At 72.7% G+C, this 98,620-nt stretch carries 78 protein-coding genes and 6 pseudogenes; 44 read left to right on the forward strand and 40 right to left on the reverse strand.

The genetic code is table 11. The features are described from left to right. Positions 1 to 121 precede the first annotated feature (121 nt). Complete coding sequence (locus tag ACZ518_RS11770) at positions 122 to 1,756, forward strand: FAD-dependent oxidoreductase (protein WP_469112859.1); 1,635 nt, start codon at positions 122 to 124, stop codon at positions 1,754 to 1,756. A gap of 16 nt (positions 1,757 to 1,772) precedes the next feature. On the opposite strand, the gene ACZ518_RS11775 is transcribed toward ACZ518_RS11770, so the two are convergent. Then, positions 1,773 to 1,982 (reverse strand): acyl-CoA carboxylase subunit epsilon, encoded by a 210-nt coding sequence (locus tag ACZ518_RS11775; RefSeq protein ID WP_469112860.1) that lies wholly within the window; start codon positions 1,980 to 1,982, stop codon positions 1,773 to 1,775. 168 nt (positions 1,983 to 2,150) lie between these two features. Next, complete coding sequence (locus ACZ518_RS11780; RefSeq protein ID WP_469112861.1) at positions 2,151 to 3,986, reverse strand: glyoxal oxidase; 1,836 nt, start codon at positions 3,984 to 3,986, stop codon at positions 2,151 to 2,153. A gap of 427 nt (positions 3,987 to 4,413) precedes the next feature. On the opposite strand from ACZ518_RS11780, the gene ACZ518_RS11785 reads away from it, so the two are divergent. From ACZ518_RS11785 to ACZ518_RS11810, 6 genes are all read left to right on the forward strand, one after another. Beyond that, the gene (locus ACZ518_RS11785; protein ID WP_469112862.1) at positions 4,414 to 4,890 is read left to right on the forward strand and encodes a hypothetical protein; all 477 of its coding nucleotides are present in this window, start codon (positions 4,414 to 4,416) and stop codon (positions 4,888 to 4,890) included. Between the two features lie 138 nt (positions 4,891 to 5,028). Continuing rightward, on the forward strand, positions 5,029 to 7,290 hold the full coding sequence (locus tag ACZ518_RS11790) for a HelD family protein (RefSeq protein WP_469112863.1): 2,262 nt from the start codon (positions 5,029 to 5,031) through the stop codon (positions 7,288 to 7,290). Positions 7,291 to 7,552: 262 nt separating this feature from the next. Further along, a complete protein-coding gene (locus ACZ518_RS11795) occupies positions 7,553 to 8,818 on the forward strand; it encodes a VWA domain-containing protein (protein ID WP_469112864.1) in 1,266 nt (421 codons plus the stop codon). Next, the gene (locus ACZ518_RS11800; protein ID WP_469112865.1) at positions 8,818 to 9,630 is read left to right on the forward strand and encodes a hypothetical protein; all 813 of its coding nucleotides are present in this window, start codon (positions 8,818 to 8,820) and stop codon (positions 9,628 to 9,630) included. The genes ACZ518_RS11795 and ACZ518_RS11800 overlap by 1 nt, the downstream gene beginning before the upstream one ends. 111 nt (positions 9,631 to 9,741) lie before the next feature. Then, a complete protein-coding gene (locus tag ACZ518_RS11805) occupies positions 9,742 to 10,659 on the forward strand; it encodes a MurR/RpiR family transcriptional regulator (RefSeq protein WP_469112866.1) in 918 nt (305 codons plus the stop codon). Positions 10,660 to 10,996: 337 nt separating this feature from the next. Continuing rightward, the gene (locus ACZ518_RS11810; RefSeq protein ID WP_362462246.1) at positions 10,997 to 11,386 is read left to right on the forward strand and encodes a hypothetical protein; all 390 of its coding nucleotides are present in this window, start codon (positions 10,997 to 10,999) and stop codon (positions 11,384 to 11,386) included. A 19-nt stretch (positions 11,387 to 11,405) separates the two neighbouring features. Here the strand turns inward: ACZ518_RS11810 and ACZ518_RS11815 are convergent, their stop codons facing one another. Next, positions 11,406 to 12,989 (reverse strand): phospholipase D-like domain-containing protein, encoded by a 1,584-nt coding sequence (locus tag ACZ518_RS11815; protein ID WP_469112867.1) that lies wholly within the window; start codon positions 12,987 to 12,989, stop codon positions 11,406 to 11,408. Between the two features lie 265 nt (positions 12,990 to 13,254). On the opposite strand from ACZ518_RS11815, the gene ACZ518_RS11820 reads away from it, so the two are divergent. Together ACZ518_RS11820 and ACZ518_RS11825 are read left to right on the forward strand one after the other, a co-directional pair. Continuing rightward, positions 13,255 to 13,980 (forward strand): hypothetical protein, encoded by a 726-nt coding sequence (locus ACZ518_RS11820; protein ID WP_469112868.1) that lies wholly within the window; start codon positions 13,255 to 13,257, stop codon positions 13,978 to 13,980. Positions 13,981 to 14,086: 106 nt separating this feature from the next. Beyond that, on the forward strand, positions 14,087 to 14,572 hold the full coding sequence (locus ACZ518_RS11825) for a nitroreductase family deazaflavin-dependent oxidoreductase (RefSeq protein ID WP_469112869.1): 486 nt from the start codon (positions 14,087 to 14,089) through the stop codon (positions 14,570 to 14,572). Here ACZ518_RS11825 and ACZ518_RS11830 read toward each other — a convergent pair. Further along, the gene (locus ACZ518_RS11830) at positions 14,524 to 15,057 is read right to left on the reverse strand and encodes a GNAT family N-acetyltransferase (protein ID WP_469112870.1); all 534 of its coding nucleotides are present in this window, start codon (positions 15,055 to 15,057) and stop codon (positions 14,524 to 14,526) included. The two genes, ACZ518_RS11825 and ACZ518_RS11830, sit on opposite strands and share 49 nt — an antisense overlap. Before the next feature lie 29 nt (positions 15,058 to 15,086). Then, the gene (locus ACZ518_RS11835; RefSeq protein WP_469112871.1) at positions 15,087 to 18,107 is read right to left on the reverse strand and encodes a D-alanyl-D-alanine carboxypeptidase; all 3,021 of its coding nucleotides are present in this window, start codon (positions 18,105 to 18,107) and stop codon (positions 15,087 to 15,089) included. 216 nt (positions 18,108 to 18,323) lie between these two features. On the opposite strand from ACZ518_RS11835, the gene ACZ518_RS11840 reads away from it, so the two are divergent. The 5 genes from ACZ518_RS11840 to ACZ518_RS11860 all read left to right on the forward strand — a co-directional run bounded on the left by ACZ518_RS11840 (position 18,324) and on the right by ACZ518_RS11860 (position 24,866). Then, complete coding sequence (locus tag ACZ518_RS11840; RefSeq protein ID WP_469112872.1) at positions 18,324 to 18,746, forward strand: GntR family transcriptional regulator; 423 nt, start codon at positions 18,324 to 18,326, stop codon at positions 18,744 to 18,746. Continuing rightward, a complete protein-coding gene (locus ACZ518_RS11845) occupies positions 18,743 to 19,654 on the forward strand; it encodes an ABC transporter ATP-binding protein (RefSeq protein ID WP_469112873.1) in 912 nt (303 codons plus the stop codon). Before ACZ518_RS11840 ends, ACZ518_RS11845 begins: the two co-directional genes overlap by 4 nt. Further along, positions 19,651 to 20,604: a transporter gene (locus ACZ518_RS11850; protein ID WP_469112874.1), complete on the forward strand. Its 954-nt coding sequence runs from the start codon at positions 19,651 to 19,653 to the stop codon at positions 20,602 to 20,604. The genes ACZ518_RS11845 and ACZ518_RS11850 overlap by 4 nt, the downstream gene beginning before the upstream one ends. A 41-nt stretch (positions 20,605 to 20,645) precedes the next feature. Continuing rightward, positions 20,646 to 21,422 (forward strand): class I SAM-dependent DNA methyltransferase, encoded by a 777-nt coding sequence (locus tag ACZ518_RS11855; protein WP_469112875.1) that lies wholly within the window; start codon positions 20,646 to 20,648, stop codon positions 21,420 to 21,422. 186 nt (positions 21,423 to 21,608) lie between these two features. Next, positions 21,609 to 24,866 (forward strand): TIM-barrel domain-containing protein, encoded by a 3,258-nt coding sequence (locus tag ACZ518_RS11860; protein ID WP_469112876.1) that lies wholly within the window; start codon positions 21,609 to 21,611, stop codon positions 24,864 to 24,866. Positions 24,867 to 24,914: 48 nt separating this feature from the next. Here the strand turns inward: ACZ518_RS11860 and ACZ518_RS11865 are convergent, their stop codons facing one another. Both ACZ518_RS11865 and ACZ518_RS11870 read right to left on the reverse strand, forming a co-directional pair. Continuing rightward, positions 24,915 to 26,258, reverse strand: coding sequence for an MFS transporter (locus ACZ518_RS11865; RefSeq protein WP_469112959.1), 1,344 nt, complete (start codon positions 26,256 to 26,258; stop codon positions 24,915 to 24,917). 38 nt (positions 26,259 to 26,296) lie between these two features. Continuing rightward, positions 26,297 to 26,905, reverse strand: coding sequence for a TetR/AcrR family transcriptional regulator (locus ACZ518_RS11870; protein ID WP_469112960.1), 609 nt, complete (start codon positions 26,903 to 26,905; stop codon positions 26,297 to 26,299). A 112-nt stretch (positions 26,906 to 27,017) separates the two neighbouring features. On the opposite strand from ACZ518_RS11870, the gene ACZ518_RS11875 reads away from it, so the two are divergent. The 4 genes from ACZ518_RS11875 to ACZ518_RS11890 all read left to right on the forward strand — a co-directional run bounded on the left by ACZ518_RS11875 (position 27,018) and on the right by ACZ518_RS11890 (position 31,745). Beyond that, entirely contained in the window at positions 27,018 to 27,371 is a 354-nt protein-coding gene (locus ACZ518_RS11875) for a PRC-barrel domain-containing protein (RefSeq protein ID WP_469112877.1), read from the forward strand. A 60-nt stretch (positions 27,372 to 27,431) separates the two neighbouring features. Then, positions 27,432 to 28,349, forward strand: coding sequence for an aldo/keto reductase (locus tag ACZ518_RS11880; RefSeq protein WP_469112878.1), 918 nt, complete (start codon positions 27,432 to 27,434; stop codon positions 28,347 to 28,349). 74 nt (positions 28,350 to 28,423) lie between these two features. Further along, the gene (locus tag ACZ518_RS11885) at positions 28,424 to 30,481 is read left to right on the forward strand and encodes a prolyl oligopeptidase family serine peptidase (protein ID WP_469112879.1); all 2,058 of its coding nucleotides are present in this window, start codon (positions 28,424 to 28,426) and stop codon (positions 30,479 to 30,481) included. A 94-nt stretch (positions 30,482 to 30,575) separates the two neighbouring features. Next, a complete protein-coding gene (locus tag ACZ518_RS11890) occupies positions 30,576 to 31,745 on the forward strand; it encodes a PP2C family protein-serine/threonine phosphatase (protein ID WP_469112880.1) in 1,170 nt (389 codons plus the stop codon). Between the two features lie 4 nt (positions 31,746 to 31,749). On the opposite strand, the gene ACZ518_RS11895 is transcribed toward ACZ518_RS11890, so the two are convergent. From ACZ518_RS11895 to ACZ518_RS11905, 3 genes are all read right to left on the reverse strand, one after another. Next, complete coding sequence (locus tag ACZ518_RS11895) at positions 31,750 to 33,819, reverse strand: SpoIIE family protein phosphatase (RefSeq protein ID WP_469112881.1); 2,070 nt, start codon at positions 33,817 to 33,819, stop codon at positions 31,750 to 31,752. Between the two features lie 161 nt (positions 33,820 to 33,980). After that, a complete protein-coding gene (locus ACZ518_RS11900; protein WP_469112882.1) occupies positions 33,981 to 34,481 on the reverse strand; it encodes a hypothetical protein in 501 nt (166 codons plus the stop codon). Between the two features lie 185 nt (positions 34,482 to 34,666). After that, positions 34,667 to 34,918: a hypothetical protein gene (locus ACZ518_RS11905; protein ID WP_469112883.1), complete on the reverse strand. Its 252-nt coding sequence runs from the start codon at positions 34,916 to 34,918 to the stop codon at positions 34,667 to 34,669. A gap of 162 nt (positions 34,919 to 35,080) precedes the next feature. Between ACZ518_RS11905 and ACZ518_RS11910 the strand changes: the two genes are divergently transcribed. From ACZ518_RS11910 to ACZ518_RS11930, 5 genes are all read left to right on the forward strand, one after another. Further along, positions 35,081 to 36,328, forward strand: coding sequence for a sensor histidine kinase (locus ACZ518_RS11910; RefSeq protein ID WP_469112884.1), 1,248 nt, complete (start codon positions 35,081 to 35,083; stop codon positions 36,326 to 36,328). Then, positions 36,325 to 36,990 (forward strand): response regulator, encoded by a 666-nt coding sequence (locus tag ACZ518_RS11915; RefSeq protein WP_469112885.1) that lies wholly within the window; start codon positions 36,325 to 36,327, stop codon positions 36,988 to 36,990. The genes ACZ518_RS11910 and ACZ518_RS11915 overlap by 4 nt, the downstream gene beginning before the upstream one ends. A 133-nt stretch (positions 36,991 to 37,123) precedes the next feature. Next, on the forward strand, positions 37,124 to 37,423 hold the full coding sequence (locus ACZ518_RS11920) for an SHOCT domain-containing protein (protein WP_469112886.1): 300 nt from the start codon (positions 37,124 to 37,126) through the stop codon (positions 37,421 to 37,423). A 103-nt stretch (positions 37,424 to 37,526) separates the two neighbouring features. Beyond that, positions 37,527 to 38,159: a pyridoxamine 5'-phosphate oxidase family protein gene (locus ACZ518_RS11925; RefSeq protein WP_469112887.1), complete on the forward strand. Its 633-nt coding sequence runs from the start codon at positions 37,527 to 37,529 to the stop codon at positions 38,157 to 38,159. A gap of 58 nt (positions 38,160 to 38,217) precedes the next feature. Then, the gene (locus ACZ518_RS11930) at positions 38,218 to 38,955 is read left to right on the forward strand and encodes an SOS response-associated peptidase (RefSeq protein ID WP_469112888.1); all 738 of its coding nucleotides are present in this window, start codon (positions 38,218 to 38,220) and stop codon (positions 38,953 to 38,955) included. Between the two features lie 57 nt (positions 38,956 to 39,012). On the opposite strand, the gene ACZ518_RS11935 is transcribed toward ACZ518_RS11930, so the two are convergent. The 3 genes from ACZ518_RS11935 to ACZ518_RS11945 all read right to left on the reverse strand — a co-directional run bounded on the left by ACZ518_RS11935 (position 39,013) and on the right by ACZ518_RS11945 (position 41,592). After that, positions 39,013 to 40,143: a sulfite oxidase gene (locus ACZ518_RS11935; RefSeq protein ID WP_469112889.1), complete on the reverse strand. Its 1,131-nt coding sequence runs from the start codon at positions 40,141 to 40,143 to the stop codon at positions 39,013 to 39,015. A 75-nt stretch (positions 40,144 to 40,218) separates the two neighbouring features. Continuing rightward, positions 40,219 to 40,833 carry an HAD family hydrolase gene (locus ACZ518_RS11940; RefSeq protein WP_469112890.1) on the reverse strand — a complete coding sequence of 205 codons (615 nt, stop codon included), beginning with the start codon at positions 40,831 to 40,833 and terminating at the stop codon, positions 40,219 to 40,221. Between the two features lie 3 nt (positions 40,834 to 40,836). After that, positions 40,837 to 41,592, reverse strand: coding sequence for a DeoR/GlpR family DNA-binding transcription regulator (locus ACZ518_RS11945; protein ID WP_469112891.1), 756 nt, complete (start codon positions 41,590 to 41,592; stop codon positions 40,837 to 40,839). Between the two features lie 72 nt (positions 41,593 to 41,664). Between ACZ518_RS11945 and ACZ518_RS11950 the strand changes: the two genes are divergently transcribed. The 3 genes from ACZ518_RS11950 to ACZ518_RS11960 all read left to right on the forward strand — a co-directional run bounded on the left by ACZ518_RS11950 (position 41,665) and on the right by ACZ518_RS11960 (position 44,329). Beyond that, complete coding sequence (locus tag ACZ518_RS11950; protein WP_469112892.1) at positions 41,665 to 42,909, forward strand: MFS transporter; 1,245 nt, start codon at positions 41,665 to 41,667, stop codon at positions 42,907 to 42,909. 89 nt (positions 42,910 to 42,998) lie between these two features. Then, positions 42,999 to 43,793: a class I SAM-dependent methyltransferase gene (locus ACZ518_RS11955; protein WP_469112893.1), complete on the forward strand. Its 795-nt coding sequence runs from the start codon at positions 42,999 to 43,001 to the stop codon at positions 43,791 to 43,793. A gap of 191 nt (positions 43,794 to 43,984) precedes the next feature. Further along, positions 43,985 to 44,329, forward strand: a complete 345-nt coding sequence (locus ACZ518_RS11960) for a hypothetical protein (RefSeq protein ID WP_469112894.1) — start codon at positions 43,985 to 43,987, stop codon at positions 44,327 to 44,329. A 54-nt stretch (positions 44,330 to 44,383) separates the two neighbouring features. Here the strand turns inward: ACZ518_RS11960 and ACZ518_RS11965 are convergent, their stop codons facing one another. The 8 genes from ACZ518_RS11965 to ACZ518_RS12000 form a co-directional block, all read right to left on the reverse strand. Then, positions 44,384 to 45,046 carry a methionine ABC transporter permease gene (locus ACZ518_RS11965; RefSeq protein ID WP_125595503.1) on the reverse strand — a complete coding sequence of 221 codons (663 nt, stop codon included), beginning with the start codon at positions 45,044 to 45,046 and terminating at the stop codon, positions 44,384 to 44,386. Continuing rightward, complete coding sequence (locus tag ACZ518_RS11970) at positions 45,043 to 46,095, reverse strand: methionine ABC transporter ATP-binding protein (protein WP_469112895.1); 1,053 nt, start codon at positions 46,093 to 46,095, stop codon at positions 45,043 to 45,045. The genes ACZ518_RS11965 and ACZ518_RS11970 overlap by 4 nt, the downstream gene beginning before the upstream one ends. Further along, positions 46,092 to 46,976 (reverse strand): MetQ/NlpA family ABC transporter substrate-binding protein, encoded by an 885-nt coding sequence (locus ACZ518_RS11975; RefSeq protein WP_469112896.1) that lies wholly within the window; start codon positions 46,974 to 46,976, stop codon positions 46,092 to 46,094. Before ACZ518_RS11975 ends, ACZ518_RS11970 begins: the two co-directional genes overlap by 4 nt. A 118-nt stretch (positions 46,977 to 47,094) precedes the next feature. After that, positions 47,095 to 47,484 carry a GntR family transcriptional regulator gene (locus ACZ518_RS11980; protein ID WP_469112897.1) on the reverse strand — a complete coding sequence of 130 codons (390 nt, stop codon included), beginning with the start codon at positions 47,482 to 47,484 and terminating at the stop codon, positions 47,095 to 47,097. Between the two features lie 84 nt (positions 47,485 to 47,568). Then, the gene (locus tag ACZ518_RS11985; RefSeq protein WP_469112898.1) at positions 47,569 to 48,564 is read right to left on the reverse strand and encodes an ABC transporter permease; all 996 of its coding nucleotides are present in this window, start codon (positions 48,562 to 48,564) and stop codon (positions 47,569 to 47,571) included. Further along, positions 48,561 to 49,460: an ABC transporter ATP-binding protein gene (locus tag ACZ518_RS11990; protein ID WP_469112961.1), complete on the reverse strand. Its 900-nt coding sequence runs from the start codon at positions 49,458 to 49,460 to the stop codon at positions 48,561 to 48,563. The genes ACZ518_RS11985 and ACZ518_RS11990 overlap by 4 nt, the downstream gene beginning before the upstream one ends. Before the next feature lie 170 nt (positions 49,461 to 49,630). Then, positions 49,631 to 51,541: a helix-turn-helix domain-containing protein gene (locus ACZ518_RS11995; RefSeq protein ID WP_469112899.1), complete on the reverse strand. Its 1,911-nt coding sequence runs from the start codon at positions 51,539 to 51,541 to the stop codon at positions 49,631 to 49,633. Positions 51,542 to 51,557: 16 nt separating this feature from the next. Then, complete coding sequence (locus tag ACZ518_RS12000; RefSeq protein ID WP_469112900.1) at positions 51,558 to 52,913, reverse strand: MFS transporter; 1,356 nt, start codon at positions 52,911 to 52,913, stop codon at positions 51,558 to 51,560. 264 nt (positions 52,914 to 53,177) lie between these two features. Here ACZ518_RS12000 and ACZ518_RS12005 point away from each other — a divergent pair, with 264 nt between their 5' ends. Next, entirely contained in the window at positions 53,178 to 53,714 is a 537-nt protein-coding gene (locus ACZ518_RS12005) for a hypothetical protein (RefSeq protein ID WP_469112901.1), read from the forward strand. 89 nt (positions 53,715 to 53,803) lie between these two features. On the opposite strand, the gene ACZ518_RS12010 is transcribed toward ACZ518_RS12005, so the two are convergent. Beyond that, a complete protein-coding gene (locus ACZ518_RS12010) occupies positions 53,804 to 54,943 on the reverse strand; it encodes a PucR family transcriptional regulator (RefSeq protein WP_469112902.1) in 1,140 nt (379 codons plus the stop codon). Positions 54,944 to 55,030: 87 nt separating this feature from the next. On the opposite strand from ACZ518_RS12010, the gene ACZ518_RS12015 reads away from it, so the two are divergent. Together ACZ518_RS12015 and ACZ518_RS12020 are read left to right on the forward strand one after the other, a co-directional pair. Next, a complete protein-coding gene (locus ACZ518_RS12015; protein ID WP_469112903.1) occupies positions 55,031 to 56,086 on the forward strand; it encodes a ferredoxin reductase in 1,056 nt (351 codons plus the stop codon). 7 nt (positions 56,087 to 56,093) lie between these two features. Beyond that, a complete protein-coding gene (locus ACZ518_RS12020) occupies positions 56,094 to 57,212 on the forward strand; it encodes a fatty acid desaturase family protein (protein WP_469112904.1) in 1,119 nt (372 codons plus the stop codon). 257 nt (positions 57,213 to 57,469) lie between these two features. Here ACZ518_RS12020 and ACZ518_RS12025 read toward each other — a convergent pair whose 3' ends face one another. Further along, the gene (locus tag ACZ518_RS12025) at positions 57,470 to 57,685 is read right to left on the reverse strand and encodes a hypothetical protein (protein ID WP_469112905.1); all 216 of its coding nucleotides are present in this window, start codon (positions 57,683 to 57,685) and stop codon (positions 57,470 to 57,472) included. Between the two features lie 569 nt (positions 57,686 to 58,254). Between ACZ518_RS12025 and ACZ518_RS12030 the strand changes: the two genes are divergently transcribed. From ACZ518_RS12030 to ACZ518_RS12045, 4 genes are all read left to right on the forward strand, one after another. Then, the gene (locus ACZ518_RS12030; protein WP_469112906.1) at positions 58,255 to 58,494 is read left to right on the forward strand and encodes a hypothetical protein; all 240 of its coding nucleotides are present in this window, start codon (positions 58,255 to 58,257) and stop codon (positions 58,492 to 58,494) included. A gap of 110 nt (positions 58,495 to 58,604) precedes the next feature. Next, positions 58,605 to 59,411, forward strand: coding sequence for a hypothetical protein (locus ACZ518_RS12035; protein ID WP_469112907.1), 807 nt, complete (start codon positions 58,605 to 58,607; stop codon positions 59,409 to 59,411). Continuing rightward, positions 59,408 to 61,672 carry an NHLP family bacteriocin export ABC transporter peptidase/permease/ATPase subunit gene (locus ACZ518_RS12040; RefSeq protein ID WP_469112908.1) on the forward strand — a complete coding sequence of 755 codons (2,265 nt, stop codon included), beginning with the start codon at positions 59,408 to 59,410 and terminating at the stop codon, positions 61,670 to 61,672. The genes ACZ518_RS12035 and ACZ518_RS12040 overlap by 4 nt, the downstream gene beginning before the upstream one ends. A gap of 1 nt (position 61,673) precedes the next feature. Beyond that, a complete protein-coding gene (locus tag ACZ518_RS12045; protein WP_469112909.1) occupies positions 61,674 to 64,580 on the forward strand; it encodes an NHLP bacteriocin export ABC transporter permease/ATPase subunit in 2,907 nt (968 codons plus the stop codon). Positions 64,581 to 64,596: 16 nt separating this feature from the next. On the opposite strand, the gene ACZ518_RS12050 is transcribed toward ACZ518_RS12045, so the two are convergent. The 6 genes and pseudogenes from ACZ518_RS12050 to ACZ518_RS12075 form a co-directional block, all read right to left on the reverse strand. After that, on the reverse strand, positions 64,597 to 65,910 hold the full coding sequence (locus tag ACZ518_RS12050; protein WP_469112910.1) for a phosphoribosyltransferase family protein: 1,314 nt from the start codon (positions 65,908 to 65,910) through the stop codon (positions 64,597 to 64,599). A 257-nt stretch (positions 65,911 to 66,167) separates the two neighbouring features. Then, a pseudogene (gene pspAB / locus ACZ518_RS12055) lies at positions 66,168 to 66,410 on the reverse strand (PspA-associated protein PspAB); the annotation flags it as partial. A 12-nt stretch (positions 66,411 to 66,422) separates the two neighbouring features. Next, a pseudogene (locus ACZ518_RS12060) lies at positions 66,423 to 67,098 on the reverse strand (M48 family metalloprotease). Continuing rightward, a complete protein-coding gene (locus ACZ518_RS12065) occupies positions 67,088 to 68,224 on the reverse strand; it encodes a CapA family protein (RefSeq protein ID WP_469112911.1) in 1,137 nt (378 codons plus the stop codon). The pseudogene ACZ518_RS12060 and the gene ACZ518_RS12065 overlap by 11 nt, the downstream one beginning before the upstream one ends. Before the next feature lie 665 nt (positions 68,225 to 68,889). Continuing rightward, complete coding sequence (locus ACZ518_RS12070) at positions 68,890 to 70,560, reverse strand: PLL family lectin (protein WP_469112912.1); 1,671 nt, start codon at positions 70,558 to 70,560, stop codon at positions 68,890 to 68,892. Between the two features lie 37 nt (positions 70,561 to 70,597). Next, positions 70,598 to 72,115, reverse strand: coding sequence for a PLL family lectin (locus ACZ518_RS12075; RefSeq protein WP_469112913.1), 1,518 nt, complete (start codon positions 72,113 to 72,115; stop codon positions 70,598 to 70,600). 304 nt (positions 72,116 to 72,419) lie between these two features. Here ACZ518_RS12075 and ACZ518_RS12080 point away from each other — a divergent pair, with 304 nt between their 5' ends. Then, entirely contained in the window at positions 72,420 to 73,493 is a 1,074-nt protein-coding gene (locus ACZ518_RS12080) for an AfsR/SARP family transcriptional regulator (RefSeq protein ID WP_469112914.1), read from the forward strand. Between the two features lie 74 nt (positions 73,494 to 73,567). Here the strand turns inward: ACZ518_RS12080 and ACZ518_RS12085 are convergent, their stop codons facing one another. After that, positions 73,568 to 74,587, reverse strand: a complete 1,020-nt coding sequence (locus ACZ518_RS12085; protein ID WP_469112915.1) for an alpha/beta hydrolase — start codon at positions 74,585 to 74,587, stop codon at positions 73,568 to 73,570. 60 nt (positions 74,588 to 74,647) lie between these two features. Further along, the gene (locus ACZ518_RS12090; RefSeq protein ID WP_469112916.1) at positions 74,648 to 77,104 is read right to left on the reverse strand and encodes a penicillin acylase family protein; all 2,457 of its coding nucleotides are present in this window, start codon (positions 77,102 to 77,104) and stop codon (positions 74,648 to 74,650) included. Between the two features lie 232 nt (positions 77,105 to 77,336). Between ACZ518_RS12090 and ACZ518_RS12095 the strand changes: the two genes are divergently transcribed. The 4 genes from ACZ518_RS12095 (at position 77,337) to ACZ518_RS12110 (ending at position 82,801) form a co-directional block, all read left to right on the forward strand. After that, positions 77,337 to 78,323: an alpha/beta hydrolase-fold protein gene (locus ACZ518_RS12095; protein ID WP_469112917.1), complete on the forward strand. Its 987-nt coding sequence runs from the start codon at positions 77,337 to 77,339 to the stop codon at positions 78,321 to 78,323. 128 nt (positions 78,324 to 78,451) lie between these two features. Next, on the forward strand, positions 78,452 to 79,828 hold the full coding sequence (locus ACZ518_RS12100) for a DUF8189 domain-containing protein (RefSeq protein WP_469112962.1): 1,377 nt from the start codon (positions 78,452 to 78,454) through the stop codon (positions 79,826 to 79,828). Between the two features lie 715 nt (positions 79,829 to 80,543). Beyond that, positions 80,544 to 81,353, forward strand: coding sequence for a serine/threonine protein kinase (locus tag ACZ518_RS12105; RefSeq protein WP_469112918.1), 810 nt, complete (start codon positions 80,544 to 80,546; stop codon positions 81,351 to 81,353). Continuing rightward, positions 81,350 to 82,801 carry a serine/threonine-protein kinase gene (locus tag ACZ518_RS12110; RefSeq protein WP_469112919.1) on the forward strand — a complete coding sequence of 484 codons (1,452 nt, stop codon included), beginning with the start codon at positions 81,350 to 81,352 and terminating at the stop codon, positions 82,799 to 82,801. Before ACZ518_RS12105 ends, ACZ518_RS12110 begins: the two co-directional genes overlap by 4 nt. Positions 82,802 to 82,900: 99 nt before the next feature. On the opposite strand, the gene ACZ518_RS12115 is transcribed toward ACZ518_RS12110, so the two are convergent. The 6 genes and pseudogenes from ACZ518_RS12115 to ACZ518_RS12140 all read right to left on the reverse strand — a co-directional run bounded on the left by ACZ518_RS12115 (position 82,901) and on the right by ACZ518_RS12140 (position 91,127). Then, entirely contained in the window at positions 82,901 to 86,536 is a 3,636-nt protein-coding gene (locus ACZ518_RS12115; RefSeq protein ID WP_469112920.1) for a DEAD/DEAH box helicase, read from the reverse strand. A gap of 656 nt (positions 86,537 to 87,192) precedes the next feature. After that, positions 87,193 to 87,431 (reverse strand): annotated as a pseudogene (locus tag ACZ518_RS12120) (transposase); the annotation flags it as partial. Between the two features lie 65 nt (positions 87,432 to 87,496). Beyond that, positions 87,497 to 88,426 carry a GNAT family N-acetyltransferase gene (locus ACZ518_RS12125; protein ID WP_469112921.1) on the reverse strand — a complete coding sequence of 310 codons (930 nt, stop codon included), beginning with the start codon at positions 88,424 to 88,426 and terminating at the stop codon, positions 87,497 to 87,499. Positions 88,427 to 88,843: 417 nt separating this feature from the next. Then, positions 88,844 to 88,966, reverse strand: coding sequence for a PIG-L family deacetylase (locus tag ACZ518_RS12130; protein ID WP_469112922.1), 123 nt, complete (start codon positions 88,964 to 88,966; stop codon positions 88,844 to 88,846). A 79-nt stretch (positions 88,967 to 89,045) separates the two neighbouring features. Next, complete coding sequence (locus tag ACZ518_RS12135; protein WP_469112923.1) at positions 89,046 to 89,666, reverse strand: hypothetical protein; 621 nt, start codon at positions 89,664 to 89,666, stop codon at positions 89,046 to 89,048. Between the two features lie 1,077 nt (positions 89,667 to 90,743). Further along, on the reverse strand, positions 90,744 to 91,127 hold the full coding sequence (locus tag ACZ518_RS12140; RefSeq protein ID WP_469112924.1) for a hypothetical protein: 384 nt from the start codon (positions 91,125 to 91,127) through the stop codon (positions 90,744 to 90,746). A 73-nt stretch (positions 91,128 to 91,200) separates the two neighbouring features. On the opposite strand from ACZ518_RS12140, the pseudogene ACZ518_RS12145 reads away from it, so the two are divergent. After that, positions 91,201 to 91,356, forward strand: a pseudogene (locus tag ACZ518_RS12145) (IS5/IS1182 family transposase); the annotation flags it as partial. Positions 91,357 to 91,474: 118 nt separating this feature from the next. Here ACZ518_RS12145 and ACZ518_RS12150 read toward each other — a convergent pair. Further along, positions 91,475 to 91,858, reverse strand: a pseudogene (locus ACZ518_RS12150) (class I SAM-dependent methyltransferase); the annotation flags it as partial. 246 nt (positions 91,859 to 92,104) lie between these two features. Further along, a complete protein-coding gene (locus tag ACZ518_RS12155) occupies positions 92,105 to 92,629 on the reverse strand; it encodes a PadR family transcriptional regulator (RefSeq protein ID WP_469112925.1) in 525 nt (174 codons plus the stop codon). A 111-nt stretch (positions 92,630 to 92,740) separates the two neighbouring features. Here ACZ518_RS12155 and ACZ518_RS12160 point away from each other — a divergent pair, with 111 nt between their 5' ends. Then, positions 92,741 to 94,129, forward strand: a complete 1,389-nt coding sequence (locus tag ACZ518_RS12160; protein ID WP_469112926.1) for an MATE family efflux transporter — start codon at positions 92,741 to 92,743, stop codon at positions 94,127 to 94,129. On the opposite strand, the pseudogene ACZ518_RS12165 reads toward ACZ518_RS12160, so the two are convergent. Beyond that, a pseudogene (locus ACZ518_RS12165) lies at positions 94,093 to 94,380 on the reverse strand (HSP18 transcriptional regulator); the annotation flags it as partial. The gene ACZ518_RS12160 and the pseudogene ACZ518_RS12165 overlap by 37 nt on opposite strands. Before the next feature lie 116 nt (positions 94,381 to 94,496). Here ACZ518_RS12165 and ACZ518_RS12170 point away from each other — a divergent pair. The 4 genes from ACZ518_RS12170 (at position 94,497) to ACZ518_RS12185 (ending at position 98,315) form a co-directional block, all read left to right on the forward strand. Continuing rightward, on the forward strand, positions 94,497 to 94,931 hold the full coding sequence (locus ACZ518_RS12170; protein ID WP_469112927.1) for an Hsp20/alpha crystallin family protein: 435 nt from the start codon (positions 94,497 to 94,499) through the stop codon (positions 94,929 to 94,931). Positions 94,932 to 95,040: 109 nt separating this feature from the next. Next, positions 95,041 to 95,436 carry a DUF2267 domain-containing protein gene (locus ACZ518_RS12175; RefSeq protein WP_469112928.1) on the forward strand — a complete coding sequence of 132 codons (396 nt, stop codon included), beginning with the start codon at positions 95,041 to 95,043 and terminating at the stop codon, positions 95,434 to 95,436. A gap of 57 nt (positions 95,437 to 95,493) precedes the next feature. Then, positions 95,494 to 95,937, forward strand: a complete 444-nt coding sequence (locus ACZ518_RS12180) for a DUF2267 domain-containing protein (RefSeq protein ID WP_469112929.1) — start codon at positions 95,494 to 95,496, stop codon at positions 95,935 to 95,937. Between the two features lie 290 nt (positions 95,938 to 96,227). Further along, a complete protein-coding gene (locus ACZ518_RS12185) occupies positions 96,228 to 98,315 on the forward strand; it encodes a SpoIIE family protein phosphatase (RefSeq protein ID WP_469112930.1) in 2,088 nt (695 codons plus the stop codon). Positions 98,316 to 98,620: the final 305 nt, after the last annotated feature.

The following is a 98,620-nucleotide window of genomic DNA, read 5'->3' on the forward strand; positions in this document are numbered from 1 at the left end:
GGTACGGATCGCGACATCTCCGGATCAAGCGGGTGACAAGACGCGACTCGCCAGGGCGAGAACCCTGATCGGGGGCATAAGGCGTCCACTGCCCCCCACACGAAACAGGAGTCCGCAGCCGATGGAAGAGCATGCCGATGTCCGCGTACCGGTCCTCGTCGTGGGCGGTTCCCTCGTAGGCCTCTCCACCTCGCTGTTCCTGAGCCGCCACGGCATCAGGCACATGGTGGTCGAGAAGCACGCCGGGACCTCCGTCCACCCGCGGGGACGGGGTATCAACGCCCGGACGATGGAACTGTTCCGGACGGCGGGCGTCGAACCCGCCATCCGAGAGGAGGCCTCCGCGCTGGAGGCCAATCAGGGCATCCTGCAGACCCAGGCCCTCGTCGGCGGCGAGCACAAGTGGCTCATCAAGGCCGTCGACCCGTCCGGGGCGCTGGCCCGCTTCAGCCCGACCGGCTGGTGCCTGTGCAGCCAGAACAACATCGAGCCGGTCCTGGCCGCGCACAGCCGCGCCCAGGGGGCCGACGTGCGCTTCGCCACCGAACTGATGAGCTTCGACCAGGACGCCACGGGAGTGACCGCCCTGGTGAAGGACCGGGAGACGGGCGAGCACATCACCGTCCGCGCCGACTTCCTGATCGCCGCGGACGGCCCGCGCAGCCCCGTCCGCGAGGCGCTCGGCATCCGCCAGACGGGCAACGGCGAGCTCTTCCACAACGTGAGCATCGTCTTCCGCTCGGAGCACCTCGCCGAGGCCCTCGGCGACCTGCGCTTCATCGTCTGCTACCTGATGCGGCCGGGCGCCGACGGAGCACTGCTGCCCGTCGACAACGAGACCCAGTGGGTCTTCCACGCCCCCTGGCACCCGGAGACGGGCGAGACCCTGGAGGACTTCACCGAGGAGCGCTGCGCCACGCAGATCCGCGAGGCCATCGGGCTCCCCGACCTCGACGTGGAGATCGGCGGCAAGGCCCCCTGGCACGCGGCCGAACGGGTCGCCGAGCAGTACTCCGTCGGCCGGGTCTTCGTGGTGGGCGACGCCGCCCACGAGATGTGCCCGACCGGGGCCTTCGGCTCCAACACCGGCATCCAGGACGCGCACAACCTCGCCTGGAAGATCGCGGCGGTACTGAACGGCTCCGCCGGCCCCCGCCTGCTCGACAGCTACGAGGAGGAGCGCCTCCCCGTGGCCCGTGCCACCAGCGAGCGCGCCTCCGCCCGCTCGGCCGAGCACAGCCACCCCGGGTACGTGCCCCCGCCCACCATGGGCGGCGGCCCCGGCAGCGGGGTCCTCACCACGGCCATGGGCTACTGCTACCCGAAGGGCGCCGTCCTCGGCGGCGACCCCGCACGGCCGGTCATCCCGGAGGAGATGCGCCTCAAGGGCGACATCGGCACCAGGGCACCGCACATGTGGCTCACCCAGGCCGGCCGGCGGATCTCGTCGCTGGACCTGTACGAGACCTCGTTCGTGCTGCTCAGCAGCCCGGGCACGCCCTGGCAGGAGGCGGCCGGGCAGGTCGCGCGGGAGCTCGGCGCGCACCTGGACGCCTACACCGTCGGCGCGGCGCCGGACGCCGACCTGGTCCAGCCGGACGGCGCGCCGGGCTGGGACCGGCTCCACGAACTGCCCGCCGACGGCGCCGTCCTCGTACGCCCCGACGGGTTCGTCGCCTGGCGCTCCGAAGGCCCGGCCGCCGACCCGCGCGGGGAACTCATGGACGCCATGACGCGGCTGCTGCGCCGCTCCTGAAGGACACCGGGCCCGCTCAGCGGCAGGCCCAGCACCCCGCCCAGCAGCCGTGGCCCGCGGGCCGCGGCTGCGGGCGGTGGTGCGCGCCCCGGCCCGGCCGGGGCGGGGCCTGCGCGGCCCGGCCCGCGAGGCAGGCGACCACCACCGTGATCGCGGCCAGTTCCTCGGGCTCGGCATTGCCCCGGTGGATCCGGAGCGGCCCGGCTATGGAGACGTCGCTTCCCATCGGTACGGCCTCTCGTCGGGAGACCCCCCTGACCCGGACCTCCGGGTCCGTCCGGGCCGGTGGCCCGGGTGCTGACGACGCTACGAGCCCCCCGGCGGCGTGTCGTGCCGGGGGGCCCGCCGCACACCCATCCGGGCGACACGCCCGGCGGGTGCCCTGGTCAGGGCGTCAGCGCAGGCCGAGCTTCACCCATTTGGCCGTACTGGGCACCCCGCGCGCGTCGAGCAGGAACAGCATGTAGTACCCGGGCGGGGCGTCCGCCGCCGTCGGCGGGGTGCGCAGCCCGACGGCGTCGCCGCGCACCCCGGTGACCGGCAGCTCCAGGTGCCGCTGGCTGGTGTTCACCGCGTGGGTGACGGTGGTCGGCGCCAGCAGCACGGCCCGCCGGACGGCGGCGGCGGTGGAGCTGCGCACCTCGAAGGCTGCGCCGTGGGCGAGTTCGCCCCGGGGCGCGCGGTCCAGGGCCGGCCGGGCGCCGCCCTTGTGCAGGTACGCGGGCTCGTAGATCTCGATGCTGCCGTCCATCGAGTCCCGGATGTCGGGGTCGTTGGCGATCTGCTGGAGCTCGTCACCGGTCACCATCACCCGCCCGTCGGGCATCACCAGGGCGTTGGAGTGGTAGCCCCGCGGCAGCCGCTGGGCCGGGCCGAGCCGCCAGCGCCCCTTGGCGTCGCGCAGCTCGGTCTGCCGGTACTTGAGGTCGGCCTTGGGGTTGAAGGGGCCGTTGCCGTAGTCGCGGGTGCTCAGCGCCCCGTTGACGGTCAGCAGGGTCGCGTCCGGCAGGATCAGGGTGTCGTCCTGGGTGCGGCCGAAGGCCCGGGGCCGCTCGGTGGTCCACCGGCCGCCCGCGAGCCGGTAGGTGTTGGGGTCGTGCGGGTCCCCGCCCAGCACCAGCACGGAGTCCGGCCCGCGCAGCCCCGCCGGGAGCGGCACGGCGGACCCGTAGCCGCGGAAGTCCGCCGGGCGCCGGGGCAGGTCGCGGCGTGTCTCCTCGACCGGGTCGAAGAGCCACTGCTGGTCGGCGTCCCGGCCCAGCCCGTAGATCATGCCGTCGCGCAGCGAGAACAGGTGGGGGTAGTCGTTGCGGAAGGGCGCGTCGGCCCGGAACCGGTCGACCGCGATGTCCAACGGGATGTCGAACGGCCGCCACGGCACCGGCAGCCCCTTCGCCGGGAACCGCTCCACCACCGGTGTGGGGGTGCCCGTGCCGCGCTCGGACTGGCCGGACATGATGATCTGGCGGCCGTCGGCGCCGGTGACGGCCGACGGGTACCAGCGGCCCACCGACATGTCCCGGTTGCGGTACCAGTGCTCGGTCCACGGGTCGAAGACGAAGGACAGCTTCGCGCCGCTGCCGCCCTTGCCGCCGCTGTTGCCGCCGAAGACCGCGAGCATCCCGTTGGGCAGGAAGGCGTGCCCGGCGCAGAAGAACGGGGCGGGGCGCGGGGTGTACGTGCCGTCGGGCATCAGCACCGTCGGCGGCCGGACCTCCTTGAAGGCCCGCGCGCCGGTGCCCTTGGCGGGGTCCCAGAGGAAGGCGCGGCCCGCATTGGTCCGGCCGATCCGGTCGGTGGGGCCGGTCTCCTTGGTGGGGTCGGTCTCGACCCGCTCGAAGGAGAAGAGCAGCACCTTGCCGGTCGGCAGCTGGGCGAGGTGGACCCCGAAGTCGGGGGAGGGGAAGAACTCCGCGAACCTCCCCGATTCCGCCGGGCGGAAGGCCTTGTTGGCCAGCGCCTGCGATGCGGTGAGCGCGGCCAGGCTCGCGGTCCGGGTGGCCTGCCGGTACTCGCCGGCGCCCCGGGCGGCACGGCGCCGGTCGGCGTGGGCCTGCGCGTGCTCCTCGCCGATCAGGGCCGCCTCCCCGGCCGTGACCTCGGCGTCGGTGTCCGCGCGGTCGTGGGCCGGCGCGGCCGCGGGGGCCGGCGCCGACAGGAAGACGGCCGCGGCCAGGGCGGCGGCCAGGGCGGCGGAGCGGGCGGCGGACCGGTGTGCTGCTCGGGACATGCGACTCCTCGGTGTGCGACGACCGCCGGGACGGGAGGGACGCCATGCTAGAAGATCACGTGCATATCACCTCATATGACGCGGGCCGGCTGCCTCGTACGGGTGCCCCTCCACGGACCGGTCCGCCCGTATCGGGACAATCGGTGGCAGCGCGCCCGGCTCCGCGCGGGTGCGGGGCTTCGGCCATCCGGAGCGGCCGGGGCGTCCGCCCGCCGGCCGGCGACCGGCCCGGCAGCCGCTCCGCGCGCCGTGATCACGCCAGCCGCGTACGGGCCGGCCCGGCGCGCGGGCCCGTACGAAACATGCCACCGGCACCTGCACGTCCTGGACGGGTGGATATGCCGCGTTGTTGGGTGATGTCGCGCTTCAGTTCCCAAAGGTCCCTTCGGTGAACGGGGCGCCCTGTCCGCATACTTGAGGAGCATTCATGCGCATGGTCCGTTCCGCGCTCGCGCTCGCCGCCACGTCGCTCGTGCTGGCCGCCGCCGTCAGCCCGGCCTCCGCCGCGACCCCGCAGCCGGCCCCGAAGCCCGCCAAGTTCTGCGCCCTGGTCGTCGACACGGGAGAGGGCGGCTGCTTCGCGACCAAGGCGGAGGCCGCCTCGCTCGGCGCCGCCGCCGAGTACAAGGACCTCGGCAAGATATGGAGCGACACCAACTCCGGCGGCAGCGAGTTCACCTTCCGCGGCAGCGTCGGCTGCAACTGGCGCTACCCGGAGTTCAACAGCCTCTCGAAGTGGGGGTGGAACGACACGGTGAGCTCCGCGCAGGGCATCACCTGCCCGATCACCCTGTGGGAGCACGGCGACTTCCGGGGCGCCCACCAGACCTACTACGGCTACAACGCCTACGTCGGTGACGGAATGAACGACAAGGCCTCCTCGGTCAGCTTCGACCTGCGCTGACCGGAAAGGCACACAAAAACGCCCCGGATGAATTGACGTCCGGGGCGTGCTTCCGCGTATATTCGATGGTTCACGCTCTCTGCTGAACGAGGGCGTGGCGAAGCTTTACGGGGACATCGTATCGCGCTGGGAGCGAAATTGTCAAACACCGAATTTCAGAGCGAGCAGGAATTCATCACCGAGCTCTACGCGCGCCTCGAAGACCTGCGGGACCAGGCCGAACGGGCAGTTCAGGGCGCCCTGGGGGAGGCCGGTACCGGCCTCCAGGCGCGGCTGGAAAGGGATGTCCTGGTCGCCGAGCAGTCCGGTCTGCTTTCCGCCCTGAACTCCGCCGAACACGGTCTGTGTTTCGGCCGGCTGGAGTTCTCCGACGGCCGTGACCACCACATCGGCCGAATCGGGATCAGACAGGACGACGCCGAACGCACCCCGCTCGTCCTCGACTGGCGCGCCGACGCGGCGCGCCCCTTCTACCTGGCCACCGGACACGTCCCGATGGGCCTGCGCCGCCGGCGCCACATCACCACCCAGGGACGACGGGTCACCGCCCTGCACGACGAGATCCTCGACCTCGCCGACACCGAGCGCACCGGCTACGAGGGCGCGGACGCCGACGCCGTGCTGCTCGCCGCCCTCGACGCCGCCCGCACCGGCCGCATGCACGACATCGTGCGGACCATCCAGGCCGACCAGGACCGCATCATCCGCTCCCCGCACCAGGGCGTCCTCGTCGTGGAGGGCGGCCCCGGCACCGGCAAGACCGCCGTCGCCCTGCACCGCGCCGCCTACCTCCTCTACGCCCAGCGCGAGCTGCTCGCCAAGCGCGGCGTGCTGATCGTCGGCCCCAACCCCGCCTTCCTCGGCTACATCGGCGAGGTGCTGCCCGCCCTCGGCGAGACCGGGGTGCTCCTCGCCTCCCCCGGGGACCTGTACCCGGGACTGCGGGCCACCGGCACCGACCGCCCCGGCGCCGCCGCCGTCAAGGGCCGCGCGGCCATGGCCGGCGTCCTCGCCCGGGTCGTCGCCGACCGGCAGACGCTCCCCGAGGCCGTGCCCGCCGGCAGCGGCGAGGACAGCGCCGTGGTCCCCGAGCCGGCACTGGAGATCGACCACGACGACTACGGCACCCTCCTGCTCGACCGGACCATGGCCCACGCCGCCCGCGACCGGGCCCGCACCACCGGCCTGCCCCACAACCTGGCCCGCCCCTACTTCGCGTTCGCGGTCATCGACGCCCTCACCGAACAGCTCGCCGACCGGCTCGGCGCCGACCCCTACGGCGGACCCAACCTGCTCGGCCCCGACGACATCGCGCAGCTCGGCAAGGAGATCGCCACCAGCTCCGAGGTGCACGCCGCCATCGACACGCTCTGGCCCCACCTGACCCCCGAGCAGCTGGTCACCGACTTCCTCGCGGACCCCACCCACCTCCCCGCCGAGGACGCCGGGCTGATCCGCCGCACTTCGGGGGAGTGGACCCCGGCCGACGTCCCGCTCCTCGACGAGGCCGCCGAACTCCTCGGCGTCGACGACAGCGCCCGCGAGGCCGCCGCCGCACGCGACCGGCTGGAGCGCGTCGCCTACGCCCAGGGCGTCCTCGACCTCTCCCAGGGCTCGGAGTCCTACGAGTTCGAGGACATGGAGAACGAGTACCTCGCCGCCCACGACATCATCGACGCCGAGCGGATGGCCGAACGCCACGAGGAGGCCGACCACCGCACCACCGCCGAACGCGCCGCCGCCGACCGCACCTGGGCCTTCGGCCACCTCATCGTCGACGAGGCGCAGGAGCTGTCCGAGATGGCCTGGCGACTGCTGATGCGCCGCTGCCCGACCCGCTCCATGACCCTGGTCGGCGACCCCGCGCAGACCGGAGACGAGGCCGGCTGCGGCTCCTGGAAGCAGATCCTCGACCCGTACGTCGGCGACCGCTGGGAACACGTACGGCTCGGCGTCAACTACCGCACCCCCGCCGAGATCATGGAGCTGGCGGCCGGAGTGCTCCGCGCCCACCGGCCCGGCTTCGAACCGCCCCGCTCGGTGCGCTCCACCGGCGTACGCCCCTGGGTGCGGACTGCGGCCGACCTCCCCGGCGCCGTCGCCGGGGCCGTGCACGAGGACGCACCCGCCGAGGGCCGGCTCGCGGTGATCGCCCCGCGCCCCCTGCACCCGGCCCTCGCCGCGGCGCTGCCCGGCGTGCAGTCGGGGGAGCAGCCGGACCTCACCCGGCCGGTGGTCCTGCTGGACGCCCGCCAGGCTAAGGGGCTGGAGTTCGACACGGTGATCGTGGCCGAGCCCGCGGACCTCGCCCCGAGCGACCTCTACGTCGCCCTCACCCGCGCCACCCAGCACCTCGGGGTGGTGCACACCGGCCGCCTCCCGGAAGGCCTGACCGGCTGACGGACCGGACGGGCCCCCACGGACGGGACGGGACCGGCCGCACCCACCCGGTGGCAAGTGGCCGGACTCGCCCCCCTCCAGGCCGGAGCGGTTCCCCGCCCTGGAGGCCGACCCGGCCGGCGGCCCCCTGGAATGGATCCCGGGCAGCCTGATGCACGCTGTGACCCGGCTGCCGGCGCGCTGGTAGCCGGCCCCGCCGGGGCGGAGACCGCCTGCCGGTACGCGTTTTGGATTGGTGACGGATCCTCAATACGATCCGGCGATGATCACAAGAAAACGACTGGCGGCAGGGGCCTGCGGCCTGTTCGTCGCCTTGACCGCGGGACTCCTCCCGTCGACCGCGGCCGCCGCCGACGGACCGGCGAAGGAGCCGCCGAAGGTCGAGCTCGTGCTCGACGTCAGCGGCTCCATGCGCGCGAACGACATCGACGGACAGTCCCGCATGGCCGCCGCGAAGCAGGCCTTCAACGAGGTCCTCGACGCGGTACCCGACGAAGTCCGCCTGGGCATAAGGACCCTGGGGGCCACCTACCCCGGTGACGACAGGGCGCTCGGCTGCAAGGACACCAAGCAGCTCTACCCCGTCGGCACGGTGAACCGCACCGAGGCGAAGACCGCCGTCGCCACCCTCGCGCCGACCGGCTGGACGCCCATCGGGCCGGCCCTCCAGGCCGCCGCCCAGGACCTGGAGGGCGGCAACGCCACCCGCCGGATCGTCCTCATCACCGACGGCGAGGACACCTGCGCCCCGCTCGACCCCTGCGAAGTGGCCCGCGAGATCGCCGCCAAGGGTATCCACCTCGTCGTCGACACCCTCGGCCTCGTCCCCGACGCCAAGACCCGCGCCCAGCTCACCTGCATCGCGGAGGCCACCGGAGGCACGTACACCTCGGTGACCCACACCGCCGAACTCTCCGGCAGGGTCAGACAGCTCGTCGACCGCGCCGCCGACCCCGTCGCCACCCCGGTGGCCACCGAGGGTGCCAAGCAGTGCGAGAGCGCCCCGCTGCTGAAGGCCGGCCTCTACAGCGACCGCGAGACCTTCGGCGAGCACCGCTGGTACAAGGTCGACGTCCGCCCCGGCCAGGAGCTGCGCGCCTCGGTCAGCATCGGCGCCGACCGGGCCGTCAACAACGACTACGGCGTGCTGCTGCGCGCGACCACGGTCCACGGGCGGGAGATCGTGCGCGGCTCCGAGGCCGGCGACGGCCGCACCGACGTGATCTCCACCGGCCTGCGCTACCCGAAGCCCGAACTCGACGGGGACGACGCGGAGAAGACCGAGACCGTCTGCCTCCAGGTCAGCAACTCCTTCGCCGCCGGCCCGGCCGTCAAGACCGCCCCCGGCATGCCCCTCGAGCTGACCGTCGACCTCGTCGACGGCCCCGACGGCGGCTCCGACGCCGCCTCCTTCGGCCTCGGCCGGGGCTGGTGGCTGATCGGCCTCCTGGTGCTGACCGGCCTGCTCGCCGGTCTGGTCTGGGGCTGGATCTCGCGCTGGCGCATCTCCGTCTGGAGGACCAACTGATGCGTACCGTACGCACCCTGACCGCCGCCCTGCTGGCCGGAGCCGCGCTCCTGGCCCCGGCGGCCGCCGCCACCGCGGCCCCGAGCCCCACCCCCACGCCGAGCGCGAGCGCGGGCGCGGGCACCGGCAAGGACGGCAAGGCCCCGACCGAGGCCGGCACGGGCTTCCGCACCGCGGCGCTCTTCAGGCCCGGGCAGAAGGCCACGGCCTCCGGGTCCACCGGCGACTACCTCTACTGGGCGTTCCCCGCCGACACCGGCCAACGGGCCACCGTACGGGCCTCGGTGACGCTCCCGGCGTCCGCCGCCCGGCACGGCGCGCAGACGTGGCAGCTCGACGTGTACGACGGCCTGCGCCGCCGGCAGCCCTGCATGTACGGGCACCAGAGCACGGCGGCGGCCAAGGACGCCGCCACCGTGGAGCTCACCTGCACCCTGCGCACCGTCCGCTCCGGGGCCGAGGCCTGGTCCAACGACCCCCTCCCGGGCAGCTACTACGTCCGCCTGACGGTCGTCGGGGCGCACGAGGAGGACCTCGGGCTGCCCGTGAAGGCGCAGGTCGAGGCCGAGATGAAGGAGACGGGCGGGGCCCGGGCGGTGGACGCGGCCCTGGCCGAGCCCCTGGTCCCGGGCATCGCGGGCGCCTCCGAGCAGCAGCGGGAGGCGCGCGCCCCGGAGGACGGCTGGTCCGGCGGCTGGTGGTCCGACCGCTGGCTCTGGACGGCCGCCGGCGGGGTCCTCGGAGCCCTCGCGGGCATCTACGGGTACTCCCTCACCCGCGGCTCGGGCCGCCCCTCCAGGCCCCAGGCGTGACCGGTCGCCGCCGTGCCCGACGGGTGCGGCGGCAACCGCCCCCCAAATGATCATTCGGCCACGGAGCGTGGGCTATGTTGGAGGGAGAGTGACGTAAGAAGGAGGCCGCCGGTGTCATCGGGGCAGCAGGCACGCGCGCAGGCAGCCGCGATCACGCCCGGCGGGACCCCGCCGGGGCAGGAGAAGGCGCCGGCCGACCGGCTCCTCGCGCTCTTCGACGGCCACCGCCTCTCACCCGGGCAGCGGCGGATCGCCCAGTACCTGATCGACCACCTCACCGAGGCGGCCTTCCTGTCCATCACCGAGCTCGCGGAGCGCGTGGGCGTCAGCCAGCCCTCGGTGACCCGGTTCGCCTCCTCGCTCGGCTTCAGCGGCTATCCGGCCCTGCGCGACGTGCTCCAGCCCATCGCCCTGTCGGCGGTGGCCGGCACCCCGGACAGCCGGGAGCAGATCCGCCGCAACGAACTGCAGGCCGCCGTCGACGCCGAGATCGAGAACCTGGAGCACGTGCGCCGGCTCCTGGCCGACACCAACCAGGTACTGGACATCGGCCGCGAGCTGGCCCGCTCCGTGCCGCTGACGGTGCTGGGCCTGCGGATCTCGGTCTCGCTCGCGGAGTACTTCGCCTACGCGGCCCGCCGCATCCACCCCGACGTCCGCCTCGTGACCCGAGGCGGCAGCGTGGCCTACGACGCCCTGCTCCAGTGCCGGGCGGCCGGCGGGACCTGGGTGCTGGCCTTCGCGATGCCCCGGCACGCCAACGAGACCCTGGCCGCCCTGCGCGCGGCCCGCAGCACGGGGCTGAAGGTCGTCCTGATCACGGACCCGACCGTGGGGCCGCTGGTGGAGGCGGCCGACATGGTGCTGACCGCCGGTACCGGCTCCCGGCTGGTGTTCGACTCGTACGCGGCCCCCGGCATGCTCTCCGCCGCCCTGCTCCAGGCGATGGCCGACGCGGACCCGGAGCGGACCCAGGCGCGGCTCGAACAGTACGAGCAGGTCGCCGACCAGCACGGTTTCTTCCTGTAGGCACCGGTTCGACTCCTCGTGCACCCCGCGCGTGACGGTCAGATATTCAGAGCCGGGACGTGCATGAAATTTTTCATACCCTTGATTACTCGACGGTATATATGTTTACTGACGGCGGCGCTCCGGATCCCTCAGACGCCAAGGCGGACGTTTCCCCACGTCCGCCTCGAACGGCCACCCAGTACGCCGAACCTCCTCACGGCGGGACCGGGTGCCGCGTCGAGGCTTGTGGATCCCCCGGAGGAGCGCCCCTGGCGGCCTCGGTCAACCCCTGGGCCGAGGCCGCCCCCCCCGCAGTCTCTCGATCAGAGTTCCACACCCCTCGGAAGTGACGAGAATGCCCCAGACGGCCACCCTCACGCGCAGCCCGGACTGGCCCCTGCAGGTCAAGGCCCCCGGCACGCACGACTGGGAACGCAGCGCCACCCGCTGGCTGCGGGACCTCCTCCCGGCCCGCTACGGCAGCTACCTGACGCTGACCCGTCACCACGCGCTGCTCGCGCGGCACGTACAGCTCCAGCTCCAGCACGAGATGCGCGCGGTCCGCGTGGCCCTGCACACCAGCCGGGCCGAGCTGCCGACGATGGGCGTCGCCGAGTCGGTCATCGAGAACACGATCAGGATGTACGCGATCGAGCTCGAACAGCTCGGCCGCCTCTCCCGGGGCGCCCGCCTCGTCTCCGAGGCGCTGCTGCTGGCGGCCACCCCGGGTCAGCGCAGGCGCTGACCCGGAGCCGGCCGGGCCGTCAGGCCTGGCAGAGCCCGCGCGCGTAGTCGTACGTCGCGGTCGCCTGCGAGTACTTCCACTGCGGAGCCAGCAGGGAGTCCTTCAGCTGGTTCGCGGCGGCCGGGCTCTCGACGACGTAGCCGAAGTCCTGGAGCCAGGACGGGTACAGGTTCTTCGAGCCGATGTAGAAGGCCGCGTCGTCCACCGAGACCAGCTTGTGGTGCTGGGCGTACGGCTTCCCGTCCGCCCACGTCGCCCTGTCCGAGGCGCGGAAGGTCGCCAGCTGGAGGTTCTGGCACATCGCGGCCTTCGACTTGCGCTCGTCGCCGGTCAGGGCCGTGAGGCGCCCGCGCAGCGCGTCGCTCACCTCGCTCAGCGACTTGATCTGCGAGTAGCCGTCGCTGCCGACCGCGCCGCGGTTCGCCGGGTCGCTGACGACGATGCGGACCTTCACGCCGGCCGCGAGCTTCGCGGCGAGCGTGTCGTAGAGCCGGATGTCGTAGCGGGGCAGCGGCGGGCAGGTCGCGTTCAGGTCCTGCTGGGAGATCTCGATGTGGCTGTTCGCGCCGGCGACCAGCGCGCGCAGGGCGCTCTCCTCCGGGTTGACCGTGTCGTAGTCCCGGTCGGCGTTGGTGTTGTCGTGCACGCCGATGCCGCACTTGGTGTCGGGGGCCGTCGGCAGGACCGGCTTGAACGCCGACGCCGGGTCGCTCTGGCGGATGCCGACGCCGAGGCCGCCCACCGCGATGGCGGGGACGTCACCGCCGGCGGGGGCGGCCGGCCGGGGCAGGGTGGGCATGCAGCCGGCGTTGCCGGAGGAGGCGAACCAGACGCTGCTCCAGCTGGACTTGTTGCGGCAGGTCCAGTCCCACAGGGTGTCGAGGTAGCGGCCGGCGGAGCCCGCCGCCGGACCGGACAGCGCGAGGTCGACGTCGTTCACCGGGTGGGCGGTGTCGAGGTAGTCGTCCTTCCAGCTGTTGATGCCGCCGGTGATCACCGAACCGCCGTCCACCACCACCAGCTTGGAGTGGTTCCAGGAGAAGGCGGTCTTCGAGGTGGTCATCGAGGCCACGTTGAGGGTGACGTTCGCGGCCGCCGGACCCAGCTTGGCCACCATCTCGTCGCGGTACGAGGACGGGATCACGTTGGCGTGATAGATCGGCGCGGCGCCCACCAGGATGCGGACCTGGAGCCGGTTGCCCTTCTGCACGGCCTCCTTGAGTCCGGCCACGATCGCGTCCTGGAAACCGCCGTTGGGGAACGGTGCCAGGGTGGATATGTCCACGCTCTGCCGGGCCTGGGCGATGTCCTGCCGGGTCTTCTCCAGCAGCCGGCGCGAGCCCGGGCGGTCGGCGCAGGACGGGTCGCCCCAGCAGCCGGGGGTCTGGAGCAGCCAGTCGGAGCCGCCGGGGGCGGAGGCGCCGAGGCTGTTGCCGGCGGTGCGCTCCCAGACCGAGCCTTCGAGGCCGGGGGAGACCTGGCGCAGGGTCTGCTCGATCGAGTCCAGGTGCGGGGTCGGCGAGTCGGCGAAGGCCGGCGCGGCGGGGAGCAGGGCGAAGGAGAGGGTGAGCGAGAGGGCCGTCGTGCGGACGGTGCGTGCCAATGTGGTTCCTTGGTACTGGGGGGTGGCTCCGGCCGGGCGGCATGGTGAATCCGGGCCCCGGCCTTGATCAACTCGCGCAAGTTACCAGCCCGTAAGCCCTTGTTCATCCGGGCACGGTCGCCTTCCGGCCACCCCGGCGCACGCTCGGCCGGGTCCGTTGGGTGCCCGTCCGGCCGCCCCGCCCGGCCGCGTGGCCGAAACCAGCTGCCGGAATCCAGCCGTCCGATTGGCTGGGCCCTCGCCCGCGGGATAGGATCATGGCCGGATGGCCGAGACCCCGACGCCCGTGACCGCCCAGTGGCCGCCCGCCCCCGAAGGCTCGACCGCCTGGCTGGCCGAGCTCTGCGAGGACGACGGCCTCACCGGATTCATGCCCCCCGGCCTGCCCGACGCGGCCTGGGTCTTCCACTCCATGTACGAGCACGAGCAGGGCCCGGTCAAGGCGCCGGACGCCGCCGGAGACGGCCTCGGCCGCGCCGAACACCCCGGCCCCGGCTGGCGCCGCCTGCGCTGGACCGAACTGGCCCGGCGGCTCGGGGACCCCGTCGCCACCCCGGAGCTGCCGCCCTGCTACCGCAGCTTCCCCTCCTTCAAGGCGGAGCCCGGCCGCCCGTCCGGCATCTGCTGGCCCACCGAGGGCAGCCTCGACCGCGAGAGCTGGAACCGGCTGGTCGGGATCCTGCTGCGGCACAGCCCGCAGGGGGCCGGCACCCCCGTCCTCGCCTACTACAACCCGCTGACCCTCGGGGCCTGGGACTTCGACAACCTCCACGTCCGCGCGGGCCGCCTGGGCGACGCCCAAGCCCTCTACGACTACCCCGAGGCCGAGTTCAGCCCGGCCAACCTCTGGGCCGCGGACCGCTCGTGGGTCGTCTGCACCGACTACGACCTGTGGGCCTCCAAGGTGGCCGGTCCCGCGCCGCTCGTCGAAGACCTCCTGGGCGATGCGGAGCTGGAAGCGCTGCGGATGCCCCCGGCGCCCTGGAACTGAACCGGGGCCGGAGACCGCCGGAACGGCGGTCTCCCCTTTCGCGCGGGGCTCGTGCTGGAATGTCCCCACTCAATCCGTACACGGCAACGGCGATGGGGTGAGCGCGATGCCTCTTGAGGGCGAGTACGATCCGAGTCCGGCCCAGTGGGTGCGCGAACAGGTAGAGCTGTACGAGAGTTCGGGCGGCACCCGGGGCACGACGCTCTGGGACACGGGTCTGCCGGTCGTCATCGTCACGATGCGCGGCGCGAAGAGCGGCAGGATCCGCAAGATTCCGCTGATGCGCGTGGAACACGAGGGGCGGTACGCGGCGGTGGCCTCGAAGGCCGGCTTCCCGAGCCACCCGGCCTGGTACTTCAACCTCAAGGCCCACCCGCAGGTGGACCTCCAGGACGGCGCCGAACGCCGGCGCATGACGGCCCGTGAGCTCATCGGGGACGAGAAGGCCCGGTGGTGGCGGCGCGCGGTCGCCGCGTATCCGCCGTATGCCCAGTACCAGGAGAAGACCGACCGGGTGATCCCCGTATTCGTACTCGAACCCGGTCAAGGGGCCGGAGCGCCGCTCCGAGGGGCGTCCGCCGGTGCCGCGTAACAGCGTACGGAGACCGGCCGGTCCGGCCCCCAGTGCTGCTCGACGGTCGCCAGCAGGCTCCAGCCGAGGCGCTCGTACAGCGCGGCGGCCGCGGTGTCGGAGGCCACCACGTCGAGCACCGGGTGCAGCCCGAGCTCCCGCGCCCCGCGCACGGCCCGGCCCATCAGCAGGGCGCCGATCCCGTGTCCGCGCGCGCCGGGCGCGACGAACAGCCGGCTGACGACGGCCACCCCCTCCACGGGCGTCCCCGTCCGCCGGGTCCACAGCTCCGGCGCCGAGTCGCCCGGCCCGCCGCGGCACAGGCCGATGTGGCCGGCCACGCGGCCGTCCCGCTCCGCGACCCAGCTGCCGAGCAGGCCGGGCGGCGACAGCCAGTCCCGCGGCCGCTCGGGCCAGTCCACGGGGTAGCCGTCGCCGTGGTGGACCTCGGCGAGTGCGCGCACGCACGCGCCGAGGTCCTCTGGTTCGCGCTGCCGTACGTCCATCCGGTCATGCAAACACAGCGGGATCCGCCTCAGGACAGGCGGGTGACCCTGGCGCCGAACGAGGGCTCGACGAGGTCGGTCCCCACCGCGACGGGGACGCTCTTGGCGCCGTCCCCGTCGCCCACGGTCAGCACGCCGACCTCCGTCCCGGCCTTGGCCTCGTGCGGGAGCGGCTTCGCGCCCGCGCCGAGGGAGAGCCGCAGCTGCTGGCCCGGTACGCCGATCACGGTGAGGTCCTTCACGGCCACGAGCGGGGTCGAGCCGCCGAGCCCGTCGGACACGTGACCCACCAGCTGCCCCTTGCGGATGACGGTGGCCGGGGCGAGGGCGTTGCGGACCGCCTCGATGACCTTGCGGCTGTTCTCCTTCACGAGGGTCAGGCTGTTGGCGCCGTCGGGGTCCGGGCCCTGCACGTGCTGGTCCATCATCGTGCCGAGGATCAGCGGGGTCTCGCCCCCGACGGTCTTGTACGCGGCCCACGACAGGGTGCCGCCGGCGGGGGTGCTCGATCCGGTCTTGATGCCGTTGATGCTCAGACCGGCGAGGAGCAGGCTGCCGTTGTTGTTGATGAGCGGCTCGGACAGACCCTCGATCGGGGCGCTGGCCATCACCACGACCGAGCGGAAGGCCTCGTCCTTCATCACCGCCTCGGCGAGTTTCAGCTGGTCGACGGCCGTACTGACGGTGCCGGAGTCCAGGCCGCTGGGGTCCGTGTACGTGGTGTCCTTCATGCCGAGTTCCTTCGCCGCGGCGTTCATCTTCGCGACGAAGGCGGCTTCGTCGCCACCGGTGTCCCAGCGGGCCAGCAGGCGGGCGATGTTGTTGCCGGACGGGATCATCAGCATCTTGATCATGTCCAGCTGGCCGAACTTCTGCCCGGCGGTGAGCCCCATGATCCGGGACTCGCTCCCGGCGTTGCCTTCGGCCACCGCCTTGGCGTCGACCTCGATCTTCGGGCCCGGGTCGTTCTTGCGCAGCGGATGGCCCTTGAGGATCACGTACGCCGTCATCACCTTCGCCACGCTGGCGGTCGGCACCGGCTTCTGCTCGCCGAACGTGCCGATGTCGCCGGAGCCGGGTACGCGCACGGCCGCCTGGCCCTTGGCCGGCCAGGGGATGGGGGTCGAGCCTTCGAGGGTGTGCGAGGTCTGCGTGGTGACGAACTGCGGGGCGGGCAGCGGGCGCAGCATCTGGGCCCCCGCGACGGCGGCGCCGAGCAGCAGCACGATCGGCGTCCACACCTTGACGCGGCGCGCGAGGGTGCGGCGCGGGGTCTCCGGCGGGGGAGCGGTGTTGGTCAGCTCGGCCAGCAGTTCGAGCGGCGGCAGCGGGGCCTCGCGGGTGGGCTCCAGAACGACCGGCGCGGGGCGTTGCGCGGGGCGTTGCGCGGGCTCCGGTTCCGGCTCCGGCCTCGGCTTCGGAGGCCTGGCGGCGTCGGGGTCCTTGAGCGCGACGAACTCGCTGGTCCGCTCGGGGTCGTGCGGTTGCGCTGCCGCGCCCTCGGGCGCGGGCCGGGCGGCTGCTGCCTCCGGCTCGGCCTTGGCTCCGGCTCCGGCCGTGGCCGGGGCGTGGTCCGGCGACGCATCGGCGGCCGGACCGCCCTCGGGCGCGGGCATGCCGGCCCGCTGCCGCGCGGGCGTGCGCGGATCCGGCTTCTCCTCGCCCTTCGCCCAGGACGGGCGGGGACGTTCCTTCGCGTCGGCGGTGGTTGCGGGGGCGTCACCCGGCCGGTCGTCCTTCCGCGCCCACGAGGGGCGGGGAGGCTCGTCGGCGTCCCGCGCGGTGGCGTCGTCCTCCTCCGGCCGGTCCCTTCCGGGCCGGGCCGGAGCGCCGGCCCGGCCCGCCGGCTCCGCGTCAGCGCCCGAACGGGCGGGCTTGCCCCGCTCGGGGACGGGTTCCGCCGGCGGCTCGGTGCCGCCCGAGGTCTTCCGGGCGGCGGAGCCCCGGACCTCCGGCCCGTCACCCCGCCCGCTCCCGGTGTCCGGAGCAGTCCCCTCGCGCCCGGCCGGCGCACGGGTGGCCGTCTCCTGCCCGGCATCGGGTTCGCCGGCGTCGACCCGGAGCCGCCCGGCGCGGGCCGCCGCGCGCGCCTGCTCCGGTTCGCCGTCCGCCTTCCCCTCGGCGGGGACGTCGTTCTGCGGCCCGGACTCGCCATCGGCCGGCCCCGGCTCGGTGCCGGGGCCGGTCGCGTCGCCACCGGCGCGGGCGTCGGCGGCCTCCTCCCGGGCGGGGATGCCGTCCTCCGGGTCCCGGGTGGTCATCTCCTGCCGGGGGCGGGGGCCGCCTGCCGACTCGTGGCCGGATCCGGCCGGCTCCTGCGCGGTGGGGGCGGCGGCCTTCCCCCCGGCGGGGGTGTCGTTCCCGGACTCCGCGTCGGCGTCCTTCGGCCCGTGCCCGGCCGGGACGCCGGACGGGGCTTCCCCGCTCCCGGGACGGCCGTCGGCGGCGGCCGGCCGCCCGGCTGGGGCGTCCTCCTCCGACCCGGCGTCGGCGTCGTTCGCCTCGTACCCGGCCCGGGCGCCGGCGTCGGTGTCCTCGCTCCCCGCACGGGGGCGGGCGTCAGCCCCCCGCCGGGCAGGGGTGCCGGCTCCGGAGTCCCGGTCGGCCTCGGCAGGCTTCTCCGCCGGGGAGGTGGCGGCCTCCCGTCCGGCGGGGGTGCCGTTCCCGGAATCCGCGTCGGCGCCGGTCGCCTGGCGCTGGGCGAGGGCATCGGCGGGTCCCCGCTCGGCACGGGTGACGTTCTCCGACTCGGTGTCAGCGTCTTTCGCCTCCCGCCCGGTCCGGGCGCCGGCCGGGGCTCCGCGCCCGGCCCGGGGGTCGGCGGGGGCCTCCTGCCCGGCGCGGCCGTCGGACTCCGATTCCGCGCCGGCCGCCTCGCTCCCGGCCAGGGCGCCGGCGGGGGTGTCGGTTTCCGACTCCGGGCCGGCGTCCTTCGGCCCGTGCCCGTCCAGGGCACCGGCCGGGACGCCGGCGCGGGGGCCGGTCCCCGGCTCACTGTTCTCCGGGCCCCGCCCGGTCCGGTCGCCGCCCGCCACCGTTTCCGCCTTCATCCACGCCCCACCTTGCTGTTCCCATCCGGCTGCGCCGGTTCTCGCCGTCACGTCCGCGCGGCCGTCACCGGCCCCGCCGATCACCTAGATGCCCGGCCCGGCCTCCGCGTTCCCGCCTCGGCGGGCTGTGACGGTTCGGTCATACTCCGCCGGTTTGACGAGCCCTCACCAAGTCTGCACTATTCCACTAACGTGTTAGTGGAATGAGGTGGAGGCATGGAGTTCCGAGTAGACCGGCGCAGCGGCGTCGCCACCTATCTGCAGCTCGTCACGCAGGTCAAACAGGCCCTGCGGCTGGGCGTGCTGGAGCCGGGCGACCGGCTGCCGACGGCCCGGGAGGTGGTGGCGGCCACCGCCATCAACCCCAACACCGTCCTCAAGGCGTACCGGGAGCTCGAACGCGAAGGGCTCGTCGAACCGCGCCCCGGAGCGGGCACGTTCGTCCGCCGCTCCCTCTCGCATCCCGGCGCGGCCCCCGATTCGCCGCTGCGCCTGGCCCTGGCCGCCTGGATGGCACGGGCCCGCGAGGAGGGACTGGACCGCGAGGACATCACGGCGCTCATCGCGGCCGCCGTGGACGAAAGCTTCAACCCCTCCGGGCCCGCACGGCCCGGACAGTCGAGAGAGGAAACGGCGTGAGCGATCCGACCCACGCGCCGGCACTACGGGCCACCCGGCTCGGGCGGGAGTTCGGCGGCCACCGGGCCCTGCACGCGTGCGACGTCGAGCTGCCCGCGGGCCGCGTCACGGCCCTCGTCGGCCCCAACGGCGCCGGCAAGAGCACCCTGCTGCAGCTCGCGGCCGGTCTGTTGCGGCCGACCAGCGGGGAGATACGCGTCTTCGGCGAGGCCCCCGGCACCCCCGCGGCCCGCCGGCGCACCGCCTTCCTCGCCCAGGAGAAGCCGCTGCACGCGGGGTTCACCGTCGCCGACACCCTGCGCACGGGCCGCGAGCTCAACCGCGGCCACTGGGACCAGGACGCCGCCGAGCAGCTGCTCACCGGCTCCGGCATCCGCCGTGGTGCCCGGGTCGGGTCGCTGTCCGGCGGCAACCGGACCCGGGTCGCGCTGGCCCTCGTACTGGGCAAGCGTGCCGACCTGCTGCTCCTGGACGAGCCGCTGGCCGACCTCGACCCGGTCGCCCGGCACGACGTGATGGCCCTGCTCATGACCCGGGCCGCCGAGCAAGGCACCGGCATCGTGATGTCCTCGCACGTCCTGGCCGAACTGGAGGACGTCTGCGACCACGTGGTGCTCCTCAAGGACGGTGCCGCCCGGCTCTGCGGGGACGTCCAGGAGCTCCGCGAGGCCCACACCTGGATCACCGGCAGGGCCGACCCGGCCGAGCCCGACGGACTGCCCCGCTCCGTCGACCGCGGCGGCGTCGTGCACTCCGCCGTCGGCGGCCGCCAGGTCACCGCGCTCGTCCGTACGCCGCCGCCGGACGACGACGGCCGCTGGATCACCGAGACCCCCTCCCTGGAAACCCTGTTGCTCGCCCACCTGCGCGCCCCCCGCCCCGCCGCCGAGAAGGAGGCCGCCGCATGAAGGGCGTCCTGTGGCTGGCCTGGCGCCAGCAGCGCCTGATGATCCTGTCCGCGCTCGCCCTGCTGGCGCTCTGCGCGGCGTACGTGGCGTACCGGCGCTCCGGGATGACGGAGCTGATCGACGCCACCGGCTGGGTGCCCTGCCCCGGCTGGAACGGGGGCTGCGAGAGCCCCGCCACCTTCCGGATCATGCAGGGCAACTCCGACGGCATCCGCGCGCTCGGCGCCCTCGGCATCGCGGTACCGGCCCTGATCGGCGTGTTCTGGGGCGCCCCGCTCATCGGCCGGGAGCTGGAGACGGGGACGTTCAAGCTGGCCCTCACCCAGGGCGTGGGCCCGCGCCGCTGGTTCGCGGCCCGGTTCGGTCTCGCGGCGCTGGTCGCCGTACTCGTGGCGGCCGTCGTCGGAGGGCTCGTCGCCTGGTGGTGGCTGCCCATCGCCAACACCCTCGACGGCCCCTACTGGCACGACGCCCCCGTCTACAACGCGACCGGCCCGGCCCCGGTGGCCTGCGCCCTGTTCGGCCTCGCCGCCGGAACCCTCGCGGGCCTGCTGGTGCGCCGCGTGCTGCCCGCCATGGGCGCGGCCCTGGCCGCCATCGGCACCGCGATGGTGTTCGTGACGTACTTCCGCACCTCGTGGATCGCCCCCGAGACCCGGATCACCCCCGGCGACACCCCCAAGCGGCTCGTCGGCAGCGCCTGGTCGACCGGGCAGTTCGGCTACGTCACGCCGGACGGCCGCGAGCACTCCATCGAGAAGGTCTGCCAGACGTCCGGTGACGAGATGAGGGCGTGCATGGCCGAGCACGGCTTCACCGGCCGCTACCACAAGGTCTATCCCAGCGGCGACTTCTGGACCTTCCAGTGGATCGACACCGCCCTCTACCTCGGGGCCGCGGCCGCGCTCGTGGGCCTGACCCTCCTCGTCCTGCGCCGCCGCACGGCCTGACCGCCGCGCCCGTTCTGTCCGCACCCCAGGGGGGACCCCTCATGGCCACCAAGAAGAACCTCACCGCCAACCGCGCCGGCCTCGGCCACAAGGTCCGCTACGCGCTGGGCAACCCGACCCGCGTAGCCCCCTACGTACGCCGTGCCGCGCGCGACCGGTGGCTGCGCCTCAAGCACCCCGACCACGTGGGCTACTACCGCGCCGTCATGGCCTCCGACACCGGCCGCGACCCGGAGGCCGCCGTCGGCAGCCGGACCCACGAGCGGTGGCTGGCCCTCGGCAAGATGCAGTTCGACTACCTCATGGCGCACGGCCTCACCCCGCGCCACCGGATGCTCGACATCGGATGCGGCAACCTCCGTGCGGGCTGGCGCTTCATCGAGCACCTGGAGACGGGCCACTACTACGGCATCGACATCTCGCCCGACATCCTCATAGCGGCCAAGGGGACGCTGACCGGGCGGGGACTCCAGGACAAGCTTCCGCACCTGACCATCACCCAGGACCTGACCCTGGACTTCCTGCCCGACCGCCACTTCGACGTGGTGCACGCGCACAGCGTGTTCTCCCACTCGCCGATCGGGATCATCGACGAGTGCCTCGCCCACGTGGAGCGCGTCCTCGCGCCCGGCGGCTGGTTCGACTTCACCTTCGACCGCACCGAGGGCACCGAACACCAGGTCCTGCGCGAGGACTTCTACTACCGCACCCAGACCCTCGTGGACCTCGCGGCCGGGCACGGGCTGAAGGCCCGCTTCATGGACGACTGGGAGGAGCTCGGCCACGGCCAGTCCAAGATCCGCGTCACCGCCGCCTGACGGCGGCCCGGCCCGGGCGGGGGGCAGGTGTGACGGCTTCCCGCCCGGGCTCCCTCATGCTCAAATCTGCTTGGTATCGGACTACTTCAAACAGGTTCCTTCAAATGGGCCGCCCGAGTCCGCTATCTTGCCGGGTGCATGCCAAGGCGGTGTGTCCGCGATCCGGACCGCACGAGGAGCTGCCCGATGAGTCCGACGAGACTGTCCCTGAGGCGCGACCGGCACGACCCCCCACCCGAGCACCGCCGCCGGGGCCGCCCCGGCCGTCGCCGGGCCCGCCCCGGCCGTCGCCGGGCCCGCCTCGCGGCCCTGCTCGCCGCCGCGCTCGCGGTCGCGGGCCTCGCCGCGGCCGGGCCCGCCACCGCCCGCGCGGCGGCCGCCGCCCCGGCCGCGACGGCGGGGACGGCCACCGGACTGACCCAGTCGGGCGGCACGTTCACCGTGAGCACCTCCAGCGGTGCCAAGGCCCGCGTGGTCGTCGCCCGCGCCGACATCTTCCGCCTCTGGCTCTCCCCCGACGGGGCCTTCACCAACGACCCGGCCGGCTCCGACCTGGCCCCCACCACCGACTTCGGCCCGGTGAACGCGAGTTGGGCCGATGCGGGCACCCACTTCCGGATCACCACGGGGGCCCTGTCCATCCGGGTCAACAAATCGCCCCTGCAGTTCTCCGTCTACCGCGCCGACGACACTACTTTGGTCTGGCAGGAGACCCAGCCCACCAGCTGGGGCGGCGGCAAGACCACCCAGTACCTGGCGCGCGGCACCGACGAACAGTTCTACGGCACCGGCCTGCGCCTCGGAGAGTGGGCGCTGCGCGGCAAGACGGTGCCCGTGGCCGTCGACAACAAGTGGCGCGAGAACAGCAACGCCAGCCCCGCGCCCTTCTACATGTCCACCAACGACTACGGCGTCATGCGCAACACCTGGGCCCCGGGCTCGTACGCCTTCAACGCCCCCACCGCCCTGACCCACGACGAGACCCGCTTCGACGCCTGGTACTTCACCGGGGACTCCCTCAAATCGGTGCTCGACGCCTACACGGACGTCAGCGGCAAACCCTTCATGGCGCCGATGTGGGGCCTCGAACTGGGCAACGCCGACTGCTTCAACGCCTCCAACCCCGACTACCAGGGCGACCACGGCCGGCTGCGCCACCAGACCACCCCCGACGTGGCCGGCTACGCCGCCGACGCCCGCGCCGCCGACATGCCCTCGGGCTGGTTCCTGCCCAACGACGGCTACGGCTGCGGCTACACCGCACCCCTGAAGTCCACCGTCGACGCCCTGAAGGCCAAGGGCTTCCAGACCGGCCTGTGGACCTCCACCGGACTCGGCTCCATCGCCGACGAGGTGGGCAACGCGGGCAGCCGGGGCGTCAAGACCGACGTGGCCTGGATCGGCGGCGGCTACAAGACCGCCTTCCAGGGCGTCCAGCAGGCCGTGGACGGCATCGAGAGGAACTCCGACGCCCGCCGGTACGTGTGGACCGTCGACGGCTGGGCCGGCACCCAGCGCAACGCCGTCGTCTGGACCGGCGACACCTACGGCACCTGGGACGACATGCGCTGGCACGTCCCCGCCATCGCCGGCGCCGGCCTGTCCGGCCTCAACTACGCCTCCGGCGACATCGACGGCATCTTCGGCGGCAGCCCCAAGACGTACGCCCGCGACCTCCAGTGGAAGGCCTTCACGCCCGCCTTCATGACGATGTCCGGATGGGGCGCCGTCAACCCGTCGGCCGGCTACCAGGACAAGGAGCCCTGGCGCTTCGCCGAACCGTACCTCTCGATCAACCGCAAGTACCTCCAGCTGAAGATGCGGCTGATGCCCTACCTGTACACGATGAGCCGCACCGCCCACGAGACCGGCGTCCCCAGCACCCGCGCGATGGTCCTCGAACACCCCGACGACCCGGTCGCCCGGGGGAACCTCACCAGCGGCCAGTTCATGGCCGGGGACTCCTTCCTCGTCGCACCGGTCGTCTCCGACACCTCCGTCCGCGACGGCATCTACCTGCCCGCCGGGACCTGGACGGACTACTGGACCGGGAAGACGTACGCGGGCCCCGGCTGGCTCAACGGCTACCGGGCGCCCCTGGACACCCTGCCCCTGTTCGTCAAGGGCGGGGCGATCGTGCCGATGTGGCCGCAGATGAACTACTCCGGCGAGAAGCCCGTCGACATCCTCACCTACGACATCCACCCGCGCGGATCCTCCACCTTCAGCCTGTACGAGGACGACGGCCGGACCCGCGCCTACGCCTCGGGCGCCTTCGCCCGCCAGCGCGTGGACGTCAGCGCCCCGGCGGCCGGCTCCGGCACGGTGACCGTCTCGGTCGGCGCCCCCACCGGCAGCTACGCGGGACAGCGGGCCGCGCGCGGCTACGAGTTCACCCTCCACGTGGCCTCCGCCCCCACCGCCCTCACGGCGGACGGCGCCGCGCTGCCGCGCCTCGCCGACAAGGCCGCCTACGACGCGGCCGCCACCGGATGGTTCTTCGACCCCGCCGACCGCGCGGGCGTGCTGTGGGTGAAGACCGGTACGAAGACGGGCGCGTTCAGCGTCACCGCCACCGGGACCTCCGTCCCGGCCGCCGACCCGGTCCCGGTCACCTCGTCGCCCATCTCCCAGTCGGCCTGGACCCTGGTCTACGCCGACAGCCAGGAGACCGCCGCCGAGAACGGGGCCGCGGTCAACGCCTTCGACGGCAACCCCGCCACCATGTGGCACACCGCCTGGTCCTCCGGCAAGGCGGCGGCCCTGCCGCACGAGATCCGGATCGACCTCGGCGCCCGCTACAGCGTTGACGGCCTCGGCTACCTGCCGCGCCAGGACGGCGGGGCCAACGGCCGGATCGGCGGCTACGAGGTCTACGTGTCCGACACCACCACCGACTGGGGCACCCCCGCCGCGACCGGCACCTTCGCCGACACCCCGGCGGCCAAGTCCGTCACCCTCGCTCCCCGGACCGGCCGCTACCTGAGGCTGCGGGCCCTGACCGAGGCGGGCGGGCGCGGCCCCTGGACCAGCGCCGCCGAGCTCACCCTCACCGGCCGCCCGGCACCGCTCCCGGCCGACGCCACCCTCGTCAACGCGGCCTCCGCGCGCTGCCTGGACCTCCCGCACAGCGACACCACGCCGGGCACCGCACCCACCCTCTACACCTGCCACGGCGGCCCGAACCAGCGCTGGACCCTCCACGGCGACGGCCGTCTCACCGGCCTGGGCGGGGTCTGCCTGGACGCCGCGGACCCGGCGAAGGTCACGGTCCGGGCCTGCGCCGCCGGTCCCGCCCAGACCTGGCAGACCGGCCCGGACGGCAGCCTGCGCAGCGCGGGCCAGTGCCTCACACCGGCGGGCTCCGGCACGGCCGACGGCACCGGACTCACCCGGGCCGCCTGTACCGGCGCAGCCGCCCAGCGCTGGACCTTCACCCCCTGACCGCGGGTCCGGCCCGGCCCCCCACGCCGGGCCGGACCCGCCGGCCAGCTACGCCGCCCGCGCCGGGTCAGCAGCCCGGACCGGGTCAGCCGCCCGCGCCGGGTCCCCCGGGTCCGCCGGTTTCCGGTCCCGGCCCGGCAGCAGCCAGGCCGCCGCCAGGCCGAGGGCGGCCACTGCGGCCAGGGCCGCCAGCGGCCGCCCCGCCGTCCCGGCACCGGAGGCACCGGCCCCGGCGCCCGCCGCCACGGCGATGCCCAGGCTCGGGCCGACGTTCATCGCGGTCTGCTTGAGCCCGCCCACCACTCCCGCGTACCCGGCGGGGGCGTCGCCGACCACGGTGCCGGTGGCGGTGACCATCACCGCCGCGAACCCGGCCCCCAGCACGCCGAACGCCGCCCCGCCGGCCCCGCCCAGCCCGGCGATCCCCAGCACCACCAGCGCCGTCCCGGCGAGCGCCGTCCGCCGGGGCCCGTACCGGCGCAGAGCCGCCCCCGCGACAGGCGCCCCGGCCACCATCAGCGCGGTCAGCGGCAGCACCCGGATCCCGGTGGCGAGCGGGCTGAGGCCCCGTACGTCCTGGAGCAGGAACGTGGCCGTGAACAGCGCCCCGGACATTCCGGCCGACACCGCCAGCAGCAGTGCCACCGCGGCCGCGACGGGCCGCGACCGGGCCACCGCGGCCGGCACCAGCGGAAGCCGCGCGCGCCGCTCACCCCGTACGAACAGCGCCCCGAGCCCGGCCGCCGCGCCGGCCCCGAGCAGTGTCGGCGCGGCCGTCCACCCGTACTCCGGTACGCCCGCCAGCGCGTGCACCGCCGACGCCAGGGCGGCGGCGAGCAGCACCGGACCGGCCGGCCCCAGCCGCCCCGGCTCGCGCGGCTCCGGCGCGGGCATCCGTACGGCGAGCGCGAGGGCGGCGATCAGCAGTGCGGCCGGCACGTTGAGCAGGAACACCGCCCGCCAGTCCAGCAGCGCCACCAGCACCCCGCCCAGCAGCGGCCCCGCCGCCGCGGCCGCCCCGATCGCGCCGGTCCGCACCGCCACCGCCCGGCCCAGGCGCTCCGGCGGGTACGCCATCCGCAGCAGGGCCAGGGTCGCGGGCTGCAGCAGAGCCCCGAACAGCCCCTGCACGGCGCGCAGCGCGATCACCCAGCCGACCCCGGGCGCCAGCGCGATCCCCGCCGACGCGGCGGCGAAGCCCAGTGCGCCCGTCACCAGCAGCCGGGTGTGGCCGTAGCGGTCCCCGAGGCGCCCGGCGACGACCAGGAACGCGGCGACGGCGAGCAGGTAGGCGGTGCTCGTCCACTGGACCTGCGCGACCCCGGCCCCCAGATCGCGGCGCAGGGCCGGCTGCACCACGACGAGCACCGTGCCGTCGAGCGCGACGAGCATCGCCCCGGCCGCGCTGACCAGCAGCGCGAGTCGCTCCCTCACGCGGGCCCCGCCCCGAGGTGCGCGTCCACGACGGCGTCCACCAGTGCGTCCAGACGCCGGCCGCCCTCGTCGTCCGCGCCGGTGCCGAGGACCAGCGGCAGGCTGCCGTAGCCCCACAGCTGCGCCACCCCGTGCAGCCCCGCCCACAGCGCGGCCGCCGTCACCTCCGGCTGCGCCGCCCCGCAGGCGCCGACCAGCCCGGTCAGCAGCGCGAACAGCGGCAGGGTCTGCTCCCGCAGCCGGGGGCCGTCCGAGGGTTCCCGGCCGGTGCTGTCCAGGAGGTCGTGCCGGAACATCAGCTCGAACATGCCGGGCTGCTCCAGCGCGTACTCCACGTACGCCCGGCCGAGCGCCCGCACGTGCTCCCGGGGCGCGGGCCGCTCGGCGCCGGCCGCGAGGAAGCGGGTGCCGAGGTCGCCGAAGCCGCGCCGGGCGATGGCCGACAACAGTGACTGGTGGGTGGGGAAGTAGCGCCGGGGTGCGCCGTGGGAGACCCCGGCCCGGCGGGCGATCTCCCGCAGGCCGAGGGAGCCGGTCCCCTCGCTCGTGACCAGTTCCACCCCGACGTCGATCAGCCGCTCGCGCAGCGGCACATCCGGTTCCATTGGCATAGACAGTGTCTACCACGCTGCGTAGACGCTGTCTACTGGGGATGCCGGTTCCGGCGCGGGCCGACGGGTAGGCGCCAGCCACGAGGCTGTACAGGAGGAGGTCGTCATGGGAACCGGAATCTGGGGCTACGGACACGACGCGGGCTACGCGCCCGGCACGGACCTCGTCGGCTACAAGGTCGAGGCCACCGACGGATCCATAGGCAAGGTCGACCGTCACACGGACGACGTGGCCCGCGCCTACCTGGTCGTCGACACCGGCCCCTGGATCTTCGGCCGCAAGGTCGTCATCCCGGCCGGAGTCGTCTCGCGCGTCGACACCGGGAGCGGGACCGTGCACCTCGGCTGCACCCGCGACCAGGTCAAGGACTCGCCCGACTACGAGAGGAACGGCCGCCACGAGGACGAGCCCACCTTCGTCCGGCTGATCGAGACCTACTACTCCAACCCGCACATGTGAGGCGCACGGCACGTCCGAATCCCCTGGTGGCGGTCCCGCCCCGCAGGCGATCATCTCCGGATGACGACAGAGACGATCACCGCAGCCGCATCGGGCACCTGGACCCTCGGAGACCTGGAGGTCAACCGCATCGGCTTCGGCACCATGCGCCTCCCCCAGAACGGCCCGGCGCTCCGCTCCGACGCGGCGTCGGGCGACCGGGACCGCGCCATCGCCGTCCTGCGCCGCGCCGTGGAACTCGGCGTGAACCACATCGACACCGCCGCCTTCTACTTCTCCCCGCTCCGCTCCGCCAACGAGCTGATCAACAGCGCCTTCGGCGGCCGCTACCCCGACGGCCTCGTCATCGCCACCAAGGTCGGTCCCGCCCGCGACGCCTCGGGGGAGTGGGCCGAGCACGTCGGCGCGGCCGGACTGCGCGGCCAGGTCGAGGAGAACCTGCGCCAGCTCGGCCGCGACCACCTCGACGTGGTCAACCTGCGCGTCCTGCCCCAGCAGCCCCATTTCGCCGAACGCTTCGCAGCCCTGGCGGAACTCCGCGACGCCGGGCTCATCCGCCACCTCGGCGTCTCCAACGTCACCCCCGAACAGCTCGCCGAGGCACAGGCCATCGCCCCCGTCGTCTGCGTGCAGAACATGTACGGCATCGGAGTGCGGCCCGAGTACGACGACTTCGTACGCTCCTGCGGGGAACAGGGCATCGCCTTCGTGCCCTTCTACGCGATCGCCGCCGCCGGCCGCGATGGCGGCGCGGCCGGCTCCGAGAGCGAGGAGCTGCTCACGGTCGCCCGCGCCCACGGAGCCAGCCCCGCGCAGGTCCGCCTCGCCTGGACCCTCCAGCGCGGACCCCACGTCCTGGCCATCCCCGGCACCGGCAACCCGGACCACCTCGCCGACAACGTCGCCGCCGGCGCCCTGCGCCTCGACGCCGACGACCTCGCCCTCCTGGAGCGCCTCCACCACGCGCCCGCACAGTAGGGAGGGCGGCGGCACGGGCCGGCGGGGGCCGTGACCGGCCCCGCCGGCCCGCCCGCGTCCGGCACAATCGGCGGATGAGCGAACAGACCCACGCCGGCACCGCCGGCCCGCACGACCACGACCCCTACCTGTGGCTGGAGGACGTGGAAGGAGAGGCCGCGCTCTCCTGGGTCCGTGAGCGCAACGCCGAGACCGTCGCCGCGCTGACCACGGACCCCGCCTTCAAGGTGCTGGAGCGCGAGGTGCGCGAGGTCCTCGACGACGACGGGCGCATCCCGTACGTGGTCCGGCGGGGCCGCCACCTGTACAACTTCTGGCAGGACGCCGGCCGGCTGCGCGGCGTCTGGCGCCGCACCACCCTGGAGGAGTACCGCACCGAGCACCCGGCCTGGGAGACCCTCCTCGACCTCGACGCCCTCGCCGACGCCGAGGGCGAGAAGTGGGCCTGGGCCGGCAGCGCCGTCCTCGGCCCCGAGTACCGCCACGCCCTGGTCATGCTCTCCCGCGACGGCGCCGACGCCTGCGTGGTGCGCGAGTTCGACCTGCACACCCTGGAGTTCGTCGAGGGCGGCTTCGCCGTCGAGGAGGCCAAGACCCGGGTCGACTGGATCGACGCCGACCACCTCTGGATCGGCACCGACTTCGGCCCCGGCTCCATGTCCCCCTCCGGCTACCCCCTCCAGGTCCGCCGCTGGCGCCGCGGCACCCCCCTCGCCGAAGCCGAACAGGTCTACGAAGCCCGGCCCGGGGACCTGTCCGCCAGCGGCTGGCACGACGACACACCCGGCTTCGAACGGGACTTCGTGTCCCGGCAGATCGACTTCTGGAACGGCGAGCTGTTCCTGCTGCCCGAGGACCCCGCCGCCGCACCCGAGAAGATCGACGTGCCGGACGACGCCGGCGCCGGGATCCACCGCCAGTGGCTGATCGTCCAGCCGCGCACCCCGTGGCTGGGCCACCCCGCCGGCAGCCTGCTCGCCTTCGGCTTCGAGGACTTCCGGGCGGGCGGCCGCGAGGCGGAGGTCCTGTTCACCCCCGACGAGCGCACCGCCCTCGCCGGCTACAGCTGGACCCGCAACCACCTCCTGCTGCGCACCCGCGCCGACGTCTCCTCCCGCCTGGAACTGCTCACCCCCGGACCCGGCGGCTGGACCCGCGCGCCCCTGGACGGCGTACCGCCGCTCTCCACGGCCTCGGTGGTGTGCACCGACCCGGACGAGAGCGACGAGTACTTCCTCGACGTCACGGGCTTCCTCCAGCCCTCCACCCTCTTCCGGGGCGAGGCCGGGACCGCCGGCGGCGAGGCCCTCAAGCAGGCCCCCGCCCACTTCGACACCGCCGGGCTCCACGTGAGCCAGTACTTCGCCACCTCCCCCGACGGCACCCGGGTCCCGTACTTCGTCGTCGGCCCCGAGGACCGGTCCGGGCCCGGCCCCACGCTGCTCTACGGCTACGGCGGCTTCGAGGTCTCGATGGTCCCGTGCTACAGCGGCGTCACCGGCCGGTCCTGGCTCGCGCGCGGGGGCACGTACGTCCTCGCCGGCATCCGGGGCGGCCGCGAGTACGGGCCCGCCTGGCACCAGGCCGCCCTCGGCGCCAACCGGGTCCGGGCCTTCGAGGACTTCGCCGCCGTCGCCCGCGACCTCACCGCGCGCGGCATCACCACCCCCGCCCAGCTCGGCATCGAGGGCGGCAGCAACGGCGGCCTCCTGATGGGCGCGATGCTCACCCGCTACCCCGGGCTGTTCGGCGCCGTCGTCTCGCACGTACCGCTGCTCGACATGCTCCGCTTCCACAAGCTCCTCGCCGGAGCCAGCTGGACCGCCGAGTACGGCAACCCCGACGACCCCGCCGACCGGCCCCACCTCGAACGGATCTCCCCGTACCACCGGATGACCGCCGACGGCCCCGCGTACCCGCCCCTGCTCCTGCTCACCTCCACCCGGGACGACCGCGTCCACCCCGGCCACGCCCGCAAGGCGGCCGCCCGGCTGCGCGAACTGGGCCACCCCGTCCTCTTCCACGAGCACCTCGGCGGCGGCCACGCCGGCGCCACCGACCACCAGCAGACGGCCTTCAACGAAGCCCTCGTCGCCGCCTTCCTCTGGGAACGGCTCACCCCCGCGAGGTGACCGTCCGGCGCGCTCCACCGGCCCCGCCGCGCCGGGGCTGGTGGAATGGACCGACCGGCGGCCCGCAGGGGGCCGCCCGCCGGTCGGAGGAGACGTGTCGGACCGAGACGGCCACGCACCGGATCCGGACGGGGCGCTGGAGGCCATCGGCACCACCGACGACGAGCGCACCACCTGCCGGGAACTGGCCGCCTTCCTCCTCCGCACCCTGTGCGACGCGGCGGCCGTCGACCTGACCGCCGGCGGCCGCACCGAGCGGGTGGCCGTCGCCGGAGCCACCGGGCTGCTGCGCGCCCCGGGACCGGCGGTACGGCCCGCCGTCGTCGCCCTGGACGGGGGCCATCCGCTGCGCAGCTGGACCCTGCGCCCGGGCGGCCCCCCGGTGCACGGCCTGTCCGTCGCGCTGGCCCGGCACGGGACCTCGTACGGCACCCTCGTCGTGGTGCGCACCGGCGGGGCGTTCACCGACCGCGAGGCCGCCGCCCTGCACTTCGCCGCGCGCATCGCCGCGCTGCACATCCGCCACGCCAGGCGGCTCGCCGCGACCGAGTCCGTCGCGCTCGACCTCCAGCGGGCCCTGGTCGCCGACCCCGGCCGGCCCCACCCGAACCTGCTGGTCGCGGGCCGCTACCTGCCGGTCGGGCCGAGCGCCCTGGTCGGCGGCGACTGGTTCGAGACGGTCCGGCTGCACTTCGGACGGACCCTGCTGGTGGTCGGCGACGTCATGGGGCACGGCCTGGACGCCGCCGTGGACATGAACGCCTACCGCTCCACCCTGCGCGAGGTCGCCTCCACCGAGCTCGCTCCGCACCGGGTGCTGCGCCAGCTCGACGCCCTCGTCGCCGAGGACGCCGCCCGGCGCGCCGCCACCTGCCTGCTGGTACGCGTCGACCCCGCGCGCGGCACCGCCCTGTACGCCAGCGCCGGCCACCTGCCGCCCGCCGTGTTCGCGGGAGACGGCACCGGCCGGCTGCTCGACGTACCGGTGGGGCCGCCGCTGGGCACCGGACTGGGCGGGTACGAGTCGGCGGCCCACCCCCTGGGACCCGAGGACACCCTGGTCCTCTACACCGACGGGCTGGTGGAGCGGCGCGGCGAGGACATCGACCGCTCCCTCGCCCGGCTCACCGGCCTGCGGCTGCCGGCCTGCGGGACGGCCGAGGAGGCCGTGGACGCGGTGGTCGCGGGCCTCGACGCCCGCCACGCGGAGGACGACGTGGCCGTGCTCGCCGCGCGGATCCGGTCGCGGAGCGCGCCTGCGTGACGGCCTAGCCGAGGGCGCGGGCGATGAGGAGGGCGACGTCGTCGTGGGTGTCGGGGCGGCGCAGCGCCGACAGCAGCAGGTCGCAGGTCTCCTCGATGGGGCGGTGGGGGCCCGCGAGGAGGTCGGTCAGGGTCAGCAGGCGGGCGTCGATGTCCTGGTCGCGGGTCTCGACCAGCCCGTCGGTGTAGAGCACCAGTTCGTCGCCCTCGCCGAGGGTCACGGCGGTGTTCCCGAAGGGGACGCCGCCGACGCCCAGCGGCACCGCCGTCGGCAGCCGCAGCAGCCGGGGCGGGCGGCCGCTGCGCAGGTGCACGGGCGGCAGGTGGCCCGCGGTGGAGATGTGGCACAGCCTGCTGTGGGGGTCGTAGACGGCGTAGACGCACGTGGCCATCGCCTCGCCGAGGTCGCCGGTCGCGGCGTCGAGGTGGGTGAGCACCGTGGCGGGGTCGAGGCCGAGGCGGCCCAGTGCGCGGGCGGTGGCGCGCAACTGGCCCATGGTCGCCGCGGCGTTGATGCCGCTGCCCATCACGTCGCCGACGACCAGCGCGGTCCGGTCACCGCTGAGCGGGATGACGTCGAACCAGTCGCCGCCGGTCTCGTCGGCCGCGCCGGCGGGCTGGTACCGGTAGGCGATGTCCAGCCCGGGGGCCGCCGGCGGGTGCTGGGGCAGCAGGTGGCGCTGGAGGGCGAGCGCCGCGTGGCGCTGGCGCTGGTACCAGCGGGCGTTGTCGATGGACACGGCCGCGTGGGCGGCGAGTTCGGAGGCGAGGAGCACGTCGTCGGGGCCGAACGGCACCGGGTTGCGGGCCCGCTTGAGGTCGAGGGTGCCCAGGACCTGGCCGCGGGCGATCAGCGGCACCGCCAGGTACGAGTGCACCCCCGCCTCGCCCAGCAGGCGGGCGGCGGCCTCGTCGCGGGCGATGCGGGGCAGGTCCTCGGGCCGCACGTGCGGGACGAGTTCCGGCCGGGCGGTACGGGCGCAGCGGGCCACCAGCCGTTCGGGGCGGTACGAGGCCACGTCGCCGACGGGGTCCGCCGCCGCCTCGGCGGGGGTCCGGTACGCGGACTTCACCGCGAGCGCGCGGAAGCGCACGGCCTGCTCGTCGGAGGTCCCGCCCGGCCGGGGCCCCGTGAGCATGGTGTCGAGGACGTCCACGGCGGCGATGTCGGCGATCTCCGGGACGGCGACGTCGGCCAGTTCCCGGGCGGTGATGTCCAGGTCCAGGGTGGTGCCGATGCGTACGGAGGCGTCGGCGATCAGGGCCAGGCGCCGGCGGGCGTGGGCGGCCGACACGGCCGCGCGGTGCTGTTCGGTCACGTCCACCACCGACACCGCGACGCCGATCACCCGGGCGGCCTGGTCCTCCAGCCGGTAGATCGACACCAGCCAGGCCCGCTCACCGGAGTCCTCGGCGATCTGGCCGGTGGTGAAGTGGTCCAGCAGGGGGACGCCCGTCGCCAGGACCTCCCGCATGCTGGTCTCGACCGCCGACGCGTCCAGGAAGGGCAGGATGTCGGCGATCCGCTGCCCGATGTGCCGCTCGGAGGGCACCCCGTTGATGCGTTCCAGGGCCGGGTTGACCAGGACGTACCGCAGATCGGTGTCGAGGACGGCCAGCCCGATGGGGGACTGGTCGACCATGCGCAGGGACAGGGCCAGATCCCGTTCGACGCGGCGCAGCGTGGCCTGCTCGGAGGCCAGGCCCAGGGCGTAGAGCCGGCCGTTGGCGGCCTGGAGGCGCATGTTGCGGAACTCGACGAGGACCGTGTGGCCGTCCCGGTGGCGCACGGGGAAGGAGCCCGCCCACGCGCCCTGGCCCCACATCACCCGGGCGAACAGCTCCAGGACCTCCGCGCGGTCCCGCTCCTCCACCAGCAGCGTCGCCGCGTACTGCCCGAGGGCCTCCTCCGCCGGGTAGCCGAAGAGGGTCTCGGCCTGCGGGCTCCACAGGCTGATGCGGCCCTCGGCGTCCAGGACCACGGCGGCCACCCCGAGCACGTCGAGCAGGCCGCCCGCCGCCGGAGATCCCGCTCCGGGGCCGCCGGAGGGCGGTTCGGGCTGCGCATCGGCCATCACCGGCGCCTCCTCACCCGGGCGGACTCTCCCCATGCTGATGCCCCGGCGCGGCCCTGGCGACCCGGTCGCGGCCATCGGGTGGTGGCGCCTCACCCGTACGCCGCACGGCACCGCCGTCCGGTGCGGACGGCGGTGCCGTGCCGGCGGGCGCGTACCGGTCAGTGGAAGAGCATGGACGCGCCGCCGGCCGCCGTGGTCACGGATCCCGGGCACAGGAAGCTGCCCGAGCTCTTGGTGGCGGTGAAGGCGCGGTTGACGTACTTCCCGGTCGCCGCGTCGCGGTCCCACAGGATGTCGGTGGCCCTGTAGCGGCAGGATATGAAGCTCTGCTGGCCGGTGATGTCGATCAGGTCGGTACGGGCGGTGGTCCCGGCGGCGTCGAAGGTGAACGCCGGGTTGTTGTTGAGGGTGGCGGTGATGCCGCCGTCGCAGGCGAGGTTGCCGCCGGGCCTGTTGATGCTGGTGCGGTCGACGGTGAGGGCGCTGGGGGGATTGGCGCTGGTGCGGGCGTTGGTCCAGGTGCAGGTGTTACCCGCTACGACGATGACGCCGTCGGCCTTCTGGTCGGCGGTGGTGCCGAAGGCGGCGGCGCTCGTGACACTGCCGGCCGAGGCCGCGAGGGCCAGTGCGGCGACGGCGAGTTTCGCACGGTGCATCATGTCGCTCCTCTGTGACACGTCCTTGTGGGGGTGTGGTGCGAGGGCGGTGCGGAGTGCGCCACGGAATGTGTCACAGCGGTCTTCAAATGTCATGCACGCGTCATGCATTGGCCTGAATGAGGCCCCCCGGGTTGAGCGCGGGCGGGGCGGGGCGGGGCGGTGTGCGGCGGGGCGGGACGGGGACGTCAGGGCACGTCGGTGTCCGTCGGCTCGGCCTCGTAGACGTGCGGGGCGTCCCCCTGCCACTCGATGAGGGGCGGCGCGCCGCCGAGCACCACCTCGTCGGGGTCCGGGACCTCGGCGCGGCGCAGGAACTCGATCACGTCCGCGTCGGTGTGCGCCGTACCGAGGGCCGCGTCGCGGTCCTGGACGCGCAGGGTGACCCGGCGGCCGCCCGAGGGGGAGATGCGGTGGACGACGATCGGCGCGTGCTCCATGCCTCCACCCTGGAGCCGGTCCGCCGCCGACGCATCCGGGACGGGCCCGGCGGCCGGGCCCGGGGGCCGTGCGGTGTACACCCGTGTACTACGGCGGGAGTACGCCGGGAACGCTACGCGGGGGTGACGCCGGTGACGGGGGAGCCGGTCTAGCTTGACGGTATGGAAACGCGGAGCGAGCGCCGGGGACCCCCGTGGCGGTGGCGGCACTGGGTGGAGCGGACCGGGCGGGGCCCGGCCTGGCGGTCCGCGCTGCTCGTCGCCGTGGTCCAGCAGGTGGGCTCCGGCTGGGCCGCGCAGATGCAGGGCGGCCGGTCGGCGCTGGACTGGTCCGCGCGGATCCTGCTGCTGCTCGGGCCCGCCCTGCTGGTGGTGCGGCACCGGCATCCGGTGGCCGTGGTGTACGGGGTCAGCGCCGTGACCCTGGTCTACCTCGGGGCGGGCTTCCCGTACGGCCCCGTCTTCGCGAGCCTGGCCGTGGCCTGCCTGGCGGCGGTGGTGGCCGGGCGGAGCCGGGCGGCCTGGGGTGCGGTCGGCCTGCTCTGGGCCGGGCACCTGCTCATCGGCCACTGGCTCTACCGCAGCCTGCCGCCGGCCGGTGACGGGCCGGCTCCCTGGGCGCAGGAGCTGGGCGCCACCGCCTGGGTGCTCGCGATACTCGCCGTCTGCGAACTGGTCCGGGTCCGCCGAGAGCAGTGGGCGCGCGAGCGGGCCGAGCGGGCGGCGGCCGCCCGGCGCCGGGCCGATGAGGAACGGCTGCGCATCGCCCGCGAACTGCACGACGTACTGGCCCACAGCATCTCCCTCATCAACGTCCAGGCGGGCGTGGGGCTGGCCCTCCTCGACAGCGACCCCGAGCAGGCCCGTGCCGCGCTCACCACCATCAAGGCGGCCGGCAAGGAAGCCCTCGGCGAGGTCCGCCAGGTCCTCGACACCCTGCGCACGCCCGGCGCGGCCCCCCGCACCCCCGCCCCGGGCCTCGACCGCCTGCCCGAGCTCGTCGAACAGGCGGCCGCCACCGGGCTCACCGTGGAGACCGGCAGCGAGGGCCGGGCCCGCGGCCTGCCGCCCGGCGCCGACCTGGCCGCCTTCCGCATCCTCCAGGAGGCGCTCACCAACGTCGTGCGGCACTCCGGTTCGCGCAGTGCCCGCGTCCTCCTGCGCTGGCGGCCCGACGCCCTCGAACTGCGCGTCGACGACGACGGCCCGGCCACCGGCGGCCCGGCCGGCGGCAGCGGCAACGGCCTCGCCGGAATGCGCGAGCGGGCCGCCGCGCTCGGCGGCACCATCGAGGCCGGCCCGCGCCCCGACGGCGGCTTCCGGGTGACCGCCAGGCTCCCGCTGGCCGCCGCCGAGCCCGACCTGCCCGCCCCGCCCGCCCCGCCCGCCCCGCCCCGGGAGGATCCGTGATCCGCGTCCTGCTCGCCGACGACCAGCTGCTCGTGCGGGCCGGGTTCCGCGCACTCCTCGACGCCCAGCCCGACATCGAGGTGGCCGGCGAGGCGGCCGACGGCGCGCAGGCCGTCCGCCTCACCCGCGAACTGCGCCCCGACGTCGTCCTGATGGACATCCGCATGCCGCTCCTCGACGGTCTCGCCGCCACCCGCGCGATCACCGCGGACCAGACGCTGGCCGACGTCCGGGTGGTCATGCTCACCACCTTCGAACTCGACGAGTACGTCTTCGAGGCGATCCGCGCCGGAGCCTCCGGATTCCTGGTCAAGGACACCGAACCGGAGGAGCTGCTGCGCGCGGTACGGGCTGTGGTCGACGGGGACGCGCTGCTCTCGCCCGGGGTCACCCGCCGCCTGATCGCGGAGTTCGCCGCCCGCTCCCGCCGGCCGGCCCCCGCCGAGGGCCTGGAGCGGCTCACCGACCGCGAGCGCGAGGTCATGGCCCTGGTCGGCACGGGCCTGTCCAACGAGGAGATCGCCCGCCGCCTGGTCGTCAGCCCGCTCACCGCGAAGACGCACGTCAGCCGGACGATGGTCAAACTCGGCGCCCGCGACCGCGCCCAGCTGGTCGTCCTCGCCTACGAGACCGGCCTGGTCCGCCCCGGCTGGCTCGGCTGACCCCCGCACCGCACCCGGGGTACTCCCGAGGGAGTACCCCGGGTGCAGCCGCCCGTACGACGACCCGGTCCCCCTCCCGGAGCCAGTCTCGGAGCAGTACGAGAAACCCACGCCTCCGAGGAGCTGAACCGAGATGGACACCCTCACCACCCTCGCCTACGACGGGCCCGGCCCGTGGATCCTGTTCTTCCCCCTGATCTGGGCGGCGGTCGTGCTCGCGGTCGTCACCGTGCTGCGCCGCACCGTCTGGCGCGGCGGCGGCCGCCCCGGTCCCAGGCAGTCCCCCCGGGGAGCCGCGTACGGGGCGCACTCGCCGCTCGCGGTCCTGGGACGGCGCTTCGCCTCCGGCGAGATCGACGAGGACGAGTACTGGCGCCGGCTGTCCGTCCTGGACGAGCAGTTCGGCCGCTCCCTCAAGGACGGCGCCGCCTGAGCCCCCACCCCCGGGGCGGCACCGGGGTCCGTGGAATGATCACGAGACAGCCGCACCGGGGGCGGGCAGTCGTCCCCGGGATCCGACCCGGGGGAGACCGACGATGGAACAGACCGGAGCCGTGGAGATCACCTCCGAGGCCGAACTGCGCGAACTCCTCGGCCCGGTGGCACCCGCGGCCGCCGCGAAGGAGCGGCCGTCCCTGCACGAGCACCACCGGCAGTGGATCGCCCGCTCCCCGCTCTGCCTGATCGGCACCTCCGCCGCCGACGGCAGCTGCGACGTCTCCCCGAAGGGCGACCCGCCGGGCTTCGCCAAGGTCCTCGACGACACCACCCTCGTGATCCCCGACCGCCCCGGGAACCGCCGCGCGGACAGCTACCGCAACATCCTCGCCAACCCGCACGTCGGGCTGCTCTTCCTGGTCCCCGGCCGGGGCGACACCCTCCGCGTGAACGGCCGGGCCCGGCTGCTGCGGGACGCCCCGTTCTTCGACACGATGACCGTCAAGGGCCACCGGCCCGCGCTCGCCCTGGTCGTGGAGACCGAGGAGGTCTACTTCCACTGCTCCCGCGCCTTCCTGCGCTCCGGCCTGTGGAAGACGGACACCTGGGACCCCGAGGCGGCGCCCTCCCGGGCGAGCATCTCCAAGGCACTGGAGAAGCCCGAGCAGCCGCTGGAGGAACTGGAGCGGTACTACGGCCCCACGTACGCCCAGAACGACCTGTACGGCTGACACACCGGGCCCCGGGCGACGCCCCCGCCGGCCCGGGCCGCGTGGCAGGCTGGAGGGCATGTGCGGCCGATACGTCTCCACCCGCAGCCCCGAGGACCTGTCGGGCCTCTTCCAGGTACCCGGCCCCGCCCCCGACGTGGTGCTGCCGCCCAGCTGGAACGTCGCCCCGACGGATCCGGTGTGGGCGGTGCTGGAGCGCGCCGACCGGGAGAGCGGGGTCCTGGAACGGCAGCTGAGGGCGCTGCGGTGGGGGCTGGTGCCGTCCTGGTCGAAGGGACCGGGCGGCGCGGCCAAGATGATCAACGCGCGGGTCGAGACGGTGGGGGAGAAGCCCGCCTACCGCCGGGCCTTCGCCAAGCGCCGCTGCCTGCTGCCCGCCGACGGCTTCTACGAATGGGAGGCCGTCCCGGCCGCCGGGCCCGTGAAGGCGTACAAGCAGCCGTACTTCATCACGCCCGAGGACGGCACGGTGATGGCGATGGCGGGCCTGTACGAGTTCTGGCGCGACCCCGCCGTCGCGGACGGGGACGACCCGGCCGCCTGGTGGGCGACCTGCACCGTCATCACCACCGAGGCCACCGATGCCGCGGGCCGCGTCCACCCCCGGATGCCCCTGGCCCTCGCCCCCGCCGACTACGACGCCTGGCTCGACCCCGCGCACCAGGACCCCGACGCCCTGCGCGCCCTGCTGGCCGCCCCCGCCGGAGGCCGCCTGACGGCCCGCGCGGTGAACACGGCGGTCAACAGCGTGCGCAACAACGGCCCCGAGCTCCTCGAGGACGCCCGGCCGTCCTGAACCACCGCCCCCCACTCCTCACCCCTCACGGCCGGGGCACACGTGGCCGCCGGCCCGCTACGCCCCCGGCGGCAGCACCACCACCGGCACCCGCTGGACCAGGTTGTTGCCGAAGCCCCCGCGGTTCCAGGGCTGTTCGAGGGGCTGGGTGAGGCCCGCCGCGTCCGTGGCGCGGACCACGAGCGTGTGGCTGCCGGGAACGGCCGTCCACGGGGCGTGCCAGGCCTGCCACGCCCAGCCGCCCGGCTCCCGCGCCGCCACCTCGGCGTCCGTCCACGTACGGCCGCCGTCGCCGCTGACCTCGACCCGGGTCACCGGGCCGTGCCCCGACCAGGCGCGCCCCTCCAGCCGCACCGGCCCGGCGCGCACCACGCGGACGCGGGACATGAAGTCGGGGAACCCCGGCGGGACCATCAGGGCCCGCGGCGCGATCCGGGTGACCGGCTCGCCGGGGTCCTCGGCGGTGGTCCGGTAGCGGTAGGCCACGGCCTGCTGGAACCCGGTGAAGGGCGCGTCGGCCAGGGTGATGTCCCGCAGCCACTTCACATGGGCCATGCCGTACCAGCCCGGCACCACCAGCCGCAGCGGGAAGCCGTGCTGCGGCGGCAGGGGCGCGCCGTTCATCGCGTACGCGAGCAGCACCCCGGGGTCCGCCCCGGTGGCGACCGGCAGGGGCAGGCTGCGCCGGTAGTCCTGTTCCACGCCCCGCTCCACCCCGTGGTCGGCGCCGGTGAACACCGCCTCCACCGCCTCCGGCAGCACCCCCGCCTCCGCGAGCACGGTCCGCAGCGGCACCCCCGTCCAGTCGGCGGTGCCCACCGCCTCGACCAGCCACGGCTGGCTCACCGGCCGGGGCGTCAGCCGCGCCCGCCCGTTGCCCGCGCACTCCATCGTGACCCGCCGGGTGACGGCCGGCAGCGCCCGCAGGGCGGCCAGGTCCAGCGACAGCGGGGTCCGCACCCGGCCGCCGACGCCGAGCCGCCAGCCGGCGGCGCCGGGGCCGACGTCGGGGATGTCGTAGTGGACCAGTACGTAGTGCAGCCCGGGCGGCGTGACCTCGTACCGCAGCGCCTCCAGCGGGAGCCCGTGGTTGCGGGCGGCGAGGGCCAGCTCCTCGGCGCTGATGCCCTCGCCCTCGGCCGCCACCCGCCCCGGGGTGCTGACGCCGCTCAGGGACGCCTCTTCCATCCCCTCATGGTCGCGCGCCCGGAGCGCCGCCGCCCGCCGCGCGGCCACCCCAGGGGGTGTCCGCGACGGCACGCCCTAGCGGGCGAGCGCCTCGCGCAGCGCGGCCGCCGAGGTGAAGCGGTGGCCCCGGATGCCGAGGGCGCGGGCGGCGTCGACGTTCTCCTGCCGGTCGTCGACGAACAGGACCCGGCCGGGTGCCGCGTCCAGCGCCCGCAGGCACCACTCGTAGGCGCCGGGCGCCGGCTTGGCGTGGCCGATCCGGCAGGACAGGCCCCGCACCTCGAAGTGGGCGAGCCAGGGGTGGTGGCGCTCGTAGTGGACGGCGAGCTCCTCCGGGATGTTCGACAGCAGCGCGATCCGCCGTCCGGACGCGGCCAGTTCCCCGATCAGGTCCACCATCTCCGCGTCCACGGCGCTCCAGCTCGCGATGTCGGCCTCCACGAGCGCGGCGACCCGGCCCGGTCCGAAGCCGGTCCCGAGCGCTCCGGCCACCAGGCGCCAGTACTCCGGTCCGTCCACGGCGCCGCTGTCGTAGGGCGGCCGCAGCGCCCAGTACGCCTCCCAGAAGGCCTCCCCGGACATCCCGGATGTCCCGGACACCCCGGCCGCCTCGGCCAGGCGGGCCTTGCCCTGCGGTGACTGGTGGCGGGCGATGACGCCGAACATGTCGAACAGCAGGATCTCGTCCATCGCTCACACCTTCCGTACGGTCACGCCGGCCGCGGCCAGGGCGTCGGCCTCGTCCTGCGGGGCCCCCTCGTCGGTGACCACGGCGTGCAGCGCGGAGGCGGGCAGCACGTGCGCGAGGGCGGTGCGCGAGAGCTTGGCGGACTCGGTGACGGCGATGACGCGGCGCGCGGAGGCGATCGCGGCGCGCTTGACGGCGGCGTCGGCCAGGTCGTAGGCGGTCAGACCGTCCTTCGCGCTCAGGCCGCAGCAGCCGATGACGGCGGTGTCGAAGCGCAGGGCGGCGAGGGAGGCCTCGGTCAGCGGCCCGGTGAGGGCGAGCTCGCCCTTGCGCGGCGCCCCGCCCGGCAGCAGCAGTGTCAGGCGGGGCGCGTCGGCGAGGGCGTTGGCGGCGTGCAGGGACAGCGGCATGACGGTGAGCCGGCGGTGGTGCAGGGCGCGCGCCACCTCCAGGCAGGTGGTCCCGCTGTCCAGGACGACCGATTCCCCGTCCGCCAGCAGGGCCGTGACCTCGGCGGCGATGCGCCGCTTGGCCTCCAGCCCGTCCCGGGCGCGCAGCGGGAAGGGCGTCTCCTCCCCGCGCAGCAGCAGGCTCCGCGCCCCGCCCCGGTAGCGCTCCAGCACCCCCTGTTCGGCGAGGGCCTCCAGGTCGCGGCGGATGGTCATCTCGGAGGCGCCGGTGAGCTCCGCGAGCTCCGTGACGCTGCGGCTGCCGCTCGCGCGGACGGCGTCGGTGATCTGCCTCAGGCGGTCTGCACTCATACCCGAATTGAACATCGGCGATGTTCGAAAGGCAAGTTTCGAACATGAAGGGTGTTTGTTATGTTCGGTTGCATGCAGTCAATCGCACACGGCCCCGGACTCCAAGGGCCGCCCCCCTCCGTACGCCTGCGGAAGGGGCGGCGGGCCACCTTCGCCTACTTCGCCCTCAACGGCTTCCTCATGGGCATGTGGATCGTGCACATCCCGGTGGTGCGGCACCGCATAGGTGCCGACCACGCCCTCCTCGGCTGGCTCCTGCTCCTCCTCGGCGCCGGCGCCTTCGCCGGCATGCGGGTGGCCGGACCGCTCACCGACCGCTTCGGCGCGCACGTGACCGTCCCCGCCGGCGCCGCCCTGTGCGCCGTCGCGCTGGTGCCGCCCGCCTGGGCGGGCGACGCGCCCGCGCTGGGCGCCGCGCTGCTGCTGCTCGGCTTCGGCAACGGCTGCCTCGACGTCGGCATGAACACGCACGCCGTCCAGGTGGAACGCGGCTACGGGCGCCCCGTCATGTCCGCCTTCCACGCCGTCTTCTCCGTCGGCGGCGCCCTCGCCGCCCTGGCCGGCGCCGCCGCCCTGGGCCTCGGCCTCCCGGCCGCCGCCACCCTCGGCGCCACCGCCCTCGGGGGTTTCCTCCTCGCGGTCCTCGCCGCCCCCGCCCTGCTGGACCCGGACCCCGCGCCCGGCCCCGCGCCGGCCCCCGCGCCGGCCGGCGCCCCTGCCGCCCGCCGGGCCCGCCGGGCCTCGCCGCGCGTGCGGATGCTGGCCGTACTCGCCTTCCTGCTGATGCTCTGCGAGGGCGTCGCCAACGACTGGAGCGCGCTGCACCTCAAGGACTCCCTCGGCGCGCCCGCCGCCACCGCCGCCCTCGCCTACGGGGCCTTCGCGACCGCCATGACCGCCGGGCGGTTCCTCGCCGACCGGGTGGCGGCGCGCACCGGGCCCGTCGCGGTCCTGCGCTACGGAGCCGCCCTCGCGGCGGCCGGCCTGGCCCTGGCCGTGGCCGCGCCCGGCGTCCCGGCGGCCCTCGCCGGCTGGACCCTCTTCGGCGCCGGCCTCTCCGGCTGCGTCCCGCAGCTCTTCAGCGCGGCGGGCCACGCGGACCCGGAGGCCGCCGGGGCCAACGTCGCCCGCGTCGCGGGCCTGGGCTACCTCGGCATGCTCGCCGGCCCCGCGGTGATCGGCCCCCTCACCCGCCTCGTACCGCTCGGGCCGGCCCTGCTGCTGCCTGCGGCCTGCTGCGCCTTCGCGGCCCTGGCCGCCCGCGCGCTCCGGCCGGAAGGGCCGGCCGGGTCCCAGCCGAGGGTGTCCGAGAGGTAGCCGCGCAGCGCGCGCTCGAGCTCGCGCACGAGATACCGGGCCGTGTCGCGGTACCGCGCCGGGGCCGGCGCGGGTCGATAGTGGGGGCTGTGAGCGACTCGGTGCGGGATTCCGGGGACCAGGACGCCGCCGGCGCGGCCGCCTGGTCCGGGAGTGAGGGAGCGCGGGCCTTCGCCGCGCTGGAGGCGGCCACGGACTGGCTGCTCGGCTACCCGTTCGTCTTCCGGGCCCTGGCCCGCGGGCGGATCGGCACCGGGAAGGTCCTCGTGGACTACGGATGCGGTCTCGGCAAGGTCGCCGGGCACGCCGCCCGGCTGCTGGGGGCGCGGGTCGTGGGGGTGGACACCTCGCCCGAGATGCTGGCCCTGGCCCGCGCCTCGGACACCGGGGCGGCCGAGTACCACCTGGTCGAGGACGGCCGCGTGGCCGCCCTGGCGGACGGCAGCGCGGACGCGGTCATGTGCAGCCACGTGCTCGCCTCCCTGCCCGACGAGGAAGCGGTGCTGGCCGTGTTCCGGGAGGCCCGCCGGCTGCTGCGCCCCGGCGGCCCGTTCGTCCTGCTGGCCACCGACCCGGCCTGCACCGGCACCGAGTACGCCTCCCTGCGGATCGGGGACCCGGGCGCGGTGTACGCGCCGGGCCAGGAGCTGACCGTACGGCTGAGGCGCACCGACGGCTCCTGGCAGGAGGTGCGCAACCACGCCTGGCCCGTCGGTCTCCTGCCCGGGCTGCTGGAGCGGGCCGGCTTCCGGGACGTGGCCCAGCACCGTCCGACGGTGGCGGAGGCGGGGGAAGCGGCCGATGCCGCCCTCGTGGCGAGCCGCCCCTGGACGGCCGAACGGGAGAGGCCGCCGCTGGTGGTCACCACGGCCGTGGCCGCCTGAAGCGGCCGGGGAGGCCCCTGATCCGAACAGGTTTATCTCGGGCGATAGTTCGACTTCCGAGATATCAAGCCGAAAGTCAGACAATCCTGTGACTCATATGACAGCCTGCTGCGCACGGCAGGGGTGCGAAGGCGCCCGGCCGTGACCGGGGAGGTCACATGCGTGGATCACTGCTGCGTAAATCCCGTGGGGTGCTGACGGGTTCCCTGCTGGCGCTCGGCATCGTCGGCCTGAGCGCCGCTCCGGCCAGTGCCTGGACGGGAGGGAACGTCTGGGTCAACTTCGGCAGCTGGAACTGCCCGGCCGGCGGCTCCGTCGTCGGGGTGTACTGGGCGGTGGACGCCTATTCCAGCGGTCCGGCCGGCGGCGACTGGGGTGACAACGTCATCTACCCGCGCGTCCGGGTGGGATCGGGGGCGTACAACACCCTGAGCTACCAGACGATGTGCAAGAAGTGGGGCTGGTACACGTACCGCGGCGTGGTGGGCCAGCGGACGCTGACCCCGTACAAGTCGGGCCTGAGCTACACCTACTGACCGTCGGCGGCGCCCCGTGCCGGGGGCGCCGCCGTCCTGCGCGACCAGGGGCGGTCAGCGCCGGAGGATCCGGCGCGAGACGCGGTCGCCCAGGAACTGGGCCGACTGCACCAGCACGATCAGGACCAGTACGGTCACCACCATCACGGACGTGTCGAAGCGCAGGTACCCGTACGTCATGGCCAGGTTGCCCACCCCGCCGCCGCCGACGGTGCCCGCCACCGCGGAGAAGTCGATCAGCGCGACGAGCATGAACGTCAGGCCGAGCACCAGCGGCCCGAGGGCCTCCGGGACCAGCACCGTGAGCAGGATCCGCAGCGGGCCGGCCCCCATCGAACGGGCCGCCTCGACGACGCCCGGCTCCACGGCCAGCAGGTTGGACTCCACGATCCGGGCGATCCCGAAGGTGGCCACGACCGTCATCGGGAAGACCGCGGCATCGGTGCCGATCATGGTGCCGACCACCGCCCGGGTGACGGGGGCGAGGGCCACGATCGCGATGATGAAGGGGATGGGCCGGATGACGTTGATGAACGTGCCGAGCACCGCGTGCACGACCCGGTTCGGCAGGACGCCGCCCTTGCGCGTGGCGTAGAGGGCGAGCCCGACGGCGAGGCCGCCCGCGCTGGACAGCGCGAGGGTGATCAGCACCATGTAGACGGTCTCGCCGGTCGCGTCGAGGACCTTCGGCCAGAAGGTGCTCCAGTCGGCCTTCACCGCACACCCGCCTTCCGGCGGCCGGACGGGTCGAGGCCCGCTTCGACGGCCTCGACCGCCGCCCGCTCGCCCCGCAGTTCGATGGTCACGCTGCCCAGCGGGCGCCCGCGGACCTCGCCGACCCCGCCGTGGACGAAGGTGAAGTCGACGCCGTGCTCGCGCAGCAGCGGCGAGAGGCCTTCCATGACCGGTACGCCGTCGACCACCGGTACCGTCACGAGCCGCCCCGGATGGCGGGCGCGCAGCCGTTCCAGGAGTTCGCCGTCCGGTTCGGCGTGCAGCGCCGAGCGGACGAAGGCGGCCGTGGTGGGGTGCTGCGGGCGCGCGAAGACCTCGTAGACCTCGCCGGTCTCCACCACGCGGCCGTCCTCCATGACCGCCACCCGGTCGCAGAGGCCGCGTACGACCTCCATCTCGTGGGTGATGAGCACGATGGTGACGCCCAGTTCGCGGTTGACCCGGCGGAGCAGGGCCAGCACCTCGCCGGTCGTCTGCGGGTCGAGGGCGGACGTGGCCTCGTCGCACAGCAGCGCCTTGGGGCGGGTGGCGAGGGCGCGGGCGATGCCGACCCGCTGCCGCTGCCCGCCGGAGAGCTGTTCGGGGTAGCGCTTGCCGTGCCCGGAGAGCCCGACGAACTCCAGGGTCTCCTCGGCGCGTGCCCGGGCGGCGGCCCGGTCCAGGCCGGCCAGGCGCAGCGGGTAGAGGACGTTGCCGAGAACGGTGCGGGAGCGGAAGAGGTTGAACTGCTGGAAGACCATGCCGATTTCCCGGCGTACGGGCCGCAGCCCGCGCTCGCCGAGGGCGGCCAGGTCGTGGCCGTCGACCAGGACGCTGCCCGAGGTGGGCTCCTCCAGGCCGTTGACCAGGCGCAGCAGGGTGGACTTGCCGGCGCCGCTGTGTCCGACGACCCCGAAGACGGTGCCCGCCCCGACGGTCAGGCTGACGTCGTCGACGGCGACGGCCCCGCCCGGGAACTCCTTGCGCACGGCGCGGAATTCGACCGCGGGGTGGTGGGCGGCCGCCGGGTGGCCGGAGGGTGCGGCGGTCACTTCGCCAGCTGCTTCGTGATGCGGGCCAGCTCGGCCTGGAGCTCTGGGGCGGGCAGGTCGATGTGGTGGGCGGTGCCGTTGCTGGTGCGGCGGACCTCGTCCTGGACGGCCTGGGAGGCGTACAGCTCGACGATCTTCGCGTAGTCCGGGTCGTCCTTGCGGTCCGCGCGGGCGGCGATGACGTTGAGGTACGGAACGGACTGCGGGCTCGCCGGGTCGTCCTTGAACAGGGCGGTCTTGGCGTCGATGCCGGCGAGTTCGGCGACACCGTCGTTGATGACCGCGGCGTCCGCGTCCTTGAGGGTGCGCGGGGTCTGCTGGGCGTTCACCGGGGTGATCTTGATGTGCTTGGGGTTGGCGGTGATGTCGTCGGGGGTGGCGAAGAGCCCGGCGTCCTTCTTCAGCTCGATGACCTTGGCCTGTTCCAGGACGCGCAGTCCGCGGCCCTGGTTGGCGGGGTCGTTGGGCAGGGTGACCGAGGCCCCGTCGGGGAGGTCGGCGAGCTGCTTGTGCTTGGCGGAGTAGAGGCCGAGCGGTACGACCGTGGTCGCGGCGACGGGGGCGATGTCGGTCTTGTTCTCGGTGTTGGACTGGGCGAGGAAGACCAGGTGCTGGAAGGCGTTGAGCTCGATGTCGCCCGCGCTGAGCGCCTTGTTGGGCAGCGAGTAGTCGTCAAAGACCACCGTCTCGACGGTGAGTCCCTCCTTCCTGGCCTCCTTGGCGAGGACGTCCCACTCGGGGGAGTCGCCCGAGACGCCCACGCGGATGCGCTTGCCCTCCGAGCCCCCGAACCCGCAGCCGGAGACGAGCAGCGCGAGGGCGGTCGCGGTGGTGGTGAGGGCGAGGGCGGTGCGGCGGCGGCGCGGTGGAACAGCAGACATCGTGGGATCCAGAGGTAGAAGAACGCGTCAAGCGCGGTACCTCTGAACAGTAGGCACGGATCGGGGTTTTATCTTGTTATGAAAGATCGTATTCACGATCCTGCAACGAATGAAAGGTTCACGGTGGGGGTGGGTAGTGCTCGCCGAGCACCGCGCCGAAGAGCGTCGACACGTCGCGGGCGCTCAGCCCCTGCTCGCGGGCCTCGCGCATCCACTCCCCGAGGCCCGTGCGCAGCGGGGACTCCGGCGCCGTCTGCGGCGTGGCCAGCGAGCGGGTGATGAACGTCCCGGAGCCCTGGCGCACCTCGACGAGGCCGGAGCGCTCCAGCTCGCGGTAGGCCTTGAGCGTGGTGTTGGGGTTGACCTTGGTGGTCGCGGCGACCTGCGCCGCCGTCGGCAGCTTGTCGCCCTCGGCCAGCGCCCCCATCCGCAGGGCCTGCTCCACCTGCTGCACGATCTGGAGGTAGGCGGGCAGGCCGCTGCGGCGTTCGATGCGAAACACGACCACCGTGCCCGCCTCCTTGCTGCTTCTCGGTCCATCGGGAATCCGGGGTGACGTTCCAGCCTAGGCCGTCCGCGGGGGTGGTCCGGTTCAGAGCGCCGAGTGCCGGGTCAGGCTCAGGAACGCGCCCACCAGGAGGGCGGTCAGCCCCAGCAGGGTCCCGGCCGCGGTCCACTGCATGCCGGCCATCTGGTCGGGGCCGAAGTACTCCCAGACCGAGTTGACGATCCCGAGCGAGGCCCGGCAGCCCTCCGGCGAGGTCTCGTGCACGCAGGTGCCCCAGCCGTAGAGCTTGCCGGAGGCGGTACCGATCCACTGGTCCACCTGCACCACGTGGTCGAGCACGGCCGGCTGGGCGGCGCCCAGCGGGTAGGCGAGCGTCCGGGGCGTGGCGAGCCGCTCCCTGAGCAGCCCGGCCGCGAACAGGGCCGCGTACGAGGTGAAGAAGGTCGCCACCATGGCCGGCAGCGACCGGCGGGCCAGCGCCCCGATCGTGATGCCGAGCGCGGTGCCGAACAGGGCCGAGGCCACCAGGACGGGGCCCGTGGTCCCGAACACCGCGCCGTTGAGCCAGTCTTCGGGCGCGAGGGGGCCGGCGGAGTGCCACCACCAGGAGTAGAGCAGGCTGAGGACCGCCGTCGGTACGGCCGCCAGCGCCAGGGCGAAGCACAGCTTCCACAGCAGCCAGCGGCCGCGCGGGACGGACTGGGTGGCGATCAGCCGGGCCGTCCCGTGCTCCTTGTCGGCGGAGATCAGCGGGGCGCCGAGGAGGACGCCGAACAGCACGGGGAGGAAGCCGAGCGTGCTGCCGAAGGAGTCGAGATCGTTGCGCGTCCGGTTGGAGACCGCGCTGTCGATGGAGTGGGGGGAGGTGGCGGGCCAGCCGGTGGCGTGCAGGGTGTCCAGCATGGCGGCGCGCTGCCAGACGATGTAGGCCGAGCCGAGGACCGTCAGGGCGGCGCAGGTGATCACGGCGGTGCGGTGCTGGCGGGCCAGCAGCCAGGCGAGCCCGCGCAGCCGGCGCGGGCGCGGCGCGGTCGGGGTGGCGGTGGCGGGTCGGGACGCGCCCGCCGTCGGTGCGCTCATGCCGCGCACTCCTCTCGGTGCAGCGGGGCGGCGGTGGGGGAGAGCAGCGCGGGGGCCCCGGGCGAGCGGAGGTAGGCGAGCAGTACCTCCTCCATGCTCGGCTCCGCCTGCTGCCACGCCTGGTCCAGCGGGCCCTGGCGCCGTACCAGCGCGGTGAAGTGGCGGCCGGAGGTCCGGACCTCGATGACGGTGTGGTCGTTCAGGGAGGCGGGCAGCCCGGCGTCCGTGCTCACGCCGCTGACCAGGGTGTGCATGGGGACCAGTTCGTCGGCCTCCCCGGCCATCCGGACCCGGCCGTCGGCGAGCACGAGTACGTAGTCGCACATCGGCTCGATCTCGCTCAGCAGGTGGGAGGACATCACGACGGTGGTCCCGTGCTCGGCGGCCTCGGACAGCAGCAGGGCGCCCATCTCGTCCCGGGCCACCGGGTCCAGATCGGCCATCGGCTCGTCGAGCAGGAGCAGGTCGGGGCGCTTGCCGAAGGCCAGCGCGAAGGCCACGCGGGTGCGCTGGCCGCCCGACAGGTCCCCCACGCGGGCGTCCGGCGGGACCATCCCCGCGCGGACGATCCGCTCCGCCACCCCCTGGTCCCACGCCGGGTTGAGCTCCTGGCCCAGTCGCAGGGTCTGCGCCACGGTGAACCGCTTGAACAGCGGCTTGTCCTGCGCGAGATACGCCCACAGCGGCATGGAGGCGCGGGAGCCCGCGGGGGTGCCGAAGATCCTCAGGTCACCGGCCGAGGGCTGCGCGAGGCCGGCCGCCAGGCTCAGCAGGGTGCTCTTGCCCGCCCCGTTGGGCCCCACCAGGGCGGTGACGCGGCCGGCGGGTATCCGGAAGGAGCAGTCCCGCAGTGCCCAGCCCCGCCGGTACTTCTTGCCCAGCCCGCGCGCCTCCAGGGCCCATCGGCCGTCGGCCGCCCCGGAAGTGGTCGTGCCGGAATCGGCCGCGCCGGAAGTGGTCGTGTGTCGCACAGCCTCCCCCTTTTCAGTGTTTTCAGTGAATCCACTAGATGAGTAATGGAATGATGGGGTGAGGGTGCGGCCCTGTCAAACGGCGGCAGCCGTGATCAGGAGGAAACCGGCCCCGGAGCCGCCGGCGCCGACACCTGGTGCAGGCGCAGGGCGAGTTGGAGCTCCAGGGAGCGGTCCGGGGACTGCCAGTCGGGGCCGAGGAGACGGCCGACGCGGTCCAGGCGCTGCACCACGGTGTTCACGTGGACGTGCAGGGCCTCCTTCGCCCGCGCCTGGCTCATGCCCGTCGCGAAGTAGACCCGCAGTGTCCCCACGAGGTCACTGCCGCGCCGGGCGTCGTAGTCCAGCACCGGCCCGAGCACCGTCCGTACGAAGCCCGACAGGTCGGCCCGGTCGCCCAGCAGCACCCCGAGGAACCCGAGGTCCGCCAGCGTGCTCCCGTCACCGGCCCGGCCCAGCGCCCGCAGCGTCGACAGGCAGCGCAGCGCCTCCGCGTGCGTGGCGTGCAGCCCGCCCGGGCCGTCGCCGGCCCGCGCCGCACCCACCGTGACGGGCGCGCCCACGCTCCGCCCGAGGGCCGCGGCGAGCCGGGCCGCGTCGGCGCCGGCCGCCTCCGAGGGGGCCAGCAGCACGGCGTGGTCGTGATGGACCCCCGCCAGTCCCCGGCGCTCGCGCGCGTGGTGCGCGGCTGCCGTCAGCAGGCGCGGCCGGGGCACGGTGTCACTGTGCAGGACGAAGAGGGCGTGCGGGCGGGCCAGGTCCACGCCCAGCCGGCCGGCCCGCACGGCCAGGCTCCCCGGATCGGCGGACGGGCCCAGCAGGTCCCCGAGCAGCTCCCCGCGGATCCGGTCCTCGGTCTGCGCCACGGAACGGCCGAGGAGCAGCAGCAGGGCCGTGACCGTCGCCGCCCGCTCGAACAGGCGCCGCCCGGCCTCGTCCAGGCCGGGGCGGCCCGTCAGCGTGATGCTGCCCAGGAGTTCGGGACCCGCAAGGACGGCGCACACCCAGGTGCCGCCCTCCGCGACGGCCCGGCCGCCGGACCGGGAGGCGGCCACGGCCCCGGCCGGCGGCGGGCAGGGACCGGCCTGCGCGCGGGCCAGCTCCCTGCCGTCGGGGTCGTGGACCAGCGTGCCGCCCTCCAGCAGCGCACCGATCGCGGCCGCCACCTCGGCGACGTCGCCGCCGCGCAGGACGAGACCGGTCAGCCGGTCGTGCGCCCGCTCGGCCCGGCGCAGCGCGTCGCTGTTCTCCTGGATGGTCCGGGAAGCGGCGCCCAGTTCGGCCAGGGCCCGGCGGGTCTCCTCCAGCAGCCGGGCCCCGTCGATGGCGATGGCGGCGTGGTCGGCGAGCGAGGACAGCAGCGCCACCTCGGGCGGGCCGAACTCGCGCGGGCTGCGGTCGGCGGCGAAGAGCACCCCGATCACCTTGGGTCCCAGCCGCAGCGGGACGCCGAGGATGGCGTGCAGGTCCTCCTCGCCGACCGCGCTGTCGATGGGGCCGGTGTGCTGGAAGCGCGGGTCGCGCTGGTAGTCGCCGGTGGCGTACGGACGGGCCGTCTGGGCGACGAGGCCGCCCAGTCCCTCGCCCATCCCCAGCCGCAGTTGCTGGAACGCCGCCGACACCGACCCCTCGGTCACCCGCATGAAGGTATCGCCCGCCGCCTCGTCGATCAGCGACAGGTACGTGACGTCCGTGTGCAGCAGCTGCTTCGCGCGGTGCGTGATGGCCCGCAGCACCGCGTCCAGGTCGCGCAGCGCGGCCAGGTCCCCCGCGGTGTCGAACAGCGCGGTCAGCTCCGCCTCGCGGGTACGGTGGCGGCCCAGCGTCCGGTGCACCTCCAGCGCCACCCCCGTCGCCTCGTCCAGGGCGGCCAGTTCGGCCTCGCCGGCCCCGGCGGCGCGCGCGGCCGCCGCGGGCCGCGCGAACTCCTCCGCCGGCGCCCCCTGGGCCAGCAGGCCGAGCAGCTCCCGTAGGCCTTCCGTCACGGTGGTCACGCCGGTGAGCATACGGGCGCGGCCCCGGTCAGCCCTTGACGGGGACGGGCGCGGCCGTGCGGGAGGGCCGGTCGAGGCTGCGGCCGCGGGTCTCCCGTGCGGCCAGGGCGGTCGCCGTGGTGATCAGCGCCGCCGCGCAGAGGTAGACGGAGACCGGCACGGAGGACCCGTACTCCTTGAGGAGCTCCACGGCGATGACCGGGGCCAGGGCGCCGCCGATGATGGAGGCGACCTGCGACCCCATGGAGGCCCCCGAATAGCGGACGCGGGTGTCGAACATCTCCGTGATGAACGCCGCCTGGGGCCCGTACATCGCCCCGTGCAGCAGCAGCCCGGCGGTCACCGCGACGGCGATCACCGGGAAGGACCGCGAGTCCAGCAGGGCGAAGAAGGCGAACGCCCAGCCCGCCATGCCGACCGACCCCACGAGGGTCACCGCACGCCGCCCGATCCGGTCCGACAGCGCGCCCCACAGCGGGATCGTCACGAAGTGCACCGCCGAGCCGATGAGTACGGCGTTCAGCGCGTCACCCTTGGGGAGGTGCAGGTGCACGGTGACGTACACGAGCAGGAACGCCGTCAGCACGTAGTACGAGACGTTCTCACCCAGCCGCACCCCGATCGCGGTGAGCACCCCGCGCCGGCTCGAACGCAGCACCTCCACCACCGGCGGCCGCTGCCGGACCCCCGCCGCCTCCTCGGCCTCGGCCCGGGCCCGCGCCTCCAGGAACGCCGGCGACTCCGACACCGAGACCCGTATCCACAGCCCGACCACCACCAGCACCCCCGACAGCAGGAACGGCACCCGCCACCCCCACGCGAGGAACGCCTCGTCGGACTGGACGGCGGCCAGCAGCGCCAGCACCCCGGTGGCCAGCAGGTTCCCGCCGGGCGCACCGGCCTGCGGCCAGGACGCCCAGAACCCCCGGTTCCGGTCGTCCCCGTGCTCGGCGACGAGCAACACCGCCCCGCCCCACTCACCCCCGAGCGCGAACCCCTGCACCAGCCGCAGCACGGTCAACAGCACGGGCGCGGCCCCGCCGACGGCGGCGTGCGTGGGCAGCAACCCGATCGCGAAGGTGGCCCCGCCCATCATCAACAGGCTGACCACGAGCAGCCGCTTCCGCCCGATCCGGTCCCCGTAGTGCCCGAACACCACCCCGCCGAGCGGCCGCGCGGCGAAGCCGACGGCGTAGGTGAGGAACGCGAGGAGGGTGCCGACGAGGGGGTCGCTGGAGGGGAAGAACAGCGTGTTGAACACCAGGGCGGCGGCGGAGCCGTAGAGGAAGAAGTCGTACCACTCGATGGTGGTCCCGACGAGGCTGGCGGCGACGATCCGTCTGATGCCTGACGGGGCCTTCGGGGCGGATGCTGGGGAGACCATGTGAACCACTTCCAGGGGGTCTGCGGGGACGTCGGGTGTGGGCACAACGTAGAAGTCCGCTGGTCAACGGCATATGTGGCAGACCATCACAATCACAGGCCGACTTGTGTGCCGCATCACCACACGACCACAGCTGGCTCATTCCCACCCCCGGAGGAAACCCCTCCGCGGATCGCTGGAAGCGGCGCCGACGTGTGCGGTGCGGTGCGGAGTGTCAGCGCGCGGTGAGACGCTTGAGCGCCGGCATCGGGAGGGTGCACGCACATGGCGATCGATTGGGACCACCTCACTCGGCCTCGGTTCGACCGCATCGTGGAGGCCTTGGTGCACCGGCTCTACGCCGTGGACGCCGAAGTGGAGGTGATGAACGGGCGTGGCGGTGACGGTGGTATCGACATCAAGGTGACCGTGGACGGGCGCGTGTGGATCTACCAGCTGAAGTACTTCCCGGACGGTTTCCCCGGCTCGTACCCGCCTCGATCTGCACTGGTCCATCGACGTCGCCTACCGCAACGGTGCGGTGGTGAAGACCCTGCGGCCGAAGCACCCCCGTGCGCAGCAGGTGAGCCCGATCTACTCGGTCCCGTCCACATCTACCACCCCCACGTCCGGGCGGCAGACGCTGAACAGGTCCTACGCGCCCTGGCCGCGGGCCGGGCAGAGGGGCACAAGGTCACGCTCCGCCCCGCTGACGGAGAGCCGTACCGGCTCTACCTCGCCCGGCCCGGCGATACCACCGACCTCACCACCCTGACACCCACACCACTGGCGATCCCCGGCCCCAGCTCCCGCACGCCCTGAGTCTGCAGGCCGGCAAATTCTTCGTCTGCTGGTGGTAGAGCCGTACCTCGGGTTGGTCCGGACGCGGTCGTGGGTGGTCGAAGGACACGTCAGCCCACCCGGAGACCGACCGCCAGCGTCAGTTCGAGAACCCGGTGCGGCGACCCGAGATCCGGAAACAGCTCCCGCAACTGCGACATCCGGTACCGGACGGTCTGGGGATGGACGAACAACGCCGCCGCCACCTCGTCCCGCCTGCCCTGGTGCAGCAGCCACGCCCGCAACGTCTCCTCCAGCCGCCGCGCCGTCGCGGCCTGCAAGGTCCACAACGGTGCGAGGGCTCGGGCACGCAGGTCGGCGAACGCGTCCGCGTCGGCGCTCAGTACCAGCTCGGGCAGGTGGTCCTCGGTGTCGCGGATGTCGCAGGAGAGGGAGCGCGCGCGTACGGCTCGCGCGTACGAGGCGGACGCACGCGTCCACGGCCGGGCCGGGCCGACCACGGAGGTGCGGTCGGGCAGCTGCCTCAGGAGATGTGCTCGGTCGGCATCGGGGACGAGCAGCACGCCGGAGGCGTCCGGAAGATCGTCGAGGACAAGGGTGCCCGGGTCGAGCGCGCGGTAGGCCGGCCGGGCCTGGGCGGCGGGCAGCAGGACCGCGGTCAGCGAAACCGGCGGCTGCCACCCCGCCCGCCCAGCAGCGGCGAGGAGCACGTCCGGGCTCGCGCCGGAGAGGAGGTCGCGGGCCAGTTGTTCCAGGTGGCGCTCGTGGGCCCGGCCCCGCGCGGCCAGTTCGTCGGCGTGGCCTGCGGCGCTCGCGGCGGAGAGCTCGTCGATGTAGGCGAAGGTCAGCTCGGCGAACTTGGCGACCTGCGCGGCGGGCAGACCTGCGGGTACGGCACCTGCGGCCAGGCCTCGCCAGGCCACGCGGGCGCCGACCCGGTAGGCGCTGAGCAGGGCGTCCATCGAGCGGCCGTCGCGGACCTCGCCGCGGCCCAGCTCGTAGGCCGCGTCGCCGGCGTCGCCGCCCGTGGCGTTCCCGCTCGCGAGGTCGAGGTAGAGGCCCAGGGCGGTGCGGACGGCTCGGCGGATGGTGGCGCCCATGCGGCCCGAAAGGGCGTTGGCGTAGGGCGGGACCTCGTCGATGATCGCCTGGACGACCTCGTCGGCGGTGGTCCTCAGCGCGGCCCGAAGCGCGGTGACCGTCGTCTCATCCAGGACCAGCTCGCTGGCCCTCCGGACTGCATGGCTCACGTTTTTGTTCCCTGCGAACAATTCAACCGATCAGATTCACGTCCTGCGGACAGGACTTTACTCCCCGAAGCACATCAAGCTGGGGTCATGACGAGTGCAGCCCTCCGCAGTAGGGCGTGGAAACTGCTGGAGATGGTCACGACGCCGCTGCTGCCGTCGGACTACCTCGACCTGGTCAGCCCGCTGCGTGCGGGCGCCGACCTGCGGGGGCGCATCGAGGCCGTGCACCCCGAGACGGGTGACGCCGCGACCATCGTGATCAGGCCGGGACGGGGCTGGCGCGGCCACACAGCCGGTCAGTACGTGCGGATCGGGGTCGACGTCGACGGGGTGCGCCTGTGGCGCGCCTACTCGGTCACCTCGCCGACGAACCGCCGGGACGGCAGGATCACGATCACCGTGAAGGCGATCCCGGACGGCAAGGTCAGCAACCACCTGGTCCGCAGGGCGCAACCGGGCACGCTGATCCAGCTCGACCAGGCGACCGGCGACTTCGTGCTGCCGGAGGCCAAGCCCGCCAAGGTGCTCTACCTGACGGCCGGCAGCGGCATCACGCCGGTGATGGGCATGCTGCGCGACAACGAGTTCGACGACGTCGTCATGGTCCACTCCGCACCGCGTCCGCACGACGTGATCTTCCGCAACGACCTGCACGACCTGGTCGCGGACAAGAAGCTGCGCCTCACCGAGCTGCACACCGACACGGACGGCATGCTGGACATCGCCCGTCTGGGCGAACTCGTGCCTGACTGGGCCGAGCGCGAGACCTGGGCGTGCGGGCCCGCGGGCCTGCTCGACGCCGCCGAGGACCACTGGACCGCGCACGGCGTCCCGGAGCGCCTGCACACCGAACGCTTCCGCCCCGGCGTCGTCGTCACCGGCGACGGTGGCGAGGTCACGTTCGGCGCCACCGGCAAGACCGTCGACGCGGACGGCGCCACGCCGTTGCTGGACGTCGGCGAGGAGGCCGGCGTGCTCATGCCGTCCGGGTGCCGCATGGGCATCTGCTTCGGCTGCGTCACACCGCTCACGGCGGGCGCCGTCCGCGACCTGCGCACCGGCGAGATCACCGAGGCCGGGCCGGGCGTCCTCATCCAGACCTGCGTGTCCGCCGCGGCGGGCCCCTGCGACATCGAACGGTAGGAGCACCTTGACCGCCATCGACCCCACCGCCCACCTGACCGCGGAGCAGATCGAGGAGCTGGGCCGCGAGCTGGACGCGATCCGCGACGAGGTGATCGCCGGCCGCGGTGAGAAGGACGCCGCCTACATCCGCAAGGTCATCTCGGCGCAGCGCAAACTCGAGCTGGTCAGCAGGGGCGTCCTGCTGTTCTCGATCTTCCCGCCCGCGTGGCTGATCGGCACCGCCGGCCTGTCCGTGGCGAAGATCATGGAGAACATGGAGATCGGCCACAACGTCCTGCACGGCCAGTGGGACTGGATGCGGGACCCGAAGATCCACTCCACCACCTGGGACTGGGACCACGTCTCGCCGGCCGATCAGTGGAAGCACTCGCACAACGAGCTGCACCACACGTACACCAACGTGATCGGCAAGGACAACGACCTCGGCTACGGCATCATGCGCGTCGACGAGGACCAGAAGTGGCACCCGTTCCACCTCGGCCAGCCGCTGTGGAACTTCATCAACGCCTGCTTCTTCGAGTACGGCATCGCCGCCTACGACCTGGAACTCGGCAGGAACCTGCACAAGCGCCGCCGCAAGAACCCGGAGTTCCGCGCGCGGGCCAGGGCCGTGGGCCGCAAGATCCGCAAGCAGGTGCTCAAGGACTACGTGATCCACCCGCTCCTTTCGGGCCCGTCGTTCCTCACCACGCTCGCCGCCACGTTCACCGCGAACCTGGTCCGCAACCTCTGGACCCACTCGGTGATCATGTGCGGGCACTTCCCGGAGGGCGTGCAGGTCTTCGAGCGCCGGTCGATCAAGGACGAGACGCGCGGCCAGTGGTACCTGCGCCAGATGATGGGCTCGGCGAACATCAGCGGCAGCAAGGCCATGCACTTCATGACCGGCAACCTGTCGCACCAGATCGAGCACCACCTGTTCCCGGACCTGCCGAGCAACCGGTACGCCGAGGTCGCGGTGAAGGTGCGCGCCTTGTTCGAGAAGTACGAGCTGGAGTACGTCACCGGGCCGCTGCCCAAGCAGGTGTTCTCCGCGTGGCACAAGGTCTTCCGGCTCTCGCTGCCGAACAAGAAGCCCAAGGTCGAGACGCCGGACCGCGAACAGGAGCTCGTCGCGGCCTGACTCCCGGTACCGGTTCGGCCCCTTCGCACGTACCGACGGCACCGCCGGCTTGCGCGACATCCCGCGAGCGCTGTACAGACGCGGGCGAGGCACTTCGGGCATGAACGCGGCCACGTACCGGGAGGCGGCCCGCACGGCCGCTTCGGACCCCGCAGTACGTGCTCCAGGCGATGCTGGAGCACGTCAGAGGAATGGTTCGCCGACACCTGGGTCGGGGCCGGTAGCGGGCGCACACCGGTCCCGGGCCGCAGAGGACCTCAGTCGCACACCCGCGACGTCTCCTCCGTCACCACCACGTCCTCCGGACGCAGCAGGCCGCGGAGATGACCGAAGCCCCAGGTGTCGACGGCCTCGGGGTACCCGTTGATCCGGTCCGTCGGCGGTGGGTCGTGCGGTTCAGCCAGGCCGTGGCACCACTGCGAGATGATGTTGTCGCCGAGCGCGAGATCCCTTACGGCGGCGCGCAGATTCACGGCGAGCCGAAGGCCGAGGAAAGCGAGCTGGAGGTGAACGAGCGGGCGCAGTCCCGAAGTATGGGTCCGCCTCACCGTCGAAGAGGCCTACACCCACTGCTCCAAGTTCATCCGCCACCTGGAACCGGCCCCCCCCGGTCCACGTCACGCCGCCCACGCCGTGGCCCGCCCCAAGGACTCGGACCGATTCACCGCGTCTCACTCGGTGTGATGAGCCTGTCACCACATGATCCTCCTGGAAATCTGCACATCGCGTGCGTGAGCGTGCCTGCCACCTTCACCATTCGTCGGTATGCCGGATATGCCCCATGCGATTGGTGATCCTTCGTCCTGGTTGGTTCCGTGTGGTCGGCGGGCTGCCCGTATCTGTTACTCGATCTTGCGGAGAAGTTGTCACCATTCGGTGAATGAAGCGGTCGCCCACCCCTGAAGGGGCGTCAGCCGGATTGGCTGGCCGGCGCTTTCGCGTGCTTTCATCATGTCCGCTGCGGCAGCGCAAAGAATGGCGTCCGAATTTCCGGCCCGCCAGGCTGCCGCGGAATCCCCCCAACAAATGAAAGGTGCGCATAATGCGTAACTACGTTGAGACCCGTGAGATCGCCGACGACGAGCTGGACGCTGTTTCCGGCGGCCTCGTCAGCGTGTCCGGTGGCCTGGCCGGCGCCGTGACCAGCGACGTCAGCGACGTCGTGGGCCTCGCGGGCTCCCTCCACACCGTCCAGGCCGCGCAGGGCGTCGTCTCCCACGTCCCCGGCCTGGTCTCGGGCATCACCGGCGTTTCGGTGAACGTCGGTCGCGCCGGTCTCTGATCAGGACAGATATCCCCATGAACCCCGGAGTGTCCCCCCCCATCGCTCCGGGGTTCGTGCCTGGCCGCCCGCGTGCCCGGCCGATACGAATGCAGTTGAAGGAATAGTTCGTGCAGTTTCGTCAAAAGGCGCTTTCCAAGCTGCAATCGCCCGAGGAACTCGATCTGCCCGTACGCTTCGCGCGCCCACAAGGGCGGCTCGTACTGGCCGTCATGGTCGCCGTCATGGCCGCCGCGAGCTTCTGGGCCCTCACCGGCACCGTGTCCTCCAAGCTGAGCGCACCCGGCATCCTCACCCACGCCGAGGGCAGTTACGTACTGCAGAGCCCGGTCGCGGGACAGGTGACCGGCGTCCTCGCCGAGGAGGGCCAGCTGCTGTCATCCGGCGCGCCCCTGCTGACCGTCCGTACCGACCAGGGCGACCGGCCCGTTCGCGCGGTGACCGGCGGCAGGCTGACGACCCTGGTCGCCAAGGTGGGTTCGGTCGTCACGACCGGCGCGGACGTGGCGACCGTGGAACGCGTGCAGGACCCACAGGATCCGCTCGTGGCCGTGCTGTACGTGCCGGCCGGCAGCAGCTCGACGATCCCGGTGGGCGCCCCGGTCGACCTGAGCGTCCAGTCCGTCGCCCAGCCCCGCTTCGGCGTGCTGCGCGGCCGCGTCAAGGCGGTCGGCCGCGCGCCCCAGACGCAGGCGCAGATCAGCGGCTTCCTCGGCGACATGGGGCTCGCCGAACAGTTCGCCCGGCAGGGCAATCCGGTCGCGGTGTTCGTGCAGCTGGACCGCTCCTCCGCCACCAAGTCCGGCTACCAGTGGTCCTCCGGGGACGGGCCCCCGTACGCCATCGGCTCGACGACGCCGGTCACCGGCGCAGTCCACCTCGCCGCCCAGCGCCCCGTCGACTGGCTGCTGCCGTGACCGCCCCGCAGTCACAGGTGCCCCAGCTGCCCCCCGCCGGGCGCCGCCGCCAGCGCCCCGAGCCCAAGGGCGGCACGCGCCGCAGGCCCGCCCCCGCCAGGGGCAAGACGCCCAGGACCGTACGCACCCCCACCGTGCTGCAGATGGAGGCGGTGGAGTGCGGAGCCGCCGCCCTGGCCATGGTGCTCGGCCACTACGGCCGCTTCGTCCCGCTGGAGGAGCTGCGCATCGCCTGCGGCGTCTCCCGCGACGGCTCCCGCGCCAGCAATCTCCTCAAGGCGGCCCGTGGTTACGGGCTGAAGGCCAAGGGCATGCAGATGGACCTGGCCGCACTCGCCGAGGTGAGGGCCCCGGCCGTCCTCTTCTGGGAGTTCAACCACTACGTCGTCTACGACGGCACGGGCCGCCGCTTCGGCCGCAGGGGCGTGTACATCAACGACCCCGGCAAGGGCCGCCGGTTCGTACCCATGGACGAGTTCGACACCAGCTTCACCGGTGTCGTGCTCACCTTCGAACCCGGCGACGGTTTTCGCCGCGGCGGCCGCAAGCCGGGCGTCCTGGGCGCGATGCCGGCCCGCCTGCGCGGCACCTCGGGCACCATGGCCGCCGTCGTGATCTCCAGCCTGCTGCTGGTCGCGGTCGGCGCGTCGGCGCCCGCCCTGAACCGTACGTACATCGACATGTTCCTCATCGGGGACCAGACGTCCCTGCTGGGCGTGCTGTTCGCGTCGATGGCCGTCACCCTGGTGCTCACCGCGACGCTCACCGCACTCCAGCAGGCCAATCTGCTGCGCGGGCGCATCATCTCCTCCACCCTGGGCAGTGCCCGCTTCCTGCGGCACCTGCTCAGACTTCCGGTCACCTTCTACTCCCAGCGCAGCCCTGCCGACCTGGTCCAGCGCCTGCAGTCCAACGACGCCGTCGCCGAGACCCTCGCCCGGGACCTGGCCGCCGCGGGCGTGGACGCCGTCGTGGTCCTGCTCTACGCGGTGCTGCTGTGGACGTACGACCCCCAGCTCACCCTCGTCGGCGTGATGATCGCGCTGCTCAACGTGGTGGCCATGCGGATCGTGATCCACCTGAGGGCCACCGGCACGCAGAAGCTGCGCGCCGAGAGCGCCCGGCTGACGAACACCTCGTACAGCGGCCTCCAGCTCATCGAGACGATGAAGGCCACGGGCGGCGAGAACGGCTTCTTCCGCCGCTGGGCCGGACAGCACGCGGTCACCCTCGACGTGCAGCAGCGGCTCGGCGTGCCCAGCGCGTGGCTGGCGATCGTCGCGCCCACGCTGGCCGCGCTCAACAGCGCGCTGATCCTGATGATCGGCGGCCTGCGGGCGGTGGACGGGCACCTCTCCGTCGGCCTGCTCGTCGCCTTCCAGGCCCTGGTGACCAGCTTCACCGCGCCGATCTCCCGGCTGGGCGGCGTCGCCGGACGGATCCAGGACTTCGCGGCCGACGTGGCCCGCCTCAAGGACGTCGAGAACTTTCCCGTCGACGCGGTCTTCTCGCGGCGCGAGCCCCCCGGCGGCACCCGCCGCCTCAAGGGCCACGTCCAGCTGGACCACGTCACCTTCGGCTACAGCCCGCTGGACGCCCCGCTGCTCAAGGACTTCTCCCTCTCGGTCGGCCCCGGCCAGCAGGTCGCGCTCGTCGGCGGCTCCGGCAGCGGCAAGTCCACCGTCTCCCGGCTCATCTCCGGCCTCTACACCCCCTGGGAGGGGGCCATCCGCATCGACGGGATGCGGCTGGAGGACATCCCGCGCGGCGCGCTGGCCGCCTCCGTCTCCTTCGTCGACCAGGACGTCTTCCTCTTCGAAGGCACCGTCCGCGACAACGTCACGCTGTGGGACCCCTCCATCCCGGACGAGGCCGTCGTCGCCGCGCTGCAGGACGCCGCCGTCCACGACGTGGTCGCCCGCCGGCCCGGCGGCATCCACAGCCGCGTCGAGCAGGACGGCCGCAACTTCTCCGGCGGCCAGCGCCAGCGCCTGGAGATCGCCCGGGCGCTGGTGCGCCGCCCCAGCATCATGGTCCTCGACGAAGTGACCAGCGCTCTGGACGCGGTGTCCGAGCAGGTCATCATCGACAACCTGCGCCGCCGCGGCTGCGCCTGCGTGGTCATCGCCCACCGGCTGAGCACCGTACGCGACAGCGACGAGATCGTCGTCCTCGACCGGGGCACGGTGGTGGAACGCGGGCGGCACGAGTACCTGGTGGCCGCGCAGGGCCCGTACGCCCAACTGGTCAAGGAGCACTGAGGTGACGTACCCCCAACACGCCACGGCTCCCTTCGCACACCCCGGCTGGGCCCCGGCCCACTACTCCGACGCGGTCGTCGCGGCCCTCGGCGCACTGGGCTCGCCGGTCGACTGCACGGGCCTGCGCAGCCTGTCGCTGGAGGGCCCTCTCGTCCTGTGGCTCGTCGTGCACGGCGAACTGGACCTCTTCGCCGTCGACGCGGCGCAGGCCGGGCACTGGCACTTCCTGGGCCGGCTGGAGGCGGGCACCCTCCTGCTGGGCCCGGCCGAGGGGCCTGAGCACACCCTGGTCGGCCGGCCCCTGCAGGGGTGCCAGCTGCGCCGCATCGAGCTGCGGGAGCTGCCCGGCCCGGAGTACGGCGCCCCGCTCCAGCAGTGGTGGGCCGACCAAGCCGACCCAGCCGGCCAAGGGGTGTACGGCGCCCCCGCGCCACAACTGAGCCCGCTCGACGACGCCTTCGCGCGCGGCATCGGCCGCGGCCTGCGCGTGCTCTACCAGGCACCGCTGGACGGCCGCGCCACCTCCGGGCAGGGCGGAGCCGACGACGACATCCTGTGGATGCAGATCACCCCCGGCGCCGTCCAGTACGGAGCCGCGTACGAGACGGAGGCGGTGGGCACCCTCCTCGTCGACGCGGCGATGTGGCAGGGCATGGTCGACCAGCAGTACCGGCTGCTGCACGCCCTGGACCGCTGGATCGAGCAGCTCGAACGCGACCACGCGGACCGTACGGCTGCCGGCATCGAGGCCGGTCAGACCGCCCGCACCCAGGCGGACCGGGCGCTCCTGGCCTCCATCGGCCGCTCCGGAGGCCGTTCCCTCCGGAGCGCGGACGCCGACGCGACCTTCGCCGTGTGCCGCCTGGTCGCCCGCGAGGCCCGCATCACCCTGTCCGAACCGGGGTCCGAACCGGGCGAGGCGTCTTCCGCCTCCGAGCGGATGGACCCCGTCGAGCGGATCGCGCTCGCCTCGCGGATCCGCACCCGCACGGTCAGGCTCAGCGGACCCTGGTGGCGGGAGAACAGCGGCCCCCTGGTGGGCCTGCGCGAGCAGGACGGCACGCCGGTCGCCCTGCTGTGGCGGCGAGGCCGCTACGAGGCGTTCGACCCGGCCACCGGCACGCGCGAGCGCATCGGCAGGGGCGACGAAGCCGCCTTCGAACCGCGCGCCGTCATGTTCTACCGCCCGCTCCCCGACGGGCGCGTGGGCCTGGCGGCCCTGCTGCGCTTCAGTGTCCGCGGCACCCTCCCCGAGCTGCGCAGCCTCGTCCTGGGCGGGCTGGTCGCGGTGCTCCTGGGCGCCCTGGTGCCCATCGCCACCGGCCAGGTGCTCGGCCGGTACGTGCCCGACGCCGAGAACGGCCTCATCGTGCAGACGGCCCTGGCCCTCATCGCGACCGCCGTCGTATCGGCCGCCTTCATGCTGCTGCAGAACATCTCCATCCTGCGCATGGAGGGTCGCATGGAGGCCACCTTGCAGCCCGCGGTGTGGGACCGCCTGCTGCGGCTGCCGACGAAGTTCTTCGCAGGCCGCTCCACCGGCGAACTGGCGGGAGCGGCCATGGGCATCAGCGCGATGCGCCGCGTGCTGTCCGGCATCGGCCCGGTCTGCGTACAGGCCGGCGCGGTGGGCACGATGAACCTCGTACTGCTGCTCGTCTACAGCGTCCCGCTGGCCATGGCCGCCGTCGCCATGCTGGTCGTCATCGCGGCGGTCTTCCTGGGCCTGGGGCTGTGGCAGCTGCGCTACCAGCGCGGGCTGGTCAAGCTCGGCAACCAGCTGAACAACCAGGCCTTCCAGACCCTGCGCGGACTGCCGAAACTGCGCGTCGCCGCGGCCGAGAGCTTCGCCTACGCAGCCTGGGCGCGAGAGTTCGCCCGTACCCGCGAGCTCCAGCAGCGCATCGGCTGGATACAGAACGTCATCACGGTGCTCGGCGCGGTCTACCTGCCGCTGTGCACGCTGGTGATGTTCGTGCTGCTGGCCGGACCGGCCCGTGGCGCCATGTCCGCCGCCGAGTTCCTCACCTTCAGCACCGCCCTGACGATGCTGCTGTCCTCGGTCACGCAGCTGACCGGCGCGCTCATCTCGGCTGCCGCGGTGCTGCCGATGTTCGAGCAGGTCAAGCCGCTCCTGCGGGAGGTCCCCGAGGTGGCCCGATCCAGCACCCGGCCGGGCGAGCTGACCGGCGCAATCGAGGCCGCGAACCTCTCCTACCGCTACAGCGACGACGGCCCGCTGGTCCTGGACGACGTCAGCTTCCAGGTCCGGCCGGGCGAGTTCGTCGCGATCGTCGGGGCAAGCGGCTGCGGCAAGTCGACCCTGCTGAGGCTGCTCATCGGCTTCGACAAGCCCTCCGAAGGCAGCGTGCTCTACGACGGCCAGGACCTGGCGGCGCTCGACCAGGCGGCCGTGCGCCGCCAGTGCGGCGTCGTCCTGCAGAACGCCCAGCCCTTCGCCGGCTCGATCCTCGACTGCATATGCGGCACCGGGGCGTTCTCGCCGGAGGAGGCGTGGGAAGCCGCCGCGCTGGCGGGCCTGGCCGAGGACATCAAGGCCATGCCGATGGGCATGCACACCATGCTGTCCGACGGCGGCGGCACCGTGTCGGGCGGCCAGCGCCAGCGGCTGATGATCGCCCAGGCCCTCCTCCGCAAGCCGCGCATCCTGTTCTTCGACGAGGCCACCAGCGCGCTGGACAACGAGGCCCAGCGCGTGGTCATCGAATCCACCCGCACCCTGCGCGCCACCCGCCTCGTGATCGCCCACCGGCTGTCCACGATCATGGACGCCGACCGGGTGATCGTGATGTCGGACGGCCGCGTCGTCCAGCAGGGCCCGCCCGCGGCACTGCTCGCCGACCCGGCCGGACTCTTCCACGACCTGGTCCGCCGCCAGCTGCGATGACCCGCGGACCGATCTGTCAGGCCCCGGTCGCCAGGTGCCCTGTGAACCAGTCCCGGGCGAGGCCGGCCACCTCGTCCAGTGCGCCCGGCTCCTCGAACAGATGCGTGGCGCCGGGGATGACGTCAAGCCGGTTCTCGCACCGGAGCTCACGCTGGGCCTGGCGGTTGAGGCCGAGTACCGTCGTGTCGCGGCCGCCCACGATGAGGAGCGTCGGCGCCCGTACGTCGGCGAGCCGGGGCCCGGCGAGGTCGGGGCGGCCGCCGCGGGAGACCACGGCTGCGATGTCCGCGTCGGCGGATGCGGCGGCCCACAGCGCTGCGGCGGCTCCTGTGCTCGCTCCGAAATAGCCGATCGGGAGGGACGGCAGGGACTGAAGGCGTTCCAGCCAGCGTGTGGCGTCCGCCAGCCGCCGGCCGAGGGTTTCGATGTCGAAGACGTTCGCGCGGTCGGCTTCCTCCGCCGGCGTGAGCAGGTCGAAGAGCAGGGCGCCCAGACCCGCCCCGTTCAGGGCCGCGGCCACCGACCGGTTGCGCGGGCTGTGGCGGCTGCTGCCGGAGCCGTGGGCGAAGACGACGACGCCCCCTGCGCCCGGCGGCACGGTGAGGTCTCCGGCCAGTGCGACGCCGCCCGCGTCCACCACCACCTCGCCCGCCCCGGCCACCTCGCCCGCCCCGGCAGACAGCCGCTCCGCAGGGCCCTGTGCGGCCTGCGTCAGCAGGGCGAGGACCTCTTCGTCGGGGGTCTGGGAAAAGTCCAGGTACCACTCGCCCACGGCGCGGAAGGCGCGCGGTGTGGACAGGCACACCACGTCGTCGGCCTGGGTACGCAGCCGGGCGACCGCATCCGGCGGCGCCACCGGAACCGCCAGCACCACACGGGCCGCGCCCTGCGCCCGCACGACCTCGCACGCGGCCGCGGCGGTGGCGCCGGTCGCGATCCCGTCGTCCACCAGGATCACCGACCGCCCGTCGAGCGGTACGCGCGGCCGGCCGCCGCGGAAGCGCCGCGCCTGACTGGCGAGCGCCGCCGTCTCGGCGCGCTCGACCGCTGCGAGATCCTCCTGCCCGACCCGGGCCATGCGGACGATGTCGTCGCTGATGACCCGTACGCCGCCCTCGCCGATGGCGCCGAAAGCCAGTTCACGGTGGGAGGGGACCCCGAGCTTGCGCACGACAATCACGTCGAGCGGGGCGCCCAGCGCCCGCGCCACCTGGAAGGCCACCGGCACTCCGCCACGGGGCAGGCCCAGGACGACGGGATCCTCCCTCACCAGGTGCCTGAGTGCTTCGGCGAGCTGCTGTCCTGCGTCCGTGCGGTCGGCGAACATCACGGTGGATCACTCCCTACGCAGGGGAGATGGAAACCTCGTGCCCACCTACTTCGAAGCAATCCCATGTGCGGCTTCTGCGCAAGTCGAGGACGGTCGGTCCCATGGAACGAATCGGAGCGGGTCCTGATCGACATCGACGGCGTGCTCACGGTGTCCTGGAAGCCGCTCCCTTCGCCGATCGTCCCGCCCACTGGAACGCCTCGGGCTCAGCCGGGCCCGGGAGCGCCCCACACCGGTAACCAGCGGCCCAGGTCAGGCTCGACCGGCAGGCCGCCACCGCCTCCGCGCCCGGTATCGGCGCCGAGGAGCTCCCGTACGTCCTCCTGGAGCCCGGCGAGGGCACCGCCTTCGACGCTGGCGAAGCACACCAAGCCGACGCCGGTGGGAGCGAACCCGGCAGCCGCCTGAAGGCTGATCGCGGCGGTGGGCAGCCCGGAGAACCGGTCGAGGTCGGGCGGTACCGGCTTGCTGCGGCCGAGGATGGTGTCGAGGAGTCCCACGGGAGAAGCCTCTCAGGGACGGCCGAGCTGCGCCGCGATCCGGCCCAGCCGGTCCAGCCGCTCCTCCAGCGTGGGGTGGGAGGAGAGCAGCTGCTCAGGCTCTTCTTCGAGGAGAACGCGGGCGCGAACCAGAACGCGTTGAAGGGCTCCGCCTTGCGCAGGTCCCGGCCGAGTCCGCTGTAGAGCGCGACCCGGGTCATGATTCCCGCGAGGACACCGAGGAACGACGACGGTCATCACCGCCACATCGCGATGGGCGACGTGCGACAGCTCGTGCGCGAGGACACCCTCCAGCTCCTCCGGCTCCAGGCGGCGCAGCAGGCCGGTGGTGACGCAGGCCAGCGCGGTGCTCGCCGCGGCCGGTGGCGAAGGCGTTCGGCACGTCGCTGTCGGCGATCGCCACCCGCGGCTTGGGCATGTCGGCGAGGGCGCAGATGCGGTCCACGGCACCGTGCAGCTCGGGCGCCTGCTCCGGGGTGACCTCGCGGGCGCCCATGCTGAAGGCCGCGATCCGGTCGCTGAACCAGAAACTGCGCGATGAACAGGCCGCCCGCGATCACCAGGATGGTGGGCCACGAGCCCCGGAGAAGGGCCAGCAGGACGCCACGAAGACGACGTAGAGCAGCCCGTCCCAGGCATCCGGCTGCCCTCCAGCCGGAGCGCGGGCGCCGCGCTCCTCACCCTCGATTGTGCAGCCTTCCCCCCTCTGCGCGGAGGGTGCCGTCCTCCTCGCGGGTGATGCGCGTGCTGGAACCGAGGCTGGTGCGGGCGAGGACTTCGTGGAGCCAGGCGGTGTCCTGCTGCGAGGCGCGCCGCAGGCGCATCCGGTGAGCCTGCAAGGGGATGATGCGCAGGTGGTCGAGCCGTCCGGTGTCCGGCTCCAGGGAGACGAGGTAGAGCAGCCGCAGATCGTCCCGGTACCGCTCGTAGCCGCTGATGCCCTCGTAGTCGTTGATCAGGTCGCCGCAGCCGTAAAGGACCAGGCGGCCCCCGTACACCTCGATCGGGCGTGGATGGTGCGAGGAGTGCCCGTGGACGATGTCCGCGCCGCCGTCGACGAGTGCGTGCGCGAAGCGGACGTGGTCGCGCGGGACGGTGTAGCCCCAGTTGGAACCCCAGTGGACCGAGACGACCGCGAGGTCGCCGGGTCCCTTCTCCCGCCGGATCCGGCGGGCCACCGCTGCCGCGGCCCGGTCCGAGGCCTCGGCGACGAAGTCGATGCCGCTGCGGTCCGCGGTGGCGGCCCAGCTGTGGGGGACACCGCTCGATGCCATCCCCAGGGAGAAGACCAGCAGACGCCGGTTTCCGGCCGGGGGGAGGGGGAGGACCGCGGGCCGCCGCGCCTCGTCGAGGTTGCCTCCGGCGCCTGCCGTCGCCAGCCCCTCGGTGGCGAGCGAGTCGAGCGTCTCGGCCAGCCCGCGCCGGCCGTAGTCCAGGACGTGGTTGTTGGCGAGGACGCAGACATCGGGACGGGCGGCTGCCAGGCAGGGCAGGTTGGCGGGGTGCATCCGGTAGTGGACCGCCTTGCCGGGGGCCGCGTCGTCGCTCCGGGTGACGGAGGTCTCCAGGTTGAGTATCCGGGCGTCGGGCGCGGCCGCGTCGAGGAGGCGCAGCGCCTCGCCCCAGGGCCAGGAGAAGGCCGCCCGCCGCGGAACCGTGCCGTTGACCGCCTCAGCGAGTTCGACGTACATGCGGGCATCGGTGACGTACGCCTCCGCCAGGGCCGGATCACCAGGGTGCGGAAGGATCTGGTCGACACCGCGCCCGAGCATCACGTCGCCGCCGAGGAACACCGTCACGAGCTCACCGCCCATGCCTCCAGGCTAGCTAGGCGTGCGGACGGCACAGCGAGAGCGCTTGGGCGGCAACCATTCCGTCGAACGCGCCGTGGCTGGGGGGTGTCGAATGCTTGGGTATTCGTTACCTTCGGTGACGATTCTCGGCTTACGGAACCCTGCCGAGGAGCCGGGTCGCGAGCGGATTCGGGGCGGATGCTGGGGAGACCATGTGAACCACTTCCAGGGGGTCTGCGGGGACGTCGGGCATGGGCACAACGTAGAAGTCCGCAGTTCGGCGGTATATGCGGCCCGCCATCACAATCGGGCCGCCACTGGTGTGCCCGCGCACCACATGACCCGCAGGCCAACCGGGCAACCCCTCCGGAACTGGTCGTGAGGCCGTGCCGGAATTGCAGAGTCACACCTGTTTCGGGGACGCCTCGCTGGCTCCCGTGCTGCTCTGGTGCTGACCCGAAACCCCACGTCAGCACCCCTCGCCACCCACCCCGTGCCGGGCGACGGGCCGAGCAGAGCGCCGGTGTCCTGGACCTGAGGAGGAGGCCCGGAGCACCGATGTTTGAGGCCGTGGCGGAGCGCCGAACGCCCGCCGGCGTCCGGCGCCTGCCGCGGGTGCGGTCGGCGGGACGGCGGCGGGCGCCCTTCGGAGCTCCCGTCCGCGGATCGGATCCCCGCGGGGGCGGCTAGTTGATCGCCGGTCCGGAATTGTTCAGCCAGGCCCAGTCCGACCAAGTGGCGAAGCCGGTCTGCCACTTGTGGTAGACACCGGCGCTGCTGGTCGCGAACACCTCGATGCGCCCGTCGGCGTCGTTGCCCGCGGCGATCTCGGTGCCGCCACCGCCGAAGGTCTCCCACTCCGAGTACGGCGCGTTCGGGCGGGTCTGCCAGGCGTGGCTCGCGGCGGTGGCGTTGATCGCGAACACCTCGACGCGGCCGTCGGCCGACCGCGAGTGGGTCAGCTCGGCGTTGGAGATCCCTCCCATGCCCGCCCATTCCGACCACGAGGTCGGGCTGGTCTGCCAACGGTGGAACACACCGGTGGAGTTGGAGGCGAACACCTCCAGCCTGCCGTCCTGGTTGTAGCCGGCCGTGAGGTCGTGTCCGCCGCCGCCGAAGTTCTCCCAGGTGGACCAGCCGCCGTTGACCCCGGTCTGGTAGAGGTGCTGGAAGGTGGTGTCGGAGAGGGCGAAGACTTCAAGACGTCCGTCGGGTGCGGTTTCGAGGGCGAGGCGTGAGGTCGCGGGACCGCCGCCGGTGCCTTCCCAGTTGGCCCAGTTGCCGCTGGGTGCGGTCTGCCAGCGGTGGAAGACTCCGTTGGCGTTGGAGGCGAAGACTTCGATGCGGCCGTCGGCGTTGTTGCCGGTGGCGAGCCGGTAGCCGCCTCCGCCGAAGTTCTCCCAGGTGGACCAGGAGCCGTTGACCCCGGTCTGCCACATGTGGTCGAAGGTGGCGTCGGAGAGGGCGAAGACTTCGAGTCGTCCGTCGGCGTTGGCGGCTACGGACAGCTGTGCGTTGCGCGGTCCGCCTACGGACCGCCACTGCGACCAGGCGCCGTTCACCGCGGTCTGCCACGCGTGGTAGACGCCGTCGGTGCCGGCGGCGAAGGCCTCGAGCCGACCGTCCGCGGACCGCCCGGACACCACACGGCCGGCGCCGTAGGGGTGCTTGGGGCCGGTGCTGCTCGTACCGGACCACAGCGCGTTGGCCATGATCACCGCGTCGTCCGCCTCGATGGCGTAGAGGCCGCGCAGGTCCTCGCGCGGTCGCTGGACGTGCCAGCACACCTCGCCGATCGCCTCGTTGTTCCACGAGCCGCCCGGATACATCCGTTCCACCTCGTCGAAGAAGGCGTTGGTGGCGTGGGCCGGGTTCAGCCGCTCCTCACGGGTGCCCCACCAGTCCTGCTGCTGGAACAGCCCGAGGCTGGTGTAGTCGACGGCCTGGGCGTAGTTGTTGACGCTGGACTCGACGATGATCGTGGCGATCGCGATGGCCGCGGCCCTCTGGTTGAGGCCCCGGTCCTTGACCGCCTGCGTGACCATCCGCGCGCAGGACACCTTGTAGGCGTCCATGTAGCCGGCCATCTTCGCGTGCAACTGCGGGTTGAGCTGGTCGGCCATGATGCCGTCGGCGGCCGACGGACCGGCCGGATCACACGGCACGGTCGGAATGGCGAAGCCCTGCGGGCCGCTGAAATACCGGGAGACCCCGGAGTGGTCCTTGCCCGGAACCGGAGGCGGAACGGGCGCGTGTGCGGCGACGGCGACCGAGGCGGTCATCCCGACGGCCAACGCCCAGGTGCCGGCCACGAAGGCCAGTCTGGTGAACACGCGGCGTAAATCAGTTATCGCCATTGTCTGCCCTTCTGTCGTGAAGTGATATGTGCGGAGTTCACGCGATGCCCGGTCCTGCGGAAGTGCCCACCCAGCCCCATTCGGACCAGGCGGAGAAACCGGTCTGCCAGCGGTGGAAGACACCGGCGCTGCTCGTCGCGAAGACTTCGATGCGCCCGTCGGCGTTGTGGCCGGCGGTGATCTCCGTGCCGCCACCGCCGAAGGTTTCCCAAGCCGAATAGGGGGCGTTCGGACCGGTCTGCCAGATGTGGGCGGCGGTACTGCCGTTGATCGCGAACACCTCGACCCGGCCGTCCGCCGAACGGTCCGAAGCCAGCTCGGAGTTGACCGGACCGCTCATCCCCTCCCAGCCGGACCAGGCGGAAAGGCTGGTCTGCCAGCGGTGGAAGACTCCGTTGGCGTTGGAGGCGAAGACCTCCAGCCGTCCATCGGTGTTGTGATTCACGGTGAGGTCGTGTCCGCCGCCGCCGAAGTTCTCCCAGGTGGACCAGCCGCCGTTGACCCCGGTCTGGTAGAGGTGCTGGAAGGTGGTGTCGGAGAGGGCGAAGACTTCAAGACGTCCGTCGGGTGCGGTTTCGAGGGCGAGGCGTGAGGTGGCCGGACTGCCGCCGGTGCCTTCCCAGTTGGCCCAGTTGCCGCTGGGTGCGGTCTGCCAGCGGTGGAAGACTCCGTTGGTGTTGGAGGCGAAGACTTCGATGCGGCCGTCGGCGTTGTTGCCGGTGGCGAGCCGGTAGCCGCCTCCGCCGAAGTTCTCCCAGGTGGACCAGGAGCCGTTGACCCCGGTCTGCCACATGTGGTCGAAGGTGGCGTCGGAGAGGGCGAAGACTTCGAGTCGTCCGTCGGCGTTGGCGGCTACGGACAGCTGTGCGTTGCGGGGTCCGCCTTCGAACCGCCACTGCGACCAGGCACCGTTCACCGCGGTCTGCCACGCGTGGTAGACGCCGTCGGCTCCGGCGGCGAAGGCCTCGAGCCGCCCGTCCGCGGACCGCCCCGAGGTGACCCGGCCCGGGGCGTACGGGTGCGGCCGCGTCGCGGACTCCTCGACGATGTTGTCGTACCGGAGCGCCTTGTAGTCGCCGTTGGGGTGACCGTCGATCGTGGGGTTGTTGATGTTCGTGCGGAAGTGCCCCGGAGGCTCTACGCCGCTGGAACCTCCGCCGAAGCTGTAGTAGGAGAACCCGCCGTGATCGTCCTCCCACTTGTGGAAGATCAGGGTGTGGTCGTAGAACGAATTGAGAATGTCCCCCGCGCGCAACTCGTCCCGCGCGACCTCGTGCGAATAGCCGGGCAGCCCTTGGGTGTTCGGGCTCGCGTTCAGATGCCACGCCATGGAGACGTAACCGGAACAGTCGGTGCGGTAGCGGAAATCGCCGCCGGCGTCGGGCGCGGAACCCTGCTGGTTGTACGGGGGATGCTGGTCCATCCAGTACTGGGCCCGCCAGATCACCTCGCTACGGGTGATCGGGCCGCCGCGGTCGGACGAGACGGCCGCCATCGCGGCAGTGGGCGCGGTCGCGGCGACGGCGGCCGCGCCGGCTATCAGCAGCAGGAGCACTCTGCCGCACCATGATCTTAGAGTCGTCACCGGAACCTCTCCCGTCGTCGGCGGCCGACAGTAGGGCGCACCGATGAAATGCCGATGGAATCGGCAACCCCCTTGGCCGGCAGGGAAGATGGGCCATCGGTCCTGCGCCGCGGGGGCGGCGCAGTGTCCAGGGATGTCGAGGGCTTCGCGTCTGTCACTCCGGATCGTTCCGGATGCCCGGCCCGGCGCTCTCCCCCCTACTTTGTCGACGGCTTCCGCCAGACCTGCGGAACCGACCGACCGAACGATCAGCCCGGAGCCCGGGGGAGCAGCGATGCCGACGACCGCCGCCACCTGCCGACCGATCGCCACCGCGCTCGGGCACCAGGAGCGCGAGGTGCTCCACGCGGTTGGCTGCGGCCTGCGGGACGACGAGATAGCTGACGCTCTCGCCCTTTCCGAGGACGCCGTCGCCGGAGACCTCGCGCGGGTCCTCGTGAAACTCGGGCTGCGCGACCGGGCCGCCGCCATCGTCCACGCCTTCGACAGCGGGCTGGTCGTCCCCGGCCGCGGTCCGCGTACGGAGGCGACGAACCCGGCGCCCCGGGCCCATGCCCACCGCGCGGCCGGACCGACGATGCGGATCTCCCTGCTCGGACCGCTGCAGGCATGGGAGGACGGGCGGCCGCTGAAGCTGGGGCATCTGCGCCAGCAAGCCGTACTGGCGGCGCTCGCGCTGTGCGCGGGCCGCACCGTCGGTCAGCAGGAACTGCTCGACGGAGTATGGGGGGCCAACTCGCCGGTCACGAACGTGGTGCCGGTGTACATCTACCGGCTGCGCAAGGCCCTGCGCACCGGGGACGGCCGCCCCGACGCGGTGATCGAGCACGACCCGTGCGGCTACCGGCTGGTCTCCGGCCTGTTCGACGTTGACGTGTCCCGCATGGAGCAGCTGGTCACCGACATCGCGACGGCCGACCGGGCGGGAGAACCGGCGGAGGCGGTCCGGCTGTGTTCGCAGGCGCTGGACCTGTTCCGCGGGGAGCCCCTGGCGGGCCTGCCCGGGCCGCTCGCCGAGCTGGAGCGGTTGCGGCTCACCGAGCGCAGGATCACCATCGCGCAGCGGAAGCTGGAGTGGCAGCTGCGGCTGGGGCAGCACTCCGAAGCGGTCGCCGAACTGTTCGACCTGTCCGCGGCCCACCCCCTGCACGAGCCGGTGGCCGCGATGCTGATGCGGGCGCTGTACCGCAGCGGCCGCCGGGCCGACGCGCTGACCGTGTTCGACCGGGCCCGCCGCCGGCTGGCCGAGGAACTCGGCGTTCCTCCGGGCCGGCTGCTGCAGCGGACGCGCCAGTCGGTCCTGCGCGGGGACGAAGCGGGCCTCGGGCTCACTGGGGCGCCGAGGTGACCGGGTCTCCGTGGTGACCGCGCCACCGGGGTGACCGGACCGCCACCGGATCGGGGCGGCCCGGCTCCGCGTGGTCAGGAGGCGAAGGACCGTTCCAGCCGCGGAATCAGGTCCTGGAGGTCCGCTTCCCAGCACCAGGCGTTGTGGCCGCCGTTGCAGTTGGTGCCCCAGCCGCCGCCGTCGCCGTAGTCGACGTAGTAGTAGGGCATGCGCAGGGCGTCCATGCTGTCCTTGACGTGCTTGGACGCGCTCTCCACCCAGAACTCCAGGTCGGTGACGTCTCCGCGTCCGTTGCCGACGTAGATGGAGACCCCGACTCCCGCGAGCTTGTCCATGTGCGCCGCGGGGTCCACCTCGTTGAACCTCCAGTCGGCGTTGAACACCGGGTAGGGCGAGCCGAACGCGGCGTCACTGTCCACGCCGGGGGAGTAGCCGACGAGGGAGGCGACGACGGCCATCCGCAGGTCCATGGACCGGACCGACAGGTCGATGTCACCCGACAGGGAGGCGGTCTGGCTGAACAGGTCGGGGCGGACCTGGGCGTAGTGCAGGGCCCCGAACCCGCCCATGGAGACACCGGCGACGGCCCTGGCCTTCTTGGCGGCGATGGTCCGCAGGTTCGCGTCGATGAACGGAATCACCTGCTTGAGGTGGAAGTTCTCCCAGTTCTGGGCACCGGCCGCGGTCCTCTGGTTGAGCCAGTTGGCGTACCAGCCCCGGGCGCCCCCGTCCGGGATGACGGTGATCATCTCGTTCGAGGTGGTCAGCGCCGGGTAGTTCTGCTGGATCGGGTCGTCGGGCGAACCGTGCAGGAAGTACAGCACCGGGTAGCGCCTGGCCGGGTCGTCGTAGTAACCGCTCGGCAGGATGATCTTGATGTGGTGCTTGCCCGAGACCTCGGGTGTGGTCACGGTGATGTAGAAGTTGGTGGGACCGCCCACCGTCGTGTCGACCTGGGTCAGGCCGAACCCGTCCGTCATCCTCGGCGGTTCGGTGCCTTCGGCGGCTTGTGCCGTACCCGCCGGCAGCGTCATTCCCACCACGGCGGCCATCAGGGCCACCACCATTCGCCACCGACTCGATGTCCTCGTCACAGCGCGCTCCCTCGTGAGTTCTGTCGTCGTGCGGGTGCGAGACCGATCGGGAGACCGGTCTCAGTTCAGGACCTTGACCTCCAAGGCCGGCGAGGCCGCGATCTGCTCCTCGGTGAACCGCTCGGTCACCCACTGGCCGGCCGAGAACAACTTGGTCTGGTCGGCGTAGTGCGGTGAATTCGGGTTGGCCGACTGGGAGTAGGCCAGTACGGAGGAGGCCTGCGGCGGCCCGTCGGCGGTGAAGCGCACCTGCTGGACGAAGCTGGAGCCGAAGGTGATGTCCATCTTGCCGTCGACCGAGCCGGGGGTGACCACGTTCAGCACGCCCAGCTCGTGGATCGCCCCGTGGATCGGGATCTGCTCGCCGTTGCGCGTGATCTTCTGTACGTCCGACAACGCCGCGTTCAGCGGAATCCCCGCATTGCGGAAGGCGATGACCGTCCGGCCGAACGCGTCGCGGACGGCGGAGCTTCCGGAGTCAAGCGAGTTGGGAGTGTGCACCGGGTCGTTGGGGTCGAAGGGGATCCGCCACGGCAGCTTCTCCACCGACTGGCCGCCGAGCAGGGCGTACCAGTAGTTCTCGAACAGCCAGGACCCCCGGCTGTCCGCCGTGAAGTCGTGGCTCTTCCATCCGGCCAGGATCGGGCAGGCCTCGCTCACGTTGACCAGCTGGCCGTCCACCAGGATGAGCCCGAAGGGCTGGGCCCGGCACATCGTCACCGTGGCGTCGAGGGCCAGATCGGCGGCCCGGCTGTTGTCGGCGAACAGCAGCTGCCGCATGTTCTCCGGCGTGAACCCCCGGCCGGGCAGGCCGTCGGTGCCGTTGATCCGCTTCTGCGCGGTCAGGATCAACTCCTGGGTGCGCAGCGACCGGGGCGCCGCCGTGTCGCCCATCACCCGGGGGAAGGACAGCGGTTGCTCGGGGTTGGCCAGCCAGGCGCTGTCGTTGGCGTTGCCGACGAAGTCCTTGCGGATCAGCCGCGGCTGCCTGTGCGGGTCCAGCAGCCCCGGTGCGACCGCGTTCGGATCGGTGGGCCAGTCGCACGCGCTGCGTTTGCCGTCGAAGATGGAGACCGGCGGCACGTTCGGCAGCCGCAGCACCTGGTTGAACAGCGCCTGGCCGGTCAGGGTCAGGCACGACTGGGCGTGCTCGTCGGTGATGTTCGGGGTGGCCTGGATGTCCGCGTACAGGGCGTTGCCCTTGCGGTCGGAGGCGACGGTGTTGAAGAAGGGGACGCCCTGCGTGGTCTCCAGGGTGTTCACCACCTCGTCGACGTCCTTGGCCTGGTCGAGGCGGAACCAGGTGTTCAGCGCCCGCAGGTTGTCCATGTTCGCGTCGCGCACCGCGTGCGCGCTGACCACCCAGGGCAGCGGGACGGTCAGTACCTGATTGGTGATCGGGCCGTAACGCGTCGCCCACAAGGTCCTGTTGACCCTGCCGATGGAACCGTCCGCGTTCAGCACGTCGACGCCGACCTGCTGTGAGGTCATCGCCTCCCAGGCACCGTCGACCAGGTAGTTGGTCGGGTGCAGTGCATCGACCTGTACGTCGAAGAGCCCGAAGGGGGCCACCGTGGCGACGGTGTGGCTCCAGGCGACATCATCGTTGTGCCCGATGTTCACCGCGGGGAAGCCGAGCAGGCTGGCCCCGGAGACGTTGATCCTGCCCGGGATCGTCAGCTGGCTCTGCCACATCCGGTTCTTTCCCTGCCAGGGGAAGTGCGGGTTCGCGAGCAGCATGCTCGTGCCCCCGGACACGCCCTGCGAGCCGATCGCCAGCGCGTTGCTGCCCATGCTCTGCTGCCGGCTGACCGCCATCGCGTCACGGATCTTCGACGCGGTCTCCGCGGCCGAGGAGGCCGGCGGGGCGGCGGCCGGGGCGGCGGCCGAAGCGCCCGGGGGAGCCGCGTTCACCTCGCCGTCGAGCAGCACGTCGGCGGTGCCCATGATGATCTCGGCGTGCGCGTGCCGGTAGACGTCCAGCTCCGTGATCGGCCGCACCCACGCCTTGCCGCGGCAGGCCGGGTCGGTGATGTGGTCCACGCCCGTCTCGGCCAGGTACCGGTTGTACCCCTGGACGTAGCCGCGAATGGCCTCCTTGACCTCCGGCTCCGGCCCGTTGGGCGCGGGCAGGTCGATCAGCCGCTCCACCACCCGGTTGTCGTTCATCCGTTGGAAGTAGATGTCGCTGTTGAGATTGGTGGTGGTGTTCTGGTGCTCGCCGGGGCTCGCCTTGCCGTCCGGCCCCAGATAGCGGGACCGCTGGGCGTTGACCATCAGATAGGTGTCGGCCAAGGTGCAGATGTTGTCCTTGGCCGCGGCGTATCCGTAGCCCGTGCCCAGTCCCGCCCAGTCGGAAGCGATGATGTGCGGGATTCCGTACTCGGTGTAACGGATGGTCGGCTTGTCGGGCGCCTGCCCCGGAGCCGGCGCCCCGGTGGCCGCCATCGTGCTCACCATCACCGCCGCCACCGCGGCCACCATCGGCAGCCTCGCTCTGCATGTCCTCAGCGCCATCGAGCCGTCCTTCCCCTGTGGTCCGGGCCTTCGTCTGACCGCGGCCACGCTAGGGAGGAGCGATGAAATCCCGATGACGCCGACGCCGGCTCCGACAGTTCCCCGATGCCCCCGCCACAGCCCTTAGCCGACGCGCCCGCCCCTGTCAGTCCGGAATCTTCCGGGGTCTCCCGGCCCCGGCACCGTTGCTACCTTCCGGACGCACCGTCAGGCTCCCGACCAGGAGGACACAGTGAGCGCGCAGCACCCCAGCCGCAGGAACATCCTGAAGACCGCCGGTGGCCTCACGGCCGCGATGGCCATGGGCGGCGCGGGTGTCCTCGCCGCCGCGTCGACCGCTTCCGCCGTCGGTGACATTCCCGGCCTGCACATCACGGAACGCGGCGAGCAGGATCCCCGGATGTGGTACTACCGGTTCCAGACTTCCGCCATCGGCGGCTGGACCCCGGCCGTCAACGTGCTGCTCCCCGACGGCTACCACACCAGCGGGCGCCGCTACCCCGTCCTCTACCTGCTCCACGGTGGCCTGGAGGACTTCATCACCTTCGACCGGTTCCACGACATCCGGGGTCTGACCGCCTGGAAGGACCTCATCGTCGTGATGCCCGACGGCGGGCGCGCCGGCTGGTACTCCAACCCGGTGAGCTCCAACATCGGTGCCCGGAACTGGGAGTACTTCCACATCGGTCAGCTGATCCCGTGGATCGACGCGAACTTCCGCACCTACGCCGAATACGACGGCCGCGCCGTCTCCGGGTTCTCCATGGGCGGCTTCGGCGCCCTGAAGTACGCGGCCAAGTACTACGGCCACTTCGCCTCGGTCAGCGCCCACTCCGGCCCGGCCAACCTGCGCGGTGGCAACGGTGACCTGGTGACCCACTGGGCCAACGCCTCCTCCGCCGCGGTGGAACTGAACGGCGGCAGCATCTATGGCGTGCCCTTCTGGGACCAGGCCCGGGTCAGCGCGGACAACCCGTGCGAGCGCATCGAGAGCTACCGCAACAAGCGGGTCTTCCTGGTCGCCGGCACCAGCCCCGAGGACATCCAGGGTTACGCCAACGAGACCCTGGTGCTGGCCACCCAGCGGGAGTTCAAGTGGAACCTCGACCGCGCGGGCATCCCCTACGAGCAGCACGAGGTGGGCGGCGGCCACTATGTCCGCCGGGAACTGCTGGAGGCCGACATCAATGGCGTCATCGACCGGCTGCGCAAGGCGTGAACGGCCCCCTGAGCCGCGTCCTCGCGGCGACTGCCGTACTCCTTGCGGCGCTGTCGGCGCTCGCCGCCACGGGTTCGGCCGAGGCGCGGCCCGCCGAGCTCACCGCGGCCTGCCCGACCACCGGGCCCATGACCCAGCACTTCCACAGTGGACACAACGGCGTCGACATCGGGGCCGACGTCGGGACGCCGATCTACGCGGTGGGCGACGGCGAGGTGACCATCTCCGGATACGTCGGCGACTACGGCCAGTGGATCCGGATCCTGCACCCCGACGGGCGGATCTCGGAGTACGGGCACATGTCCAGGCGGGACGTCTTCGAGGGCGACCACGTCGTGGCCGGCCAGCAGATCGCCCTGGTCGGCGCGGAGGGCACCAACGTCGACGGCCCCCACCTCCACCTCCGGATCTGGGGTGATCAGTCCGCCTCCTACGGCATCGACCCCGAGGTCTACCTGGCGGAGCGCGGCGTCGTCCTGCCCTGCACCCCGGGCAGCGGGCCGCGGCCCAAGCCGCTGGTGTATCCCGCGGAGTCGGGCCGCGTGGTGTCGGCGCGGTCGGCGGACGGACGGCTGGAGGTGTTCGCCGCCGGCGCCGACGGGGTTCACCACGCCTGGCAGCAGGAGGTGAACGGCAACTGGTCGGCCTGGGAACCGCTCGGCGGGCCGGGCAACGCCGAACTGGCGATCGCACCAAGTGCCGACGGCCGTCTGGAGATGTTCGCCCTGTCGGGCAGCACCTTCCAGCACCGCTGGCAGCTCTCTCCCTCCGGTGGCTGGTCGAACTGGGAGACCTTCGGCGGTGGCGGCCGCGACACCGCGGCCGGTGTCAACGCCGACGGCCGCATCGAGGTCTACGCCTCCGGACCCGTCGGCCTCTTCCACCGGTACCAACTCGCCCCCAACGGCGGGTGGTCGGAGTGGGAGGCCGCCGGCGGCGGCCCCGCCGACAGCCGGGTGGAGATGGAGAAGTCGCCCGACGGCCGCCTGGAGGTGTTCGCCCTGGGCGCCGACACCTTCCAGCACGCCTACCAGACGGCCCCCAACGGCGGCTGGTCAACGTGGGAGACCTTCGGAGGCGGCGGCCACGACCTCACCGTCGACCACAATGCCGACGGCCGCCTGGAGGCGTTCGCCTCCGGCCCGAACGGGGTGTTCCACAAGTACCAGACCAGCGCGGCCAGTTGGTCGGGCTGGGAGGGGGCCGGCGGTCCCGCCGACGCGCAACTCAGCAGCGAACGCACTCCGGACGGCCGGGTCGAGGTCTTCGCCATGAACGGCAGTACGGCCATGCACACCTGGCAGCGCGCCGTCAACGGGGCGTACGGCGACTGGAACGCCTTCGGCGGCGGGGGTACCGAGGTCACGGCGGTCACCAACGCCGACGGCCGGATGGAAGTCTTCGGCACCAACCACACCGGCACCTTCCACAAATGGCAGACCGGCTTCTCCACCTGGTCCGAGTGGACCTGGCTCAACACCACCGCCGGCCCCACCCAGGGCTGACCGGCCTCCGACCGCCCCTGCATCAGGCTCGCCGCCACCCCGGCCACCGCGCTCGATTCCACCAGGCGCACGCACGTCCTCGCCGTCACCGCCGAGGGCCGGATCCGCACCCGCGTCCAGGACCGGCCGAGCGGCGGATGGCGGCCGTGGACGGCCTTCGGCGACCGAGCGGTCGCCCCCGTCGTATCGGGCAGTCCCGCTCTCTGAGCGCGGAGGGCGGTGCGTGCAGGGCGGATTCTGGAGTGTGGAGGACGGATCGTGGAGTGTGGATTTCGCCAAGTGAAAGGGGAAAACGGGCGGGCAGGCGGCGCCGTGACCCCCCGGCACGGTGACCTTCCCCACCCTGCCGGGGCCGGGGCAGGCCATCGGCGGCCACGGCCGGAGGGACGGATACCACTCCGATGCCCCTGTGCCGCCCGCACTGTCTGCTGCTCCGATCCGCTCGGCAGAGAGGCGAAAGGAGCCCCAAAGCGCCACTGTTGACACGGAGTCGACGTGACCCGGCACACAACGGGCGGCCCTTGCGGGAGGGTGGGTGAGCCGGATGCGAAGGGAGACCCGGGAGGCTTCCACGGCCGCCAGGGTAGGCGTCCCGCCCCGGCGGAAGCCGAGCGGCGCCGCCCTGCGGAAGTGGCCGAAGTACGCCGATGAACTCCCTTGAGAGATGAGTATTGTTCCACTCGTCCGAGCAGCGACGCGTGGAACAGGGGGAACCGTGAGCGGTGTAGTCGTCCATCTGCCGCAGGGGTGCAGTGGCGCCGACGGCGGTGAACCGTACGGTGACCCCGTGACGCTGCGGCTCGGACCGGGCGAGGCCGCCCGCTTCGGACGGGGCTCCGAGACGGTCCCCGTCGAACTGCGCCTCGCCGACCCGGCGATCTCCCGGCTCGCCGGGGAGATCCGCGTCGCCGACGACCACTGGCAGCTGACCAACCACAGCGCCACCCACAGCTACCTGGTGGAGAACCCGGAAGGAGCGGGGGAGTACCTGAGGGTCCCGCCGCGCCGGGTCGGTGCGCCCGTCCCGTTCGAGTTCTCACGCGTGGTGCTGCCCACCCGCAGCGACGTCACCGTGTCCTTCCAGGTGTTCGCGCCCGACCACGTCTATCTGGACCCGGACGCCATGGGCGCCCCCTGGGGCCGCCTCACGGTCACGGCGTACTCCCTGGACGAGACGGCCGCCTACTTCCTCGTGCTCGTCGCGCTCTGCGAACCGCGCCTGCGCGACCAGTCCCGCGTGGCGGTCCCCACGACTCCCCAGATCGTCGAGCGGCTCAGGGGACACCCCACCTGCGGCACGCTGACCGCGCGTGCGATCAGCTCGCACATCGACTACCTCGCCGAGGAGAAGCTGCGCATCGGCGCCCCGGACCTGCGCGAACCCGGCAGGAGCGAGCGCCGCAACGGCAAGCGGGAGGAGATCGTCGGGCTCGCGCTGCGGTTCGGGCTCGTACGGGAGGAGCACCTCACGCTGCTGCCGCCCCTGACGGGGGCCGGCGGGCGGGAGCGGCAGAGCGCGCGATGACGCCGCCGAACGGCCTGCGCGACACCACGGAGTGCGAGCGCAGGGACCTCCTGCCGCCCGGCTACCGGGTGCGGGACTGGACGGTCACCGACTTGATCGGGTCCGGGGGCTGGTCCACGGTCTACGCGGCACGGCCGGCCGACGGGTACCCCGGGCGGACCCGGCGGACCGGCGGGGTGGCCCCTGCGGGCGGGCCGGCGGGACCAGCCGATGTCGCGCTGAAAATCATGCCGACCGCCGGGTACGCCCCGCGCCAGACGCGCAGGATCGTGGAATCCGCGCGCCGCGAGGTCGAACTAGGGCGCAGGGCGGGCCACCCCCGGCTGATCGGTCTCCTGGACTCCTTCGTCCTCGCCGCACCCGACCGCCCCTCGCTGGACGGCGCGATCGTGCTGGTCATGGAGCGGGCCGCGGGCAGCCTGCGCGAACTCCTCGACGTCGGGGCGGCCGAGGCCGACCGCCCCCGGCTGATCGCGGGGATCTGCGAGGGACTGGCCCACCTCCACCGCTCGGGCTGGGTCCACGCCGACCTCAAGCCGGAGAACGTCCTGCTGGGCACCGACCGTTCCGTGAAGCTCTCGGACTTCGGCCTCGCCACCGAGATGACGGGCACGCACGGGTACGCGCCGCCCATGGGCACCCTGGACTACCTCCCGCCCGAGCGCTGGCGGGCGCCGCTCGGGGAACTCGGCGTACAGGTCCGGCCGAGCGCCGACATCTGGGCCCTGGGCGTCATCATCCACGAGGTGTTCGCGTCCGGCGCCTCCCCGTTCGCCGGCGCCACACCCATGGCCCGGGGCGCCGCCGTGCAGGGGTACGGCGAAGGGCGGGTGCCGCTGCGCATGGACCCCGCGGTGCCGCCGTTCTGGCGGGCGCTGGCCGCCGACTGCCTCGCCCCCACCCACGCGGCGCGCGCCCCGCACACCGCCGAGAGCCTGCTCGCCCGTATCGCCGCCGAACAGGGAACCCGCGGGACGGGGGCGGGCCGGCTTCGGGGCCGGGCACGCGCCGCCGTCCTGGCCACCGCGCTGTGCGGGATCGCGGGCGCGACCCTGTGGTCGGACACGGTGCGGGCGAACCCGTCCGCACCGCCCGGCGGCGCGGAGGCGAAGGCCGGCGCGATCCGGGTGTTCAACGCCGAGAAGGGGTGTCGGGAGCGGGCCGACCGGGACCGGCAGTGCAGTCTGGGCCTGGCGATCGACCCCCGGCGGCCGTACGCCGCGGACAACGTCGTGGCGACCCGGGTGTGGCACGGCGACGTCCTCGCCGCCGACTGCCAGGTCTCCGACGGGCAGCCCATCATCAACGAGGAGGACCAGCAGTCCACCCGCTGGTTCCGCGTCCGCCTCCCTCCCGGCTCCACACCCCCCACGGCCTGGCTCCCCGCCGTACGCACGAAGGACCGGCCGGCCCTGCCGGGGTGCCCGGCCCCCACGACCGCGCGCTGATCCGCGGGGGCTGCCGCCCGGGCGTGAGCTCGGGCGGCGGCTCGTGGCCTTGCGTCGTGACGGGTACGTAGCCTCCGCCCCGCAGCACAGCGTTGGCGGTCACTCCATTTCCGGCGGCCAAGTGGTTCGGTCGCTGAGATGGTGGAACTCCGTCAGCTCAGAGGCGAGGACGTCGAAGTGCGGGAGCGGGGCCCACAGGCTGCGCTCGCCAATGACGTAGAGGCGGCGTTTGGCGCGGCTCGCGGCGACGTTGAGCAGGTGCGGGGTGCGGGCGGCCCAGTCGCGGGCGCCGGGCCGGCCGCCGCCGAGCACCAGGATGACGACATCGGCTTCCTTGCCCTGGGCTCGGTGGACCGTGGCGCAACGCTCCTCGATCAGTTGTGACGTCCAGCCTTCGCGACCGCGGCAGATCTTCTGGCATTCGGCTACGAGGGCCCGGAAGGGGGCGATGATGCGCAGGCGATCGATGTCGACGCCTTGCCGGTGCAAGTGGTCGAGTACGAACGCGAAGGCGCGGCGATCGCGTTCGCCCCAAGGTGCATCGGCAGGGCGGGTGGGGTCGTCGGTGTTGAGCCAGCGGCTGGGGAGCAGGCCGTTCCGTTCCGCGTCGGGGAACGCCTTGGGTCCGGTGCCGTACACCATGAGGCCGTCGTACGCGATCTCGTTGCTGACCGTGAACATCGGGTTCTCGCAGCGGCGGTGGACGCGCAGCGGTGAGCCCACCCAGACGTGCTCGTCGTCGCCGTCGGGTGCCGGGAGGTAGGTGCCGTAGCGGTTGGTCCGGTCGGCCACGGCCTGGGCCGAGGTGGCCGAGGGCAGCCACTCGTCGCCGACGTCGTAGGCGTTCAGCAGGCGGCGTTGAAGGGTCGTGGGCATGGTGACGACGGGTTCGAGTTGGAGCGGATCGCCGACCAGAACGGCACGGCGGGCGCGCCACAGCGCGCCGACGGCGGCCTGCGGGGTGGCCTGTCCGGCTTCATCGACGAGGAGCCAGCCGATCGACTCCCGGCCGAGGCGGGCGAACATGCTGCCCACGGAGGAGAACGTGGTGGAGACGACGGGGACCAGGAGGAACAGGGTCTGCCAGACCTGCTCGACCTGCTCGTCGGGGACGGGGCCGTTGGTGCCGGCCATCAGTTCCATGAGGACTTGGAGATTGCCGCGGACCTTCTTCGCCGCCCCGGCGACGAAGGCGCGGTGGAGGTCCAGGGCACGCAGGAACAGGTCGCTGCGGGCGGTGGACCAGGCCTCGTCGGACCAGGGCGAGCCGAGTTCCTGGTCGGCTTCGTCGAGGTGTGCCCAGCCCAAGGGGAGGGACGGCAGCGTCCGGGCAGCTTCCCGTAGTTCGCGGTGGTGGCCGTCGAGTTCGGCCACGGCAGCGCGCAGATCGCGGCGGGACGCGTCGGCGATGTATTGGGCGTGCCGGAGGGAGGCGGCCGCTGTGGCTTCGCGCGCGCTCGCGGCCCGTTCGTGGTCGAGCGCGGCGTCGAGGCCGGCGGCGGTCTGGTCGACGGCGTTGCCGGAGTGGGCGTGCCGGCCGACGGCGAGGGATTCGGCGCGCACGGCCGCGGCGACCCGCTCCAAGGAGTCCTCGAGCGCTGCGCGCTGCTGGACGAGCAGGTGCGCGATCTCGGCCTGGGTGTACTCCTGCTGCCGCTCGGCGGCCCGTCGGTCAGCCGTGCTCTGCAGCAGGCGGCGTAGCCCACCGCGCAGGCCCCGCTCGATGGGCGCAGGAGCGTCGTGACGGGCGGTGAGCGCGGTGACGTACTCCCGGTGGTGCGCGGCCAGTTCACGGGCGGCCGACAGGTCCGCGCGGGCGTCGGCCAGCTCCTGGCGGGCCCGCGGGACGTGCTCGGAGGCCGCGTGGTGTCCGGCCTCGGCCGCCGCGGTGGCCGACCGGGCGGCGGCGGTGCCGGTGGCGGCTCGTTCCAGGGCCACCGTGGCGGCGGCTACCTGCTGGTCGGCCCGGGACACGGCAGTCTCCAGGCCTGCGATCCGGTGCCCGGCCGACGGGGACTCCACCTCCGCGAGGGCACCCGCCAGACGGGTGCGCTCGGATCGCATACGGTCGACCTTGGCCTGGGCGGTACGGAACGCGGCGACGGCGCCGGTCCACGACGGCACGGGTCGGACCGGCACGCCCGCCGCGGGCTGGTTCGTCGGGGTGACACGACTCCGGCCGCCGGCCGGGGGTTTCGGCGGGGTCCATTCGCGCAGGATGGCCTCCATGCCGCGCAGCTTTGGCAGTCCCGCGGTGGAGCGGGCCCTGGTCTCCTTCTCGGGCAATTGGCCCCACCAGAAACGGTTTTCGAACTCCTTGCGGTTGGTCTTGTTGCCGAGCACCGCTGCGACCAGACCCCAGGCCGGTGCCCCGAGGAGAGCGGAGGCGAGGTCGGAGAAGTGGTCGGGGCCGCCGTGCCAGTGTTCGCCGAGTGCGTCCATGCCGGGCAGTTCGGCGGTGATGTTCTCCACGGCGCCGTTGTTGGAGGAGGCGACCACGATCTCGAACCCGGTCAGCCGCGGGTCGAGCCGAGACACGAAGCGGGGACGCTTGCCCTGCCGGTCCTTGCCCCGCCACACCGTGCCGGTGAAGGCCTTCTCGGGCCGGTCGAACGTAGCGAGCAGCGCCGCTCGCTCGACGACCAGTGCGGCGACCAGGTCGCGCAGCATCGTGGTCTTGCCCGTGCCGGGCGGGCCGTTCACGGAGAACATGCCGCCTTCGGTTCCCACCCGGTCGGCGAGCAGACGGTCCACCGCGAACTGCTGGCTCAGCGCGAGCGGCCGACTCGGCGGCGCGGGCCAGCGGCCGCCGGGGATCAGGCCCGGAGCCACACCGGCCAATACGGCGCTGCGCTCCTGGCGCACATCGGTCCGAGCCCGTACGACACCGGCGTCGAGCTCGCTCAGGTACGCCTCCAGCGCCGGACCGATTCCCTTGCCGACGGCAGTGGATACGCGAGCCAGGTCGGGCGGGAGCAGACTGTTCAGGAACGGTGCAGCGGCGGCGACCTTCGTCTGAGGGTCCTTCGGACGGGTGACCAGCCTGCTGCGCACTCGGATCACCTGCGGCCGCAAGTGATCCCGTACCCCGCACAGGTCGGCGATCTGCGCGGTCAAGGCGACGAGATCGGCGAACCCGAGCGGACGGGTTGCAGCGCTGGACCCGTACTCCGCCTCCGTGGAAGTGTCCGTACCGTCGGCGGGTGCGCCCTCGGGCACACCCGCGGCGCCGACTGGCTGCCCGGACCCCGCTCGTTCCTCAGCGGGCCTGCGCGCCGCGGCCCAGTCGGCGGCCCGGCGGACCAAGGGTTCCGCCGCGCCCTGCAGGGCGGCGCCGGCGACCTCGCCGAAGAGAGCACCGACGGCCCCGACAGCAGCGCCGCCGAGGATCTCGGCGAGCAGTCGCTGCCAGTTCCTGGCCCCGGTCGAACCCGGTGTTCCCGCTCCGTCGCCCACGTCGGACCCATGCTCGTGCGCCGTGGCTGCGGTCGTCACGGTGGGGCCGTAGGAGATCGCCGTGGCCGTGAGTTCGTCGATCGCGGTGCCGAAAGCGTCGTCGAGCTCCTCGAAGCCGTCCAGCCAGCCCGGAACGGACGGCCCGGGATCGAAGAGGCGGCCGGTCGCCCAAGCGCACGCGGAGATGACGGACGTGTCCTCGACGGGCCGGCCTTCGTCATCCAGGACCAGTGCGAGCATCGCGCTCTGGCCCGACAGCACCAGCTCGGACTGTGGCACACCGGGATCGGGATCGGTTCCCGCTGGCAGTACCGAGATCATCGCCTGGCGGAGCAACTCGAGATCGAAGAGCCCGCAGTAGACCTCGTGCCGCCACATCCGGCCGTATGGTGCCCGCCGTGGCCCGGTATCCGGGTGATCCGGAGCCCACGGCATGCGCGGCGACGCCTGCCCCGGCCCCGGCGTGAGGTCGAGAACGTACTCGTCCCGGGGCCCGGAGCGTGCGGCCAGGCGTCGGCGAGGCAGGGCCGGGATGGTCGGCGGGCTGAACAACTCGATCGCACGCCAGCAATCCAGTAAGGCCTTCCGCCGACGCTCCAGCGCCTGTCCGCTCCCCACCACTGCCCCCCCGTGTCGCACGCGCGGCACACGGCCGCTCCCCTGAAGATCAGCTGCATCGTCGAATCTACCGGACCGTCAGCAGGCACGACCTCGGTCAGTGGCGCCTCCTGCGACGGAACACGCGGGCCCCCAGGGTCGTCTCGCCCGACTTGGGCTCGGGGGTGGCAGGCAGAGGAGACAGAGGGCGGCACACAGTCTGAGTGGGTCAGACGACGCCGAGCGGTGGCTCGGTGAGTGTGAGCATCAGGCCAGGAAGGCTGGATCCCAGACTCCGTCGGAAGCCACTCAGCAGATCGGTCGACGGGCGAGGGGCCGCCGGCCCCGGTCCAGTCGCGCAACCTTCGCCAGGCTGTGATTCCGGAGCAGCCTACAGTTTCGGCGGGCACGTCGCGCGCCACGCGACACCGGTCCGCAACACGTACATGACGCCCGCGAGGGCCGCCCTGTCCGGAACGCGCAACCGCCCGGGGTAGCGGCGGCGCCGTTCGGGAGCGAGCGGAAGCAGCGGAGCCACGCGCTCCCACAGGTCATGTGAAACGAGATCAGCACGCACGCGGACATCGGACACCCTGCCGACCGAGATCGCCGAGCGTAAGATCCGAGGCTCGACTGAATTGGTCAGAAAGGCTGGTGGGCGTAGATCTTGCGCCACTGGTCAGCGGTGCCCCGCTCGCTCATCCCGGCGGCCCGGTAGACGCTGAGGGCACTGGAGGAGTTGTGGGTGTCGACGTCGACTCCCACGCTGTGATGGCCACGGTCACGGAGGAGCCGGAAGACGGTGCGCAACAACTGGGTGCCGATGCCGCGGCCGCGGTAGGCATCGAGAACTCCGAGCCAGGCGATCCATGCGCGCTCTGACGGGTCGCGAGCGATGACAGCACCCGCACAGACCCCATCGACCTCGGCCAGCCACCACAGGGCCGCTTCGTAGCTGCCGCGCTGTCGCTGGTCACGGTCGAACTCGGCGAAGGTACGCCGCCGGTGGTTCCAGTGCCCGGCCAGCGCGTCCTCCAAAACGGAGTGGACGGCGCGCCGGTCCTGGTCATCGGCAGCGACGCGCAGTTGCACACCGAGGGGTGGCTGAGCCGGTTCGGGGAACTCGGTGGTGTCCAGGTCGACTCTGAGGCGCGTGTAGCTGTGCACGATGCTCCAGCCCTCGGCGGCCATGAGGTCATGGGCCGGGCAGTCGGGCAGCTGAAACATGGTCACGGGGGTGTTGGGGTGTGGCGCGTCCCGTAGCACCCACTCGTCGAGCAGGTGAAGCAGTGCTCCGGCCGTGTCCGTAGCGCCGTCTGCGGGTGCAAGGATCAGGTGGGCCCGGAGTTGGCCGGCCTGCGGTGCCGGATGCAGGGCGACGAAGCCGCTGAGCCGACCCTCCTTCGACTCCACGACCATCGTCCGCGACGCCACATCCAGGCCGGGGCTCGCGAGCAGGTCACGCACGTCTGCTCGCGTCGTCTCCCGGCGCCCGATTGCGGCGTGCTCGGCGCAGCCGAAGAGATCCAAGATCGCCTCGATGTCGGACTCGTTGACGGCTCTGCAATGCACACAGGCACCGTCGCAGGACTGTGCAGCTGTTCACAACCGATATTTGTTGGTGACCATCCCGGGGACCCGACCCAGCATTGCCCACGGCTCCGCACCCGCTACGAACGGCGGGCAGACCTCCACCAGGGCGTGCTCGAACGGGCCTGCTGCCTCATCTGCCTGCGTTGCCTGGGCACCTCATTCTGAAACGATCAGTACTTGATCTTTTCGTAAGTTCGGTGGGTGTGGTGGCCGTGCGGGTGGGAGGCTGTCGGGGTGGCATATCGACCTTCCCTTTCGGCTGCCGACTCCTCCCTTCCACCGTTGTCGCGGCCTCAGTTGGCGGAGGCGCGTCGTGTTCGGGCAGTCGAGTTGTTCGAGGACGGCGTCTCGAATGCGGAGATCGCGAGGGCGGTGGGGGTGTGTGCCGGCGGGGCGTCAGGTGGTGGTGACGACGGCCGTCCGGGCTCCGGAGTCGGCGTGCTGAGCGAGGACTCCGCCGGCGACGAGGGCTTCGTCGTCGGGGTGTGCGGGTTGCAGGTTCCGCAACTTCGTGAGCACCGGCTCCTGCGGATCGTCGCTCTTCGGCGCGCCCGCCCGCGGTCACCGGGCCCACGGTCGCAGATCGGGCGTGACCTGGTCACGGCTGGGATCGGATCACCGCGACGCAGCACAACGCCGCGAGGGTGAGAGCCGCCGCCGCTGGCCCCGCGAGGGGCTCAATGGTGTTGGCGGGAAGGGTCCGGTCGGTGGGCGGGACGGCGTCCTTGGGGTCGAAGACCATCGTGAGATGCCGGCCCGGGCGCGCGGTGGCACCGCACGTGCGCCAGGCTTCGGCATGGACCGGGGTTCCGTCAAGGAGGCGTACCGAGCAGGAGTTCCTGACGTAGTCCCGGCCCTCGTAGCGGTGGACGTGAACCTCGGTCACCACCACCGTACGGCTCTCGCCGCGCGCCGCGAGGACGGCCTGTGCGGTCGGGCCCGGTATCCACCACGCTAGGGCCCCGCCAAGCAGGGCGGTTGCGCCGACCAATACGCGTCCCGCGTTCGTCGAGAAGAGGTACCGGGCGGCAGCCAGACTCACGACGACACCGACCACCGAGCCCACTGTGCCGAAACCGGTCAGCGTGCCCGTCACCGCGGCACCCGCCACCAATCCGACGGTCACGACGCCCACGGCGACACCCTCTACCACCAGCCGGGCGGGCGGCCGTCCGGAGAAGTTCGCCGGACCCCACAGGAACGCGCCGTCGTAGGACATTCTGCTCCATTCGTCGGTGTACGGCCGGCTGGGCTGCGCGTCCCAGGGTTGGAGATGGAGGACTGCTACCTGACGCAACCAGTGCTCGTGATCACCCGAATGTGCTCAGACGCTGCTCATCATTCGCCGACACTGCTCACGAAACCGCGGATCCTACACGGGTACGGGCGCGGCGGGAGCGAGGTGTGGGGCGAGTTCGGGGTGGCTGCCGCGGCTTGCGACCTGGAGGAGGTGTGCCAGTGCGACGAGTTCGCCGGGACGGCCGTCGGGAGGGTCGAGGATCACCAGGGGTTCGGGGGTGAGGTCGCCCCAGTGGAGGTCGCCGTGACCGGTGGTCCAGGAGGTGATGGTGGGTGTTGGGATCCCCGAGGAAGCGGGTGAAGTTGCGGTCGGTCCACTGCTGCCGTACGGCCTGGCGGCCGGTGGCGAGGGCCGCGCTCCAAGTGGTCGAGGAGGGCGGTGAGCGCGGCCCGGGCGTGGCCGCGGCGTCGGTGGGCGGGGGCGGTAGCCACCGCCTGGATGAGCACGGCCAGCCCCTTGGGGTACTTCGGGGCCGGCAGGACGGCGTGGACCAGGCCGAGAGCGCAGGTGGCCAAGCCGCCGCCGGGCGCGTCGATGACGTAGGCGCGGGCGTCGCCACCGTCCTGGAGGCGTAAGGCGAGCTGGTCGGTGCAGGTGGCCAGCCAGGCTTCGTCCAGGGTTTCGCTGAGGATGTTCTCCGACCGCAGGCGGGCGATCTCCGCGGCATCCGAGGGGGTGGCAAAGCGGGGTTGGCACGGGGTTTCCCTTCTCGAAGGGGCGGGCGGGACCTGCGGGTTACGGGTGGTGAAGGGCGTTGAGGCGTCGAAGGCCCGGACCTGCGCACCGCGTTCCTCGACGGCTGCGGCCGCCCCCTCACACCCCAGGTGTCGCTGAGGCGTACCAGGTCCCGCGTCACCGTTCCGTACTCGGACCGTTCGAAGTCGAACAGGAGCACTTCGCCGTCGTCGGCGAGGAGGACGTTGCAGTATTTTCACCAAGGGCTGTCCCGTAACTGCGGCCGTGGTGGGGTTTCGGCTGTGTGGGCACTCCTCAACGTCAGCCGAAGATGAGTTCGACGCCCTCGTCTACGCAGAATCGTAGGACGACGGTCAGCTGTTGGGCGTCCTGAATGTGCTGCTGGAGGATCGGTTCGTCGGGCTCCTCCTGCCACTGGCCGGTGATCGCCTTCAGGCGGGGCAGCATCGCGGCGCAGTCGGCAGTCGAGAGGGCGTCACCACCGACATCCGGGTGATCGAGGAGCGGCTCCAGAGCGGTGGAGACGTCGCTCCACAGCCGGTCGCCCCCGAAGCCCCACATCTCAGGGAGGTTGAACCCCTCGGCCTGTGCGAGCCGTTCCCGGAAGGCGTTGAAGCGGATGCAGGACCATGTGACGTCCGGGCTGCTGTTGTCTCCGTCTCCTGGGAACAGGATCAAGCCCATGTCATCCTCCTCGCTTGCGAAGTGGATAGGATCGCCGAGCATGAGCTACGTCGGCAACTGAAATGATCACCGGGTGGCTGGTGTGATCACGGCATCGGAGCCGTCTTGGACAGCCCCGTTCACAGGACTGAGCCCGCGGCAGTTCGGGAAGCCGGTGACCGCGCTGCGGCGCGCGGGCGCGGATGCGCTCCGCAAGGGCCGGCCGTGGAGCCTTCCGTTGGAGGACCGAACGCATTGAAGGGCACGGCCGCCAGGCTCCAAGCCCAGTCGAGCCGGGTCTTCTCCGGATAGCAACCCGAGATCACGAGGACGCCGCCCGGCGCGAGTGCGTCACGCAGTGCAGCGACGGCGTCGAACGGCATGTGATGGTTGCTGGCGATGCATGAGATGAAGTCGTAATGAGCCTTGGACAGTTCGACCTCGGTGGCGTTCGCGTGCCGGAAGCGTGGGCTTCGGTCACCGGCTATCCGCCCCGACAGTGCGCGGGCCTCCGCGATGGCCTCCTCCGACGGGTCGATCGCATCGACTCCTATGCCCAGGTCAGCGAGCCGACGGGCGAACCGGCCGGTCCCGCAGCCGACGTCCAGGGCCGCACCGCAATTCCGCGGCACCTGACGCAACAGCAGACGGTGATAGTGGTCGTTGTGATCCAAGGGCATGGTCCGACCCTGCCACAGCGGACGCGCACGGCCCGGCGGTTCCACCACCAAGACCAAGGCAGTGAACTGCATCAAACCGCCGGGGCTGGAATGCAACACGCGCCGCTGTCACCGTCGCGAACGCGGTTCCGACAGCGGACCTGCTCAATGGACACACGAAGTCATCCGCACACGGCCTCTGCGGACACAAGCCGCACCCTCGCCCACCTCATCGTGCGCCGCCCCCGCGGCCTCGGCTGAAGACGGGTACGTCCCCTCCCGTGGTGGCGCGGGGTGGCAACGGACTGTCGGCGGGGTAGCGCCTCCCTCGGCCAGTGTTCAACCTTCCAGGCTGCCGATGGCCTCGGCCAGCCACTTCCTTTCCTCGGCGCCGGTGGCGCGAGCGATGCGCAGCATGCCCTGCCGGAAGAGATCCGGCGCGTCCTCGGCCCGTACGGGCTCGCCATCGCGGTAGAAGAAGCTCGCCGGGATGTTGAGGAAGGTCTGCCGTCGGCGCAGCACCGCAGCCTGCTCGGCACGGTCCGGGAGATGGCGCAGGAAGGCAAGCAGAGTGAAGAAGCGCTGCCCATCGGTGATTTCGGCTTCCTTGGGGTGCCGCAATCGGGCCAGCAGTTCGGTGCGGCCCGCCTCGGTGAGGGACAGGATCCGGCGGGGTGCGGCACCGCTTCCAGGCTCGGTGTGCTGTTCGACCAGACCCGCTTTCACGAGCCGGGAGATAGCCGGATAGAGCGCTCCGTCACTTACTGGGCGGATGTGGCCGCTGAGGCCCTGGATGCGGGCTTTCACCTCGTATCCGTGCAGAGGCTCCTCGAAGAGGAACCCCAGAATCGACAGCTCCAGCATGCCCCGAGCTCCTTCCTGTGCCTGTCGGCGCGCTTGCCCGTCCCATCCTGCCATGGTACCTCTTTTCGCTGTACCTCGATTAGAGGTACAGCGAAAAGAGGGGTGTGGGTCATGGGGCCAGCAGAACACCGACGCAGGCTGGTGTCGCTCGCGTATCCGGTCTACTTCGAGCTACTCGCGGGGGTCACGGCCGGGATCATCAACATGGTCTGGGTGGCCCGGCTCGGCGGGAGCGCTGTTGCCGCGGTGGCCGTTGCCACGAATGTCGAGAACCTGCTGCTCGGTGTCATCCTCGTCGCCGGCTCGGGCACGACTGTGCTCGTCGCACGAGCCAGAGGAGCGGGGGATCCGGCAGCGCTGCGATCCGCCGTGCGCGGCGGATGGGTCCTGTGGGCACTCGTCACACCCCTGGTCGCCATCGGTGGATACCTGTGCCGCGAACCGCTCGCCCACCTCGTACTCGGCGGCAGCGGCAGCGGCAGCGGCGACTCGCTGCCCCTCGCCACTGGCTACTTCGCGATCGCACTGCCAGGAATCGCGGTGTTCTTCGCCGCCAACGTCGTAGACGGCGTCCTCAAAGGCGCGGGAGACACCCGCACCCCAATGAAGCTGGCGATCCTCGCGAACGGCCTGATTCTCGGGCTGGATCCCCTGTTCATCCTGGGCTTCGACCTCGGGGTGCGTGGGGCGGCGATCGCCACAGTGCTGGGCCGGACAGTCGCGCTCATCTGCGGCCTTGCGGCGCTGCACCGCAACGGCGTACTGCGGCAGGCAGCCCAGGCGGCCCCGAACCGCGCCGGTTCGCTCAGCGTCGATGTGCGCAGGACCGCTGCGACCGGGCTTCCCATGTCGGCCGACTTCGTCATACGAATGGCGGGGGCGCTCGTACTTGTCGCCATCGTCGCCCGGATCGGCGTCAGCGAGGTCGCCGCGTACGGGATCGCGACGAAGGCGATGTACGTCGCGACCATGGCCTTCTACGCGCTACGCCAGGCTGCCGCCATCCGCACCGCCCATCTGCTCGGTGCCGGACGCGACGAACGGTGGGTCATCGGACGGCAGGTGGTGCTCCTCGCCGGATCGTCAGGGTTCACGTCTCTGCTCATACTGCTCGCAGCCGGGCCCTGGATCATGCGTGCCTTCGGCAGCGAGGGAGAGGTGGCCGAGGCGGGGGCGCTCTATCTGCGGTGCCTGGGGCCGTACTTGGTGCTTCTCGCTTGCTTCATCGCGCTGGGCGGGGTGTTCGAGGGCAGCGGTGGCAGCGCCGCCCTTGCGCGGATCACGGCGTGCGGCGTGGCACTCCAGCTCGCACTTGCATACAGCCTTTCGGGTTCGGGGCTGCCCGGAATCTGTCTGGGCATGGCGCTGGCCATGGCACTTCAGTGCGCAGCCATCGTCAGGATGTACAGGCGCACGGAACATCCGACAGTCATGGACTGCGGCAACAGTCGGCTGGAGATCGCCGTCGCAAAGGCCGTGCCGGGGCGCAGCCGCAGGTAGCGGCGTTCGGCGGCCTGGCGGCCGGCCGCCCCGAGCGGGGCGGCGAGCCCGGCCCAGCCGGCGCCCTGACCGCGGGCGGTCTCGATCAGGCCGGTTTCCCGGCCGGCGAGCTGCTCGCGTACCTCGCGCAGCAGCAGGAGTGCGGCCAAGGCCGGGTAGGGGCCCGCGTCCCGTGCCACCGGGGAAGTGCCCGTCGAGGGTTGCTGTGCCTCTCCGGCGGCCTGGTCGATGGCCTGGTCGATGGCCTCCAGGGCTTGTCATCCTTCAGATGACTTCTTGCTTGTCATCGTTTCGATGACATGTTACAACGGGAGCACGTTGAAGCGCATTGGCAGTTCCTGCCTGAACCGACTGGAGGTGTTTCGCGATGTTGATGCGCACCGACCCGTTCCGCGAGATGGACCGCATCGTCCAGCAGCTGTCCGGGGCGTCCGGCACCTGGTCGAAGCCGTCCGTCATGCCGATGGACGCCTACCGCCAGGGCGACGCGTACGTGATGGCCTTCGACCTCCCCGGCGTCAGCACCGAGGCGATCGACATCGACGTCGAGCGGAACATGCTGACCGTCAAGGCCGAGCGCCGGCCCGCGGAGAAGTCCGACGGCGTGCAGATGGAGCTCTCCGAGCGGCCCCTGGGTGTCTTCTCCCGCCAGATCGTGCTGGCCGACACCCTCGACACAGAGCACATCGAAGCCGACTACGACGCGGGTGTCCTGACCCTGCGGATCCCGATCGCCGAACGCGCCAAGCCGCGGAAGATCGCCATCGGCGGCTCGTCCGGCCGCAAGCAGATCTCCGGCTGACCCGGCCGGTGCCAGCGGCGGAGGGCGGGGACCCGATTCCCCCTCCGGCACCCCGTCCTCCGCACCCCGTCCTCCGCACCCCTGCACCCCTCCCCGGAGGTGACGTGAGATGCCGATGCGCCGGGAGGCGTTCTTGGAGCACGTCCAGGAGCGCGGCGAATACCGGACCCGGGAGGAAGCCGAACGGGCGGCCCGCGTCGTCCTGGCCCTGCTGGGCGCACACCTGGTCGGCACCGTGCGGGCCGAGCTCGCCGCCCGCCTCCCCGAGACCTACGGCCTGATCCTCCTGAACCCCCTGCAGGCCGCCGAACCGCTGTCCCCCGAACGCTTCGTCCGCGCGACCGCCGCCTGGATCGAAGGAGCCACCGAGAAGACGGCCCTGTGGGACATCGGCGCGGTCCTCTCCACCGTGGCCGCAGCAGCGGGCGACGCCCTCATGCGCGAGGCCTTGCTCCAGCTGCCGCCCGGCTACGACCTCCTCTTCGGCCACCCCCGGCCCACGTGACCGTCCGGCACTACCGCCGGAGAAGCCAACCCCGACGAGAAAGGCAACCGCAGCACCATGTACGACCAGCCTCGAGCGAACCCGGCCCACGCCGCCATGACGTTCGACCAGATGCTGGAGCGGGTGCGCTACGAAGGCGCCTACCCCACCCGCGAACGCGCCGAGGAAGCCGTCCGCACCGTCCTCGCCGCCCTGGGCCGGCAACTCGTCGGCGACGAACGCGTCGACCTCGCACAATGCCTGCCCGTCGAAGCAGCCCTCGCCCTGACCGCTCAGATCCCCGCCACCGGCCGGCTCACCGGCTGGGGCTTCGTCAAGGACATGGCTGCCCGCACCGGCACCACCCCGGCCATCGCCCGCTGGGACACCGGCGCGGTACTCGCCGCAGTCACCCGCCTCGCCGGCCCCGACCTCCTCGCCCGCATCCTCCACCAGCTTCCCGAAGGCTACGCACTCCTCTTCGGCCGGCCCGAACTGCGCCAGCCCCAGACCGCCGCCTGACCCCACTGCCCTGCCGGTGCCGCAGCGCCTTCGCGGATGACCCGTCCTGAACGCGTTCAGGACGGGCTCGGGCGCTGCGTTCCGTCCCGGGGCGAGTCGTGCCCGCCTCTGGAGCCGATCGGATATCTCCGTCGCGCTCCGTAACGCCGTGGCTCGGCGGTAGACGGCCGTGGGGCGCCCTGTCGTCGGTTCGGAGAGACGATGGGACGGAGCAAGCAGGGCGAGAGGGGCCTGTCGTCCGCCGGTGCTGGGCCGATGCCTCCCGTGCGGATGAATGGGAAGGGGCCGCGGTGAGTACATCCGATGCGTTCCGGGCCGAGGTCGGCGGGGTGGGTACGAGCCCGGCGGTCCCCGGAGGGCTGCTGGACGTGCTCCGTCTGGCCGCGGTGGTGCTGGACGACGGCGGGCGGATCGTGTTGTGGAGCCCGCAGGCCGAGGAGTTGTTCGGCTACTCCGCCGACGAGGCGCTGGGGCGGTTCGCGGGCCGGCTGTTGGTCGACGAGCAGCACCTGGACCTGGTCATCGACTTGTTCGCCCGAGTGATGGGGAGCGGGCAGCGCTGGGCGGGCGGTTTCCCGGTCAGGCACAAGGACGGCAGCACGCGCCTCGTGGAGTTCCGCAACATGCGGCTGGAGGACGACCGCGGAGGTCGCTACGCGCTGGGGATCGCCACCGATCAGGCGACCCTACGACGTGTGGAGCGGGACTTGGCGCTGTCCTTGCGGCTGATCTCGCAGTCCCCGATCGGGCTGGGGGTCATGGACACCGGACTGCGGTTCGTGCTGGTCAACCCGGCACTGGAAGGCATGAGCGGCCGATCTGCACCGGGTCGCGCCGTGTCCACGGCGGCTGAGACGCCGCCGTTCCTGCGCGGGGACGCCGTCGAGTCGGCGATGCGCGAGGTCCTGGCCACGGGAGTCCCCTTGCTGGACCGGTTCACGGTGGAGGCCACCCCGGACGGGCCCGGGCAGGAACACGCCTGGTCGGTTTCTCTCTACCGCCTGGAGGACCCGTCCGGGCGGGTTCTGGGATTGGCCACCTCGGTGGTGGACGTCACCGCGCAGCACCGGGCGGCCGCTGATGCCGCCCGGTCACGGCGCCGCCTGGCGTTGGTCGCCGATGCGTCGGTGCGGATCGGTACCACCCTCGACCTGGGCCGGACGGCTCGGGAGCTGGCAGGGGTGTGCGTGCCCGACGTGGCCGACCTGGCCACGGTGGATGTCCTCGACAGCGTTCTGCAGGGCATGCGAGCCTCCGGGGCGCGAGCCGGCCCGGCCCGCTTCCGAGCGCTGGCGGTGATGTCGGCGTACCCCACCCGGGCCGCCGAGGCCCCGGACCCCGTCGGCGACCTCGTCGAGTACGCCGAGGACAGGCTGGTCACCCGCTGCGTGAACACCGGACGCCCCGTCGTCCTGGCGCGGGTGACCGGACAGGACCTGCGCCGCATCGCACGGGACGATGACTCGGCCGCGGTCTTCGCCGCGGCCGGCATCCACTCGTACCTCGCGCTGCCGTTGATCGCCCGCGGCGAGGTGATCGGCGCCGTCGGCCTGATGCGTGCCCGTAACCCGGCGCCGTTCGACGAGGACGACATCACGCTGGCCGGCGAGCTCGCCGCCCGCGCGGCCGTGTGCATCGACAACGCCCGCTGGTTCCAGAGCCAGCGCCATGCCGCCCTCACCCTGCAGCGCAACCTCCTGCCCCCGAACCGCCCCGCACACCGGCCCGGCCTGGGCATCGCCCACCGGTACCAGCCGGCCGACGCCACCAGCGAGATCGGCGGCGACTGGTTCGACGTCATCCCCCTCCCGGCCGACAAGAGCGCCCTGGTCATCGGCGACGTCATGGGCAGCGGTATCGCCGCGGCCGCGACCATGGGCCAGCTGCGCACCGCCACCCGGACCCTGGCCCAGCTCGACCTCGACCCCGCCCAGGTCCTGCACCACCTCGACCAGGCCACTGCCGGCATGGAGCACACCTTCACGACCTGCGTCTACGCCGTTTACGATCCGCGCGACCGGCGGTGCCGCATCTCGGTGGCCGGGCACCTCCCCCCGGTCCTCATCCGCCCGGACCGGCCTCCGGAACTACTGGCTCTGCCCACCGGCGCCCCACTCGGGGTGGGCGGCGTCCCCTTCCGGACCACTCGCCTCGACCTGGGTCCCGGCGACCGGTTGGTCCTGTACACCGACGGCCTGGTGGAGACCCGAGAGCAGTCCCTCGACGAGCGCTTCGATTTCCTGCTGTCCGTGCTGGCCGACGCCCAAGGCGACCTGGAAGACGTCTGCGACCTCCTGCTGCGCCGGCTGCGGCACCCCGGTGAGCGCGACGATGTCGCCCTGCTCATCGCCCAGCCGGAAGCGGCACATCAGGTCTGACCCGGAACAGGCGTAGTCGGCCGTGGTGGGTCCTGGTCGGACTCGGCGGCGAGGGCTTCCCGGCACTGTGCGGCCAGGATCCGGGCCTGGGGGAGGGACCGGGAGGTGAAGCAGCGGCCGCCTTCCGGTGTCAGAAGCGCGTTGAACCCGCACTAACGGAAGACGGCCGCCGTAGAAGGGGGCGCAGCCCGGTGGGCCGGCGCCCGAAGGGACGGCCTAGGTGTATTGTCCCGTAGCGTTGTTGACGCGGCTGATGGGTGGGTGTCCGTCGAGTGCGGTGTGGCAGCGGTGGTGGTTGTAGGTGT

It is taken from the genome of Streptomyces sp. NPDC033966 (assembly GCF_055575955.1).

Bases quoted from the DNA above. Each gene is read 5' to 3' on its own strand.
- ACZ518_RS11945 (WP_469112891.1), bottom strand. From the start codon at position 41,592: ATGAGTGCAGACCGCCTGAGGCAGATCACCGACGCCGTCCGCGCGAGC.
- ACZ518_RS12135 (WP_469112923.1), bottom strand. From the start codon at position 89,666: ATGTCCTACGACGGCGCGTTCCTGTGGGGTCCGGCGAACTTCTCCGGA.
- ACZ518_RS12170 (WP_469112927.1), top strand. From the start codon at position 94,497: ATGTTGATGCGCACCGACCCGTTCCGCGAGATGGACCGCATCGTCCAG.
- ACZ518_RS11875 (WP_469112877.1), top strand. From the start codon at position 27,018: ATGGGAACCGGAATCTGGGGCTACGGACACGACGCGGGCTACGCGCCC.
- ACZ518_RS12140 (WP_469112924.1), bottom strand. From the start codon at position 91,127: ATGGGCTTGATCCTGTTCCCAGGAGACGGAGACAACAGCAGCCCGGAC.
- ACZ518_RS11830 (WP_469112870.1), bottom strand. From the start codon at position 15,057: ATGGACGTACGGCAGCGCGAACCAGAGGACCTCGGCGCGTGCGTGCGC.
- ACZ518_RS12160 (WP_469112926.1), top strand. From the start codon at position 92,741: ATGGGGCCAGCAGAACACCGACGCAGGCTGGTGTCGCTCGCGTATCCG.
- ACZ518_RS11895 (WP_469112881.1), bottom strand. From the start codon at position 33,819: ATGGCCGATGCGCAGCCCGAACCGCCCTCCGGCGGCCCCGGAGCGGGA.
- ACZ518_RS11920 (WP_469112886.1), top strand. From the start codon at position 37,124: ATGGACACCCTCACCACCCTCGCCTACGACGGGCCCGGCCCGTGGATC.
- ACZ518_RS11825 (WP_469112869.1), top strand. From the start codon at position 14,087: ATGCCTCTTGAGGGCGAGTACGATCCGAGTCCGGCCCAGTGGGTGCGC.
- ACZ518_RS11985 (WP_469112898.1), bottom strand. From the start codon at position 48,564: ATGAGCGCACCGACGGCGGGCGCGTCCCGACCCGCCACCGCCACCCCG.
- ACZ518_RS12100 (WP_469112962.1), top strand. From the start codon at position 78,452: ATGACCCAGCACTTCCACAGTGGACACAACGGCGTCGACATCGGGGCC.
- ACZ518_RS12015 (WP_469112903.1), top strand. From the start codon at position 55,031: ATGACGAGTGCAGCCCTCCGCAGTAGGGCGTGGAAACTGCTGGAGATG.
- ACZ518_RS11995 (WP_469112899.1), bottom strand. From the start codon at position 51,541: ATGCTCACCGGCGTGACCACCGTGACGGAAGGCCTACGGGAGCTGCTC.
- ACZ518_RS11885 (WP_469112879.1), top strand. From the start codon at position 28,424: ATGAGCGAACAGACCCACGCCGGCACCGCCGGCCCGCACGACCACGAC.
- ACZ518_RS12180 (WP_469112929.1), top strand. From the start codon at position 95,494: ATGTACGACCAGCCTCGAGCGAACCCGGCCCACGCCGCCATGACGTTC.
- ACZ518_RS12110 (WP_469112919.1), top strand. From the start codon at position 81,350: ATGACGCCGCCGAACGGCCTGCGCGACACCACGGAGTGCGAGCGCAGG.
- ACZ518_RS11905 (WP_469112883.1), bottom strand. From the start codon at position 34,918: ATGGAGCACGCGCCGATCGTCGTCCACCGCATCTCCCCCTCGGGCGGC.
- ACZ518_RS11800 (WP_469112865.1), top strand. From the start codon at position 8,818: ATGCGTACCGTACGCACCCTGACCGCCGCCCTGCTGGCCGGAGCCGCG.
- ACZ518_RS11950 (WP_469112892.1), top strand. From the start codon at position 41,665: ATGCAGTCAATCGCACACGGCCCCGGACTCCAAGGGCCGCCCCCCTCC.
- ACZ518_RS12080 (WP_469112914.1), top strand. From the start codon at position 72,420: ATGCCGACGACCGCCGCCACCTGCCGACCGATCGCCACCGCGCTCGGG.
- ACZ518_RS12175 (WP_469112928.1), top strand. From the start codon at position 95,041: ATGCCGATGCGCCGGGAGGCGTTCTTGGAGCACGTCCAGGAGCGCGGC.
- ACZ518_RS11780 (WP_469112861.1), bottom strand. From the start codon at position 3,986: ATGTCCCGAGCAGCACACCGGTCCGCCGCCCGCTCCGCCGCCCTGGCC.
- ACZ518_RS11850 (WP_469112874.1), top strand. From the start codon at position 19,651: ATGAAGGGCGTCCTGTGGCTGGCCTGGCGCCAGCAGCGCCTGATGATC.
- ACZ518_RS11910 (WP_469112884.1), top strand. From the start codon at position 35,081: ATGGAAACGCGGAGCGAGCGCCGGGGACCCCCGTGGCGGTGGCGGCAC.
- ACZ518_RS11840 (WP_469112872.1), top strand. From the start codon at position 18,324: ATGGAGTTCCGAGTAGACCGGCGCAGCGGCGTCGCCACCTATCTGCAG.
- ACZ518_RS11935 (WP_469112889.1), bottom strand. From the start codon at position 40,143: ATGGAAGAGGCGTCCCTGAGCGGCGTCAGCACCCCGGGGCGGGTGGCG.
- ACZ518_RS12005 (WP_469112901.1), top strand. From the start codon at position 53,178: ATGGCGATCGATTGGGACCACCTCACTCGGCCTCGGTTCGACCGCATC.
- ACZ518_RS11940 (WP_469112890.1), bottom strand. From the start codon at position 40,833: ATGGACGAGATCCTGCTGTTCGACATGTTCGGCGTCATCGCCCGCCAC.
- ACZ518_RS11865 (WP_469112959.1), bottom strand. From the start codon at position 26,258: ATGCTCGTCGCGCTCGACGGCACGGTGCTCGTCGTGGTGCAGCCGGCC.
- ACZ518_RS11925 (WP_469112887.1), top strand. From the start codon at position 37,527: ATGGAACAGACCGGAGCCGTGGAGATCACCTCCGAGGCCGAACTGCGC.
- ACZ518_RS11880 (WP_469112878.1), top strand. From the start codon at position 27,432: ATGACGACAGAGACGATCACCGCAGCCGCATCGGGCACCTGGACCCTC.
- ACZ518_RS11785 (WP_469112862.1), top strand. From the start codon at position 4,414: ATGCGCATGGTCCGTTCCGCGCTCGCGCTCGCCGCCACGTCGCTCGTG.
- ACZ518_RS12065 (WP_469112911.1), bottom strand. From the start codon at position 68,224: ATGGGCGGTGAGCTCGTGACGGTGTTCCTCGGCGGCGACGTGATGCTC.
- ACZ518_RS11930 (WP_469112888.1), top strand. From the start codon at position 38,218: ATGTGCGGCCGATACGTCTCCACCCGCAGCCCCGAGGACCTGTCGGGC.
- ACZ518_RS11810 (WP_362462246.1), top strand. From the start codon at position 10,997: ATGCCCCAGACGGCCACCCTCACGCGCAGCCCGGACTGGCCCCTGCAG.
- ACZ518_RS11775 (WP_469112860.1), bottom strand. From the start codon at position 1,982: ATGGGAAGCGACGTCTCCATAGCCGGGCCGCTCCGGATCCACCGGGGC.
- ACZ518_RS12030 (WP_469112906.1), top strand. From the start codon at position 58,255: ATGCGTAACTACGTTGAGACCCGTGAGATCGCCGACGACGAGCTGGAC.
- ACZ518_RS11820 (WP_469112868.1), top strand. From the start codon at position 13,255: ATGGCCGAGACCCCGACGCCCGTGACCGCCCAGTGGCCGCCCGCCCCC.
- ACZ518_RS11870 (WP_469112960.1), bottom strand. From the start codon at position 26,905: ATGGAACCGGATGTGCCGCTGCGCGAGCGGCTGATCGACGTCGGGGTG.
- ACZ518_RS12000 (WP_469112900.1), bottom strand. From the start codon at position 52,913: ATGGTCTCCCCAGCATCCGCCCCGAAGGCCCCGTCAGGCATCAGACGG.
- ACZ518_RS11795 (WP_469112864.1), top strand. From the start codon at position 7,553: ATGATCACAAGAAAACGACTGGCGGCAGGGGCCTGCGGCCTGTTCGTC.
- ACZ518_RS11770 (WP_469112859.1), top strand. From the start codon at position 122: ATGGAAGAGCATGCCGATGTCCGCGTACCGGTCCTCGTCGTGGGCGGT.
- ACZ518_RS12090 (WP_469112916.1), bottom strand. From the start codon at position 77,104: ATGGCGCTGAGGACATGCAGAGCGAGGCTGCCGATGGTGGCCGCGGTG.
- ACZ518_RS11855 (WP_469112875.1), top strand. From the start codon at position 20,646: ATGGCCACCAAGAAGAACCTCACCGCCAACCGCGCCGGCCTCGGCCAC.
- ACZ518_RS12155 (WP_469112925.1), bottom strand. From the start codon at position 92,629: ATGCTGGAGCTGTCGATTCTGGGGTTCCTCTTCGAGGAGCCTCTGCAC.
- ACZ518_RS11900 (WP_469112882.1), bottom strand. From the start codon at position 34,481: ATGATGCACCGTGCGAAACTCGCCGTCGCCGCACTGGCCCTCGCGGCC.
- ACZ518_RS11860 (WP_469112876.1), top strand. From the start codon at position 21,609: ATGAGTCCGACGAGACTGTCCCTGAGGCGCGACCGGCACGACCCCCCA.
- ACZ518_RS11835 (WP_469112871.1), bottom strand. From the start codon at position 18,107: ATGAAGGCGGAAACGGTGGCGGGCGGCGACCGGACCGGGCGGGGCCCG.
- ACZ518_RS11975 (WP_469112896.1), bottom strand. From the start codon at position 46,976: ATGTCTGCTGTTCCACCGCGCCGCCGCCGCACCGCCCTCGCCCTCACC.
- ACZ518_RS12070 (WP_469112912.1), bottom strand. From the start codon at position 70,560: ATGGCGATAACTGATTTACGCCGCGTGTTCACCAGACTGGCCTTCGTG.